108 protein-coding genes and 3 pseudogenes (1 of these 111 running past the window's edge) are annotated in these 112,552 nt (G+C 70.8%); 48 read left to right on the forward strand and 63 right to left on the reverse strand.

Translation table 11 applies throughout. From position 1 onward, the window contains the following. The first annotated feature begins 271 nt into the window (after window positions 1–271). Window positions 272–2,938: a cellulose binding domain-containing protein gene (locus RNB18_RS21950; protein ID WP_311715802.1), complete on the forward strand. Its 2,667-nt coding sequence runs from the start codon at window positions 272–274 to the stop codon at window positions 2,936–2,938. A 43-nt stretch (window positions 2,939–2,981) separates the two neighbouring features. Here the strand turns inward: RNB18_RS21950 and RNB18_RS21955 are convergent, their stop codons facing one another. Together RNB18_RS21955 and RNB18_RS21960 are read right to left on the reverse strand one after the other, a co-directional pair. After that, window positions 2,982–4,853 (reverse strand): rhamnogalacturonan lyase, encoded by a 1,872-nt coding sequence (locus tag RNB18_RS21955; protein WP_311715803.1) that lies wholly within the window; start codon window positions 4,851–4,853, stop codon window positions 2,982–2,984. A gap of 44 nt (window positions 4,854–4,897) precedes the next feature. Continuing rightward, window positions 4,898–5,848, reverse strand: coding sequence for a helix-turn-helix transcriptional regulator (locus RNB18_RS21960; RefSeq protein WP_311715804.1), 951 nt, complete (start codon window positions 5,846–5,848; stop codon window positions 4,898–4,900). Window positions 5,849–5,888: 40 nt separating this feature from the next. On the opposite strand from RNB18_RS21960, the gene RNB18_RS21965 reads away from it, so the two are divergent. Next, window positions 5,889–6,368, forward strand: a complete 480-nt coding sequence (locus tag RNB18_RS21965; RefSeq protein WP_311715805.1) for a hypothetical protein — start codon at window positions 5,889–5,891, stop codon at window positions 6,366–6,368. Continuing rightward, window positions 6,365–6,841 (forward strand): hypothetical protein, encoded by a 477-nt coding sequence (locus tag RNB18_RS21970; RefSeq protein ID WP_311715806.1) that lies wholly within the window; start codon window positions 6,365–6,367, stop codon window positions 6,839–6,841. The genes RNB18_RS21965 and RNB18_RS21970 overlap by 4 nt, the downstream gene beginning before the upstream one ends. Here RNB18_RS21970 and RNB18_RS21975 read toward each other — a convergent pair. From RNB18_RS21975 to RNB18_RS21985, 3 genes are all read right to left on the reverse strand, one after another. Beyond that, window positions 6,810–7,553: a class I SAM-dependent methyltransferase gene (locus RNB18_RS21975; RefSeq protein WP_311715807.1), complete on the reverse strand. Its 744-nt coding sequence runs from the start codon at window positions 7,551–7,553 to the stop codon at window positions 6,810–6,812. The genes RNB18_RS21970 and RNB18_RS21975 overlap by 32 nt on opposite strands. 4 nt (window positions 7,554–7,557) lie before the next feature. Beyond that, window positions 7,558–7,863 carry a 4a-hydroxytetrahydrobiopterin dehydratase gene (locus tag RNB18_RS21980; RefSeq protein WP_057608199.1) on the reverse strand — a complete coding sequence of 102 codons (306 nt, stop codon included), beginning with the start codon at window positions 7,861–7,863 and terminating at the stop codon, window positions 7,558–7,560. A gap of 83 nt (window positions 7,864–7,946) precedes the next feature. Then, the gene (locus tag RNB18_RS21985; protein ID WP_311716023.1) at window positions 7,947–9,020 is read right to left on the reverse strand and encodes an ADP-ribosylglycohydrolase family protein; all 1,074 of its coding nucleotides are present in this window, start codon (window positions 9,018–9,020) and stop codon (window positions 7,947–7,949) included. A 48-nt stretch (window positions 9,021–9,068) separates the two neighbouring features. On the opposite strand from RNB18_RS21985, the gene RNB18_RS21990 reads away from it, so the two are divergent. From RNB18_RS21990 to narJ, 4 genes are all read left to right on the forward strand, one after another. Then, window positions 9,069–9,896, forward strand: a complete 828-nt coding sequence (locus RNB18_RS21990) for a helix-turn-helix domain-containing protein (RefSeq protein ID WP_311715808.1) — start codon at window positions 9,069–9,071, stop codon at window positions 9,894–9,896. Between the two features lie 188 nt (window positions 9,897–10,084). Beyond that, complete coding sequence (locus RNB18_RS21995) at window positions 10,085–10,948, forward strand: helix-turn-helix domain-containing protein (protein WP_311715809.1); 864 nt, start codon at window positions 10,085–10,087, stop codon at window positions 10,946–10,948. Between the two features lie 16 nt (window positions 10,949–10,964). Then, complete coding sequence (locus tag RNB18_RS22000) at window positions 10,965–11,759, forward strand: SAM-dependent methyltransferase (RefSeq protein ID WP_311715810.1); 795 nt, start codon at window positions 10,965–10,967, stop codon at window positions 11,757–11,759. A 146-nt stretch (window positions 11,760–11,905) separates the two neighbouring features. Continuing rightward, entirely contained in the window at window positions 11,906–12,391 is a 486-nt protein-coding gene (narJ, locus tag RNB18_RS22005) for a nitrate reductase molybdenum cofactor assembly chaperone (RefSeq protein ID WP_311715811.1), read from the forward strand. Between the two features lie 7 nt (window positions 12,392–12,398). Here narJ and dnaK read toward each other — a convergent pair whose 3' ends face one another. The 8 genes from dnaK to RNB18_RS22045 form a co-directional block, all read right to left on the reverse strand. Then, window positions 12,399–14,258: a molecular chaperone DnaK gene (dnaK, locus tag RNB18_RS22010; RefSeq protein ID WP_311715812.1), complete on the reverse strand. Its 1,860-nt coding sequence runs from the start codon at window positions 14,256–14,258 to the stop codon at window positions 12,399–12,401. Between the two features lie 97 nt (window positions 14,259–14,355). Further along, window positions 14,356–15,114: a glycerophosphodiester phosphodiesterase family protein gene (locus RNB18_RS22015; RefSeq protein WP_311715813.1), complete on the reverse strand. Its 759-nt coding sequence runs from the start codon at window positions 15,112–15,114 to the stop codon at window positions 14,356–14,358. Between the two features lie 7 nt (window positions 15,115–15,121). Continuing rightward, window positions 15,122–16,480 (reverse strand): magnesium transporter CorA family protein, encoded by a 1,359-nt coding sequence (locus tag RNB18_RS22020; protein WP_311715814.1) that lies wholly within the window; start codon window positions 16,478–16,480, stop codon window positions 15,122–15,124. Window positions 16,481–16,574: 94 nt separating this feature from the next. After that, on the reverse strand, window positions 16,575–17,003 hold the full coding sequence (locus RNB18_RS22025; protein WP_280861541.1) for an OsmC family protein: 429 nt from the start codon (window positions 17,001–17,003) through the stop codon (window positions 16,575–16,577). A gap of 64 nt (window positions 17,004–17,067) precedes the next feature. Further along, window positions 17,068–18,798 (reverse strand): vWA domain-containing protein, encoded by a 1,731-nt coding sequence (locus tag RNB18_RS22030; RefSeq protein WP_394817654.1) that lies wholly within the window; start codon window positions 18,796–18,798, stop codon window positions 17,068–17,070. 59 nt (window positions 18,799–18,857) lie between these two features. Beyond that, window positions 18,858–19,919, reverse strand: a complete 1,062-nt coding sequence (locus tag RNB18_RS22035; protein WP_311715816.1) for an ATP-binding protein — start codon at window positions 19,917–19,919, stop codon at window positions 18,858–18,860. 104 nt (window positions 19,920–20,023) lie between these two features. Next, window positions 20,024–22,099: a phage holin family protein gene (locus RNB18_RS22040; protein ID WP_311715817.1), complete on the reverse strand. Its 2,076-nt coding sequence runs from the start codon at window positions 22,097–22,099 to the stop codon at window positions 20,024–20,026. A 68-nt stretch (window positions 22,100–22,167) separates the two neighbouring features. Continuing rightward, window positions 22,168–22,569: a hypothetical protein gene (locus tag RNB18_RS22045; RefSeq protein ID WP_031045739.1), complete on the reverse strand. Its 402-nt coding sequence runs from the start codon at window positions 22,567–22,569 to the stop codon at window positions 22,168–22,170. Window positions 22,570–22,652: 83 nt separating this feature from the next. On the opposite strand from RNB18_RS22045, the gene RNB18_RS22050 reads away from it, so the two are divergent. Both RNB18_RS22050 and RNB18_RS22055 read left to right on the forward strand, forming a co-directional pair. Continuing rightward, a complete protein-coding gene (locus tag RNB18_RS22050) occupies window positions 22,653–23,426 on the forward strand; it encodes an MBL fold metallo-hydrolase (RefSeq protein ID WP_311715818.1) in 774 nt (257 codons plus the stop codon). Continuing rightward, a complete protein-coding gene (locus RNB18_RS22055; protein ID WP_311715819.1) occupies window positions 23,423–24,037 on the forward strand; it encodes a DedA family protein in 615 nt (204 codons plus the stop codon). Before RNB18_RS22050 ends, RNB18_RS22055 begins: the two co-directional genes overlap by 4 nt. Here RNB18_RS22055 and RNB18_RS22060 read toward each other — a convergent pair. From RNB18_RS22060 to RNB18_RS22075, 4 genes are all read right to left on the reverse strand, one after another. Continuing rightward, on the reverse strand, window positions 23,997–25,109 hold the full coding sequence (locus RNB18_RS22060; protein ID WP_311715820.1) for an MBL fold metallo-hydrolase: 1,113 nt from the start codon (window positions 25,107–25,109) through the stop codon (window positions 23,997–23,999). The genes RNB18_RS22055 and RNB18_RS22060 overlap by 41 nt on opposite strands. Beyond that, on the reverse strand, window positions 25,106–26,350 hold the full coding sequence (locus tag RNB18_RS22065; protein ID WP_311715821.1) for an aminotransferase class I/II-fold pyridoxal phosphate-dependent enzyme: 1,245 nt from the start codon (window positions 26,348–26,350) through the stop codon (window positions 25,106–25,108). Before RNB18_RS22065 ends, RNB18_RS22060 begins: the two co-directional genes overlap by 4 nt. 156 nt (window positions 26,351–26,506) lie before the next feature. Beyond that, entirely contained in the window at window positions 26,507–27,196 is a 690-nt protein-coding gene (locus RNB18_RS22070; protein ID WP_311715822.1) for a hypothetical protein, read from the reverse strand. Window positions 27,197–27,420: 224 nt separating this feature from the next. Beyond that, window positions 27,421–28,218: an RNA polymerase sigma factor SigF gene (locus RNB18_RS22075; RefSeq protein WP_311715823.1), complete on the reverse strand. Its 798-nt coding sequence runs from the start codon at window positions 28,216–28,218 to the stop codon at window positions 27,421–27,423. Between the two features lie 239 nt (window positions 28,219–28,457). Between RNB18_RS22075 and RNB18_RS22080 the strand changes: the two genes are divergently transcribed. Then, on the forward strand, window positions 28,458–30,254 hold the full coding sequence (locus RNB18_RS22080; protein ID WP_311715824.1) for a thiamine pyrophosphate-requiring protein: 1,797 nt from the start codon (window positions 28,458–28,460) through the stop codon (window positions 30,252–30,254). On the opposite strand, the gene RNB18_RS22085 is transcribed toward RNB18_RS22080, so the two are convergent. Next, window positions 30,208–30,387, reverse strand: coding sequence for a hypothetical protein (locus tag RNB18_RS22085; protein ID WP_311715825.1), 180 nt, complete (start codon window positions 30,385–30,387; stop codon window positions 30,208–30,210). The genes RNB18_RS22080 and RNB18_RS22085 overlap by 47 nt on opposite strands. A gap of 123 nt (window positions 30,388–30,510) precedes the next feature. Between RNB18_RS22085 and RNB18_RS22090 the strand changes: the two genes are divergently transcribed. From RNB18_RS22090 to RNB18_RS22110, 5 genes and pseudogenes are all read left to right on the forward strand, one after another. Next, a complete protein-coding gene (locus tag RNB18_RS22090; protein WP_311715826.1) occupies window positions 30,511–30,897 on the forward strand; it encodes a DUF2795 domain-containing protein in 387 nt (128 codons plus the stop codon). Further along, window positions 30,894–31,328: a CBS domain-containing protein gene (locus tag RNB18_RS22095; protein ID WP_311715827.1), complete on the forward strand. Its 435-nt coding sequence runs from the start codon at window positions 30,894–30,896 to the stop codon at window positions 31,326–31,328. The genes RNB18_RS22090 and RNB18_RS22095 overlap by 4 nt, the downstream gene beginning before the upstream one ends. Next, window positions 31,325–31,867: pseudogene (locus RNB18_RS22100) on the forward strand (diguanylate cyclase). The gene RNB18_RS22095 and the pseudogene RNB18_RS22100 overlap by 4 nt, the downstream one beginning before the upstream one ends. Window positions 31,868–31,873: 6 nt before the next feature. Beyond that, window positions 31,874–32,416, forward strand: a complete 543-nt coding sequence (locus tag RNB18_RS22105) for a type 1 glutamine amidotransferase domain-containing protein (RefSeq protein ID WP_311715828.1) — start codon at window positions 31,874–31,876, stop codon at window positions 32,414–32,416. After that, window positions 32,416–34,515, forward strand: a complete 2,100-nt coding sequence (locus tag RNB18_RS22110; protein ID WP_311715829.1) for a catalase — start codon at window positions 32,416–32,418, stop codon at window positions 34,513–34,515. The genes RNB18_RS22105 and RNB18_RS22110 overlap by 1 nt, the downstream gene beginning before the upstream one ends. Window positions 34,516–34,604: 89 nt before the next feature. Here RNB18_RS22110 and RNB18_RS22115 read toward each other — a convergent pair whose 3' ends face one another. Then, a complete protein-coding gene (locus tag RNB18_RS22115) occupies window positions 34,605–34,886 on the reverse strand; it encodes a DUF6158 family protein (RefSeq protein WP_311715830.1) in 282 nt (93 codons plus the stop codon). Between the two features lie 66 nt (window positions 34,887–34,952). On the opposite strand from RNB18_RS22115, the gene RNB18_RS22120 reads away from it, so the two are divergent. Continuing rightward, a complete protein-coding gene (locus RNB18_RS22120) occupies window positions 34,953–36,056 on the forward strand; it encodes a baeRF2 domain-containing protein (protein WP_311715831.1) in 1,104 nt (367 codons plus the stop codon). Window positions 36,057–36,086: 30 nt separating this feature from the next. Here the strand turns inward: RNB18_RS22120 and RNB18_RS22125 are convergent, their stop codons facing one another. Continuing rightward, complete coding sequence (locus tag RNB18_RS22125) at window positions 36,087–37,709, reverse strand: ABC-F family ATP-binding cassette domain-containing protein (protein ID WP_311715832.1); 1,623 nt, start codon at window positions 37,707–37,709, stop codon at window positions 36,087–36,089. Window positions 37,710–37,822: 113 nt separating this feature from the next. Between RNB18_RS22125 and RNB18_RS22130 the strand changes: the two genes are divergently transcribed. The 3 genes from RNB18_RS22130 (at window position 37,823) to RNB18_RS22140 (ending at window position 40,476) form a co-directional block, all read left to right on the forward strand. Next, window positions 37,823–39,316 carry a bifunctional phosphatase PAP2/diacylglycerol kinase family protein gene (locus tag RNB18_RS22130; protein ID WP_311715833.1) on the forward strand — a complete coding sequence of 498 codons (1,494 nt, stop codon included), beginning with the start codon at window positions 37,823–37,825 and terminating at the stop codon, window positions 39,314–39,316. 100 nt (window positions 39,317–39,416) lie between these two features. Next, window positions 39,417–40,262, forward strand: coding sequence for a class I SAM-dependent methyltransferase (locus tag RNB18_RS22135; protein WP_311715834.1), 846 nt, complete (start codon window positions 39,417–39,419; stop codon window positions 40,260–40,262). A 43-nt stretch (window positions 40,263–40,305) separates the two neighbouring features. Beyond that, window positions 40,306–40,476, forward strand: coding sequence for a hypothetical protein (locus tag RNB18_RS22140; RefSeq protein ID WP_062037266.1), 171 nt, complete (start codon window positions 40,306–40,308; stop codon window positions 40,474–40,476). 13 nt (window positions 40,477–40,489) lie between these two features. On the opposite strand, the gene RNB18_RS22145 is transcribed toward RNB18_RS22140, so the two are convergent. Genes RNB18_RS22145 through RNB18_RS22205 form a run of 13 tightly spaced genes read right to left on the reverse strand, consistent with a single transcriptional unit; the run spans window position 40,490 to window position 50,403 of the window. Next, window positions 40,490–40,774 (reverse strand): gas vesicle protein K, encoded by a 285-nt coding sequence (locus RNB18_RS22145; RefSeq protein WP_311715835.1) that lies wholly within the window; start codon window positions 40,772–40,774, stop codon window positions 40,490–40,492. After that, the gene (locus RNB18_RS22150) at window positions 40,771–40,959 is read right to left on the reverse strand and encodes a gas vesicle protein (RefSeq protein WP_007385868.1); all 189 of its coding nucleotides are present in this window, start codon (window positions 40,957–40,959) and stop codon (window positions 40,771–40,773) included. The genes RNB18_RS22145 and RNB18_RS22150 overlap by 4 nt, the downstream gene beginning before the upstream one ends. Further along, a complete protein-coding gene (locus tag RNB18_RS22155; RefSeq protein ID WP_311715836.1) occupies window positions 40,956–41,726 on the reverse strand; it encodes a GvpL/GvpF family gas vesicle protein in 771 nt (256 codons plus the stop codon). The genes RNB18_RS22150 and RNB18_RS22155 overlap by 4 nt, the downstream gene beginning before the upstream one ends. Next, entirely contained in the window at window positions 41,723–42,061 is a 339-nt protein-coding gene (locus tag RNB18_RS22160) for a gas vesicle protein (protein ID WP_057608233.1), read from the reverse strand. Before RNB18_RS22160 ends, RNB18_RS22155 begins: the two co-directional genes overlap by 4 nt. Next, window positions 42,058–43,179, reverse strand: coding sequence for an SRPBCC family protein (locus tag RNB18_RS22165; protein WP_311715837.1), 1,122 nt, complete (start codon window positions 43,177–43,179; stop codon window positions 42,058–42,060). Before RNB18_RS22165 ends, RNB18_RS22160 begins: the two co-directional genes overlap by 4 nt. Further along, window positions 43,179–43,892, reverse strand: coding sequence for a DNA primase (locus tag RNB18_RS22170; RefSeq protein ID WP_311715838.1), 714 nt, complete (start codon window positions 43,890–43,892; stop codon window positions 43,179–43,181). The genes RNB18_RS22165 and RNB18_RS22170 overlap by 1 nt, the downstream gene beginning before the upstream one ends. Beyond that, window positions 43,889–44,152, reverse strand: coding sequence for a gas vesicle protein GvpG (locus RNB18_RS22175; protein WP_057608236.1), 264 nt, complete (start codon window positions 44,150–44,152; stop codon window positions 43,889–43,891). The genes RNB18_RS22170 and RNB18_RS22175 overlap by 4 nt, the downstream gene beginning before the upstream one ends. A 7-nt stretch (window positions 44,153–44,159) precedes the next feature. Beyond that, on the reverse strand, window positions 44,160–44,930 hold the full coding sequence (locus RNB18_RS22180) for a GvpL/GvpF family gas vesicle protein (protein WP_311715839.1): 771 nt from the start codon (window positions 44,928–44,930) through the stop codon (window positions 44,160–44,162). Then, complete coding sequence (locus RNB18_RS22185) at window positions 44,927–45,358, reverse strand: gas vesicle structural protein GvpA (RefSeq protein WP_311715840.1); 432 nt, start codon at window positions 45,356–45,358, stop codon at window positions 44,927–44,929. The genes RNB18_RS22180 and RNB18_RS22185 overlap by 4 nt, the downstream gene beginning before the upstream one ends. A gap of 58 nt (window positions 45,359–45,416) precedes the next feature. After that, window positions 45,417–45,785, reverse strand: a complete 369-nt coding sequence (locus RNB18_RS22190) for a gas vesicle protein GvpO (protein WP_311715841.1) — start codon at window positions 45,783–45,785, stop codon at window positions 45,417–45,419. Between the two features lie 45 nt (window positions 45,786–45,830). After that, window positions 45,831–46,763, reverse strand: a complete 933-nt coding sequence (gene ligD / locus RNB18_RS22195; RefSeq protein ID WP_311715842.1) for a non-homologous end-joining DNA ligase — start codon at window positions 46,761–46,763, stop codon at window positions 45,831–45,833. Then, the gene (locus tag RNB18_RS22200) at window positions 46,760–48,607 is read right to left on the reverse strand and encodes a transketolase (protein ID WP_311715843.1); all 1,848 of its coding nucleotides are present in this window, start codon (window positions 48,605–48,607) and stop codon (window positions 46,760–46,762) included. The genes ligD and RNB18_RS22200 overlap by 4 nt, the downstream gene beginning before the upstream one ends. Then, window positions 48,604–50,403 carry an FAD-dependent oxidoreductase gene (locus RNB18_RS22205; RefSeq protein WP_311715845.1) on the reverse strand — a complete coding sequence of 600 codons (1,800 nt, stop codon included), beginning with the start codon at window positions 50,401–50,403 and terminating at the stop codon, window positions 48,604–48,606. The genes RNB18_RS22200 and RNB18_RS22205 overlap by 4 nt, the downstream gene beginning before the upstream one ends. A gap of 138 nt (window positions 50,404–50,541) precedes the next feature. On the opposite strand from RNB18_RS22205, the gene RNB18_RS22210 reads away from it, so the two are divergent. After that, on the forward strand, window positions 50,542–51,501 hold the full coding sequence (locus RNB18_RS22210; RefSeq protein WP_311715846.1) for an LLM class F420-dependent oxidoreductase: 960 nt from the start codon (window positions 50,542–50,544) through the stop codon (window positions 51,499–51,501). A gap of 3 nt (window positions 51,502–51,504) precedes the next feature. Further along, a complete protein-coding gene (locus tag RNB18_RS22215; RefSeq protein ID WP_311715847.1) occupies window positions 51,505–52,596 on the forward strand; it encodes an enolase C-terminal domain-like protein in 1,092 nt (363 codons plus the stop codon). A gap of 62 nt (window positions 52,597–52,658) precedes the next feature. Here RNB18_RS22215 and RNB18_RS22220 read toward each other — a convergent pair whose 3' ends face one another. Continuing rightward, entirely contained in the window at window positions 52,659–53,666 is a 1,008-nt protein-coding gene (locus RNB18_RS22220; RefSeq protein ID WP_311715848.1) for an SDR family oxidoreductase, read from the reverse strand. A gap of 32 nt (window positions 53,667–53,698) precedes the next feature. After that, window positions 53,699–54,163, reverse strand: a complete 465-nt coding sequence (locus RNB18_RS22225) for a phage holin family protein (protein WP_311715849.1) — start codon at window positions 54,161–54,163, stop codon at window positions 53,699–53,701. 126 nt (window positions 54,164–54,289) lie between these two features. Between RNB18_RS22225 and RNB18_RS22230 the strand changes: the two genes are divergently transcribed. Then, window positions 54,290–54,640 (forward strand): VOC family protein, encoded by a 351-nt coding sequence (locus tag RNB18_RS22230; protein WP_311715850.1) that lies wholly within the window; start codon window positions 54,290–54,292, stop codon window positions 54,638–54,640. 129 nt (window positions 54,641–54,769) lie between these two features. Here the strand turns inward: RNB18_RS22230 and RNB18_RS22235 are convergent, their stop codons facing one another. Continuing rightward, on the reverse strand, window positions 54,770–55,669 hold the full coding sequence (locus RNB18_RS22235) for an arginase family protein (protein ID WP_311715851.1): 900 nt from the start codon (window positions 55,667–55,669) through the stop codon (window positions 54,770–54,772). 59 nt (window positions 55,670–55,728) lie between these two features. Between RNB18_RS22235 and RNB18_RS22240 the strand changes: the two genes are divergently transcribed. Further along, window positions 55,729–56,076, forward strand: coding sequence for a DUF6204 family protein (locus RNB18_RS22240; RefSeq protein ID WP_311715852.1), 348 nt, complete (start codon window positions 55,729–55,731; stop codon window positions 56,074–56,076). On the opposite strand, the gene RNB18_RS22245 is transcribed toward RNB18_RS22240, so the two are convergent. The 7 genes from RNB18_RS22245 to RNB18_RS22275 all read right to left on the reverse strand — a co-directional run bounded on the left by RNB18_RS22245 (window position 56,048) and on the right by RNB18_RS22275 (window position 63,823). Beyond that, a complete protein-coding gene (locus RNB18_RS22245; protein ID WP_311715853.1) occupies window positions 56,048–56,611 on the reverse strand; it encodes a GNAT family N-acetyltransferase in 564 nt (187 codons plus the stop codon). The genes RNB18_RS22240 and RNB18_RS22245 overlap by 29 nt on opposite strands. Before the next feature lie 29 nt (window positions 56,612–56,640). Continuing rightward, on the reverse strand, window positions 56,641–56,880 hold the full coding sequence (locus RNB18_RS22250; RefSeq protein ID WP_311715854.1) for a LapA family protein: 240 nt from the start codon (window positions 56,878–56,880) through the stop codon (window positions 56,641–56,643). 59 nt (window positions 56,881–56,939) lie between these two features. Beyond that, complete coding sequence (locus RNB18_RS22255) at window positions 56,940–58,694, reverse strand: CocE/NonD family hydrolase (RefSeq protein ID WP_311715855.1); 1,755 nt, start codon at window positions 58,692–58,694, stop codon at window positions 56,940–56,942. A gap of 109 nt (window positions 58,695–58,803) precedes the next feature. Continuing rightward, window positions 58,804–59,727: a S66 peptidase family protein gene (locus RNB18_RS22260; protein WP_311715856.1), complete on the reverse strand. Its 924-nt coding sequence runs from the start codon at window positions 59,725–59,727 to the stop codon at window positions 58,804–58,806. Continuing rightward, complete coding sequence (locus RNB18_RS22265; RefSeq protein WP_311715857.1) at window positions 59,724–61,688, reverse strand: S9 family peptidase; 1,965 nt, start codon at window positions 61,686–61,688, stop codon at window positions 59,724–59,726. Before RNB18_RS22265 ends, RNB18_RS22260 begins: the two co-directional genes overlap by 4 nt. A 4-nt stretch (window positions 61,689–61,692) precedes the next feature. Then, complete coding sequence (locus RNB18_RS22270) at window positions 61,693–62,997, reverse strand: M20/M25/M40 family metallo-hydrolase (RefSeq protein ID WP_311715858.1); 1,305 nt, start codon at window positions 62,995–62,997, stop codon at window positions 61,693–61,695. Beyond that, window positions 62,990–63,823, reverse strand: a complete 834-nt coding sequence (locus RNB18_RS22275) for a M55 family metallopeptidase (RefSeq protein WP_311715859.1) — start codon at window positions 63,821–63,823, stop codon at window positions 62,990–62,992. Before RNB18_RS22275 ends, RNB18_RS22270 begins: the two co-directional genes overlap by 8 nt. Window positions 63,824–63,969: 146 nt before the next feature. Here RNB18_RS22275 and RNB18_RS22280 point away from each other — a divergent pair, with 146 nt between their 5' ends. After that, the gene (locus RNB18_RS22280; protein ID WP_311715860.1) at window positions 63,970–65,085 is read left to right on the forward strand and encodes an acyltransferase family protein; all 1,116 of its coding nucleotides are present in this window, start codon (window positions 63,970–63,972) and stop codon (window positions 65,083–65,085) included. A 33-nt stretch (window positions 65,086–65,118) separates the two neighbouring features. On the opposite strand, the gene RNB18_RS22285 is transcribed toward RNB18_RS22280, so the two are convergent. Continuing rightward, window positions 65,119–65,844 (reverse strand): class I SAM-dependent methyltransferase, encoded by a 726-nt coding sequence (locus RNB18_RS22285; RefSeq protein WP_311715861.1) that lies wholly within the window; start codon window positions 65,842–65,844, stop codon window positions 65,119–65,121. A gap of 237 nt (window positions 65,845–66,081) precedes the next feature. Between RNB18_RS22285 and RNB18_RS22290 the strand changes: the two genes are divergently transcribed. Beyond that, on the forward strand, window positions 66,082–66,381 hold the full coding sequence (locus tag RNB18_RS22290; RefSeq protein WP_086726831.1) for a hypothetical protein: 300 nt from the start codon (window positions 66,082–66,084) through the stop codon (window positions 66,379–66,381). Between the two features lie 364 nt (window positions 66,382–66,745). On the opposite strand, the gene RNB18_RS22295 is transcribed toward RNB18_RS22290, so the two are convergent. Beyond that, window positions 66,746–67,078, reverse strand: a complete 333-nt coding sequence (locus RNB18_RS22295) for a hypothetical protein (RefSeq protein WP_311715862.1) — start codon at window positions 67,076–67,078, stop codon at window positions 66,746–66,748. Window positions 67,079–67,304: 226 nt separating this feature from the next. On the opposite strand from RNB18_RS22295, the gene RNB18_RS22300 reads away from it, so the two are divergent. Further along, window positions 67,305–67,523: a hypothetical protein gene (locus tag RNB18_RS22300; protein WP_311715863.1), complete on the forward strand. Its 219-nt coding sequence runs from the start codon at window positions 67,305–67,307 to the stop codon at window positions 67,521–67,523. Window positions 67,524–67,595: 72 nt separating this feature from the next. Here the strand turns inward: RNB18_RS22300 and RNB18_RS22305 are convergent, their stop codons facing one another. Continuing rightward, window positions 67,596–67,997, reverse strand: a complete 402-nt coding sequence (locus tag RNB18_RS22305; RefSeq protein WP_311715864.1) for a hypothetical protein — start codon at window positions 67,995–67,997, stop codon at window positions 67,596–67,598. 183 nt (window positions 67,998–68,180) lie between these two features. On the opposite strand from RNB18_RS22305, the gene RNB18_RS22310 reads away from it, so the two are divergent. Then, a complete protein-coding gene (locus RNB18_RS22310; RefSeq protein ID WP_311715865.1) occupies window positions 68,181–69,170 on the forward strand; it encodes an AraC-like ligand-binding domain-containing protein in 990 nt (329 codons plus the stop codon). A gap of 82 nt (window positions 69,171–69,252) precedes the next feature. On the opposite strand, the gene RNB18_RS22315 is transcribed toward RNB18_RS22310, so the two are convergent. From RNB18_RS22315 to RNB18_RS22325, 3 genes and pseudogenes are all read right to left on the reverse strand, one after another. Beyond that, window positions 69,253–71,715 (reverse strand): ATP-binding SpoIIE family protein phosphatase, encoded by a 2,463-nt coding sequence (locus RNB18_RS22315; protein WP_311715866.1) that lies wholly within the window; start codon window positions 71,713–71,715, stop codon window positions 69,253–69,255. 134 nt (window positions 71,716–71,849) lie between these two features. After that, window positions 71,850–74,224: pseudogene (locus tag RNB18_RS22320) on the reverse strand (MFS transporter). A 148-nt stretch (window positions 74,225–74,372) separates the two neighbouring features. Continuing rightward, a complete protein-coding gene (locus tag RNB18_RS22325; protein WP_266557389.1) occupies window positions 74,373–74,816 on the reverse strand; it encodes an SRPBCC family protein in 444 nt (147 codons plus the stop codon). A gap of 135 nt (window positions 74,817–74,951) precedes the next feature. On the opposite strand from RNB18_RS22325, the gene RNB18_RS22330 reads away from it, so the two are divergent. The 4 genes from RNB18_RS22330 (at window position 74,952) to RNB18_RS22345 (ending at window position 78,730) form a co-directional block, all read left to right on the forward strand. Further along, window positions 74,952–75,989, forward strand: a complete 1,038-nt coding sequence (locus tag RNB18_RS22330) for an Rv2578c family radical SAM protein (RefSeq protein ID WP_311715867.1) — start codon at window positions 74,952–74,954, stop codon at window positions 75,987–75,989. 135 nt (window positions 75,990–76,124) lie between these two features. Then, window positions 76,125–77,702 (forward strand): alpha/beta hydrolase, encoded by a 1,578-nt coding sequence (locus RNB18_RS22335; protein ID WP_311715868.1) that lies wholly within the window; start codon window positions 76,125–76,127, stop codon window positions 77,700–77,702. 57 nt (window positions 77,703–77,759) lie between these two features. Continuing rightward, window positions 77,760–78,158: a RidA family protein gene (locus RNB18_RS22340; protein WP_311715869.1), complete on the forward strand. Its 399-nt coding sequence runs from the start codon at window positions 77,760–77,762 to the stop codon at window positions 78,156–78,158. 41 nt (window positions 78,159–78,199) lie between these two features. After that, window positions 78,200–78,730: a GNAT family N-acetyltransferase gene (locus tag RNB18_RS22345; protein WP_311715870.1), complete on the forward strand. Its 531-nt coding sequence runs from the start codon at window positions 78,200–78,202 to the stop codon at window positions 78,728–78,730. A 275-nt stretch (window positions 78,731–79,005) separates the two neighbouring features. Here RNB18_RS22345 and RNB18_RS22350 read toward each other — a convergent pair whose 3' ends face one another. After that, window positions 79,006–79,581 carry an adenylosuccinate lyase gene (locus tag RNB18_RS22350; protein WP_311715871.1) on the reverse strand — a complete coding sequence of 192 codons (576 nt, stop codon included), beginning with the start codon at window positions 79,579–79,581 and terminating at the stop codon, window positions 79,006–79,008. Window positions 79,582–79,958: 377 nt separating this feature from the next. On the opposite strand from RNB18_RS22350, the gene RNB18_RS22355 reads away from it, so the two are divergent. From RNB18_RS22355 to pssA, 9 genes are all read left to right on the forward strand, one after another. After that, window positions 79,959–81,764, forward strand: coding sequence for a 3-hydroxyacyl-CoA dehydrogenase family protein (locus RNB18_RS22355; RefSeq protein ID WP_311715872.1), 1,806 nt, complete (start codon window positions 79,959–79,961; stop codon window positions 81,762–81,764). 160 nt (window positions 81,765–81,924) lie between these two features. Beyond that, entirely contained in the window at window positions 81,925–82,737 is an 813-nt protein-coding gene (locus RNB18_RS22360) for a TetR family transcriptional regulator (RefSeq protein WP_306974319.1), read from the forward strand. A gap of 369 nt (window positions 82,738–83,106) precedes the next feature. Continuing rightward, window positions 83,107–84,444, forward strand: a complete 1,338-nt coding sequence (gene ccrA / locus RNB18_RS22365; protein ID WP_311716024.1) for a crotonyl-CoA carboxylase/reductase — start codon at window positions 83,107–83,109, stop codon at window positions 84,442–84,444. Window positions 84,445–84,461: 17 nt separating this feature from the next. Further along, the gene (locus RNB18_RS22370; RefSeq protein WP_311715873.1) at window positions 84,462–86,510 is read left to right on the forward strand and encodes a protein meaA; all 2,049 of its coding nucleotides are present in this window, start codon (window positions 84,462–84,464) and stop codon (window positions 86,508–86,510) included. Beyond that, window positions 86,507–87,466 carry an HpcH/HpaI aldolase/citrate lyase family protein gene (locus tag RNB18_RS22375; protein ID WP_311715874.1) on the forward strand — a complete coding sequence of 320 codons (960 nt, stop codon included), beginning with the start codon at window positions 86,507–86,509 and terminating at the stop codon, window positions 87,464–87,466. Before RNB18_RS22370 ends, RNB18_RS22375 begins: the two co-directional genes overlap by 4 nt. A gap of 15 nt (window positions 87,467–87,481) precedes the next feature. Beyond that, entirely contained in the window at window positions 87,482–88,009 is a 528-nt protein-coding gene (locus RNB18_RS22380) for a MaoC family dehydratase (RefSeq protein ID WP_311715875.1), read from the forward strand. A gap of 2 nt (window positions 88,010–88,011) precedes the next feature. Beyond that, window positions 88,012–89,217: an acyl-CoA dehydrogenase family protein gene (locus RNB18_RS22385; RefSeq protein WP_266509947.1), complete on the forward strand. Its 1,206-nt coding sequence runs from the start codon at window positions 88,012–88,014 to the stop codon at window positions 89,215–89,217. 170 nt (window positions 89,218–89,387) lie between these two features. After that, window positions 89,388–90,044 carry a phosphatidylserine decarboxylase gene (locus tag RNB18_RS22390; RefSeq protein ID WP_037706416.1) on the forward strand — a complete coding sequence of 219 codons (657 nt, stop codon included), beginning with the start codon at window positions 89,388–89,390 and terminating at the stop codon, window positions 90,042–90,044. Window positions 90,045–90,066: 22 nt separating this feature from the next. After that, the gene (gene pssA / locus RNB18_RS22395; protein WP_057608271.1) at window positions 90,067–90,885 is read left to right on the forward strand and encodes a CDP-diacylglycerol--serine O-phosphatidyltransferase; all 819 of its coding nucleotides are present in this window, start codon (window positions 90,067–90,069) and stop codon (window positions 90,883–90,885) included. An 81-nt stretch (window positions 90,886–90,966) separates the two neighbouring features. On the opposite strand, the gene RNB18_RS22400 is transcribed toward pssA, so the two are convergent. The 5 genes from RNB18_RS22400 to RNB18_RS22420 are packed head-to-tail and all read right to left on the reverse strand — an operon-like array spanning window position 90,967 to window position 95,773. After that, window positions 90,967–92,235 carry an ABC transporter substrate-binding protein gene (locus RNB18_RS22400; RefSeq protein WP_311715876.1) on the reverse strand — a complete coding sequence of 423 codons (1,269 nt, stop codon included), beginning with the start codon at window positions 92,233–92,235 and terminating at the stop codon, window positions 90,967–90,969. Continuing rightward, window positions 92,232–93,329 (reverse strand): branched-chain amino acid ABC transporter permease, encoded by a 1,098-nt coding sequence (locus RNB18_RS22405; RefSeq protein WP_311715878.1) that lies wholly within the window; start codon window positions 93,327–93,329, stop codon window positions 92,232–92,234. The genes RNB18_RS22400 and RNB18_RS22405 overlap by 4 nt, the downstream gene beginning before the upstream one ends. Beyond that, complete coding sequence (locus tag RNB18_RS22410) at window positions 93,322–94,212, reverse strand: branched-chain amino acid ABC transporter permease (RefSeq protein WP_311715879.1); 891 nt, start codon at window positions 94,210–94,212, stop codon at window positions 93,322–93,324. Before RNB18_RS22410 ends, RNB18_RS22405 begins: the two co-directional genes overlap by 8 nt. Continuing rightward, window positions 94,209–94,973: an ABC transporter ATP-binding protein gene (locus RNB18_RS22415; protein WP_311715880.1), complete on the reverse strand. Its 765-nt coding sequence runs from the start codon at window positions 94,971–94,973 to the stop codon at window positions 94,209–94,211. Before RNB18_RS22415 ends, RNB18_RS22410 begins: the two co-directional genes overlap by 4 nt. Window positions 94,974–94,978: 5 nt before the next feature. After that, window positions 94,979–95,773, reverse strand: coding sequence for an ABC transporter ATP-binding protein (locus tag RNB18_RS22420; RefSeq protein WP_311715881.1), 795 nt, complete (start codon window positions 95,771–95,773; stop codon window positions 94,979–94,981). Between the two features lie 179 nt (window positions 95,774–95,952). On the opposite strand from RNB18_RS22420, the gene RNB18_RS22425 reads away from it, so the two are divergent. Continuing rightward, the gene (locus RNB18_RS22425; protein WP_311715882.1) at window positions 95,953–97,149 is read left to right on the forward strand and encodes a PucR family transcriptional regulator; all 1,197 of its coding nucleotides are present in this window, start codon (window positions 95,953–95,955) and stop codon (window positions 97,147–97,149) included. 22 nt (window positions 97,150–97,171) lie between these two features. Here the strand turns inward: RNB18_RS22425 and RNB18_RS22430 are convergent, their stop codons facing one another. Together RNB18_RS22430 and RNB18_RS22435 are read right to left on the reverse strand one after the other, a co-directional pair. Next, window positions 97,172–98,290: a glycerate kinase gene (locus tag RNB18_RS22430; RefSeq protein ID WP_311716025.1), complete on the reverse strand. Its 1,119-nt coding sequence runs from the start codon at window positions 98,288–98,290 to the stop codon at window positions 97,172–97,174. 139 nt (window positions 98,291–98,429) lie between these two features. Beyond that, on the reverse strand, window positions 98,430–99,338 hold the full coding sequence (locus RNB18_RS22435; protein WP_311715883.1) for an NAD(P)-dependent oxidoreductase: 909 nt from the start codon (window positions 99,336–99,338) through the stop codon (window positions 98,430–98,432). A gap of 83 nt (window positions 99,339–99,421) precedes the next feature. On the opposite strand from RNB18_RS22435, the gene RNB18_RS22440 reads away from it, so the two are divergent. The 4 genes from RNB18_RS22440 (at window position 99,422) to RNB18_RS22455 (ending at window position 102,387) form a co-directional block, all read left to right on the forward strand. Then, window positions 99,422–99,799, forward strand: coding sequence for a winged helix-turn-helix transcriptional regulator (locus RNB18_RS22440; RefSeq protein WP_311715884.1), 378 nt, complete (start codon window positions 99,422–99,424; stop codon window positions 99,797–99,799). Between the two features lie 81 nt (window positions 99,800–99,880). Next, window positions 99,881–100,954, forward strand: a complete 1,074-nt coding sequence (locus tag RNB18_RS22445) for an ADP-ribosylglycohydrolase family protein (RefSeq protein ID WP_311715885.1) — start codon at window positions 99,881–99,883, stop codon at window positions 100,952–100,954. Window positions 100,955–101,063: 109 nt separating this feature from the next. Beyond that, a complete protein-coding gene (locus tag RNB18_RS22450) occupies window positions 101,064–101,558 on the forward strand; it encodes an NUDIX hydrolase (protein WP_311715886.1) in 495 nt (164 codons plus the stop codon). A gap of 91 nt (window positions 101,559–101,649) precedes the next feature. Further along, window positions 101,650–102,387 (forward strand): SIR2 family NAD-dependent protein deacylase, encoded by a 738-nt coding sequence (locus tag RNB18_RS22455; protein WP_311715887.1) that lies wholly within the window; start codon window positions 101,650–101,652, stop codon window positions 102,385–102,387. Between the two features lie 16 nt (window positions 102,388–102,403). On the opposite strand, the gene RNB18_RS22460 is transcribed toward RNB18_RS22455, so the two are convergent. Continuing rightward, entirely contained in the window at window positions 102,404–102,787 is a 384-nt protein-coding gene (locus RNB18_RS22460) for a hypothetical protein (protein ID WP_311715888.1), read from the reverse strand. 20 nt (window positions 102,788–102,807) lie between these two features. Beyond that, window positions 102,808–103,596 (reverse strand): FHA domain-containing protein, encoded by a 789-nt coding sequence (locus RNB18_RS22465; RefSeq protein ID WP_311715889.1) that lies wholly within the window; start codon window positions 103,594–103,596, stop codon window positions 102,808–102,810. 108 nt (window positions 103,597–103,704) lie between these two features. Here RNB18_RS22465 and RNB18_RS53740 point away from each other — a divergent pair. Continuing rightward, window positions 103,705–103,863: pseudogene (locus RNB18_RS53740) on the forward strand (GNAT family N-acetyltransferase); the annotation flags it as partial. Window positions 103,864–103,871: 8 nt separating this feature from the next. Here RNB18_RS53740 and RNB18_RS22475 read toward each other — a convergent pair. The 3 genes from RNB18_RS22475 to RNB18_RS22485 all read right to left on the reverse strand — a co-directional run bounded on the left by RNB18_RS22475 (window position 103,872) and on the right by RNB18_RS22485 (window position 107,916). Continuing rightward, window positions 103,872–104,354 (reverse strand): methylated-DNA--[protein]-cysteine S-methyltransferase, encoded by a 483-nt coding sequence (locus RNB18_RS22475; protein ID WP_311715890.1) that lies wholly within the window; start codon window positions 104,352–104,354, stop codon window positions 103,872–103,874. Window positions 104,355–104,363: 9 nt separating this feature from the next. Further along, complete coding sequence (locus tag RNB18_RS22480; protein WP_311716026.1) at window positions 104,364–105,833, reverse strand: AlkA N-terminal domain-containing protein; 1,470 nt, start codon at window positions 105,831–105,833, stop codon at window positions 104,364–104,366. A 61-nt stretch (window positions 105,834–105,894) separates the two neighbouring features. Further along, window positions 105,895–107,916, reverse strand: a complete 2,022-nt coding sequence (locus RNB18_RS22485; RefSeq protein ID WP_311715891.1) for a heavy metal translocating P-type ATPase — start codon at window positions 107,914–107,916, stop codon at window positions 105,895–105,897. Window positions 107,917–107,951: 35 nt separating this feature from the next. Between RNB18_RS22485 and RNB18_RS22490 the strand changes: the two genes are divergently transcribed. Both RNB18_RS22490 and RNB18_RS22495 read left to right on the forward strand, forming a co-directional pair. Continuing rightward, window positions 107,952–108,314 (forward strand): ArsR/SmtB family transcription factor, encoded by a 363-nt coding sequence (locus tag RNB18_RS22490; protein ID WP_311715892.1) that lies wholly within the window; start codon window positions 107,952–107,954, stop codon window positions 108,312–108,314. Window positions 108,315–108,330: 16 nt separating this feature from the next. Further along, window positions 108,331–109,464, forward strand: coding sequence for an MFS transporter (locus RNB18_RS22495; protein WP_311716027.1), 1,134 nt, complete (start codon window positions 108,331–108,333; stop codon window positions 109,462–109,464). Between the two features lie 41 nt (window positions 109,465–109,505). Here RNB18_RS22495 and RNB18_RS22500 read toward each other — a convergent pair whose 3' ends face one another. Next, window positions 109,506–112,552, reverse strand: the 3' portion of a protein-coding gene (locus tag RNB18_RS22500; RefSeq protein WP_311715893.1) for a glycoside hydrolase family 2 TIM barrel-domain containing protein. It continues 811 nt past the right edge of the window; 3,047 of the gene's 3,858 nt are visible here — the last part of the coding sequence; the start codon falls outside the window, past its right edge; its stop codon occupies window positions 109,506–109,508.

Here is a 112,552-nt window from a genome sequence, read left to right on the forward strand (position 1 = left end):
CCCCCGCCGGGCGCTCCGCGGGTTGCGCCGTGTTCTGACTGCGGGTCCGTTGTAGCTGGTCGCGCAGTTCCCCGCGCCCCTTGAGGGGCGCCACAGTGCACGGCGCTTCCTCGGAACCGCCTGAAAGGCTCCGCGTATAAGGCTCCGCCACCGGACGGTGGGGCCGAAACGGCCGGGTGGCCCCCTCCCGCACTGGGGGTCGCCCGGCAACTCTCGCACTCCAAGGAAAGCGCTTACCTCCCACTCCCCCCTTTCCCGGAAAGGACCCCCCGTGCGAAGAACCCGCATCCTCACGGCCGTGCTCGCGCTCGCGGCCGGGCTGCTCGCCGGCACCCCACCCGCACTGGCGGCCGACAGCACCGCGAAGGTCTCGCTCGCCGCCGACACGTACACCTGGAAGAATGCCCGGGTCGACGGGGGCGGTTTCGTCCCCGGGATCGTCTTCAACCGCTCCGAGAAGAACCTGGCGTACGCCCGCACCGACATCGGCGGGGCCTACCGCTGGCAGCAGTCGTCCAAGACCTGGACGCCGCTGCTCGACTCGGTCGGCTGGGACGACTGGGGGCACACCGGCGTGGTGAGCCTGGCCTCAGACGCCGTGGATCCGAACAGGGTGTACGCGGCCGTCGGGACGTACACCAACAGCTGGGACCCGAAGAACGGCGCCGTCATGCGCTCCTCGAACCGGGGCGCGAGCTGGCAGAAAACCGACCTGCCCTTCAAGCTCGGCGGCAACATGCCGGGGCGGGGCATGGGCGAGCGGCTGGCGGTCGACCCGAACAAGAACAGCGTGCTCTATCTCGGGGCGCCGAGCGGCAAGGGGCTGTGGCGGTCGACGGACTCCGGGGTCAGCTGGTCGCAGGTGGCGAACTTCCCCAACGTCGGCAACTACCAACAGGACCCGAGCGACACCAGCGGCTACGCCAGCGACAACCAGGGCATCGTCTGGGTGACCTTCGACGAGTCGACGGGCACGTCCGGGAACGCCACCCGGGCGATCTACGTCGGCGTCGCGGACCTCCAGAACTCGGTGTACCGGTCGACGGACGCGGGCGCGACCTGGACTCGGCTCGCCGGCCAGCCGACGGGCTACCTTGCCCACAAGGGTGTCCTGGACGCGGCGGGCGGCTATCTGTATCTCTCCTACAGCGACAAGGGCGGCCCGTACGACGGCGGCAAGGGCCAGGTGTGGCGGTACGCGACGGCGACCGGCACCTGGACGAACATCAGCCCGGTCGCGGAGGCCGACACCTACTACGGCTTCAGCGGACTGACGGTGGACCGGCAGAAGCCCGGCACGGTCATGGCCACCGCCTACAGCTCCTGGTGGCCGGACACCCAGATCTTCCGGTCCACGGACAGCGGGGCGACCTGGACGCGGGCGTGGGACTACACGTCGTACCCCAATCGCGCGAACCGCTACACCATGGACGTCTCCTCCTCCCCGTGGCTGACCTGGGGGGCGAATCCGTCACCGCCCGAGCAGACGCCGAAGCTCGGCTGGATGACGGAGTCGCTGGAGATCGACCCGTTCGACTCGAACCGCATGATGTACGGGACGGGGGCGACGCTCTACGGCACGGAGAACCTCACGAACTGGGACTCCGGCGGCCAGTTCACCATCAAGCCGATGGTGCAGGGCCTGGAGGAGACCGCGGTCAACGACCTCGCCTCACCGCCCTCCGGCGCCCCGCTGCTGAGCGCGCTCGGTGACGTCGGCGGCTTCCGGCACACGGACCTCACCAAGGTCCCGTCGATGATGTTCACGTCCCCGAACTTCACCACGACCACGAGTCTGGACTTCGCCGAGACGAACGCGAACACGGTCGTACGGGTCGGCAACCTGGACTCGGGCCCGCACATCGCGTTCTCGACGGACAACGGGGCCAACTGGTTCGCGGGGACCGACCCCTCGGGCGTCAGCGGTGGCGGAACGGTGGCCGCCGCCTCGGACGGCAGCCGGTTCGTGTGGAGCCCCGACGGCACGGGCGTGCAGTACACGACGGGCTTCGGTTCGTCCTGGTCGGCGTCGAGCGGCATCCCGGCCGGGGCGATCGTGGAGCCGGACCGGGTGGACGCGAAGACCTTCTACGGCTTCAAGTCCGGGAAGTTCTACGTGAGTACGGACGGCGGGGCGACGTTCACGGCGTCCGCGGCGACCGGACTGCCGAGCGGTGACAGCGTGCGCTTCAAGGCGTTGCCCGGCGCGAAGGGTGACGTCTGGCTCGCGGGCGGGGCCACCGACGGGGCGTACGGTCTGTGGCACTCCACGGACGGCGGCGCGAGCTGGACGAAGCTTTCGAACGTCGACCAGGCCGACGCGATCGGATTCGGGAAGGCGGCCACGGGGGCGTCGTACCAGACGCTCTACACCAGCGCGAAGATCGGTGGCGTCCGTGGCGTCTTCCGCTCGACCGACAAGGGCACGACCTGGACCCGTATCAACGACGATGCCCACCAGTGGGGTTGGACCGGCGCGGCCATCACCGGTGACCCGCGGGTGTACGGCCGGGTGTACGTCTCGACCAACGGACGGGGCGTGATCTACGGCGACACCTCCGACACGAGCGGCGGAGGCGGGACCGATCCGACGGACCCGACGGATCCGACGCCGACGGGGGCCTGCGCGGTGACGTACAAGATCACCAACCAGTGGTCGGGCGGTTTCCAGGCGGACGTCCAGCTGAGCAACACGGGCTCGAGCGCCTGGACAGGCTGGTCACTCGGCTGGGCCTTCCCCAACGCCCAGACGATCTCCCAGACCTGGAACGCCGAGTCCGCCCAGTCGGGCTCGACGGTCACCGCGAAGAACGTCGGCTGGAACGCCAACGTGGCCGCGGGCTCCTCCGTGAGCTTCGGCTTCACGGGGAGCTGGTCGGGGACGAACGGGAAACCGACCGCGTTCAAGCTGGGTGACCAGGCCTGCACGGTGGCCTGACCCGACGACAGGGCGGCTGTCCGCAGCCGCCCTGTCGCTCATGTCACGGCGTGTACACCGTCGGCCTCGGCGCCGTCGCCATCCCGTTGCCGAGGAAGAAGCTCGGGTGCGGGGGCTGGTTGTATGCCGTGTTCTGCCAGGCCAGGCCCGTGCGGTACATCGTGTCGTGGAGCAGGGTGGTGATCTTCGTCGTCGTCTCGTACGGGGTCGAGTAGATCCGCAGGGCCGTGTTGGCCGACGTCGGCCAGACGACCTCCTCGCGCCAGTCGCCCAGGATGTCGCCGGACAGGGACGGGGTCGCCTTGGTGCTGTTGTTGGAGTGGACCGACGCCCCGGTCAGGAGGCGGGTGTCCGAGGAGGTGCCGTACTTGTCGATGTGGGTGCCGTCGAGGAGTTCGCGGACCGTGTCGCCGTCCCACCAGGACAGGAAGTTGGCGGAGGAGGGTTCGCGGCCCTTCGTGGCGCCCGCCTCGTCGCGGATCGAGGTGTCGGAGGCCGACCAGACCTCCGCACCGTCGTTGCCGGCCCAGATGTCGCCGGCGACACCCCGCCCGTTGTCGCAGCACGCGGCCAGTTTCCAGTTCACCGTGCCGTTCGCCGGGTTGATGTACAGCTCCGCCGGCTGGGAGGTGGACTCCGAGACCTTGAAGTACTCGAGACCCGCGTGGGAGGGATCGAGGTCGCCGAGGTGCTGGGCGTCGCCGTGGCCCGTCCTGGTGGTCCACAGCCCGTTGCCGTTGTCGTCGACCGCCATCGCCCCGTAGACGATCTCGTCCTTGCCGTCGTTGTCGACGTCCCCGACGGACAGACTGTGCGAGCCCTGACCGTCGTAGCCCTTGCCGCTGTTGGTCGAGGAGTTGGTGTCGAAGGTCCAGCGGCGGGTGAAGGTGCCGCCTCTCCAGTCCCAGGCCGCGATCACCGTACGGGTGTAGTAGCCGCGGGCCATGATCAGCGAAGGGCGGGCGCCGTCCAGGTACGCCGTTCCCGCGAGGAAGCGGTCGACCCGGTTGCCGTACGAGTCACCCCACGACGACACCGTGCCGCGTGCCGGGACGTAGTCGACGCTCTGCATCGCCCTGCCGGTCTGTCCGTTGAACATCGTCAGGTACTCGGGGCCTGACAGGACATAGCCGCTGGAGTTGCGGTAGTCGGCCGAGGAGCTGCCGATCACCGCGCCGGTGCCGTCGACCGTGCCGTCGGCGGTCTTCATGGCGACCTCGGCCTTGCCGTCGCCGTCGTAGTCGTACGCCTGGAACTGCGTGTAGTGGGCGCCGGAACGGATGTTGCGGCCCAGGTCGATCCGCCACAGCCGGGTGCCGTCCAGCTTGACGCCGTCGAGGATCGTGCTGCCGGTGTAGCCGGACTGGGAGTTGTCCTTTGCGTTGGTCGGCTGCCACTTGAGGACGAAGTCCAGTGCCCCGTCGCCGTCGAGGTCGGCGACGGACGCGTCGTTGGCCTCGTAGGTGTAGGCGACGCCGTCAGGGGTCGTGCCGCCGGCCGGCGGGCTGATGGGAACGTCCTTGTAGCCGCCGCGGAGTTGGACGGCGTGGACCGAGTCCGCCTGCTCGACACCGCCGACGATCGCCCGGACGGTGTAGTCGGCCTCGGCGGGCGCGCCGGAGTGGAAGTAGTTCGTGGAGCCGGTGACCGGGGTCGAGTTGACCTTCGTGCCGGCGCGGTAGACGTTGAAGGACACGTCGTTCGGGTCGGTGCCGAGCCAGCGCCAGCTGACCAGGTTGCCGCTGCTGGTGTGCACGCTGACGACTCCCCGGTCGAGTTTCTCGACCTGGCGGGCGGTGGCGGCCTCGGCCGTACCGGGCGACAGCGCGGTCAGACCGGCGGCCACCAGGGCCACGGCGGCGGTCGTCGCCGAGAGGAGGACTCGGCGTCTGCGGTGCGGGTGCGGGTGCTGCACGGGGTGAACCTCCGAAGCAGTGGGGACGGACGGGTTCCGCCCACTCAGTCGCCGCACGGGGAAGCGGAGTTGCCGTATCTTTCGGCCAGTTCGGCGATCGTCCGGGCGATCCGTTCGCGCAGCTCGGAGGGTTCCAGCACCTCGATGTCCGTGCCGAGGCGCAGGAATGCGCCATGGGCGTGCTCGACGGACTCGACGGGGACCCGGACGAGGGTCCAACCATCCTGATCCGTACGGATGTTGACTGCCCTCGGCAGCCGCACGCCCGGCGCCAGCCGCACGAGTGCCTCGCCCCGGTACAGCCGGTCGTGGAAGTCCCGCTGGTACGCCGTCCAGTAGGCCGCCAGGTCGAAGTCCTCGGGGCGGGCGAACTCCTCTTCGGAGGAGGCCAGTTCGAGGATCTGGTCGACGCGGAAGGTGCGCGGCCCCGGGCCCGCGACGACGTACCAGCGGCCCGCCTTGGACACCAGTCCGTACGGCTCCAACCGCCGCTCCACGTCGGTCGGTTCGGCCCAGCGGCGGTACAGGACATGGAGCACCCGGCTGCTCCACACCGCCTCCGCCACCGCCGGGAGGAACGGCGCCTGTTCGGCCTCCGCGTACCACCCGGGCGCATCGAGATGGAAACGCCCGCTGATCCGGTCCGCGTGGGCCCGCAGTTCCTCCGGAAGTGCGGCCCGCACCTTGAGCTGGGCGGCGGCGAGGACGGAGCCCAGGCCCAGCTCGGCGGCGGGACCGGGCGCTCCGGCGAGGAAGAGAGCTTCGGCCTCCCCGGGGGTGAGGCCGGTCAGCCGGGTGCGGTAGCCGTCGAGGAGGCGGTAGCCACCGGCGTGGCCCGCGTCGCCGTACAGCGGGACGCCCGCCGCGCTCAGCGCCTCGACGTCCCGGTAGACCGTGCGCACGGACACCTCCAGCTCCTCGGCGAGCTGGGCGGCGGTCATCCGGCCCCGGGTCTGGAGCAGGAGGAGGATCGAGACGAGTCGGCCGGACTTCACTGACACAGGGTGTCAGTGAAGTGGGCCTAGCGTCCTGCGCATGGCCTTCACCGAGAAGCTGCTGACCGTGCGACCACCGATCGAGGTCGCCGGGCGGCACATCAAGCGCTACCACGTCACCGCCGACCCGGCCGGCATCGCGCCCGACGTCGAGAAGGCGGCGTACGAGATCCTCCCGGAGCTGCTGCCGGAGCCGGACGGCACCCCGCCCGCGGCCTTCGCCGTCCTGCACCGGGGCGCGGACACCGGCGCCTACCTCAACGTCTACAGCTGGGTGTGGGACAACGTGCTCCACTTCCGGGGTGCCGCCGCCGGGCAGCCGGCGCTCCGGTGCCCGGACGTCGACCCCACGCACTTCGTCACACCGGACCTGCCCTGGATCGGCTGCGTCTTCGAGCTCCCGCCGATCCTGCACGAACGGGACGCCTGGGTACGGCATCTGCTCGCACCCGAAGTCCCTGACCTGGCCGCCTACTTGGCCGATTCCCTGCCCGAAGGAACCACGGGAGACCGCGCATGAGCAGTCCGCACGACTTCGACTTCTTCCACGGCGACTGGAAGGTCGTGAACCGCCGCCGCACCGACTTCCTCGACCCGGACAGCGGGTGGGAGGAGTTCCCTGCGACCAGCCGTTGCCGTCCGCTGTTCGACGGGGCCGCGAACGTCGACGAGATCGACATGCCGCACCTCGGAGCCAAGGGCGCGACCCTGCGGCTCTTCGACCGCGAGACCGAGCAGTGGTCGCTGAACTGGGCCGCGAGCCGCAGCGGGAAGCTGTACCCGCCGGTGACCGGACGGTTCGAGGGCGGCCGCGGCGAGTTCTACGGCGACGACTCCTACCACGGGAAGGACGTGCGGGTGCGGTTCGTGTGGGCGGACGTCTCAGCGGCCGGAGCCCGCTGGGAGCAGGCGTTCTCCGCCGACGGCGGGGAGACCTGGGTGACCAACTGGACCATGGACTTCAGCCGGCCTTCCGGTACGCCCGGAGGCTGAACACCGGGTCGGGGCGCGGGAGTTCCTGGTCGGGCAGCGCCTCCAGGCGGTTGGCGAACCGTTCCGTGAGCGGGTCGCCGGGCGGCAGCCGGGTGAACCAGCCGCGCCGCAGGTCGGCGGCGGTACGCCGGGGGCTGCGGCCCTGCCCCCGGCCCGGGAAACGGGCCTGCCCGGCCGGGTGCAGAAGGTGGGCGGCGGCGTACGACTCGACGAGCGGCGCCGCGTCCGGGGCCGGGCGGCGCGGCCGCCGGGCGAGGACGGCGTCGATGTCGCTGCCCACATCGTGTGCGGCGGCCTTGTCGACGGTGGTCACGTAGACCCCGCCGGGTCTGAGGACCCGGGCGCATTCGGCGACCGCGGCGCGGACGTCCTCGGGCCGGTCGAGCAGGTGCAGCAGCCACACGCTGGTGACCGCGTCGAACATCCCGTCGGGGAACGGCAGCGCACGGCCGTCGGCGAGCACGACCGCGCCGGGCAGCCGTACGGCGGCCATACGGGCCATGCCGTACGTCAGGTCGGCGCCCGACACCCGGGTCGCGGGCCGGGCGGCGGCGAGTCTGCGGGTGACGATCCCGGTGCCGCAGGCCACGTCGAGGAGCCGCCGGGTCTGCGCGGGGATCAGCCCGAGCACGGCGTCCGCGGCCGCGGCGGCCCGGGGCTCGCCGCCGCGGGTGACGTCGTAGGCGTCGGCCTCCTTGTCGTAGTCGAGCACGGCCTCACTGGGCTCCGTGACCCTGGGCGAGCGCCTCCACCCGCTGCGCGAGCTCGAAGTCCTTCGCGGTGACGGCGCCGCCCGCGCTGTGCGTGTGCACGGACAGCGCGACCGTGTTGTAGCCGAGGGTGAGGTCGGAGTGGTGGTCGAGCTCCTCCTGGACCTGGGCGATGTGGACGACCATCGCGGTCGCGGCGAAGTGCGTGCCGAGGCGGTACGAACGGGTGAGGCGGCCGTCGTCGACGGACCAGCCCGGCAGTTCCGCGAGCCGGTCCTCGATCTCCTTCTGCGACAGGGGTTCGACGGGCATGACCTCGCTCCTTCCACGGTTGGGGGTACCTGTCCAGGCTCCCACAAGGCGACAGTCGCGGCCCTGGTCAGGGGGTTCCCCGGTCAGAGGCGGACACACGCCCCGGCAAGGTCGTCCGCGACCGCGGCGATCGCGCCCCGCCCCTCCACCCGCTCCACCCACTCCTGCGGCAAACCGACGTCACCGTGACGCGCGCCGACCAGGTTTCCGCAGATCGAACCGGTGGAGTCGCTGTCGCCGGAGTGGTTGACGGACAGCAGGAGCGCATGGCGGACGTCGCGGAGGTGGGGGTGGGCCAGTGCGCTGTAGACGCCGATGGCGAGTGCCTCCTCGGCGACCCAGCCGGCGCCGAGGGACTCGACCTTCCCGGCCGTCGGCTCACCACCCTGCGCGACAAGGTCGACGGCGCGTCCCAGTGCGGTCAAGGTCTCCTCATGGCCGGGGTGGCGTGCCAGCAGCCGCATCGCCCGCAGCACCGCGCCCTCCAGGGAGTCGCCGGCGACGAGGTGCGCGACGATCGCGGCGAACGCGCCCGCCGCGTAGTAGCCGGTCGGGTGGCCGTGGGTGATCTGGGCGCCGCGGGCGGCCTTCTCGAAGGCTTCCTGTCCTGTGTCGCACAGACCGAAGGGGGCCGAGCGCATGACCGTGCCGCAGCCCTTGGAGTCGGGGTTGACGTGGCCGGGCTTGCCTTCGAGCGCGAGCCACGGCTCGGGGTGGTACCGCTGGGCGGTCCCGGAGAGACAGGCGTTGCCGGGGGCGCGCCGGGAGTAGAGCCACGCCTGGTCGACCAGGCTGCCGCGGGGGCTGCCTTCCGGCACGGTGGCGTGCTCGGGGCCCGGCTTGCCCTGGGTCTCCAGCCACCGCTCGTAGCTCCAGCTCAGCAGCCGGGACCAGGCGCCGCTGACACCTCGCTCCTGCTCCCGCCGGACGGCCTGGGTGAGGGCCTCGGCGGTGAAGAGGGTCATCTGGGTGTCGTCGCTGATCAGCCCGACCGCGCCGTACGCGCCGGGCAGGAAGCCGGTGACTCCGCGCTCGCCGTGGGCGGAGCGGATACGGTCCAGAGAGGCGAACTCGATCGGGTAACCGAGGGCGTCCCCGATCGCCCCGCCCAGCAGGCAGCCCCGCACCCTGGCGCGGTACACCGCAGCGCTCTCCATCGTCCATGGCCCGATCAACGCACCCACTCCTCGACTACGGTCGTATGCATGGCCATTATTCCCTCCGGCAAGGTCACCACCGCCTCCGACCAGGGCGTCGGTCCGCTTCTGCGTGCCTGGCGGGAGCAACGGCGGGTCAGTCAGCTGGAGTTGGCGCTGCGGGCGGACTCCAGCGCCCGGCACATCAGCTTCGTCGAGACGGGACGCTCCCGCCCGAGCGAGGAGATGGTGCTGCGGCTCGCAGAGCACCTGGACGTGCCGGTACGGGAGCGCAATGCGCTGCTCCTCGCGGCGGGGTACGCCCCGCGCTTCCCGGAGACGCCGCTGGACGACCCGTCCCTGGACGCCCTGCGGGAGGGGATCGAGCGGCTGATCCAGGGCTATGAGCCCTACCCCGCTCTGGTGTTCGATGCCGCGTACCATGTCGTGGCCGCGAACCGGGGCATCATGATGCTCCTCGACGGCATCCCGGAGTCCCTGCTCCGGCCCCCTCTCAACACCATGCGGCTCACCCTGCACCCCGAGGGCCTCGCCCCGCGCATCCGCAACCTGCGGGAGTGGCGCGGCCATCTGCTGGAACAGATGCGGCGGCAGATCGCCCTGCGCCGCTCCGAGTCGCTGCGGAAGCTGTACGCGGAGGTGTCGGCGTACCCGGTGACGGTCCCCGAGACCGACGACAGCCCCGAACAGACGGATCCCGTCCCGTACTTCGCGCTGCCGATGCGGATCGAGCACGAGGGCCGCACGCTGTCGTTCATCTCGTCCACGTCCACGTTCAACACACCCATGGACGTGACGGTCGCCGAGCTGGCCATCGAGACGTTCCTCCCGGCAGACCCGTCGACGGTCAAGTACCTTCACTCACTGCTGCCCTGACGACGCGTGGGAGACGGATCCCGGACCGGAGTGCGCCGGCCCGGAACCCGTGACCACCACGATCCCGGCCGCCCGGCTCCCGGTCGATTACGCGGAAGGTAATGAAGGGGAAGCGGTCGTGACCGGTGAGACCGGCACGGGGACATGGCACACTGCACGCAAGCTTCGACGCGTAGGGGAGGCGTGGCGTGAGTGAGCGGCGACCTGCGCCGACCGTGGGCCAGGTGGTGCTCGGCAGACGGCTTCAGGAACTGCGGGAGGCGGCCGGCCTCAAGCGCGAGGAGGCCGCGCAGGTACTGCGGGTGGCCCCCGCGACCGTGCGGCGCATAGAAATGGCCGAGGTCGCCCTGAAGATCCCGTATGTCCAGGTGCTTCTGGAGACGTACGGCGTCTCAGGGGAACAGGTCGAGGCCTTCGTCCAGCTGGCCGAGGAGGCGAACAAACCGGGCTGGTGGCAGCGGTTCCACGATGTGCTGCCCGAGTGGTTCAGCCTGTACGTGAGCCTGGAGGGCGCGGCCGGGATCATCCGGTCCTACGAGCCGCACTTCGTGCCCGGACTGCTGCAGACCGAGGACTACGCGCGTGCCGTCATGGAGGCCGGGACCATCGGGCAGGCGGGTTCTGAGGCACTGGAGCGGCATGTGTCGCTGCGCATGGCCCGGCAGCGACTGCTGGAGCGCCCGAACGCACCCCATCTGTGGGTGATCATGGACGAGACGGTGCTGCGCCGCCCGGTGAGCATCCGCTCCGAGGTGATGCGCGAGCAGCTGGACAAGCTCCTGGAGTTCGCGGAGCGCGACCGGGTCACGCTCCAGGTGTGCGAGTTCGAGGAGGGCCCGCACCCGGGGACGTACGCGCCTTTCTCGCTGTTCCGCTTCTCCGAGCCGGAGCTGCCCGACCTGGTCTTCACCGAGTACCTGACCGGTGCGCTGTATCTCGACTCCCGCCAGGAGGTCGCCACGCATCTGGAGGTCCTGGACCACATGTCGGCGCGAGCCGCGTCGGCCGAGCGCACGAAGAAGCTGCTGCGGGAGCGCCGCGAGGACTTCTGAGGGGAGAGGACACCGCATGACCGGATCCGACGCACCCGGAATCGACACGAGCCGCCCGCACCCGGCGCGGGTGTACGACTGGTGGCTGGGTGGCAAGGACAACTACCCGGTGGACGAGGCACTGGCCCGCAAGATCCTCGAGGTGGACCCCACCGTGGTGCGCGGGGCGCGTGCCAACCGCCGCTTCATGCACCGGGCGGTGCGGACGGCCGCGGAGGCCGGTGTCCGCCAGTTCCTCGACATCGGCACCGGCATCCCCACCGAGCCCAATCTGCACCAGGTGGCGCAGGAGGTCGCCCCCGAGTCGAAGGTCGTGTACGCGGACAACGACCCGATCGTCCTGAGGCACGCGCAGGCCCTGCTGCACAGCACCCCCGAGGGCGCCACGAACTACGTGCACGCGGACGTCCGCGACCCGGACACCATCCTGCGGCCGGCCGCCGAGACCCTGGACTTCTCGGAGCCGATCGCACTGTCCCTGGTGGCGCTCACGCACTACCTGGACGACGACGCGTACGGGCTGCTCAAACGGTACGTCGCCGAGCTCGCCCCGGGCAGTTTCGTGATCCTCTCGCAGGTCACGCCCGATCTGAGCCCCGCGGCCATCGAGAAGGCAGCCGAGCAGTTCCGCCGCAACGGCACCCCCTTCTTCCCCCGCTCGCTCGCCGAGTTCTCCCGCTTCTTCGCCGGGCTTGAGCTGCTCGGCCCCGGGGTGATCCCGGTGTCGGGCTGGCGTCCGGGTCCGGAGGACGTGGCGGCCCAGGCGGAGGGCATCGTGCCGGTGTACGCGGGGGTCGCGCGCAAGGCCTGACCCGTACGGGTGCCGTGAACGGGTGCGCTCCCGCGCCCCGCCCTAGGTTCGAAGCAGCCGCGGGCAGGCCGAGGGAGCGCACGTGACCGACACCCGGACACCGCCGCGACCGCGATACGAGACACGGACGACGCTGAGGAGACCTGATGCCCTCGGACGCAGTGCTGTACCAGGCGGCGGCGCTCTGCCTGACGTATCCCGACGACGACTTCCGCGCGCGGCTGCCGCTGCTGCGTGAGGCGGCCCCGCAGCTGCGGGAGTTCGTCGACCACGCTGCGGTGATGCCCGCGCAGGACCTGGCGGCGCACTACGTCCGGGTCTTCGACTTCGGGAACCGGCACAGTCTGTATCTGAGCTCGTGGCAGGACGGGGACACACGGCGCGGTATGTCGCCGGCGCGGTTCCAGAACGTCTACCGGGCCGCCGGGCTGGAGTTCACCGGTGAGGAACTGCCGGACTTCCTGCCCTCGGTGCTGGAGTTCGCGGCCCGCACCGGGGACATCGACCTGCTCACCGAGCACCGCGACGCTCTGGAGCAACTCCGTTCCCGGCTCACCGGCTTCGGCACGCCGTACGCGACGGTCCTCGACGCCGTGTGCGCCACGCTGCCGACCGCGGGGACGGTGGTCTGACAGGGCCTCAGGCGGCCCCGCCCTTCTGGTCCTTCTCGTCGTCCACGATCTCCGCGTCGACGACGCCCTCCTCCTCCTGTTGCGGTGCGGCCGGTTCGTCCTGCGGGGGCGGTTGCTGGGCCTGGGCGTACATCGCCTGGCCCATCTTCTGGCTGACGGAGGCGAGGTTCTCGACACCGCCCCGGAGGGTGTTCGTGTCGGCGTTCTCCTCCAGGAGCCGCTTCAGTTCCGCGACCGCCGACGCGACCTCCGTCTTCGTGTCGGCGGGGACCTTGTCGCCGTTCTCCCGGACGAACTTCTCGGTCTGGTAGACGAGTTGCTCGGCCTGGTTGCGGGTCTCGGCGGCCTCGCGGCGGTTGCGGTCCTCCTCGGCGTACTGCTCGGCCTCGCGCATCATGCGGTCGATGTCGTCCTTGGGCAGCGCCGATCCGCCGGTGACCGTCATCTTCTGTTCGCGCCCGGTCGCGAGGTCCTTGGCCGAGACGTGCATGATCCCGTTGGCGTCGATGTCGAACGCGACCTCGATCTGGGGGACGCCTCGCGGGGCGGGCGGCAGGCCGGTCAGGTCGAAGACGCCGAGTTTCTTGTTGTACGCGGCGATCTCGCGTTCCCCCTGGTAGACCTGGATGCCGACCGAGGGCTGGTTGTCGGTCGCGGTGGTGAAGATCTCCGAACGGCGGGTGGGGATCGTGGTGTTGCGCTCGATGAGCTTCGTCATGATGCCGCCCTTGGTCTCGATCCCCAGGGACAGCGGGGTGACGTCGAGGAGGAGCACATCCTTCACGTCGCCGCGGATGACGCCCGCCTGGAGCGCCGCGCCGACCGCCACGACCTCGTCCGGGTTGACCCCCTTGTGCGGGTCCTTGCCCGTGAGCTCCTTGACCAGGTCCGTGACCGCGGGCATCCGCGTGGAGCCGCCGACGAGGATCACGTGGTCGATCGCGGCGAGCTTGATGCCGGCGTCCTTGACCGCCTGGTGGAAGGGGGTCTTGCAGCGGTCGAGCAGATCGGCGGTGAGCTCCTGGAACTGGGCGCGGGTCAGCTTCTCGTCGAGGTGCAGGGGCCCCTCGGCGGAGGCGGTGATGTAGGGCAGGTTGATCGTGGTCTCGGAGGACGACGACAGTTCGATCTTCGCCTTCTCGGCTCCCTCGCGCAGCCGTTGCAGCGCCATCTTGTCCTTGCCGAGGTCGACGCCGTACTGCCCCTGGAACTTCTTCACGAGGTGCTCGACGACCCGCTGGTCCCAGTCGTCGCCGCCCAGGTGGGTGTCGCCGTTGGTCGCCTTGACCTCGATGACCCCGTCGCCGATCTCCAGCAGGGACACGTCGAAGGTGCCGCCGCCCAGGTCGAAGACCAGGACCGTCTGCTCCTCGCCCCGGTCCAGGCCGTACGCCAGCGCGGCCGCCGTGGGTTCGTTGATGATCCTCAGGACCTTCAGCCCCGCGATCTCCCCGGCCTCCTTGGTGGCCTGCCGCTGGGAGTCGTCGAAGTAGGCGGGCACCGTGATCACGGCGTCGGTGACGTCCTCGCCGAGATAGGACTCGGCGTCCCGCTTCAGCTTCTGCAGCACCCGCGCCGACAGCTCCTGCGCCCGGTACCGGGTGCCGTCGATTGAGCCCTGGTCCGGGAAGCGCCAGCTCCCGTCGCCCATGTGCCGTTTCACGGAGCGCGCGGTGCGCTCGACGTTGGTCACGGCCTGCCGCTTGGCGACCTCGCCCACCAGCACCTCGCCGTTCTTCGCGAAGGCCACGACCGACGGTGTGGTCCTGGCCCCCTCCGCGTTGGCGACGACCGTGGGTTCACCGCCCTCCAGCACGGCGACCACCGAATTCGTGGTCCCGAGATCGATCCCTACCGCTCGTGCCATCGCTGTCCCCTTCCGCCAGGGATGTCCGCCAGGGAGCCGTCCCGCACTCCAGCACAAAACTTGAGTGCGCTCTTGTCAATGGCGCGGGTGGCCCTGCTCAGGGGGACGAGTACCCCGGCTCACGCTCCTCGTGCGCCTCCCCGCGCAGCGCGACGGCCCGTCGCGGCCGGTCGGTGATCAGGACGTCGACGCGTGGATGGCCCAGAAACGCCCGCATCAGGGTGTCGTCGTTGACCGTCCAGACCATGGTGAACAGGTCGTGCCGGGCCGCCTGGCGGAGCACGTTGGCGCGGGCCAGCCGCTGGTGCACGGCCACCCCGCTCGCGCCGCAGGCGCGCACCCGGCGCATCGGCAGCAGCTCGCTGAGCCGGGTGCCGGCAAGGCGGGCCCGGGCGATCTCCTTGCGGTCGCGCCCCAGCGACAGCGCGGTGCGCACGTGCGGGAAGGCTCGTGCGATGGCCGCGACGGATCGGTCCTCGAGAGTCGTGGCGACGAAGCCGTCCGCGCCGAGCAGGGCGACCGCCCGATCGATCAGCTCGCGCTCGTAGCCGCTCTCCTTCAGGTCCAGGTGCCCGGCCAGCTTTCCCGCGATCAGGGACATCACCTCGTCGACGACCGGCACGGGACGACCGGACCGTTCGTTGAGCTCGGCGTGGGTGATCTCGCTGAGCCGTGGGCCGGTGTGCCCCACCCGGGGGTCGTGGTGGACGACGAAGACCCCGTCCGCCGTACGCCGGATGTCGAACTCGACGTACTCCGCCCCGGACCGGATCGCGTCCTCGTAGGCCTCCCAGGTCGCGGCCCCGGCACGCTCGGATCCGCCCCGGTGGGCGGAGACGGCGGGACGTCGTGACATACGGCTCTCAGCTTCCGGACGGTGGACGGGACGGCGACCGCGGGGCGGGCACCGGGGCGGCCGTCGGGGTCGCCAGCAGCGCGCCGGAGCGCCTGCTGACCCGCCTGAGCAGGAGGTATCCGATCACGGCGAGGGCGATGAAGGGAAGCCAGGCCAGCAGGTAGGCCGGGAGGTAGTGGGCGTCGAAGATGGACCGCCGATTGTCCACGTTCGAGGCGTTGGCCCCGAAGAACGCCAGCAGCAGCGTCGGCGGCAGAGCGATGCCGGTGGCCACCGCGACGAGCGCCGACACCGTACGGTCCCTGCGGTCGTCGCGCTCGGCGAGCTGGGCCTGCAGAGCGGCCGAGCGGGCGCTGATCACCGAGGTCAGACGCTCGACCATCCTGGCGGAGTTGTCCAGGCTGTCGGGGATGCCGAGGGCGTCGCGCAGCGAGGACTGGAAGGCCTCCATGACCATCTCGGGGATCAGCAGGCTGTCGACGTACGCCTCGACGCCGAAGGCCAGGTCCAGCTGGAGTTCGTTCACGCCGTCGGAGAGAGTGGAGATCAGCCTGCGGATCTCGTACGGCGACTCGGCCGCGGCCCGTTCGTTGGCGCGCATGGTCTCGAAGGCGGCCAGCCGGGTGCGCTGCAGGACGGCGAGGGCGGAGATCACGCCGACGGCGACCAGGATCAGTCCGTTCTCCACGTGCTCGGCCCAGCCGGCGTGCACGGAGACCCCGCGGCCGTGCGCGGAGAGGGTGCGGCCGTTCTTGTGGAGGTGGGGCGGCTCGGACGTGGACAGCCGGCCGCGGTAGACGATCTCATTCAGCAGGGTGGGCAGGCGGGTCTCGTCGGGGCCCAGCAGGTCGTTCTCCAAGTCGCCACCGGGAAAGACCAGTTGGTGGACGTTCTGGCCGAAGGCGAGCGGCTCCCGCGGGGCGAGCCGTCCGCCCAGCGAGTCGAGCAGGGCTCTGGTGCCGAGCGTGATCCGATCCCGGTCGAAGCAGGTGTCGGCGAGCCACGCCGCGAGGGCGGAAGGAGGCGTCTGTCCGGCGAACCCGCAGTCCAGGGCCAGGGTGATGTCCCCGCGCGGGGTGGCGAGGACGGCGATCTCGACGGACGCGAGGTCGAGGCCGTGGTCGCCGTGCGGCAGCCGCAACTCCTCGGGGGCCACGTCCTCGACGAGCACCGGCACGGGCAGCACCGCCTCGCTGGACTTCAGGTGCAGGGCGAAGCGGCCGAAGTCGAATCTGTCGACGAGGCTGCCCAGCGAGGGCCGCCCCGGGTCCAGACGGCCGGTGAGGCTGAACAGCACGACGACACGGGTGAGTTCACGGGTGCCGGAGTCGAGTGCCGCCGTACCGCCGGCCGTTCCCACCGTCATCGCGTTCCCTCCCGCACCACCGAACCGATCCCCGAACCGCGCCGCGCGCAGACCGCCCCGGACGAGCGGCCTGCGCGACCTGGTGCCTTCGGGTTCAGGCGAGCTTCGCGTCCAGTGTGATCGGTACGGCCTTCAGGGCCTGGCTGACCGGGCAGTTGACCTTGGCCTGCTCGGCGGCGGCCACGAAACCCTCCTCGTCGAGACCCGGCACGGTGCCCTCGACGGTGAGGTGGATGCCGGTGATGCCCTCTCCCGGCTGGAAGGTGACATCGGCGGAGGTGATGAGCTTGGTGGGCGGGGTGCCGGCCCCGGCGAGGGCGTGCGAGAACGCCATGGAGAAGCAGCTGGAGTGGGCGGCCGCGATCAGCTCCTCGGGGCTGGTCTTGCCGTTCGCCTCCTGGGTGCGGGCAGCCCACGTCACCGGCTGCTCGTCGATGGCACCGGAGGAATCGAAGGTGACGACACCGTTGCCCTCGAGGAGGTTGCCTTCCCAGACGGTGTGTGCGGAGCGCGTGGTAGCCACGGTCAGTCCTTTCGTGTGGTCCCGCTGACGGGGGTGTACGGGAACCATCCGATCACACTACGGCTCAGCTCACGCGGAAGACCGGCCCCCCTGCGGTGAACGGCAGACTGGCCCCCTGCGGGATCAGATAGGCGTGCTCGCGCCGGACGCGCAGCACATCGCACCAGCCGTCGGTGATCACCAGCACGGGCGCGCTCGCGGGGAAGTCGTCTGCGCGGTGCAGCAGGTCGATGCCGGGCTGCAGGACGGTGCCGCCGCGGCCGTGCACCCGGACCCGCTCGGCGATCTCGGTGACGGGCAGATAGCCGGCGTCGTGCGGGGCCGCGTCGCAGAACACGACCCGGGCGGCCGGTACGTCCCGGGCCTCGGCGTACGAGGCGATCGCGCCGAGTGCCTTGCCGAGCAGGGTGCGGTTCATCGACCCGGAGGTGTCCAGGACCACGCCGAAGGTGCAGCGGGCGATCTCCTCGGGCGGGAAGTACCGGCCGGCGCGCGGGATGTCGGGGGTGGACGACTGACGGCGCGAGGGACGGGCGTAGGACCGCACGGGCTGGGGGCTGGGCACGAACTCGTCGAACCAGCGGGCGAGTTGCGCGTCCCAGGGCAGCGGCGGATGGCTGAGCGCGCGGATCTCCTCGACCAGGCCGCCGGGCAGGAACCCGCGCTCCTGCCGCTGGTGCAGGTCGAGGCCCTGGGCGAGGCCACGGCGGTAGAACTCGTCGAGGTCGACGTAGTCGCGGGGCGAGCCGAGCGGGCCGCCGAGGATGTCGCCGGCGCCCTTGCCGCGGAGGGTGGCCAGCCGGCGCATGCGGCGCAGATCGCCTGCGATGCGGTCGTAGACCTCCTCGGAGGAGAGGCCGGTGAGCTCGGGGTCGTACAGCAGGCCCTCGGGCATGGTGCCGATGCGCATCTCGTTGAGCCAGCCGTTGATGACGTAGTCGCAGGCGATGTTGAAGAGGTAGGGGTCGCGGGTGCCGCAGCGGTCGCCGTGGCGCAGGGCGGCGTGCAGCATCTCGTGGGCGAGGATGAACCGCCATTCCTCGTCGTCGAAGCGGCGCATCGGGTTGATGTAGATCTCGGCGGCCTCGGCGTTGACGGCGGCGATGGCGATGCCGTGGGCGCGGGCGAGTTCGGCGTCGGCGACCAGTTTGATGCCGGCCGCGATGCCGCCGAGCAGCGGGTAGGAGGAGATGAACCAGCTCAGGGCCTGCTGCCAGGGGCGCAGCGTGGGCGCCTCGCCGTCGAGGGAGTCGCGGCGGCCGCCCGCCATGTCCATCGCCGCGGACACGGTCCGGGTCAGGGCGGTGGCGAACGCCAGCTGCCAGTCGGGCGGCTGGGACCAGCCCACCCACCTGAGCAGCAGCTGGTCGGGCTCGGGGCCCGCCGTACCGCAGTGTTCGTAGACGGCCGGGATGCCGTCGCGCCGCCAGCGGGCGGCGAGTTGCTCCTCGTCGCCGTCGGGGTAGGAAGCGGGCAGGTGCTCGGGGGTCCTGCCGACGGGGAAGCCGAGCAGGAAACGGTTGACGACGAGACAGCGGGCGGCGAGGTCGAAGCGGTCGGGCTGGATGCGTTCGCTCTTCACCGCCGGTACGTGGCCGAAGCCGAGGTGCAGGACGGCGTGGGCGAGCGCCCAGGCCCAGGCGGTGGGTTCGGCGAGCCGGTCGGGGTGGGCGTGGAGATCGCCGTCGGAGTCGACGACCACGAGCCCGTCCCGGGGCGCGAACCGGCACTCCTGCCGGCGGCAGACGTCGAACTCGACGGCCGCGAGGGCGGGGTTGGCCCGCATCAGCTTCATTCCCTCGGCGAACGCCTCACCCGCCAGGTCCCGCTTCTTCTTCTTTTCGGGGCTTCGGTTCACCGCCGCGCCTCCACCAGCCGGGGCATGTCACGGGCCGCCTCGACGAGGAACCAGGAGGGCAGTACGGGGTTGCCGTCGGCATCGGAGGCGATGACGGTCTGGGCGACCTCGACGGAGATCTCGGCGAGCTGGACGAGCAGCGACTTGGCGCGGTACGCGGTCTGGCGGCCGGCCGCCGACATGTGCTCCTTGCTGACCGGGAGTTCGCTGATCAGGCGGCCGCGGAAGGACTCGGCGAGGTAGTAGAGCAGGTCGCGGTCCTCCAGGCGGTTCGGCCAGCGTGCGTCGCCCTTGATGATCGCCTCGATCCCGAACCGGCTGCGCACGATCTTGACGTAGCCGCAGAACGCGGTCGCGTGCCTGGGCGTCAGCGTGCCGTGCGCGAGGACCTTCAGGGTCTCCTCGTCGAGGTCCCGGCCGAAGGAGTGCAGCGCGTCGGAGAGCATGTGCCAGGAGCGGGGCGTGGAGAAGGGCTCCTCGGTCTTCGGCGGCTTGGACCACAGGTGGTCGGGCCGGTCGGTGAGGTGGTCGAGGATCCAGGGGTGGATGCCGTTCTCGGCGGCCCAGACCAGCCAGTCCTTCGCGGACGCCTCCAGATGGACATGGGTGAGACGGTTGACGAGGGCGGAGGCGATGGGCCGGGCGAGGGCGTTGTCGGTGGCCCGGTTTCCGGCACCGATGACGATGGAGCCCTTGGGGAGTTCGTAGTCGCCGATACGGCGGTCCAGGATCAGCGAGTAGAACGCCTTCTGCACATCCGGCGTGGCCGCGTTCAGCTCGTCCAGGAACAGACAGTACGGCTCGTCGCGGGCGATGGATTCCGGCGGACAGAACACCGACCGGCCGTCCCGGATCTGGGGCACCCCGATGAGGTCCTCGGGAGCGAGCTGCGTACCGATCAGGCTCACGCACTCCAGCCCCAGCGAGGCGGCGAACTCCCTGACGAGGGACGACTTGCCGATGCCGGGGGCACCCCAGACGAAGACGGGCCGCACGGTGGCGAGGCCGAGGAGAAGCTCGGGGATACGGGAGGGCGACACGGTGACGGCAGCCTGCAAAGCGGTGGCTCCAGGGAGTGTTCGAGAAAGGGATGCTCGAACAGTGTCTGCGCCGGGCCGGACGAACGCAGCTGGTTTTTCTCAGCCCGCCCGCAGCCGAACGACTACGCGGCCTTCTCCTCGGCCTTCTGCACCGGCACTTGAGGACCCCCGGCCTCGTCGAGCCACCCCCGCAGCACGTCGTGCACCCGCTCCGCCCCGGCAAGCCCCTCGGGCGGCGCGGACAGGGCGAGCGGCGACAACAGGAACGGCTTGGCCTGCGCACCCCCCAGCCCACCGTGCGACCCGATCTGCTCCTCGAAGGCGAGCACCTCCCCCTCCGCCGGGTCGTACCAGGAGTTGACCATGATGTCGGCGGTGTGCGGAAAGGAGTGCGTACGCCGTACCGCCTCGACCGCGCCAGGCCCGAAGTCCGCCAACGGCCCCGGATTCTCGTCCAGTTGCTCCAGCGGGATCTCCGTACCGAACGGCCCCAGCACCACCCCACCGTGCTCCTCGCTGCTCACCAGGAGGAAACCGACACCAGGATGATTGGCGAGAGTGGTCAGCAGAGCCGGGTGTCTCGCGTCCATCTCCTCCTTGCTCATCCGGTGATGCACGTCCGGGAAGGAGACAAGGCCGAGGTTGCCGGAGGCCAGCACGATCGGCTCGGAGTCGCGCGCGGGCCGGTACTGCTCACGCCCCTCCTTGCCCGGCCGGCGCAGCGCGGCACGGACGGCGGCGCGGGCCTCGGCCCCGCTGTGGGTGCGCTCGGCCTTGCGCGACACGGGCAGCCCGCAGCCGGCCCGGACCAGGTCGCCGAGGGTGAGCCCGTAGCGGGTGCGGAAGGTCTCGCCGGGGCTCTGGCCGTGGTCGGAGAGGACGACGATGCGGTACGGGCGCGGGGCGTGTTCGGCGACGTTCTCGATCAGGGCGAGCGAGCGGTCCAGGCGCTGAAGGACCTTCGCGGCGTCGCGGCTCGTCGGCCCGGAGTGGTGGGCGACCTCGTCGTAGGCGACGAGGTCGGCGTAGACGGCCGTACGCCCGGCGAGCATGTCGCCCATGACGGCGGCGACCACGACATCGCGTTCCACGACGGTCGCGAAGGCGCGGACGAGCGGGTACAGGCCCCCGCGGCCCACCCGGGGACGGTCCTTGCGTATCCGGGTGCGGGTCGACTGGCCGATCTCGCGGCCGACCTCGGCGAGGAACGACATGGCGGTGCGGACGGCGTTGGCGGGGTCGGAGAAGTAGGCGAAGTAGCCGGCCCTGGAGCGGGTCTCACGGCTGCGGCGGCGGGTGGCGATGGACAGGACGAGGGCCTGTTCCTCCGCGCCGCCCGAGAAGAGGTTGCCTCGGCTCGCGCCGTCGACGGCGAGCAGTCCGCCGTGTCCCGCCTGTGCCACGGCCCGGTGCTGGAGTTCGACGGCGCTGGTCGGGCGGTTGCAGACCATCACCTCGCCGCGGTCCTTCTCGTACCAGCGGAAGGCGGGGACGTCGTGGTTGCTGCCGTGCAGGATGCCGAGCTGGCTGGCACCGGTCTGGCTGGACCAGTCGGTGCGCCAGGGGGTGAGCCGGTGGGTGGGGCGTACCCCACGGCCGGAGTGGTCGCCGTGGCCCAGCCATCGGGCGATCGTCGGCATGAGTCCGTTGCGGACCGCGGCCAGCAGGACGTCGTGGCCCACTCCGTCGAGCTGGAGGAAGACCGTGCCGGGGGTGGCCGGACCCACGGGGCCGCGTCTGCGGCGGCGGTCGGCGAGACGGTACAGGCGGCGCCGGTAGGCGTCGTCGTCGCGCACCGCGAGGGCACCGCCGGTGGCGGAGGCGACCGCGGACATCACGGCGGCCACCACGACCGCGGTCTCCGGGGCGGCGTCGCCGCGCTCGGCGGGGTTCAGGCGCAGGGCGAGCAGCAGCAGTGCCCCGTTGAGGAAGAAGACCAGGAGCCCGAGCACCAGGGTCGGTACGAGCAGGAACAGCCGTACGAGCAGCGGCCACACGACGGCCGACAGCACACCGAAGGCACCGGCGCCGAACGCCGCCGTGACCGCGATCCGGGTCGCGCTGTCACCGGTCGGGGACTGGAGCCGGAAGTCCGGCAGGATGCCCGCCAGCACCAGCATCGTCAGGGTCGAGACGACCCATACCGTGACGCTCCGCCCGACCTGACTGGCCACCCGCCGCCAACGCCTTGCACGCACGCCCCGTACACCTCACGTCCCGGCCCGTCGTCGGTGCGGGCGCTGGGACCAGCGTGTCATACGGGTGGCTAACGGCCGTCGTATCCCGCCGTCGGCATCGACAGCCTGCGGTGCACCCTGGCCTTCATCTGGGCGTCGTAGAGGGGCTCCGCGAAGCCCACCGTCTCGACCCGTACCCCCCGGCGGGCGCACTCTGCGGTGAACTCCTCCACGGAGGACAGGGCGCTCTCCAGGACCCTGCGGCTCGGGGCCACGAAGAGGTCCCGCCCCGCCCGTACCCCGTCCCACAGCACGCAGTGGTCGGCCCTGAGCCCCCGCACCAGCAGCTCCCGCCGCACGGTGTACCCCCGCTCCGCGGCCCAGCGCGCGCACATCGCGTGCTGGCTGCGGGAGTCCACCAGGAAGGGGTCGGCGTCCAGCTCCTCCAGCGGCGTCAGACTCGCGATCGCCGTGACATGAACCGCTCCCATGGTGTCCCCCTCACCTCCGGGTTTCGCCGCCGACCCTACTCCAGCCCGTAGGCTTCGGGGAGTCGCGCGAAGGAGGCAAAGAGGTGCCGGTGGAGATCACCTGGTGGGGCCATGCCACCTGCACGGTGACGGATTCGGACGTACGTGTGCTCACCGACCCTCTGTTCGCCCGCCGTCTCGCCCATCTGCGCCGGCGCCGCGGTGCGGTACCGCCGCCCGGCGCCCGGCGTGCGGACGTGGCCCTCGTCTCCCATCTGCACGCCGACCACCTGCATGTTCCCTCGCTGGCCCGGCTCGAGCCGGGCACGCGCCTGTTCGTGCCCCGGGGCGCACCACGCCAGGTGCCGGGGATGCGCCGACTCACCCACCTCCGGGTGGACGAGGTGGCGCCCGGCGACGAGCGACGCGTCGGCGACCTCCTGATACGCGTGGTCCCGGCCTGGCACGACGGGCGCCGGCTGCCGGTCGGGCCGCACCGCTCCCCCGCGCTCGGTTACGTCGTCGAGGGCTCGGCGCGGACGTACTTCGCCGGGGACACCGGGCTGTTCGACGACATGGCCAAGGAGGTCGGGCCGGTCGACGTGGCGTTGCTGCCGGTCGGCGGATGGGGGCCGTATCTCGGGGAGGGACACCTCGACGCCGGGCGCGCGGCCCAGGCCCTGGCGCGGTTGGCGCCGCGCAGTGCGGTGCCGGTGCACTACGGAACGTACTGGCCGATCGGGATGGACGCGGTGCGGCCGCATGAGTTCCATGCGCCGGGTGCGGAGTTCGTGCGGCTGGCGGCGGAGTTCGCGCCGGGCGTGGATGTGCACCGGCTGGAGCACGGGGAGAGCGTGCGGCTGGAGGTTGCGCGATGACGTGGCTCGCGGCCGCCACCACGGGGGCGACGCCGGGGGCTGCCGGACAGGCGATCGGGTACCCGACGTTGTTCCTGCTGGTGTTTCTGGGAGCGTTGGTACCGGTGGTGCCCACCGGGGCGCTGGTGAGTTCGGCCGCCGTCGTGGCGTTTCATCAGACGGCGCCTCTCGCTCTGCTGTTTGTGTTCGTCACGGCCTCCAGCGCCGCGTTTCTCGGCGACATCGCCCTGTACTGGCTGGGGCGGCGGGGGATGAAGTCGAAGAACGGGTCGCGGTGGCTGGAGGCGCTTCGGTCCCGGGCGCCGGAGGAGCGGCTCTCCCAGGCGCAGGGGAAGCTGGCCGACCACGGGGTGGCCGTCCTCGTCCTTTCCCGGCTGGTGCCGGCGGGGCGGATTCCGGTGATGCTGGCCTGTCTCATGGCCGAATGGCCGTTGCGGCGGTTCGTCCGGGGGAATCTGCCGGCTTGTCTGGCCTGGGCCGTGACGTATCAGCTGATCGGGATTCTGGGTGGGTCGCTGTTCCCGGAGCCTTGGCAGGGTGTGGTGGCGGCGGTCGCGCTGACCGTGGCGATCAGCGCGGCGCCGACGGTGTGGAAGCGGGTCCGTTCCTAGGGACGCTCCCAGGGCGCTTCCAGGGGTGCTCCAGCACCCGTGAGCCCCCGATCGGCAGGTCCCACAGGTCCTCGCGTGCCAGGCCCGCCTTCTCCCACGCCTGCCTGACCCTCTTCAGCGGTTCCAGCACCGGTTCCGCCGACAGCACGAACGTCGCCCAGTGCATGGGGGCCATGCGGCGGGCGCCCAGGTCCTGGGCCGCTCGCACCGCCTCCTCCGGGTCGCAGTGCACGTCGCTGAGCCACCAGCGGGGGTCGTAGGCGCCGATCGGCAGGAGGGCGAGGTCGATGCCGGGATAGCGGTGGCCGATACGGGAGAACCAGTGGCCGTAGCCCGTGTCGCCCGCGAAGTAGACGCGCTGCCCGTCCTGCGCGGTGAGGACCCAGCCGCCCCAGAGGGTGCGACAGGTGTCCGTGAGGGAGCGCTTGGACCAGTGGTGGGCGGGCACGAAGTCGAAGCGCACGCCGTGCAGTTCGGCCGCCTCCCACCAGTCCAGTTCGGTCACGGCGGTGAAGCGGCGGCGGTGGAACCAGCGGGCCAGTCCGGCCGGGACGAAGACCGGGGTGTCGCGCGGGAGGCGGCGCAGGGTCGGGGCGTCCAGGTGGTCGTAGTGGTTGTGGCTGATGACGACCGCATCGATGCGCGGCAGAGCGTCCCAGTCGATGCCGACCGGGGTGATGCGGGCCGGGGTGCCGAGGATGCGGCGGGACCAGACCGGGTCGGTGAGGACGGTCAGGCCGCCGATCCGCACCACCCAACTGGCGTGCCCCGCCCAGGAGACGGCGACCGTGCGGGCATCGACGGCGGGGACCGGGGCGGGCGCGTAGGGCAGTTTCGGGATGTCGGCGAGGCCCTCGGGCCCGGGGCGTACGGCGCCCTCGCGGGCGAAGCGGGCCATGGCCTTCAGGCCGGGCAGCGGGGCGGTCAGACGGTCGTGGAAGGACCGCGGCCACGCTCTGCGCTCCCCCAGCGGGCGGGGTTCGGCGAGCGGCGGGGACGGCGGCGCGAAGGAGGGGGCCGGGGGCTCGTCGGCCACTCGGGGGCGGGTGGTCGACTCGGACTGCTGCGTCATCGAGGAGGCTCCCATCGCTGAGCGTCGTCGCGGAGGTCGTCGAAGACCGACTCCAGGGTGATCAACGCGCGTTGCACGTGCGGCAGTTCCAACGGTGTGGGTGAGGTGAGGCATTCCGCGCGTTCCTCGTCGGAACCGCCGAGCAGGGGGCCGGTGGACAGCCGTACGCGCAGCGCGCCGAGGTCGTCGCCGAAGCGGTGGCCGCCGGGTGCGGGCATGCCGAGCCGGGCGGTGAGGAAGTCCTCCAGGTCCTGGGCGTCTCCGACGCCGTGCGCGGCGAGCGCGGGGCGCAGGGGGTCGAGGTCGACGTAGAGGTGGCGGCCGGCCCGCGGGGGCCGGGAGAGCGCGCCCGCACCGATGACGGCAGAGTGCGCCGCGGCGGCCACACACGCGTGGAGGCGTCCTACGGCGGCGCGGTGGGCGGTGACCGGTTCGGGCTCGGTGAGGGCATATGCGGCGGCCGCGGCGACGGGGGCGGCGATGCGGGCGCCGAGGGCGGTCAGGACGTCCAGCACGCGCGCGTGGAGGCCGTCACCGTCGCCGTTCGCCGGGAAGCGGGCGAAGGCGGCCGGCCAGCCGGTCGGGAGCAGGCTGCCGGCCAGGTCGGTGACGACGGTGACCCGGTCGGGCAGCATCTCGGCGGGGCTGAGCAGGACCGTCTCGCGCGGGGCGTGCACGGTGTCGCGCCAGGTCTCGTCGCTGACCAGGTGCAGACCCTCGCCCGCGGCGGCCTCGACGGTCTCGTGCAGCACCTCGGGCGGGGCGACGGTGGCGGTGGGGTCGTCGGCGACGGACAGCACCAGCAGCCGGGGGTCACCGCCCTCGGCACGCACTCGGCGCACGGTCTCCAGAAGGGCGTACGGATCCGGGACACCGCCGCACTCGGCCGGTGTCGCCACGTGGAATACGCGTCTGCCCAACAGGCGTGCGTACGGCGCCCACCAGGCGGCGCAGGGGCGGGGCACCAGGACGTCGCCGCCGATTGCGGCGGTCAGGGCGAGCAGGAGGGAGGGGGCGCCGGGGGCGGCGGCCACGTGGTCGGGTTCGGCGGGCAGACCGCGCCGGGCCGCGTAGTCGCAGGCGGCCTCCAGGAGCGGGGTGCCGCCGCCGACCGGTTCGGCGTGGGGGCGGCCCGCCGCGGCGGCGAGAACGGCGGTGAGTTCGGGCAGTACGGGAAGCCCGTCGTCGGGCAGCGGAGGGCCGTAGCGGACGGGGCCGTGGCCCTCCGGGTCGGTCCGCATCGGTCACCTCCGTAAGGCGCTGTCCGGTGGCTCGTCCGGTCCACCGTCTCGTGTTCTCGCGCCTGGCGCGCTCCTCGCGCTCTGAGTACCCACGGTGCCGCCCGGCCATGGGCACCCGTGCGGGTTGCGCCCGTCACACGGACCTGACGTTTCGTCTCAGGCGTCCGCCGAGGGGGACTTGCGGCGCAGCCGGTAGACGGCGCCCGCGGCCGCGCCCGCGATCAGCAGGGCGCCGGCGGCCAGAGCGGGCACGGAGTCGGTGAAGCTGCCGCCCTGACCGGCGTGGACCGGGCTCTGGATGACCGCGGTGCCGCAGCTCTCGGTGCGCGGCTCTGTGCGGGGCTCGGTCTGCGGCTCGGCCTGCGGCTCGGTCTGCGGCTTGGTGCAGGGGCGGTGGCTGCTGCCGGTGGCGGGGCCGCTGGTGACCGTGAAGGTGGCGCTCCAGGCCTGGCCCGGTGCGCGGTCCGCGGTCGGGCAGGTGCCGTCGACGGTCCACGCGGAGTCCGGGCCGACGCCGCCGGCACCTTCCTGAAGTTCCTGGTCGGCGGAGATGTGCGCGGTGCCGCTGTAGGCGGGGCCGGAGACCTTGTCGTCGTTGCCGGGCACCAGCTGCAGCCGGACGGTCTGCGCCTCGAAGGCCTCCGAGGTGGCGTCGACGGTGGCGGGCGGCGTCCCGGTACCGGGATCGCAGGAGACGGACACGGTGACGCTGCCGCCCGGCTGGACACTGCTCGGGCTGACCTCGGCGGCCGGTTCCGCGAAGGCGCTCGGCGGGGCGACGCCCAGGGTGACCCCGAGCGCGGGGAGAACGACGGACAGGGCCCGGAGACGGGCGGTGCGGCGCATGGGGTGGACTCCTTCGGCCGACGACTGCGGGGCCCGTCGTCGGACGTCGGGGTGACGACGACTGGACGGTGACGACGACTGGACCGAGGGCACGACGGTCGCACCCACAGCCATCACAGCCCGGCCCTCCCCGTCCCGCGCGCGGCCGGAGGCCATTGGCGGGACGGAGAGGGCCGAGTGGGTGACGCCGGGGCGCCGGGGGGCGCTTACTCAGAGCGGTTTCGTCACGCGGCGGCGTCCCGCATGATCTGCTCACGCAGCCGTCCGCAGCAGCGGCTGATCAGGCGGGACACGTGCATCTGGGAGATGCCCAGCTGCTCGGCGATCCGGCTCTGGGTCATGTCGCCGAAGAAACGCATGTAGAGGATGGCGCGCTCCCGCTCGGGCAGCGCGGCCAGCCGGGGCCTGACGGACTCGCGGTCGACGACCGTGTCCAGTGCGGGGTCGGCCGAGCCGAGGGCGTCGGCGAGCGAGTAGCCGTCCTCGCTGCCGGGCAGTTCGGCGTCGAGGGAGAGGGCGGTGAAGCTCTCCAGGGCCTCGAGGCCCACCAGGACGTCCTCCTCGCTCATGTTCGCGTGCTCGGCGATCTCCGCGACGGTGGGCCTGCGCCCCGGGATGGTCTGGGCGAGGTCCTGGGAGGCGAAGCGGACCCGGTTGCGCAGGTCCTGGACCCGGCGCGGCACGTGTAGGGTCCACATGTGGTCGCGGAAGTGCCGCTTGATCTCGCCGGTGATGGTGGGGACGGCGTAGCTCTCGAAGGCGTTGCCGCGCGCGGGGTCGTAGCGGTCGACGGCCTTGACCAGGCCGAGGGCCGCGACCTGGCGCAGGTCGTCGAAGCTCTCGCCGCGGCTGCGGAAGCGGCCGGCGAGCCGGTGGGCCATGGGCAGCCATGCCTCGACGATCCGTCCGCGCAGGGTGTCGCGCTCGGGTCCCGGGGGGAGGTCAGCGAGCCTGCGGAAGGAGTCGGCGGTGTCGGGTGCGTCGTCGTGCGGGTGGTGCTTCGCGCTCACTGAAGTGGGCATGTGCGTCGCAACTCCCTTGATAATGCTCTGGGTTGGACGATCGGCGGGGAGCGCGTCCGCACTCGGACAGGCGCGGCCGTGGCGGCCGGGCGCCGCTTCCCCACACGTGCCTCCGGTCCGAAGCACTGTGACGCGCCTGCCCCCGGCCCCCGGCGGCAAACCCGGGGCAGGTTTTCCGGGGCCGCGCAGGGTGACTCGTAAGGCTGCTGCCTGTGCCATCCATGTCGGGAGGTCAGTCCATGAGCACCAAGGTGTCCGATCACATCCTCGAGCGGCTCCGTGAGTGGGGTGTGGACCATGTCTTCGGCTATCCGGGCGACGGCATCAACGGCCTGCTGGCGGCCTGGGGCCGGGCCGACAACCAGCCACGGTTCGTGCAGTCCCGGCACGAGGAGATGTCCGCGTTCGAGGCGGTCGGTTACGCCAAGTTCAGCGGTCGCATCGGAGTGTGCGCGGCGACCTCGGGTCCCGGCGCGATCCACCTGCTCAACGGTCTGTACGACGCCAAGCTGGACCATGTGCCGGTGCTGGCGATCGTCGGCCAGACGCACCGCACCGCGATGGGCGGTTCGTACCAGCAGGAGGTGGACCTGCACACTCTGTTCAAGGACGTCGCCTCGGAGTTCGTGGAGACGGTGACGGTCCCCGAGCAGCTGCCGAACGTCCTGGACCGGGCGATCCGCACCGCGTACGCCCGCCGCTGCCCCACGGCGATCATCATCCCCGGGGACGTGCAGGAGCTCGACTACTCGGCGCCCACCCACGAGTTCAAGATGGTGCCGTCCAGCCTGGACCGCAGCGACTGGACGGCGGTTCCGTCCCAGGAGTCCCTGGAGCGGGCCGCGGAGATCCTCAACTCCGGTGACAAGCCCGCGATCCTGATCGGTCAGGGCGCGGCCGGAGCGCGGGTCGAGGTGGAGCGGATCGCCGAGCTGCTCGGCGCGGGCGTCGCCAAGGCGCTGCTCGGCAAGGACGCGCTGAGCGACGAACTCCCGTACGTCACCGGCTCGATCGGCCTGCTGGGCACGCGACCGTCGTACGAACTCATGCGGGACTGCGACACCCTGCTGACCATCGGGTCGTCGTTCCCCTACACGCAGTTCCTGCCGGACTTCGGCAAGGCGCGGGGCGTGCAGATCGACATCGACCCGCACATGGTCGGGATGCGTTATCCGTACGAGGTGAATCTCGTCGGCGACGCGAAGGCGACGCTGCAGCGGCTGATCCCGATGCTGGACGTGGAGCGCGGCGGGCGCGAGTGGTACGACACGGTGTGCGACAACGTCACGCGCTGGCGCGAGGTGATGGAGCGGCGGGCGCAGCAGACGGCCGACCCGATCAACCCGGAGTACGTGGCACACGCCCTCGACCCGCTGCTGCCCGACAACGCGATCGTCACCTCCGACTCCGGTTCCACCGCCAACTGGTACGCCCGGCACCTGACCATGCGTCCCGGCATGCGCGCGTCGCTGTCCGGCACGCTGGCGACGATGGGTCCCGGGGTGCCGTACGCGATCGGCGCGAAGTTCGCGCACCCGGACCGGCCGGCGATCGCGCTGGTCGGGGACGGGGCGATGCAGATGAACGGCATGGCCGAGCTGATCACCGCGGCCAAGTACCGGGACCTGTGGGAGGACCCGCGGCTGATCGTCGCCATCTGGAACAACCACGACCTCAACCAGGTCACCTGGGAGATGCGGGCCATGGAGGGCGCCCCGTCCTTCCTGCCCTCGCAGCAGCTCCCGGACGTCCAGTACGCCGCGTTCGCCCGCTCCCTCGGTCTGACCGGGATCCGGGTGGAGAAGCCGGAGGACGTGGAGGCGGCCTGGCGGGCCGGTCTCGAGGCGGACGGGCCCGCGGTCCTGGAGTTCCTCACCGACCCGGCCGTACCGCCGATCCCGCCGCACGCGACCTGGGAGCAGATGGAGGCCGCGGCCGCGTCGATCCTCAAGGGTGACGCGGACCGGGCCTCCATGGTGAAGCAGGGCTTCAAGGCGAAGGTGCAGGAGTTCCTGCCGGGGCGGGAGAAGAAGTAGCCACCGGGAGGGCGGCCGGTTCGCGCCGGTCGTCCTCCTGCTCCGACAGCATCAGCTCCTCGTACCGGCCGAGCGCGAGCACGACGCCGAGCATGAGGATCGGTATGAGCGCGGCGAGGACGACCATCGCCATGTCCTTCCCAGGGGAGGTGCGCGGGGGGTGCGGGCCGGGTCTCCCGGCTTCGGTCCGGCAAACCCTGTGTCGGCCTCCGGTGCACGGGTACGCGGTGCGGACCCCGAAGATCTGGAGGGAGACATGCAGCGAGGCAGCGACCGGCTGAGTCGCCACCGTGACGACGAGATGAAGCACGAACTCCAGGGTCTGCTCCGTTCCGGGCATCCCACCCGGAGTGAGGAGTGGAACGACCCGGAGCCGACCGCCGACGACGATCCGCAGGTCTGGGGCGGACCCGTGGCGCCGGGCAGCGACGGGGCGTCGCTGGAGACCGTCCGACTGGAGCTGGCCCGGCTCCTGGGCCGCAGTCCGTTCCCCGCCACTTCCGTGGAGCTGGGGCGGGTGCTGCGCCGCAAGAACGCCCCCGACGCCCTCGCAGAGGCGGTGGAGGGACTGCCACGCAAGGAGAGCTACGCCAACGTCCAGGAGCTCGCTCGGGCACTCACCCGGACCGAGGGCACCCGGTGACGGCGGAGCTCGTGAGGGACGTGATGACGCCCGGTGTGGTGGCCGTCCGCCCGGACGCCTCGCTGGTCGAGGCTGCGCGGCTGATGCGCGCGCAGGACATCGGCGATGTCGTGGTGGCCGACGGTCAGCACGTGGTGGGTCTGCTCACCGACCGGGACATCACGGTCCGGGCCGTCGCCGACGGCGCCGACCCGCTGACGGTGAGTGCCCAGTCGGTGTGCACGCCGGATCCGCTGACCGTCGCCCCCGGCGACCCGGTGACGCAGGCGGTCGCGCTGATGCGCGCGCACGCCGTACGGCGACTGCCGGTGATCGAGGACGGCCTGCCCGTCGGCATCGTGAGCCTCGGGGACATCGCCGAGGGCCGGGACCCGGGGTCGGCGCTCGCCGACATCAGCCGTGCTGATCCGGACGACGGGGCCCCCGTATGAACCGGGGCCAGGCCGCGGAGATCAGTGCCACCGCTGCCACGGTCGACGTCGGGGACGTGACCACCCGGTATCTCCTCTACGGGCTGCTGCCCGGCTGGTTCGTGCCGGGGCTCGCCGACTGGGTGATGCACCGGCGCACCCGCAGTGATCCACTCCCTGATGATGGCCGAAGTGGGCATCCCCATCGCGCTCACCCTGCGCTACGACGTCAATCCCCTGCTCCTCACCGTGCAGTTGGGCGGTGCCGCCCTGCACGAGGCGACCGCGTTGTGGGACGTGAAGACGGCCGTCGACAGCGACCGCGAGGTCAAGCCGGTCGAGCAGCACATCCACAGCTTCCTGGAGTCGCTGCCGTTCGCCGCGCTGGCCGCCCTCATGTGTCTGGGCTGGTGCCACGGCAGCGGCCGCTGTCCCCTGGTTATCTCGCCGGCATCGGCGCCGCGATCGGCGCCTGTGTGCTGCTGCCGTACGGCGAGGAGCTGCTGCGCTGTGCGCGCGCTTCCCGAGCAAGGAAAAAGCTTTCCAGGAAAGGACGTTGAACCATCATGCGTATCGCGTTTCTGACCGCACCCGAGGGCGTCGAGCAGATCGAGCTCACCGATCCGTGGCAGGCGGCGGTGAACGCGGGGCACGAACCCGTGCTCGTGTCGACGGAGCCCGGCAAGATCCAGGCGTTCAACCATCTCGACAAGGCGGACACCTTCCCCGTGCAGGAGGTCGTGGGCGAGACGTCCGCGGACTCCTTCGGCGGGCTGGTGCTGCCCGGCGGGGTGGCCAACCCGGACTTCCTGCGGATGGACGAGAAGGCCGTGGCGTTCGTCCGGGACTTCTTCACCCAGGAGCGCCCGGTGGCCGCGATCTGCCACGCGCCGTGGACGCTCGTCGAGGCGGACGTCGTACGGGGCCGGGTGCTCACCTCCTGGCCGAGTCTCGAGACGGACATCCGCAACGCGGGCGGCACCTGGGTGGACGAGCAGGTGAAGGTCTGCGAACACGGGAACAACAAGCTGGTCACCAGCCGCAAGCCGGACGACCTCAAGGCGTTCTGCGAGACGTTCCTGGACGTGTTCGCGAAGGAGGCCGCCTAGTGGACTCCGCCGACCGCAAACAGCGTCAGCGCGAAGGTTTTCACGCCGACGACCCGACCGCCGGGCCACTCACCACCGACCAGGGCGTCGGAGTCGACCACACCGACGACTCGCTCGCCGCCGGTGAGCGCGGTCCGACGCTCATGGAGGACTTCCACTTCCGGGAGAAGCTCACCCACTTCGACCACGAGCGGATCCCGGAGCGAGTGGTGCACGCGCGGGGCGCGGGCGCGTACGGCTACTTCGAACCGTACGAGTCCTGCGCGGAGTTCACCCGTGCCGCCTTCCTCCAGGACCCGGCGGTCCGCACCCCCGTCTTCGTGCGGTTCTCGACCGTGCAGGGGCCCAAGGGTTCCGCGGACACCGTGCGGGACGTGCGGGGCTTCGCCACCAAGTTCTATACGTCGGAAGGCAATTACGACCTCGTCGGGAACAATTTCCCGGTCTTCTTCATCCAGGACGGCATCAAGTTCCCGGACTTCGTGCACGCGGTGAAGCCGGAGCCGCACAACGACATCCCCACCGGCGCCTCGGCGCACGACACCCTGTGGGACTTCGTGTCGCTCCAGCCGGAGACCCTGCACGCGATCATGTGGCTGATGTCGGACCGGGCGATCCCGCGCAGCTACCGCATGATGCAGGGCTTCGGTGTGCACACCTTCCGGTTCGTGAACGCGGAGGGCAGGGGCACCTTCGTGAAGTTCCACTGGAAGCCGCGGCTGGGCGCGCACTCGCTGGTGTGGGACGAGGCACAGGAGTGCCAGGGCCGTGACCCGGACTTCAACCGGCGCGACCTGTGGGACGCCATCGAGGCCGGCGAGTACCCGGAGTGGGAGCTCGGCGTGCAACTCGTGCCGGAGGAGGACGAGTTCGCGTTCGACTTCGATCTGCTCGACGCCACGAAGCTCATCCCGGAGGAGCAGGTGCCCGTCCGGCCGATCGGCCGGATGGTGCTCGACCGCAATCCGGAGAACTTCTTCGCCGAGACCGAGCAGGTCGCCTTCCACACCGCCAACGTCGTGCCCGGTATCGACTTCACCAACGACCCGCTGCTCCAGGCCCGCAACTTCTCCTACCTGGACACCCAGTTGATCCGGCTGGGCGGGCCCAACTTCTCGCAGCTGCCGGTGAACCGGCCGGTGGCGCCGGTGCGCAACAACCAGCGCGACGGCTACCACCAGAGCACGATCCACCGGGGCACGAACTACTTCCCGAACTCACTCGGCGGCGGCTGCCCGGCCCACGCCGGTGTCGACGGGAACGCGTTCACGCACTACGCGGAACGCGTGGACGGACACAAGATCCGGCGGCGCAGCCCGAGTTTCCAGGACCACTACAGCCAGCCCGCGCTGTTCTGGAACAGCATGGCCGACTGGGAGAAGCAGCACATCGTCGAGGCGTTCCGGTTCGAGCTGGGCAAGGTGGGCGCGCGGACCGTGCGAGCCCGGACGGTCGAGCACCTCGCGAAGGTGGACGGCGCGCTGGCGACGCAGGTGGCGCGCGGCATCGGGGTACCGGAACCGACCGCGGGCGAGACGGTGTCCAAGCTCTCCTCCCCCGCTCTCAGCCTGGAGTCGCTGCGCGGCGACGGTTCCATCCGCACCCGGCAGATCGCGGTCCTGGTCACCGACGGGATCGACGCCGATCAGGTGACCTCGGTGCGGGAGCGGCTGGCCGCCGAGGGCGCGATCGTGGAGGCGCTGGCTCCGACGGACGGCGAGGTGCGGGGCTCCGACGGCGAGCTGTACACGGTGGACCGCGCGCTGCCGACCGTCGCGTCCGTGCTGTACGACGCCGTCCTGCTGCCCGGGGGTCCCGTGGGCACCCCGCCGACGGCCGCCGACCAGGACGTCATGCGTTTCGTGCGGGACGCCTACCGGCACGGCAAGCCGATCGGCGCGCTCGGCTCGGGCGTCGGGATCCTGTCATCGCTTGAGCCGGAGGGACTGCGGCTGTCCACCGAGTTCCACCGCGTGGAGAGCGACCAGGGCGTGGTGACGGAGACGTCCCCGGGTCCGGCGGGCGAGGACTTCCTGAACGCGTTCGTGGCCGCGATCGCGTCGCACCGGCACTGGGACCGGCTGCCCACGCGCCACTGAGCCTGCGGGCACCTCATCGGTGGCCTGCTGATCATGTGATCGGCAGGTCACCGTCGGCTGTCCGCGCAGGTCCCCCCTGGTCGGTCCGGTCAGTCCAGCGCCGGTGTGGCCGATTCCCCCGGCCCACGGTCCCGCGCGCCCTCACGCGTGCGGCCCGCGGCGACCGTCCGGCGCGGGTTGCGGCGCAGATACTCGCCCTCGAGCCGGGCCATGCGCTGGTTGTGGGTACTGAGCGCGTCGTTCGAGCCGTGGAGCAGCGTTTCGTGCCGGGTGCGATGGATCGTCTCCAGCTCTTTCATGAGCTGCTGGTCGTCCAACCTGCTGGGGTCGACTCCGGTCATGGTGGTACCCCGCTCGTCGTGTTCGTTCATGTGCTTCGGGTACCCGCCCGGCAAGCATTACCGCATTGCCCCCGAGCGGCATCCGGGAGGGAACCCATGGATCTCGCCTTTCTGCATCCACTCTACGAACATCCGGGCCCCTGGGCCTCTGTGTACGTCGACGCCCCCCGCCCCACGGAGGACACCCTCCACGAACGGCATCTCGCGGCGGTCGCGGTCGCCCGCGAGCTGTCCACGCAGGGGGCCGACGAGGAGACCTGCGTGGCCGTGCGGGAGGCGATCGAGGAACTGCGGCACTCGTCCGAACCCCACGGCCGGGCCCTCTTCGCACGGGCCGGCGAGGTCGTCCTGGACCCGGTGCTGACCAGGTCCCCCGAGGGCAGCCTGGTCCGCTGGGCCCCGCTGCCGCACACCGCGCCGCTGCTGGAGCTGGCCGGCGAGGACCCGGTGTGCGTGGTGGCGTACGTCGACCGCAAGGGCGCCGACTTCGAGCTGCGCGGGGCGCTCGGCCGGCAGGGCGCCGGTTCGGTGACCGGCAAGCAGTGGCCCGTGCACCGGACGACCAGCTCGGACTGGTCGGAGCGGCACTTCCAGCTGCGGGTGGAGAACACCTGGGAGCACAACGCGGCCGAGATCGCGGACGCGCTCGCCGTCTGCCAGGAGGAGACCGGCGCCGACCTGCTGATCCTGGTCGGTGACGAGCGGGAGAAGCGGTCCGTGCACGAGCGGCTGCCGAAGCGGCTGCAGGGCCGGGTCGTCGAGGCCGAGCACGGCGCCGGCAGCCGGCTGCTCGACGAGGACGTGGAAAAGGCGCGTGCCGAGCATGTACGGCAGCGCGCGGAGCGGGAGCTGGAACGGTTCCTCGCGGCCCGCACTCCGGGCGACGACGGGCAGCCCGGAGCCGTGGAGGGCGTGCCCGCGCTGGTCGAGGCGGCGCGCGAGCACCGGATAGACCAGCTCCTGATCCGCCCGGACGGGCCCGACGCGCACCGCGAGGTGTGGGTCGGGGAGGACCCGGACCAGTTGGCGGTCCGCCGCACGGATCTGAAGATCCTCGGCGAACAGAACTCCTGGTCGGCCCGGGCGGACGACGCGCTGATCAGGTCGGCGGTGGCGACGGGGGCTCCGGCGCTCTCGGTGACACCGGTGAGCGAGGAGACCCCGGTGGGCGGCCTGGGCGCACTGCTGCGCTGGGCCTGAGACGCCTCGGACGGGCCCGGTGACCTGCGGTTACCGGGCCCGTTCCACGCGTCGCTCGTCCCACACCGGCTCCGCCGTCTCGCGCACCCGCCCGTCCGCGCCGAAGACCAGGTACCGGTCGAAGGAGCGCGCGAACCAGCGGTCGTGGGTGACCGCGAGGACCGTGCCGTCGAATGCCTCCAGGCCCTCCTGGAGGGCCTCCGCGGACTCCAGGTCAAGGTTGTCCGTGGGCTCGTCCAAGAGGAGCGCGGTGACGCCCTGGAGCTCCAGGAGGAGGATCTGGAAGCGGGCCTGCTGGCCGCCGGAGAGCCGGTCGAAGCCCTGCTCGGCCTGGCCGGTCAGTTCGTAGCGGCGCAGCCGGGACATCGCGGCGCCCCGGTCCTGGGCGTGCTCCTTCCAGAGGATGTCGAGAAGGGTGCGGCCGAAGAGCTCGGGGTGGGCGTGCGTCTGCGCGAAGTGCCCGGGCACGACCCGCGCCCCGAGCTTCCACTGCCCGGTGTGCGCCACGGTGGAGTCCCCCGCCAGCAGCCGCAGGAAGTGCGACTTGCCGGAGCCGTTGGAGCCGAGGACGGCGACGCGTTCGCCGTAGAAGACCTCCAGGTCGAAGGGCTTCATCAGGCCGGTCAGTTCAAGTCCCGTACAGGTGACGGCCCTTACGCCGGTACGACCGCCCTTGAGCCGCATCTTGATGTCCTGCTCGCGCGGCGGCTCGGGCGGCGGGCCGGCTTCCTCGAACTTGCGCAGCCGGGTCTGGGCCGCCTGGTAGCGGGACGCCAACTCGTGGCTGATGCTGGCCGCCTGACGGAGATTCAGCACCAGCTTCTTGAGCTGCGCGTGCTTCTCGTCCCAGCGCCGGCGCAACTCCTCGAAACGGGCGAAGCGTTCGCGCCGCGCCTCGTGATACGTGCCGAAACCGCCGCCGTGCACCCAGGCGTCCGCCCCGGCGGGCGAGGGCTCCACCGACACGATCTTCTCGGCGGCCCGGGAGAGCAGCTCCCGGTCGTGGGAGACGAAGAGCACCGTCTTGCGGGTCTCCTTCAGCCGCTCCTCCAGCCAGCGCTTGCCGGGCACGTCGAGGTAGTTGTCCGGCTCGTCGAGCAGCAGCACCTGGTCCGTGCCGCGCAGCAGAGCCTCCAGCACCAGCCGCTTCTGCTCACCGCCGGACAGGGTCCGTACCTGCCGGAACTGTGCCTTGTCGTACGGCACCCCGAGCGCGGCCATGGTGCACATGTCCCAGAGCGTCTCGGACTCGTACCCGCGCACCTCGGCCCAGTCGGAGAGGGCCTGCGCGTACTTCAGCTGGGCGGCCTCGTCGTCGACGGTCATGATCAGGTGCTCGGCCCGGTCGACGGCCTGCGCGGCCTCCCTGATCCGCGGCGGCGCGACCGACACGAGCAGGTCCCGGACGGTCGTCTCGTCCCGTACGGACCCCACGAACTGGCGCATCACCCCGAGGCCGCCACTCACGGTCACCGTCCCGCCGTGCGGTTTCAGCTCGCCGGAGATCAGCCGCAGCAGGGTGGTCTTGCCGGCGCCGTTGGGCCCGACGAGGGCCACGACGGCTCCTTCCCCCACCCGGAAGGACACATCGCCGAGCAGCGCCCTCCCGTCGGGGAGGTAGTACTCGAGGTGCGCGGCTTCCAGATGTCCCATGGGGCGCATTGTCGACGCGAGGACGGGACCAGGGCAAACCCATATTGCTTGGTACCGGGCAAGGGGTCCAGGGGCGCGGCGCATGCCCGCCGGTTGCGGGTACCCGACTCACCATGAGCCCAGACGTAGACCTCACCGCCCGCCGCCCCGGCCCCCGCTTCCTACGCGACCGCCTCCTCGCCCTGGACTCCCGTCTCTTCGAGTTCGCGGCCGGCCGGAACTGGCCCGCGGCCGAGCCGATCCTCCCCCGACTGAGCAGAAGCGCGAACCACGGCGTGCTCTGGTTCGCCACCGCCGCCGCGATGGCCGCGAGCCGCACCCCGCGCTCCCGCCGTGCGGCAGCCCGGGGCCTGGCCTCCCTGACCCTCGCCTCCCTGACCATCAATACCCTCGGCAAGCGCTCGGTCCGCCGCACCCGCCCCGTCCTGGACCCGGTCCCCCTGGTCCGGCAACTGAAGCGGCAGCCGATCACGACCTCGTTCCCCTCCGGCCACTCCGCGTCGGCGGCGGCCTTCGCGACCGGCGTCGCGCTGGAGTCCCCGGCCTGGGGCGCCGCCGTGGCCCCGGCCGCCTGGTCGGTCGCGCTCTCCCGGGTCTACACGGGTGTGCACTTCCCGAGCGACGTCCTGGCCGGTGCGGCGCTGGGCGCGGGCGCCGCGTTCGCCGTACGGGGCCTGGTGCCGACGCGCGCCCAGGTCGTACCGCCGGCCCGGCCCCGTGCGCAGGTGCCCGCACTGCCGGACGGCGAGGGTCTGGTGATGGTGGCGAACACCGCCTCGGGCACCGCCGACCGGGTGCGCGCCCTGCACGACGGGCTGCCGCTGGCCGAGATCGTCGAGTGCGAACCGACGGACGTGCGGGCCGAGTTGGAGAAGGCGGCGGCCCGTGCCACGGTGCTCGGCGTGTGCGGCGGCGACGGCACGGTCAACGCGGCCGCCGAGATCGCCCTGCGGCACGGCGTACCGCTCGCGGTGCTGCCCGGCGGCACCCTGAACCACTTCGCCTACGACCTCGGCGTGGAGGGAGCGCGGGACCTGACCCGGGCCGTCCAGCAGGGCGAGGCCGTGCGCGTGGACGCGGGCCGGTTCAGCAGCGACGGCCGCGAGGGTGTCTTCGTCAACGCGTGCAGCCTGGGCGTGTATCCGGAGCTGGTGCGCGAGCGGGAGCGCTGGTCGCGCCGGGTCGGCGGCTGGCCTGCCGGGGTGGTCGGGGCGCTGCGGGTGCTGCGGGCCGACCGGCATCCGCTGGAGGCCGGGTTCCGGGGCCGGACCAGGCCGCTGTGGCTGCTGTTCGTCGGCAACGGCACCTATCACCGGATGGGGCTCACCCCCGGCCGCCGCACCGACCTCGCCGATGGACAGTTCGACGTGCGGGTCGTGCACGGCGGACGCCGGCCCGCGCTGCGCCTGCTCGCCGCCGCGGTCGCGGGCCCCCTGACCCGGTCCCCCGCCCACGCGGCGGTCCAGGTGGGGCGACTGCATCTGTCGGGCGTCGCGCCGGGCACGCTGCTCGCCTACGACGGTGAGGTGACCGACGTGGAGGGCGCGGTGACGCTGGAGAAGCTGCCGGAGGCACTCACCGTGTACCGCCCTCTGCCCGGGAACTGATCGCCCGTCAGTCCACATGGCAATACACGGGTCTCACCATTCGACATACGGGCGTACGGTTCTGCGTACCGACGGACATGTCGAAAAGGGGAGCTCAGTCATGCCGGAATCGCAGGACAAGGCGCAGGACAAGCCGCGGGAGACCGCCGTCTACACGCACGGCCACCACGAGTCCGTGCTGCGCTCGCACACCTGGCGCACCGCCGCCAACTCAGCCGCCTACCTGCTCGGTTCACTGAAGCCCCACATGAAGATCCTGGACATCGGCTGCGGGCCCGGCACGATCACCGCCGACCTGGCGGCCCTGGTCCCGGACGGGCATGTCACGGGCGTCGACCACGCGCCCGGCATCCTGGACCAGGCCCGCGCCACGGCGGCCGAGCGGCATCTGACGAACGTCGACTTCGCGGTCGCGGACGTGCACGCCCTGGACTTCGAGGACGACACCTTCTGCGTGGTCCACGCCCACCAGGTGCTGCAGCACGTCGGAGACCCGGTGCGGGCGCTGCGCGAGATGAGGCGGGTCACCAGGCCGGGCGGATTCATCGCGGTACGCGACTCGGACTACGCGGCCATGACCTGGTACCCGGCCTCCGCGGGGCTGGACGACTGGCTGGACCTGTACCGCCGGGTGGCCCGGGCCAACGGCGGTGAGCCGGATGCCGGGCGGCGGCTGAAGTCCTGGGCGCTGCGGGCGGGTCTGACGGACATCACGGCGAGCTCCGGCACCTGGACCTACTCCACCGCCGAGGAGCGGGAGTGGTGGAGCGGGCTGTGGGCGGACCGCACGGTTGCCTCGGCGTACGCACAGCGGGCCACCGAGGGCGGCCACGCCACCACGGAGCGCCTGCGGGCCGTCTCGGACGCCTGGCGGGACTGGGGCAAGAAGGACGACGGCTGGTTCTGTGTGCTGCACGGAGAAATTCTGTGCCGAAAGGAAGTCTGAAACGCAGATTCCGGGAAACTCAGGAATGCAGGAGGTTCACATTATGATTGCCATCCTGCTCGTGCTGCTTCTGGTGCTGATTCTTTTCGGCGCCGGTTTCGCAGTGAAGATTCTCTGGTGGATCGCACTGGCTGTGCTCGTACTGTGGTTGCTGGGGTTCCTGATGCGTGGGACGACATCGGCCGGAAGCAGGGGTCGTTGGTACAGGTGGTGACCTTCCCCGGAATTCATTCCCGGGGAAGCAACGGTCCCAGCGGCCCGAGGTCCAGGTTCAGGTCCTCGGGCCGCAGTCCGTACCGCTCGCGCAGTTCGGTCATGCGGTCGTCGAGGAGCATCAGGGTGAGCCCGATCCGCTCCTCCTGCTCCTCGCTCAGGTCGCCCACGTCGAACCGGCGCAGCGCCTGGCGCTCCATGAGCTGCCGCAGCAACTCCACGACGGTCAACACGAGCTTGACCAGGTCACGTTCGACCGTGTCGGGCTCCAGGTCCAGCCGGTTGCGTCGGGTAGTCACAGCAACTCCTCCCACGGTGAGGGGACTTGGGCGTTGACCGAGCTGATCAGCGCGTTCAGGTCGATGCGCACGAGGTCGACGTCCGCGATGCGAAGGGTGATGTCCCCCGTGATGACGACCCCGCCGGCCAGCAGCCGGTCGAGCAGGTCGACGAGGGCCACCTCACGGCGTTCGATGACGGTCACGGCTGCTGTTCCTCCCCCGCGAAGGAATAGGCCGCCCAGGGCCCTGTGAGTTCCACACGCATTCCCGGGACGTCGTCCTTGGTCCGGTCCACCATTTCCACGAATTCCTCGGACTCGCCGCGCGGTACGAGATAGGCGGCATTCAGAACATTCTGCCCTGAGGCCCCGGAAAGCGTGGGGTTCTGCGGGGCGTGCAGCCGCGCGTCCTCGGCGTAAGCGGAAAGCTTTTCGTGCAGCCGGGTCGCGAAAGCCTCCGCCTGCTGCCACATGTCCTCGTGCGAACGCACCCGCTGGCGCCGCTGCCGCAGATAGTCCCGGCCCGAGACCGGCTTGGCCGGCGTCTCGGTGGTCTCCGCACGGGCCGGGGCCGCCGGCTCGACGTACACCTTGACGCCCCATTCCACCCGGCCCTTCAGCCGGTCGAGGGTGCGCCGGAAGCCTTCCTCGCGTTCCTCGATCATCACCCGGACGCCGCTGTCGTCACGGAAGACGGTGCCGAGCCTGAGCGGCAGCGGGGTGGTGACGACGGTGAGCGCGTCGATCACGCTCTGGTGGGCACGCACGGTCGTGCTGAGCCACTCCAGGTCCTCCAGATGCCTGTGGAGCGGTTCTTCGGCGAAGTCCCGCTCCGGCACATGACTGACGACGGCCACCAGGTCGTGGTGATGCAGCAGTCTGGGCGGATCACCGGCCACCCCCGCCAGCTGGGCCTGCAACGGGGTGCCGAAGGGGCGGCAGACGGCGTACACGTACCGCAGTCCGGTCATGAACTCTCCTCCTCGGCACGGCGGCTGGGCTCCAGCTCCTCCAGGCGCGCGAGCCTCTCGCGCAACTCGGCGTTCTCCCGGGTGAGTTCGTCACGGCGGGCGCGGGTGGACAACGCCGGGTCGTCCTCCCACCAGTCGATACCCATCTCCTTGGCCTTGTCGACCGAGGCGACGATGAGCCGCAGTTTGATGGTGAGCAGCTCGATGTCGAGAAGGTTGATGCGGATGTCCCCCGCTATGACGATGCCTTTGTCCAGCACACGCTCCAGGATGTCGGCCAGGTTGGCGCCGCTCCCCTGGCCGTACGGATCCGGGAGCCGGCTGGGCATGCTCATCGTCGGCTCCCGCCCTCGGCGTACTCGTATTCCTCTTCCTCTTCCTCGGGCACGTCTTCCTCGTCCGCGGGCGCCTCGGCCTCAGCCTCTTCCTCGGGCTCCTCCTCGGCCTCCTCGTCGTATTCCTCGTACTCGTCCTCGGGCTCGCCCTCGTCCTCGGGCTCGTCCTCGGTCTCGTCCTCGGCGTACGGGCCTTCCTGTTCTTCCTCTTCCTCCTCGGTGCCCTCGGCCTCTTCCTCTTCCGCCACCGCGTCCTCGTGGCTCTTGACGACCTCGCCGTCCTCGATCTCGCCGCGCCAGCCGTCCTCCGCCTCTCCCTTGAGGGTGATGAAGCGGGCGAAGTGCTTGAGGTCCAGCCGGGCCCGGCGGCCCTGGGCGCGCCAGATGTTGCCGGTCTTCTCGAACAGGCCCTGGGGGTAGTACTCGATCACCAGCAGGACACGGGTGAGGTTGTCGGCGAGCTTGTGGAAGGAGACGACGCCCTTGGTCGTGCCCTTGGCGCCCTCCGACGTCCACTGGATCCGCTCGTCGGGGACCTGCTCGGTGGTGGTCGCCTTCCAGCCGCGACTGGACCAGAAGATCTTCGCCTGCCAGTCGGTGTGGGTGTCGTCGGCGCGGTTCGCGCTCTTGACGCCCTTCGCGAAGGTGGAGAAGTCCTGGTACTGGGTCCACTGGTCGTAGGCGGTGCGCAGCGGCACGCCGACGTCGATGAACTCGATGATCACCGTGGGCTTCTGGCCCGCGCCGCCCTTGCCCTTGCCTTTGCCCTTGCCGCCGCCGAGGTTCTTCAGCGCGCCGACCACGTTGTCCTTCGCACGGGTGGCACCGACCTCCACCGCGGAGCGCAGTGGTCCCTTGCCCTCGGCGAGCTTGCGGCCGCCGTCGAGGGCGAGCTTGCCGAAGCCGGGGCTGTTGCCCTCGGCGATGTCGTTCAGCTTGCCGGTGGTCTCGCCCAGCTTGCGGCCGACGCCGACCAGCATGCGCTGGGCCTGCGCGGAGACGTACTCCTGCAGCTCGGCCTTGAGCCGGTCGGCGGCCTCGCTGTGGGCCACGTCGGTGAGCGGGTTGTTCTTCGCCTTGTCAGTCGCCTTGCCGGCGGATCCGAGCGTTTCGGTCATCACTCACCGCCTCCCTTCGGCAGCCGGGCCCGGGCACCTCGGCCTGCCCCGCCACCCGCGGTCGCCTTCTTGGCGGCCGTCCTCTTCGCCGTGGTCTTCTTGGCCGCGGTCTTCTTGCCGGCCGTACGGCCCTGGCTCTGCGCCGTCTTCTTCGTGGGCGGCTTGCGGCCCGGCGCCTTCTGCGCGGTCTTCTTGGCGGGGGCCTTCTTGGCGGTCTTCTTCGCCGCGGCCGGAGCCTCGTCCTGCTCGTCCCCGGCCTCGTCGGCCTCGTCGTCCTCGTACTCGTCCGAGGGCTCCTCGTCGGCCTCGGCCTCCGTGTCCCCAGTCTCCTCCTCGCGGGGCTCCTCGTCGCCCTCGGACTCCTCGTCCTCGGAGAGGCCGGGCACCTCCGGCACCACGCCCGAGAGCTGGTCGCGGACCTCGGCGGTACGGCCGTGCAGCCGGTCGGCGATCGCGTCGATCTGCCGCTCCACCATGGCACCCGAGGCCGCCTTGCCGACGCCTCGCAGGTCCTCGCGGAGCGTGTCCCCTATCTCCTTGAACTGCGGGTTCTTCAGCAGTTGCTGGGAGACCAGGTCAGCCACGGCCTTCGGGCTGAGGTGCATCCGCTTGCCGGCCACGAGGGTGCCGACGGCGAAGGCGAACTTCAGTTTTTTCGTACGTCCGAGGACGTATCCGGCCCCTATCGCGAGGCCCATTCCCACTCGGTTCATAGTGTCGTCCCGTCGCCAGTCCCCGCGCCGCCGCGCAGGCCGATCTCCAGTCGTTCGAGGAGTTCGTCCTCCTGTCGGTCGAATTCCTCCTCGTCGATCTCGCCCGCCTCGAGTCGCTCCTCGAGCCGGGCGAGTTCGGCCCGGACCGTGGCCGGGTCGTAGTAGAGGCGCTCCGCTTCGTTCAGCACCTGTCTGATCACCCAGCCGCTGCCGCGTACCGGGGCGAACGGCAGCAGCAGCACCTCTCCGATGAGACCCATCGCCGCCTCACTCCTCCGCGTGGTCGATGCCGACCGTGGTGCCCGCGGGTTCGGCCGGGCCCGGGTCGACGAAGCTGTACGGCGGCAGCGGACCGTTGACCCGCAGGTCGAGGTGCGGATGGTCCTTGCGCAGCTGGTCCACCGCCTCCAGGAAGGACGCCGCCGCGTCGCGCTCCACGAGGAAGGACACGTTGGCGAGCCAGCCCGAGGATTCGGGGCCCACGCTGATCGCGTCGGCGAGCGGTTCCAGGGCGCGCTGCACCTCGTCGGCGTCCTCGGCCTCACGGGCCTTGACCGCGGCTACGACCATCTCGCCGAGCCTGAGGCGCTCGTCGTAACTGCCGCCGCCCGCCTGCCGGTTGGCCTCGGTCACGGCGCGGATCTCCGGGTTGTCGGACATCACGCGGTGCAGTACGGCCTCTTCGTCGTGCGTGGCCTTGACGTTGTACTCGACCTTGCCGTCGAGGGTCCGCAGGCGCTCCTTGTAGTGCTCGGAGCGTTCCGCGAGCACCCCGGTGACGGTGCCGTCGTCGGGCGCCACGCTGCCGAACCGCATGGGCAGGATGCAGCCGCCCGCGCCCGCCTCGCTCAGGACGTTCTGGTGGGCGAGGAGGTCACGTCGCTTGGGCCGCAGCCCTTCGGGGGAGTCACTGACGATGGCCGCCAGATCGCCCTCCGTCAGCACCCGCACCGGAAGCGCGGGGTCGCCGACCCCTCCCAGGCCCTCGGGCAGCGCGGGGTGGGAGGCGGCGGTGATGCCGTACACATACGTGCTCACTCCTCTTCCTCCTTCCGGCGCGAGGACGAGGACGTCGCCTTGCGGGCTCGCGGCCTGGACTCCGGCTGGCCCTCCTCACGGGCCTGCTTGAAGGCACCGGAGATGGTCTCGGCGGCACCGGAGAGCGCTCCCTTGGACTTGCCGCGGGCGCCGGACTCGGTCATCTCGCCGACCAGGTCGGGCAGGCCGGGGTCCTTGCGCGGCCCGGCCTCCAGGTCCAGCCGGTTGCACGCTTCGGCGAAGCGCAGATAGGTGTCGACGCTGGCCACGACGACCCGGACGTCGATCTTCAGGATTTCGATGCCGACCAGAGAGACCCGTACGAACGCGTCGATGACGAGACCCCTGTCGAGGACCAGTTCCAGAACGTCGTAGAGGCCGCTGGAGCCACCTCCGCCACCGCCCTGTTGTGCCGGGACAACGGTCATATCGGCCGCGCCTCCTCTTCTGTGTGCTGGTGAACGGATGTCTGTGCGGGTGGGCGGCCTAACGGCCGCCCTGCCTGTGTGCGTCCGCGCGCCCGCGTTCATAACGGCGAACGCGCCGATAGCCGGTGAGCTGTCCGTCGGGGTCGAGCTCGACCTGGTAGCTCGCCATCAGGCTCATCGTGTCGGGCACGCGGGACAGCTCCAGGACCTCGATCTCGAGCGCCCAGCCGTCCTCCGTCTGTTCGAAGGACGACACGTTCTCGGCGGCCATGCCGGTCAGCTCGGCCAGCTGGGTGCGCGCGTTGCGCAGCACCTCCATGGGGTTCGGCCGCCGGTTTTCAGCCACGCTCTCTTCGGTGTCCTTTTCTGCCCGCTCAGGGGCATTTCGTGAATTCTGTGATTCCGATGAGTTTTTTGTGTTCGACATGGCCACCTCTCACCTCGGGTGGCCGCTCGTTCCTTCGCCAAACCTTCAAGAGGGCATCAACGCGTTCAACCTGCGCCGGGCGGGACCGAGGGCGCGTCCCTTGGCCATGACCCCGGCCCAGGGATTGCTGCGGGCCTGTTCGACCGCGTCGGCGATGGTCCAGCGGCGTGCGTCCAGGTCCGGGTCGTCCAGCTGGTCCCAGGCCATCGGGGTGGCCACGGGCGCGCCGGGTTTCGCCCGTACGGTGAAGGGTGCGACGGCGGTCTGCGCGTAGGCGTTGCGCTGTACGTCGAGGTAGAGCCGGTCGCCGCGGTCCTTCTTGCGGGCGGCGGTGGTGAGCCGGTCGGGACGGTCGGCGACCAGGGTGTCGGCGACGTCCTTGGCGAACTCCCGGACCTCGTCGAAGTCGTGCCGGCCGTTGAGGGGCACGATCACATGCAGCCCGCGCGAGCCGGTGGTCATCAGTGCCGAGGGCAGTTTCAGCTCGTCGAGCAGTTCCCCGAGCTGCCGGGCCGCCTCGTGGACCGCGGCGAAGTCGTCGTCCCCGGCCGGGTCGAGGTCGAAGACCATCCGGTCGGGCCGCTCGACGCTGCCGGCCCGGGACAGCCAGCGGTGAAGGGTGAGGGAAGCCTGGTCGGCGAGGTAAAGGAGGGTGGCGGTGTCGTCACAGACGGTGTGGCAGACGGTTCCGCCCTCCTTCGGCACCTCGACGCGACCGATCCACTCCGGGTAGGAGTCCGGGGTGTTCTTCTGCATGAACCGGGGGCCGGTGACGCCGTCCGGATGCCTTTCCAGCATCAGCGGACGGCCCCGCAGGTGCGGCAGCATGAAGGGCGCGACGGACCGGTAGTAGTCGACGAGATCGCCCTTGGTGTACTCCTTGGCGCCGTCGCCGCCGGGGAAGAGCACCTTGTCCGGCCGGTGCACCTCGACGGTGTGCTTCCCCGCCCGTACGGTCCGTACGTCGTCCCCGGTCATGGCACGATCGCCTGCTCCACCAGCAGCCGTCCGGCGGCCGCGATCGACTCGGCGTCGATGCCCGCGGCGTGCAGTTGCTCCTCGGGCGAGGCCGAGCCCGGCATCGTACGGACGGCAAGGCGCACCAGGCGCGGTACCGGCCGGCCGTCGGCGAACGCGTCGAGGACGGCGTCGCCGAGACCGCCCTCCTCGCGGTGGTCCTCCACGGTCAGCAGGCAGCCGGTGTCCTCGGCGGCCTGCCGCAGGGTGGCGCGGTCGACGGGCTTGATCGAGTACAGGTCGACGACCCGGACGCGGATGCCCTCCTGCTCCAGTGCCTCGGCGGCCTTCAGTGCCTCGTGCACGGTGACGCCCGCGGCGACGACCGTCAGCCGGTCGCTCTGGGAGAAGCGCAGCACCTTGCTGCCACCGATCGGGAAGTCCTCGTCGGGGCCGTAGATCACCGGGCTCTCGCCGCGGCCCGTGCGCAGATAGCGGATGCCGTCCAGGCCCGCCATCTCGGCGACCAGGTGGGCGGTCTGGTTGGCGTCGCACGGGTACAGCACGGTCGAGCCGTGCACCGCCCGCATCATCGCCAGGTCCTCCAGGCCCATCTGGCTGGGCCCGTCCTGCCCGATGGCCACGCCCGCGTGCGAGCCGACCAGGTTGATGCCGGCCCCGCTGATGGAGGCCATGCGCACGAAGTCGTAGGCGCGCGTGAGGAAGGCCGCGAAGGTGGCGGCGTACGGCACCCAGCCGCGCGCGGCGAGTCCCACGGCGGCCGCGACCATCTGCTGCTCGGCGATGTAACACTCGAAGTAGCGGTCGGGGTGTTCCTTGGCGAAGAACTCGGAGCGGGTGGAGTCACCGACCTCGCCGTCGAGGGCGACGACGTCACCGCGTCCGGTGCCCAGGGCGGTGAGGGCCTGCCCGTAGGCGTTCCGGGTCGCCACTTCCTCACCGGTGTCCCATCGGGGCAGTTCCAGGTGCCCGGAGCGGACGGCGTGCAGCAAGCGGGCGGCCGGCGGCTCGTGCACCTGGACACGGAGGTCACGTACGCCGCCGAGTTCCTCGATGGCGTCGTCGGCGTTCTTCAGCGGCTTCCCGTGCAGTCCCTCGCGGTCCTCGACGTCGGCGACGCCCTTGCCCTTGAGGGTGCGGGCGAGGATCGCGGTGGGCTGGCCCTTGGTGGACTCGGCCTCGCCGTACGCGCGGTCGACGGCGTCCACGTCGTGCCCGTCGACCTCGACCGTGTGCCAGCCGAAGGCCTGGAAGCGGCGGGCGTAGGCGTCGAGGTCGTGGCCGTGCCGGGTGGGGCCGCGCTGGCCGAGCCGGTTGACGTCGACGATCGCGGTGAGGTTGTCGAGGTGCTCGTGACCGGCGTGTTCGGCGGCCTCCCAGACCGAGCCCTCGGCAAGTTCGCTGTCGCCGCACAGCACCCACACGCGGTAGCCGGTGCGGTCAAGGCGCTTCCCCGACAGCGCGATGCCGACGCCCACCGGCAGCCCCTGGCCCAGCGATCCGGTGGCCGTCTCGACCCAGGGCAGCTTGCGCGGCGTCGGGTGTCCTTCGAGGCGGCTGCCGAGCTTGCGGAAGGTCAGCAACTCTTCGTCGTCGACGGCGCCGGCCGCCTTGTACGCGGAGTACAGCAGCGGCGAGGCATGGCCCTTGGACAGCACGAAGCGGTCGTTGCCGGGGTGTTCGGGGCGGTCGAAGTCGTAGCGGAAGTGGTTCGCGAGGAGTACGGCCATCAGGTCCGCGGCGGACATCGAGGAGGTCGGGTGCCCGGAGCCCGCGGCCCCTGCGGCGCGCACACTGTCCACGCGCAACTGCTGTCCGAGTTCGACGAGTTCACCGGTGTTCATGAGTCTCCTTCTGCGGGATCCGCGTCGGTGCGCTTGACGGGGCCGGGGGCTTTGGCCGGCTCACCGTCGGGTTGGTTCCTGGCGGGCTCGGGGGTGGGTTGGCTTTTGGCGGGGTGGAGGCCGGGCTGGTTCTTCGCGGGCTCGGGGCCGGGCTGCTTCTTCGCCGGTTCACCGCCGGGCTGGTTCTTCGCAGGCTCGGGCGCCTTCTGCTCAGGCGACTTCTGTTCTGGCGCCCTCCGCTCAGGCCCCCGCCGCTCGGGCGACTCCTGCTCGGCCGCCTCGCGCGCCTTCGCCTCCGAGATCACCGCCTCGCCCGCGCTCGCCACCTCGGTCGGCTCCCACTCATCGGTCTGCTCCACCGCGGGAACCCCCGGCTCGGCCTCCTCCACCGCGGGCGCGGCCGGCTCGATCGCCCTGCGCCCCGGCCTCGTCTCCTGCTCCGTCGCCGCCCCGGGCCCCGAGCGCGCGTCGGCGTTCTGGCGGGCCTGCGGTCGGCCCGGGACCCGTGCCAGCTCCGGAGAGGCCGTGTCCAGCGGTACCGACCAGGACCGTACGAGGCCCAACTGGACGGCCTGGCGCGGGAGTACGGCGTCCAGCAGCCAGTCGGCGGCGACCCGGACGCGGTTGCCCGGCATCGCGGCGAGGTGGTAGCCGCGGGTGACGGCCCCGGCCACGAGGCCGGACAGCGGGACGCCCAGCGGGTTGGCGGCGGCCTTCACTCCGCCGAGGTCCACCACGAAGCCGAGGTCCCGATGTTCGTAGGGGCGGCGCACACCGGCGCCCAGGGAGGCGGCGACATTGAGCGCCGCCGTACGCCCCTGCCGCCAGGCGTGCTGCGCCGTCATCGGCGTGAACTGCCCCGGATTCTCCAGATCGGGCACCGCGGCCGCGTCACCGCACGCGAACACCTCGGGCCGCCCCGGTACTTGCAGGTTCGGATCGACGAGCAGCCGGCCGCGCTCCATGGGCAGCCCGAGCGATTCGGCGAGCGGATCGGGCCGTACACCCACGCACCACACCAGCGACCGTGTCGCGACGAACTCACCGTCGGTCAGCAGCACTCCGTCCGGCGTGGCCTCCTTCACGGAGGTGCCCATCCGCACCTCCACGCCCCGTTCCCTGAGCGTGCGGTCGGCGGTGCGGGAGAGATGCTCGTCGAGCTCGGGCAGAACCCGCTCCGCGATGTCCAGGAGGAGCCAGCGCGGCCGCATGCCCTTGCGCAGCGGATGCCTGCGCACCTGCGCGTCGGTGAACAGCTGGCCCTGCGCGGCGACCTCGGTGCCCGTGTAACCCGCGCCGACCACGACGAAGGTGCACCGGGCGGCGCAGGTCTCGGGATCGTCGGCGGCCGCGGCGAGTTCCACCTGCCGGGTCACGTGGTCACGCAGATACAGCGCCTCGGGCAGACCGCGGAAGCCGTGCGCGTGCTCGGCGACGCCGGGGATGGGCAGCAGCTTGTTGACGCTTCCGGCGGCCAGCACCAGCCGGTCGTAGCCGAGCGTGCCGCCGGTGCCCTCGGGGTCGGTGTAGTGGACGGTGCGTCCGTCCAGGTCGATGCCGTCGGCCTCGCCGAGCACCAGCCGCACCTGCGGCAGCGTGTCGGAGAGGGAGACGGTCACCCGCCGGGGTTCCAGGATCCCGGCGGCGACCTGGGGCAGCAGGGGCAGATACAGGAAGTAGTCGGTCGGGTTCAGCAGGGTGATGTCGGCCTTGCCGCGGGCTTTTCGGGACAGTTCCTTGGCCGTCCGGTACCCGGCGAAGCCGGCACCGACGATCACGATGCGGGGTCGACTCACGGTTCGCCTCCGGGGCTGTCGCGTACCTCGGGAGCCTTCCGCGTCCCCCTGGCCAGGGCGCCCAAACGCCGGTTTCCGTACGGGCCGCCGGGTACTCGGACGAAGCCCCCTATTCATGGAGCCGACGGAGGTACCCCCATGCCCGAATACGGCTATTTCCTGTCGTGCGAGGAGTTCGGTCCCGCGGAGCTGGTCGAACAGGCGCGGATGGCGGAGCAGGCGGGCTTCGGCTCGCTGTGGATCTCCGACCACTACCACCCGTGGAACGACGCTCAGGGCCAGAGTCCCTTCGTGTGGTCGGTGATCGGGGCGCTCTCGGAGGCGGTTTCTCTTCCGATCGAGACGGCCGTGACCTGCCCGACCGTGCGGATCCACCCGGCGGTCGTGGCGCAGGCCGCGGCGACCTCGGCCGTGATGACGAACGGCCGCTTCCGCCTCGGCGTCGGCTCCGGGGAGGCCCTCAACGAGCACGTCCTCGGCCATGTCTGGCCGCCCGCGCACATCCGGCTCGAGATGCTGGAGGAGTCGATCCAGGTGATGCGGCGCCTGTTCACGGGCGAGGAGGTCAACCACCACGGCACGCACTACACGGTGGAGAACGCCCGCCTCTACACGGTCCCCGACGAGCCCGTGCCCATCGACATCTCCGGCTTCGGCCCGGCGGCCACGGCGCTCGCGTCCCGGGTCGGCGACGGCTACATCACGATGACGCCCGACGAGTCGATGGTCGAGCAGTTCCGCAAGGGCGGCGGGGGCGGGAAGCCGGTCATCGGCGGTACGAAGGTCTGCTACGGCGTCGACCGGGACGAGAGCGTCCGTACGGTCCGCAAGCTGTGGTTCAACCAGTTCCTGCCCGGTGAGATGGCCCAGATCCTGCCCTCGCCGAGCCATTTCGAGCAGCTGGAGCCGCTGGTCACCGAGGAGATGGTGCGCGAGAAGGCGGTGTGCGGGGACGACGTGGACGAGCACGTCGCCGCGCTGAGCGCGTTCGCCGACGCGGGCTTCGACCGCGTCTACGTCAACCAGATCGGACCCGACCAGCGCGGCTTCTTCGACTTCTACCGTACGAAGGTGCTGCCCCAGCTCCAGCAGGGGTGAACGATGAAACTCCTCAGGCCGGTCGTCTCGGTGTTCACGGTGCCGACCGACGCCCCCGAGGCCGACGGCACGCTGTCCTGGGACACCACGACCATGGTGATCGTCGAGGTGACGACGGGTGACGAGACCGGCACGGGCTGGACCTACGGCCCGGCCGCGGTCGGCGACTTCCTCACCGAGCACCTCGCCCCGCTGGTCGAGGGCCGCAGCGCGCTGGACATCCCGGCGCTGCACGAGACGATGTGCCGTTCGGTCCGCAACGCGGGCCGCCCCGGCATCGCGGCCTGCGCGATCTCGGCCCTCGACATCGCCCTGTGGGACCTGAAGGCCCGCCTTCTGGAGCTCCCGCTGGCGCACCTGCTCGGCGTGGCCCGCGAACGCGTTCCCGTCTACGGCAGCGGCGGCTTCACGACGTACCACGACACGCATCTGGCCGCGCAGCTCAACGGCTGGGTGCACGGTCAGGGCATTCCCCGCGTCAAGCTGAAGATCGGCGAGAGCTGGGGGCGCGCGGTCCCGCGCGATCTGTCCCGGGTCCGGACGGCCCGCGAAGTCATCGGCCCGGACGCGGAGTTGTACGTCGACGCGAACGGCGCGTACACCCGCAAGCAGGCGATCCGGGTGGGCAACGCCCTGGTGGAGCACGGCGTCGGCTGGTTCGAGGAGCCGGTGTCCTCCGACGACCTGACCGGTCTGCGCCTGGTCCGCGACGCACTCGTCTGTGACGTCACGGCCGGCGAGTACGGCTACGACCTCCCGTACTTCGCCCGCATGATCACGGCCGGCGCGGTGGACTGTCTCCAGGTGGACGTGACCCGCTGCGGCGGCATCACGGAGTTCCTGCGCGCGGCGGCCCTGGCCCAGTCCCACGGCCTGGAGATCTCCACCCACTGCGCGCCGCACGCGCACGCTGCGGCGGCCGCCGCGATCCCCAACATCCGGCATCTGGAGTGGTTCCACGACCACGTCCGCATCGAGGACATGTTCTTCGACGGGGCACTGGATCCGACGGGCGGCACGGTCCGCCCGGTGGCGGGAGTGGGACACGGCCTCACGCTGCGCACGGAGGAGGTGGAGGAGTACCGGGTGGCTTGAACACCGCTGCTCCCCACCGCACGACCAGCCCGCGTCACCGCACGACCAGCCCGCGTCGGGGCTCAGCCCCGACGCCGCAGCCCGGCGGTCACCGCGGCGCCCAGCCCACCGGCCGCGGCGGCCACGAGCATGCGTCCCCGGTTCCGGGACAGCCAGTCCTGCGGGCTGCTGGACACAGCCTCCTCGTCGAACCGCCCGTGGGCCCCGAAGTCCCGTCCGTGCGGCCCGTCCGCGGGCACCCACAGGTTCCCCGGGCCGCCGTGCTCCCCCTCTTCCTGCTGCGCCTCGACGTTGGTGCGCGCGAGGTATCGGTCCAGCGCGCCCGGCGCGACCGCGTTGGCGATGAGCGTGGCCACCGTGGACCCGCCGACCCAGTACTCCCGCCGCCGCGCGTGGAAGGCCGCGTGCACGATCGCGCGAGCGGCGACCTCCGGCTGATACACCGGTGCGACCGGACGCGCCCGCCCCGGCATCCGGTTCAACACCCAGTCGAACTGGGGTGTGTTGACGCCCGGCAGCTGCACCATCGTCGTACGGACACCGCTGCGCGTGTGGAGCAGCTCGCACCGCAGGGACTCGTTGAAGCCCTGGATGGCGTGCTTGGCCCCGCAGTACGCCGACTGCAGCGGAATGCCCCGGTAGGCCAGCGCGGATCCCACCTGCACGACGGTCCCGCGGTCCCGTGGCAGCATGTGGTGGAGAGCGGCCCGGGTGCCGAACACATAGCCGAGGTACGTCACTTCGGTCACTCGCCGGAACTCGTCCGGCGTGATCTCCGTGAACCTCGCGAAGACCCCGGAGAAGGCGTTGTTGACCCAGACGTCGATGTGCCCGAAGGCGTCCACGACCTTCTGGGCCGCGTCGTCGACCGCCTTGGAGTCGGCCATGTCGACGCTCACGACGAGCGCCTCACCGCCCGCCTGCTGCACCTCGTCGGCGGCGGCCGCGAGGCCCTCGCGGCCCCGGGCCAGCAGGGCGACCCGGGCCCCGCGTTCGGCGAAGGCCCGGGCCGTGGCCCGTCCCACACCGCCGCTGGCCCCGGTCACCACGACGACCTTGCCGCGCTTCACACCCGTTCCTTCCCTGCGTCGCGCACCACGCGTCACGCCCGGTGATGCGGCTGCTCGGGGTCGGTGTCGTCCTGCCGCGGCGCCGCGGCGGGTTCCGATGTGCCCGGTGCCCCGGGGGCGACCGGCGGCATGGGCGGATACGGCGTCCCGAGCCCGCTCGGCGGCGCGGCCACCGTCTCCGCCTGCCCGGTCGTGGGCCGGGACGCGGCGGGCCTGGCGGCACCGCGCAGCACATAGGCCACGGCCCCCAGGATCACGGCGGTGATCAGCGCGGCGGCCCAGTCGGGCAGCCCGAGAGCGAGGGCGAGTCCCACGGCAAGGGCCAGGGCCGCTCCCGCGTACAGCGCGACGGCACCGGACGCGGCGTACAGCGTGGCCGTACGGCGCTGCTTGCGCGTCTGCTCGCGCAGCTCGTCCCGTACGGTCTCACGCGCCACCTTCGCCAGCTCGTCGACCAGATGCTTGTCCAGATGCTCCAGGTGATCCAAGCGCTCCATGGCCGCCGGGTACCCGCACAGGCGTGCGCATAACGCCGGGGCCACCTGTGCGGTGCGGGCGGTCGGGTCGGGAGGATCGCGTGAAACGATCTCCGCCGCCCGGCCGCCCCAATTAGGCTCGTCCGCATGGACATTCTGGGAACCACGCTGCGTGTCTGTGTCGATGACCTGGAGGCCGCGGTCGTCTTCTACGAACGGCTGGCGGGCGCCAAGGCTCTCCGTTTCGAGCGCGGCGGCGTCCAGGTGGCCGCGGTGGGCTGCTTCCTGCTGATGAGCGGCCCCGAGGCCGAGCTGGAGGTACTGCGCAAGGTCGCGGCGACCATCGCGGTGAAGGACGTCGACGAGGCCAACCAACTGCTCAGCGAGTTGGGCGCCCGCGTCATCGCAGGCCCCGTACCGACGCCGGTGGGCCGCAATCTGATCGCGATGCATCCGGACGGCGTGGTGTACGAGTACGTGGACCGCAACGTCGGCTAGAGGGACGGGCTCCCTGGGTCTCGGGCCGCATCCGGAAGTCGTGGCACGGCGGCAGCGGTTCGTCGCTGACGCGGCTCCACAGCTCGCTGATCGCCTCAGCCCCCGTGAGTCGGCCAGGGGAGCTGCCGGTCAGGATTGCGCAAAGGCGTCCACGACGATGTCGGTGAGCAGCGCGCCGGCCGTGCCCTCGGGGTCCAGGTCGGGGTCGTAGATGGTGATGTTGAGGCCGACGCAGGAGGGGGAGGCGAGCAACGGCCGTAGCAGGGAGGTGAGTTCGGCGGGCAGGAGCCCCTCCGGGTCGGGGCTGTCGACGGCGGGCATGACGGACGGGTCGAGGACGTCGGCGTCCAGATGTACCCAGAAGCCGTCGATCTCGGGGATCTCGAAGGCCTGGGCGGTGGCCCGGGCGAGGGCGTCGGCGCCCCACCCCCGGAGGTCGCCGACGGTCACGACCGGGATCTTCAGGGCGGCGAGCTCGGCCCGGTCCTCCTCGAACTCGTCACGGATCCCGAAGAACCGCACGTCCTCGTCCCGCAGATAAGGCCGCAGGCCTTCCAGGTTCGTCAGGTCCTCCTGCCCGCGCCCTGTGGCCAGCGCGACCTCTTCGCCGCCCGCCGCGCCGATCCGGTCGGAGTTGCCGGTGTGCCGGAAGTCCGGCGAGGCGTCGATCGCGGCCAGACCGTAGCGTCCGACCCGGCGCAGCGCGAGCGAGGCGCCGAGCTGGATGGAGCAGTCGCCGCCGAGGACGACGGGGAAATCCCCGGCGCGCACATGGCGCTCGATGCGGTCGGCGAGCCTGACGGTGTACGAGGCGATCGCGGCGGCGTTGAAGACACCGTCACCCTCCTGCCAGTCCCCGCGGTCGTAGCGCGGCGGCACCACCACGCCGCCTTCCAGGGCGTGCAGCCGCTGTACGATCCGCTGCTCGCGGAGAGCGCCGGCGAGCTTGTAGCAGCCGGGCACGGTGCCGGGGGCGGGCGGGCGCAGGCCGAGATTGGAGGGGGCGTCCAGCACGACGATATTCCGCATGCGGATCATCCTCGCCGACGTACAGTCGACCGTCCACGGAGATTGACGAGGGAGCGACAGTGAGTGAGCAGCACACCTACCGGGTGATCGTGCGCGGAACCTGGGACGGGCTCACCGACGAGGCCCGCGTCCGGCTGCTCGCCGAGGCGGCGGACCACGGCATGGCGAGCATGCGGTTCACCGAGGAGGGCTCGCTGTCGTACGAGCCGGCGCCGCTGAAGCACTTCTCGATGCGGTACGTGGTGGTCTCGGACGCGGCGGACGGCGAGGAGATGGCGGGGGCGATCGCCGAGGACCGCGCCGAGGGCACGCTGCGGGATCTCGGCTACGGCTTCCGGGACCTGAAGTCGACGGTCACGGACCTCGACACCATGAAGATCAACCGGAAGCCCGCATCTCGGCGGTGATGGCCCAGCGCTCATGGTCCCGCCAGTCCCCGTCGATGTAGATCATCTTCGGTGAGAAGCCTTCGCGCCGGAAGCCGCAGCTGCGGGCGAGGGCGAGGGAGGCGGTGTTCCGGGGCTGCGCGTTGATCTCGAGGCGGTGCAGCCGCATCGGACCGAAGGCGTGGTCGACCACGAGGTTCAGCCCCTCGCGCATCAGCCCGCGTCCGGCGGCGTGCGCGAAGGCGCCGTAGCCCAGGGCCCCGCACAGGAAGCCGCCCTCGACGATGTTGTTGATGTTGATGTACCCGGCGATGGCCCCGTCGCCCAGCTCGCCGTCCTTCTCACAGACCAGGAACCCCGCCTTGGTCCGGTCCTCGATCAGCCTGCCGGCGTAGGCGAGATAGGCACTCTCGCTGTCGGGCGGGAACAGCCACGGCTGGTGGAGTTCCTTGCTCTCCCGGGCCCGGGCGGTGAACTCGGCGCCGTCCTCGTAGGTGAAGTGGCGTATGCCCACGCGGGGGCCTTCGGCGAGATAGCGGGAAGCGGTGTGCGGCATCTGGCCACCCTACGATCCGCCGGGCGGTCCTAGCCGCGCCGCTTCATGAAATACGCCCCGCACAGGGCGCCGATGAGGCCGGTGGCGAGCAGAGCCGTCCACAGGGGCATCGTCACCTCGGGGACCAGCAGCCGGATCCTCGTCGCCCGGGTGTTCTCGAAGATGAAGGTCAGGGCGAGGACGGCCAGCAGCAGGACGACGACCCTGGCGGGCGTCATCGCCCCGCTCCTGTCCTTGGTGGTGCCGCCTGCGGAGGTCTTCGGGCTCATGCGACCAGGGTGAGCCCGAAGTCTCGGTCACGCACGGTGAGAGCTGCCCTCCGGGTGACTCACCGTCCCGCGACCGGCAGCTCCAGCACCCCGGCCCGCCCGGGCGCGCTCACCACGGTCACCGGCTTGATCCCCCGGTTCCCGAAGTAGGCGTCGTCGCTCGCCGCGATGACGAACTGGAGCCGGTGCCCCTTCTCGTAGCGGTGGACGACCCCCGGCAGGGTCACCGTGAACGGCTTCGTCACGTCGGGCACCCGGACCGGGGCGACCAGCCGGTGGGCGAGCGTCTTCGTGCCGTTCGGAGCGATGTCGTAGATCTTGGCGAACAGCACCAGTTTGTCGGCGGCGTCGCCCGAGTCCTGCGTCCGCTCGGCCTTCGGGGAACTCACCTCGAGGGTGACCTTCGGGGCACCGACGACGTCGAGGGTCCGGGGCAGCGGCGCACTGGTCCAGTCGGCGTAGGTGCCCGCGGTGTCGTACGGCGCCGGGTCCGGGAGGCCGAGGGCGCCGTACAGCGAACTCTCCGAATGGCTCGTCGGAACCAGCCGGTTGCTGTACGACCGGCTGCCCGGTGTCACCTTCCTGCTGTTGTCGACGAGTTTGCCGTCCCCGGAGAGGTAGAGCTTCTGGCTGAGCACGGGCAGGTGGTCGGCGGTGGCGTAGGTGCCGTTCGGGTCGGTGATCCAGTCGCGGTAGTAGGCGAAGCCCGGGCCCGTGTCGACGTTCCGCTGCCCGTGCAGGTACCGGTCGAACCAGGCGAGGACCCGCCGGCCGACATAACTGGTCTCCAAGTTGCCCTGGACCAGGTTGAGTTCACCGGCCGCCGGATCGGTGAGACCGCCACTGTGCCCTCCGGACTGCCAGATCATCCTGGCCGTCGTGCCCTGCACCTTGAGCGTCTTGTACGTCGCCGTCGCCTCGTTGAGATTGAAGAGACTGTCGGCCTGCCCCTGGATGAGCAGGGTGGGGGCCTTGACGCGGCGCAGGTACGACACCGGCGAGACACTGCGCGAGTAGTCGAGCAACTCGGCCGTGCGGGCCGCCGGAAAGCTCCCGGAGTTGAGCGTACGGACGGTGTCGCAGGCCTCGGTCACGAAGTGCAGACAGCCGAGGGAGTTGATCCGGGACGGGTCGAGGTTCACCTCGGTCAGCGGCTGGCTCTCGCCGATGAGGTAGAAGCCGTTGGCCCACTGCCACTTGAAGGCACCGGGGACGCTCCCGCCGCGCGTCGCGTTGTTGGGGGCCAGTGCGTACGCCAGGTCGTTCCAGGTGATCATCGGCACGAGCGCGTCCACCCGGTGGTCCACGGCGGCGGTCGCCAGCTGGATCGCGCCTCCGTAGGAGCCTCCGATCATGCCGACCCGCGGGTCGCCCGGGCCGTCGAGGGTGACGAAGTCGGCCCTGGTCCCGTCGTCGGCGGCACGCCTCCCGCCCAGGAAGTCGATCAGCGCCGAGGCGGCCGTCCCGTCGATGCCGGGATCGTCGAGGGAGATCAGACAGCCGGACCTGCCGAAGCCGAGCCCCGACCAGGCGAGCGAGACATAGCCGCGCTGGGCGAAGGCCCTGGCGGTGGCGTCCGTGGAACCGTCGGACTTGCTGCCGCCGAAACCGTTGGTGGTGAGCACGGCGGGCGCCCGCTCCACACCCGAAGGGCGGTACAGGTCGGCGTCGATCGTGCAGCTGCGACTGCCGGCCTGGATCGTGAACTTCAGTGCGCTGACGGTGTATTGGCCTGTCGCGGGGGCGGGGGTGGTGAGCGCGGCGGCGAGCAGGAGCGCGAGCGGGACGGAATGTCCGAGCACACGACGGGACACGGAGATACCTCCACACAGGGGACACAACCCGATACTTACCGACCGGTAGTCATGGTGTGACACGTGTCAGAGGAGGTCAATCGCCCGACCGGGTGTTTCTGACGGAGTTTCAGTGGAGGGCGGGTTCCTCCAGCGTCAGCGTGCCCGCGTCGGCGTCGAGCTCGGCGGCAACCCCGAACGGGATCGTCAACGCCCCTTCGCAGTGCCCGAATCCGAACTCCTCGACGACGGGCACGCCGAGTCCTCCGAGCCGGTCGATGAGCAGGGCGCGCACCCTCTCGTACGGTTCGCACCTCTCCCAGGACCCGAGGAGCACCCCGCGCACCCCGTCGAACCAGTCGGCGCGCAGGAGCTGGGTCAGATAGCGGTCGAGGCGGTACGTCTCCTCGCCGACGTCCTCCAGGCAGAGCAGGCCCCCGCGGGCGCCGGGCCGGGCGTACGCGGAGCCCAGTTCGGAGGCGAGCAGGCACAGACAGCCGCCCAGGATGACACCGCGGGCCCGGCCGGGGACGAGGGCCCTGCCGCCGGAAGCGATCGTGCGGACCGTCTCCGGCGCGAACAACGTGGACCTCAGATGCTCCTGGGACCGCGCGTTCTTGATGAAGTCGATGCCGGCGGCCATCGGACCGTACAGCGTGACCAGGCCGAGCCGGGTGGCGAACGCCTCGTGCAGCGCGGTCACGTCACTGAACCCGACCAGCACCTTCGGACCGGCCGCGCGCATGGCGTTCCAGTCGAGCAGTTCGACCATGCGCATCACGCCGTATCCGCCGCGGGCGCACAGCACGGCGTCCACGGACGGGTCGCACCAGGCGTTCTGGAGATCTGCCGCCCGGTCGGCGTCCGTGCCCGCGAGGTAGCCGAACTCGCCGTGCCGGTCGAGGACATGGGGTCCCACGACGGGGTCCAGATCCCAGCCGCGCAGGATGTCCAGGCCCGCCTGGAGCCGTTCCTCGGGCACCGGCCCGCTGGTCGCGACCACGGCCACGCGCGCGCCCGGGGTGAGTCTGGACGGCCTGACGAGTTCCTTCACCTGATGAGCTCCAATGTCGGTACGCCGGGCGGGTTCAGCCCGAACACCTGGGCATACAGGGAGAGTTCGGCCTCCAGCGCCCGGATCATCGTCTCGGCCAGACGGAACCCGTGCCCCTCCCCCTCGAAGGCGATGTACGCGTGCGGCACCTGTCGGCCGGCGATCCGGGCCAGGAACCGCTCGCACTGCGCGGGCGGGCAGATCACGTCGTCCAGGCCCTGGAGCAGCAGGAAGGGCACGGTGACCCGGTCGGCGTGCTCGACGGGCGAGCGTTCCGCGTACCGGCCGGGGACCTCGGCGAGCGGTCCGACCAGGCTCTCCAGGTACTGGGACTCGAAGTCATGGGTCTCCCCCGTGCCCCAGCCGGCCAGGTCGAGGATCGGGTAGACGATCGTGCCGCACGCGTAGACGTCGGTCGCGGTGAGCGAGGCGGCCGCGGTCCAGCCGCCCGCGCTGCCGCCGCGGACGGCGAGCCGGTCGCGGTCGGCGGTGCCCTCGTCGGCGAGGGCGAGCGCGACGGCGGCGCAGTCCTCGACGTCGACCACGCCCCACTGCTCGCGCAGCCGGTTGCGGTACTCCCGCCCGTACCCGGTCGAGCCGCCGTAGTTGACCTCGGCGACCCCGATGCCGCGCGAGGTGAAGTAGGCGATCGAGAGGTCGAGCACGAGGGGCGCGTGTCCGGTGGGTCCGCCGTGCGCCCAGACGACGTAGGGCGGCAGCTCGCCGCCGGGCGCCCGGTGTCCGGGGTGGTGGGGCGGGTAGACGTGGGCGTGGATGTCGCGGCCGTCCGGTCCGGTGAAGACGCGGATCAGGGGCTCGGGGTAGTACACGGGGTCGACGGGGTCGTCGTGCGGGGCGCCGATCACCCGGGCGCGGCCGGTGCAGGTGTCGAGCTCCACGACCTCGTAGGCGGTGCGGGGGCTGGCGCCGACGGCGACGACCCGCTCGCCGTGCACCGCGAGGGTGGGCGCGAACTCGGTCCAGGGCCCTGCCGCGTCGACGAGTTCGCCGGACTCGGGGTCCAGGATCCCGAGGGCGGTCGAGCCGCTGCCGTGTACAACGGCGATCAGTCCGCTGTCCAGGGGCGCGAACCAGCGGTGGCCGAGCTTCCAGAGGGCGCCGCCGAACTCCTCCTCGCGCGGGCAGAGTTGCTCACCGTCGCGGTAGAGGTTCCACCAGCCGGTGCGGTCGCTCGCGTACAGGAGACGGCCGTCGGGCGACCAGTCGGCCTGGGCGATCGACTCCTCCGGACCGCCGGCCAGGGTGCGGGGCTCGACGAGCGTGCCGTGGGAGCCGATGTCCGCGACAACCAGTTCCGTGCCGTCCCAGGGCATGCGCGGGTGGTCCCAGGCGAGCCAGGCCGCACGCGAGCCGTCGGGAGAGATGCGGGGGCCGGTGACGAACCGATGGCGGTCGTCGGTGAGTTCGCGCACCGCGTCCCGGTCCCGCACGGCCGAGCCGTCCAGCGGTACGGCGGCGAGGACCCGGCGGACGTCGGTGGGCCCGTCGCCGGTGAACTCCTCGAGGACACACCACACTTCACCCAGGTCGAGTCTCAACTGCGGTTCCGCCCAGCGCAGTCCGCCGCCCACCGGGGAGACCGGTGTCAGGGGACGCGGCTCGCTTCCGGGCTCGTACCGGTACAGCCGCTGGTCGGCGAAGTGCACGAACACGACGAGCGGTTCGCCGGCCACCACCGCGCCGGCCCAGGGGTGGCCGCCGTACTCGATGACCCGGCTGCGCACGTTCCACGGCGCGGGCAGCACCGACTCCTCCTGCCCGTCGGCGCGCCTGCGCACCAGGGTGCGGCGACCGCCCTCGGTGGGCCGGGGCTCGGTCCACCACACCTCGTCCCCGACGAAGCCCAGCCATTCGGGGTGCCCGTCGTGCGCGGCCGCGAGCGCCGCGTCGATGGGCGAGGGCCAGGAACCGTATGCCGACGTCTGCACGTTCTCCCCCACTTGCTCAGGCCGTACGCAGGAAGCGGTCGAGTACCCGCACGCCGAAGTGCAGTGCCTCGACGGGGACGCGCTCGTCGACCCCGTGGAACAGGGCCTGGTAGTCGAAGCCCTCCGGGAGCTTCAGGGGCGCGAACCCGTACCCGGTGATGCCGAGGCGGGAGAACTGCTTGGCGTCCGTGCCGCCGGACATGCAGTACGGCACGACGTGCCCCTCCGGCGCGAACTCCTCGACGGCGGCACGCATCCTGGCGTACGTCGGCGAGTCCACCGGTGCCTGGAGGGCGACCTCGCGATGACTGAACTCCCAGTCCACGTCGGGGCCGGTGAGCAGGTCGAGGGTCGTCCGGAACTCCTCCTCGCCGCCGGGCAGATAGCGGCCGTCGACGTAGGCCACGGCCTCCCCCGGGATCACGTTGAGCTTGTAACCGGCCTCCAGCATGGTCGGGTTGGCGCTGTTGCGGACGGTCGCCTCGACCAGCTTGGCGGCGGGACCCAGCTTCTCCAGCAGCCGGTCCACGTCGGTGAGGTCCGTCTCGATGCCGTAGAGCGCGGCGAGTTCGGCGAGGGCCGCGCGGACGGTCGGGGTGAGCCGCAGCGGCCACTCGTGCTCGCCGATGCGGGTGACGGCGGCGGCGAGCCGGGTGACCGCGTTCTCCTTGTTGACCTTGGAGCCGTGCCCGGCCCGGCCGCGCGCGCTGAGCTTCAGCCAGCCTGTGCCTCGCTCCCCCGCGGCGATGGGGTAGATCTGCCGCCCGGCGCCGTCGTGGAAGGTGAACGCCCCCGACTCACTGACCCCCTCCGTGCACCCCTCGAAGAGCTCCGCGTGCTCGTCGGCGAGGAACCCGGAGCCGTCCTCGGCACTGGCCTCCTCGTCGGCGGTGAACGCGATCACTAGGTCCCGCCGGGGCCGTACACCCTGCCGGGCCCAGCCCCGCACCACGGCCAGGATCATCGCGTCCATGTTCTTCATGTCGACCGCGCCGCGCCCCCAGACGACCCCGTCGCGGATCTCCCCCGAGAAGGGGTGAACGCTCCAGTCGGCGGCCTCGGCGGGCACGACGTCCAGATGACCGTGGACGAGCAGCGCGTCCGCCGACGGGTCGCTGCCCTCGATGCGGGCGACGACGTTCGTACGGCCCTTGGTGCGCTCCAGCATCATGGGCTGAAGGCCGGCCCCGGCCAGTTGCTCGGCCGCGTACTCGGCGGCGGGGCGCTCCTGGCAGTCTCCGCCGCCCCGGTTGGTGGTGTCGATGCGGATGAGGTCGGAAGTGAACCGGACGACCTCGTCCAGTGCCTGCTGGTCAGCCATACTGCTCCTCCACGGCGGCCGAGACGATGGTGGTGACCGCCTTGAAGGTACGGATTCCCGCGTACATGGTCTCGCTGGTGTACGCCACCTTCCGCTCCCCGATCCGCCGCACCCCCGGTACCACGGTGGCGGCCATCGCGAGATGCTCGGCGTCGAACTCGACCGCGATCGTGAACGGCCCTGCCTGCACCGGTTCCTGACGGACCGCCAGCTGAGCCGCCTCCTTGGCGGCGGCCCGGATGTCGGCGGCCGTGCGGGTCGGCGTACGGCACACGGCCGCGTAGCGCGAGACATGGTCCTTGACCGCGACCTTCAGCGCCTGAGGAGCGTAGCCGAGGGCGTCCTCGCAGGCCACGTCGTCGCCGGTGACGAGGACGACGGGGACGCCGTACTCGGCGACCACGTGCGCGTTGAGATGTCCCTCGCTCGCGGGCACGTCGTTCAGCCACACCCCGGTGATGGAGTTGGCGAGGTAGGTGTGGGCGAGAACGCCCTCCTGGCCCGCGCCCGCGTGGTAGCCGAGGAACGCGATGCCGTCGACGTCGCCGTGCTGGACGCCCTCGACCATGGACAGCGACTTGTGCCGGCCGGTGAGCATCTGTGCGCGCTCGTCGAGCTGCTCGAGGAGCAGGTTGCGCATGGTCCAGTGGGCCTCGTTGACGAGTACCTCGTCGGCGCCCCCGTCGAAGAAGCCCAGCACGGCGGCGTTCACGTCCGAGGTGAACATCGCACGGCACCGCTCCCACTGCGGTGTGCCCGGCAGCACGTCGGCCGGCCAGGTCACTCCGGTCGCGCCCTCCATGTCGGCGCTGATCAGGATCTTCATGGTGCGCCACGTTACGCGTCGCGGAGGTTTACGTCGCCCGCAGGTGGTGAGGCGAGCCCCATGTCGCTCACCCCTGCCGCACAGGCAACCCCTGGAAGACGCGTATCCTCCCCCGCGGGTTCCACAGGAGACGGACAGGGAGAAGCGTGAGCGACACCGCACAGCCCGTACAGTCGGCGCGACGGACGACGGCGACCACCGCGCCGGGGAACCCGCCCGAACGCCCGAAGCAGCGCGACGCGTTCTTCGACAACGCCAAGTACCTCGCGATCGTGCTGGTGGCCATGGGGCATGCCTGGGAGCCGCTGCGCTCGGACAGCCGTGCCGTCACCGCGCTCTACACGATCGTCTACGCCTTCCACATGCCGGCGTTCATCATCGTCTCGGGCTACTTCTCCCGCTCCTTCGACGCGAGCCCGGCGAAGATCAAGCGACTGGTCACCGGGGTCGTCGTCCCTTACGTCGTGTTCGAGACGGCGTACACCTATTTCACCCGGTGGTCCGACGGTGTTCCGGACCGTGCGATCAGCCTCCTGAACCCGCTGTACCTGACGTGGTTCCTGGCCGCCCTGTTCATCTGGCGGCTGACCACCCCGATCTGGCGGAGCGTGCGGTGGCCGCTGCCGATCGCCCTGACCATCGCCGCGCTCGCCACCCTGAGCCCGTCCATCGGCGACGACCTCGACCTCCAGCGCACCCTGCAGTTCCTGCCGTACTTCGTGCTCGGCCTGTGTCTGCGCCCCGCGCACTTCTCGCTGCTACGGCAGTGGCGGGTGCGCATCCTCGCGGTCCCGGTCTTCGCGGCCGCGGTGGTGTTCTCGTACTGGGCGGTCCCGCGCATGGACTACGCCTGGTTCTTCCACCGCGGCGCCGCCGAGGACTTCGGGGTGCCCGCCTGGTACGGGCCGCTGATGACGCTCGCCCTCTTCGGCTGCTCGCTCGTCCTGGTCGCCTGCTTCCTGTCCTGGGTGCCCGGGCGCCGGATGTGGTTCACGGCACTGGGCGCGGGCACGCTCTACGGCTATCTGCTGCACGGTTTCGTCGTCCAGGCCGGCAACCACGTCGACTGGGCCGGCCACCACTGGCCGCACACGCCGCTCGGCGAGATCGCCGTGACCGTCGTCGCCGCCGTGGTGGTGACCGTGCTGTGCACCGCGCCCGTGAGGCGGGTCTTCCGGTGTGTGATGGAGCCGAGGATGGAGTGGGCGTTCCGGAAGACCTCGCCCGTCACGGGCGGGGTGCCCGCCCAGGTGCGCCGGTAAGGCCTGCCTCCGGGGAAGAGGTCCACCCGGTCGTCAGGCGGTGCGTCCCACCACCCACCACTTCGACGGCAGTTCGATCCGGGTGCCGTCGGACCGGTACTCGGTGGTGACGAGCGGCAGGTCACCGCTCGCCACGATCGTCAGCCCGGCCGCCCCGAGGTACACGGGCACCGCCTCGTCGGCCACCTCACCGGGGGCGATGCCGTGCGCGAAGATGGGCGCCAGTTTGGCGGGCGGCCCGTCGGGGCTCTGCGCGAGGCCCACGAGGACGGTCTTGGCCGCCTCGGAGAGCTCGACGAGGAAGGCCCGGCCGCGTTCCCCGACGAGCGTGGCGATCCCGTCGACCATCTGCTGCCGATCCTCGGGCGCGGCCTGGTGCAGCACGCCCCGCATGTAGACGTTGGCGTCCCCGAGTTCGGCGTGCAGGTTCTCCGGGTCGCCCTTGTCGGAGGCGTCCAGCAGCCGGTACGTCACCTGCTCGTCGGGGTCGGCGTCACGGGCGCGGTCGAGGGCGGCGGCGGACAGGTCGACGCCGATCACCTGGGTGAAGTGGGCGGCGAGAAAACGGCTCTGCGTGCCGTTCCCGCAGCCCAGGTCCACGAGTGGCAGCCCGGGATCGACCAGCAGCGGCTCGAAGTGGGCAAGATGGACTCCGGCGGTCAACACCGGCTCCGCATCCCAGAACACGGCCCCCTGCCGTCCCGGGGCCTCCCGCCAGAACCCCTCCCAGGACTCCCGGTATCGACCGCTCACGCTCATGCCCAACTCCCCAGGATGCGAACACAACCCGCCAAAGCTGACAGGCCAGTACGGTGTATCGCGCCGAGGTTACGCGGACAAGCGCATGGCGCATTCCTTCACTGCCAGTTCGAGAGACCACGCCCGTAGGCCGTGTTGCCAAAGGAAGCTGGTGAGCCGGGTGCAGCCGCGTGGTGTCCATCTCGCTGAGTAAACTGTGCACACTGCTGGTTTCCCGTTCGACCGAAGGGCTGAGCCGTGCCCGACCGACCTGAGATCGTCTGCATCTGCGGCTCCACCCGGTTCGTGGACGAGATGCGTGCGGCGAACCGTGATCTGACCTTCGCAGGTGTCATCGTCGTCGCGCCGGGCGAAGCAGACGAGTTGATCACCAACGAGCAGAAGACCGCGCTGGACGCCCTCCACCTGCGCAAGATCGACCTGGCTGACCGGGTTCTGGTCGTCAACCCCGGCGGGTATATCGGCGAGTCCACGAGCAGGGAGATCGCATACGCCCACGCCACCGGCAAGCCGATCTCGTTCACCGATCCCGTCTGACCAGTAGACGCCTCGTCGGGCGCAGCCTTGTGCTTGTGTCGCGTGACGTGATCTCCGGCACGATGACGACGAAGAACACTTTGCGACTTGCGTCGTAACGGCTCTCCCCGATGACGCGCACGTGGTCGCGCAAGGACTTGCTGGTGACGGACTCCTCTTCCACGAGCGAGTCACGGTCCGGCTTGCCAGCGTCAACGACCCCTCGGAGACAGCTCTTTGAGTAAGCGGCGCGCGGCTCGCAGAGTGGTAGGTGAGCCCGCAAGGGCATGATCGTTCTCACCGGCATTGTCTGTACCGGAGCAACGGTGGTAACCGGATCACCGTAGCGGCGGCCTACCTCCGCGCGCCGAGCAACAGCCGAAACTCATCCGCCCAACCTGCGCGGACATGTCCGGTTCTGCCAGGGAAGCGCCTCAACCGATGCAATGTCGCCCGCTGCCAGCAGCCCGAAGAGCCGGAGAATCTCCTGGTGGGCGACCTCGTGCATCTCCCCCGGGGCCGGCGAATCGTCGTCCGGGTTCTCCCAGACCAACAGGCCGCCGTGGAACGCGCTGAGGCACCACCCGCTCTCATGGTTCAGCGACACGTCGGGGTGCTCGTCATCGGCCTCCGCCAGCCCGTCGAGCACTCGCCTCATCGTCTCCGGATCCGGCTTGTCGACCGTCCCGCCCATGACGTCGTACATGAAGTAGCTCACGGACGAATTACCTCACGCCGTGATCCGACCTTGGTTCGGCCGAACGGCACGTGTGCGGCCCTCGGCCGTCACACGATGGGATCCACGTTCCACGTCTCCGGCAGATCGTCGCCGCAGAAGACGCAGACGAAGTGGTCCCCACCTCATGGGTGAAGCCGGAGGGCCGCTCGAGTCCTGCATCGTCCAGAGCACGAGCGGCTTCCGACCAGGAGGTGACGTACGGGCAGTGTCCGGTGGGCTGATTGCTGACCTCGCGCACGAAGCCGATCTCGCCGGCACTCAGCACCATCGGCCCGGCGGCACAGGCCATGTGCTCGCTTCGCCGCGGCGCCAGGCAAAGCGCCCCGTCCAGGCCGACCACACGAAGGTGAACGGTTCGGCCAGATTCGCCGCCGAACTGATCCGGCATCCGCCGCCACCAGGCCGGATGGCAGCCTTCAGCTAGATCGGTCCGACATATCGGTAGCTCCGCCCCCACGTCCTCACGTGAGCCAACCCAGAGTTTCCGACACCCGCCTCAGCAATAGGCGTACTCGACAGCGCCGTCGCCGTCGTCGTCGTAAGCGATGGTGCTGAAGTTGTCCAACGACGTCCAGCCGTAGTTCGAGCCCTTATCGGTCCGGAGGTACACCCACCAGTGCGAGGTGGCGCTGTTCCACTTGAGGCACCGGACCCAGACCCAGTCGTTGGCCGAGATCGAGGCGAGGTTGTCGCATCCGGAGTAGTTACTGTTCTTGAGGTGGGTGGATATGTTGATGGAGCCGCCCCCCTCGCCGTTCGCGCTGGGGTTCCAGGTGGTACAGGCTGCCGCTGAGGCCGACGGTGTGACGGCCACGGTCATGCCGAACATCATCAGGCCGGTGGTCAGGACGGACGCGAACAGCCGCAGCGGACGGCGGTGTGAAACGTTGCGCAACACGCAGATCCCCTCTCACTCACAAACAGTCGAACGGTCGTTTGTCGGACCGAAAGCTATGGCGCGGCGGCACGTGCGGGCGTTATCAGACAGCGACGGCTGATTAGCAACGCGCGCCAGGCCGGATTACGCCTCACCGCCAGATCGAACGGAGGGCCAGAATGTCGGCCCACGGGGGTGCTGCACGTGTTCGAGACGGTGTACAGCAGTGACGAGTGGCCGCCGGGCGAGAGATTCGACCGCTGGCGCGAGATGATCACCCAGTCGTATCTGCCGTCGGTGGTCAGCAGCGATGAAGCCGCCGACTTCCGCGGCGTGGCCAGGGTGTTGCAGGCCGGGCCGGTGCATGTGGCGACGCTGAGACTTCCCGCACTGCAGGTGGTGCGCACGCCGGTGCATGTGCGCAGGTTCGATCCGGATCAGTACCAGCTGGCCGTGACGCTGCAGGGACGGCGGACCATGGCGCAAAGTGGACTTGAGGTCGCACCGGAGGTGGGGGACCTGGTGCTCAACGACTCCTCGCATCCGTACGAGTCGTGGATGCTGCCTGACAGGGGCGCGGTCGAGACGATCACCGTGGGCATACCGCGAGCCGCCCTGCCCCTGCCACGGGAGAAGGTCGACCGGCTGCTTGCGGCGCCGATGGCCGGAGGTACGGGGCTCGGGGGGCTCCTCGCGCAGTTCCTGGTAGGCCTGGTCGCCGAGTCGGAGTCATACCGTCCGCAGGACACCGTACGACTGGGCACGGTGGTCCTGGACCTTGCCACGGCAGTGCTGGCTCATCGCACGGAGACCGGCGGCGCTGTCCCGCCGGAGAGCCGTCAGCGCGTACTGCTGGTCAGCATCAATGCCTTCATCGAGCGCCGGCTGGGCACGGTCCAGCTGTCGCCCGCCCTCGTCGCCGCCGCGCACCACATCTCCGTACGCCAGCTGCACCGGCTCTTTCTGCCCCAGGGGACGACGGTGAGCGAGTGGATCCGGCACCGCAGGCTGGAGCGTTGCCGCCGCGATCTCCTCGACCCCCGCCTCGCCGAGCTGCCGGTCCACGCGGTGGGGGCACGGTGGGGTTTCAGGTGTGCGGCGGACTTCAGCCGGGCCTTCAAGACCGCCTACGGGACCCCACCGGGCGACTACCGGCGGCGAAACCGGCCGGGACCGACCAAGCGGCGGGCCTGACGCCTCCCGTCCCGACTCGCTGTCACTGGGGCACCGGCGATACCCTCGCCGCTCGCTTGCGATGACCAGCCAACCGACCGACTCAGCGACGCGGCAGGGTCAGTTCGAACCAGACGGTCTTCCCGGCCTTCGTACGACTCGCCCCCCACTCCCGGGCAAGCGTGCTGACCACCCTGAGTCCCCGCCCGTGCTCATCGGTGGGCCCGGCGCTCAGCAGGTTCGGCAGATCATGGTCGTCGTCGTCCACCTCGCACAGCAGGGAGTCCCCCCGCACGAGCCGCAGCTCGACGGGACGGCTGTGGGAGTGCCGCACCGCATTGGTCACCAGCTCGCTCACCATGAGCTCGGCGCCGCCGGCCAACCTCCCCAGCCCCCAGTCGTGCAGTTGTTCCCGCACCACCGCGCGGGCCCGCCCCACCTCGACCGGATCCAGGGAGATCCGCCACTCGGCGACGTCGTCCGGCTCGATGCCGTTGAGCCGGGCCATGAGCAGCGCCACGTCGTCCTTGCGGCCGCCGCGTGGGTTGAGCGCGCGGATGATGGCGTCGCAGGCGTCGTCCATGGACGCGGCCGGATGCGCGGCGGACTCGGTGAGCGTCGCGAGACCCACCCCGATGTCCTCGCCGCGCACCTCCACCAGCCCGTCGGTGCACATCAGCAGCCGGTCACCGGGCGCCACGCGCACGCGTACCGCCTCGAACGGCACCCCGCCGACACCGATGGGCGCACCGGTGGGCAGGTCGAGCAGCTCACTGCGGCCGTCCCCGGCCCGCACGATCACCGGCGGGATATGGCCCGCGTTGGCGATGTGGAGTTCGCTCGCGATCGGGTCGTAGACGGCGTAGAGGCAGGTCGCGAGGTAGGTGTCCCCGAGTCTCTGGGCGAGGTCGTCGAGGTTGCGCAGCAGTTGGGCCGGCGGCAGGTCGAGCGCTGCCATGGTCTGTACGGCCGTACGCAACTGGCCCATCATGGCGGCCGAGTTGAGCCCGTGCCCCATCACGTCGCCGACGACCAGGGCCGTCCGCGCACCGGGCAGCTTGACGGCGTCGAACCAGTCGCCGCCGACGCGTCCCAGAAGCGTGCCCGGCAGATAGCGGGTGGCGATGTCGCAGCCCGCCATGCGAGGCGGGATGTGCGGCAGCATGCTGTCCTGGAGGGTCTCGGCGACGGACTCCTGGAAGGTGTACATGCGCGCGTTGTCGAGCACGAGGCCCGCGCGGGCGGCGAGTTCGGCGCCGGTGACCCGGTCCATGTCGTTGAACTCGACGCGCTCGGGGTGACGCAGAAGGATCATGAAGCCGAGGACCACATTGCGGGCCTTCAGCGGTACGACCAGCATGGAGCGGCCGGTGATCAGCGGCCTGATGTCCCGCTTCTCGAACTGCGAGGCGATCGCGTGCCCCATCTGCTCGCTGATCCGCGGCACGAGGACGGGCTCACCGGTGGTCATGCACTGGAAGAAGGGGGTGTGCGCGGGGAACGGCATGGCCTCGCCGACCGGCACGACGTCGTCCCAGCGGCCGGGTTCGTCGGTGTGCTCCAGGGCCACCCGGTGCCACATGGTGGTGGTGTCGGGCACACCGTCGGGGAACCCCTCGCCGGCGACGACCTGTTCGCGCAGATAGGTGCCGGCGACATCGGTGAAGCGGGGCACGACGGCCCTGCTGACCTCGACGATGGTCCGGGACAGGTCGAGGGACGTGCCGATCCTCCCGCTGACCTCGTTGAGGAACTCCAGCCGCTCGCGTACGGCGACGTACTCGAGGTCCTCGCCCTCGTCCAGCTCCTCCTGCGGCAGCGGCAGGCCCTCCGCGGCCGCCCGGGCCGCCCGCTCGCGGCGGGCCTTGCGCTCGGCACGCCGCGGCACGCCCCAATCCGGGGTGACGGGCACCCGGTCGTTCTGGCTGAACTCCATGACGGGATAGCCCAGTTCGAGGATCTGCGCGACGATGCGGGCGCTCTCGCCGACGCTCATGCTGGGCAGGATCTCGGGGAGCCGGCGGGCGAGTTCGTCGGCGCCCGGGAAGTCGGTGTGCAGGGCGAAGGCGGGAGCGATCCGCTCGACGGCCACGGTGCCCTCGTCCAGGTCCAGGTCCTGGTGGAGCGCGCCCGCGTCGGCGGCCAGCACCAGCAGACGCTCCCGGCCGGGGCCCACCAGCGGGTAGGCCCACCACAGGACGTCCACGCGGTCCGCGCCGGGCACGGTGAGACGGGCGCGGCCGGCGGCCGGGTAGGAAAGGCCGCCGTCGAGGGACGACTCGAGATCGGGTCCGAGTCCGTCGTAGGCGGCGTACACGCCGTAGGGCGGGGTGTCCTCGGCGAGTGCTCCGGAGACGGGCAGCAGGTCGGCCGCCGAGCGGCCGATGGCCTCCTCCTTGGTGGCGCCGAACAGACGGCTCGCGCCGCGGCTCCAGTGGGAGACCATGCCGTCGCGGTCCACCACGACCACGGCCAGCGGGACACGTCCGGCCGCGGCAGGTCCGTCCGCCGCGCCGTTCCCAGCTCCGCGGCTGGGAGGTGCGCCCCTCTCGGTGCCACGGTCCATGGCCCAGGCCCTCTCTCCGCAAGATCTGTGCCCGCCTACTCCACCGTACGGCGCCGGGCAGTCACGGGGTGCGGCAATGCGGGAATTGGCCCGGACCGGACCGCACCGGCGCGCGCCCCCGTCCTGACGCCCCGTCAGTCTCCGTGTCCCAGCTGGAGATCCCGCTCCGTCCGGCCGCCTCCGGCCACCTGGAGGACGGTGGCGACCGGCGGGTAGCCGGCGGCGATGACGGTGTACTCGCCGCAGGACAGGTCGGCGAAGCGGAAGGTGCCGTCGGGGCCGGTCGTGAGGGTGTCCACGACGTTGCCGGCCATGTCCAGGAGCGTCACGCGCGCGTCCTCGACGGACCGTCCGGCACCGGCCCGCACGGTGCCCCGCAGCACCGCGCCGCCAGCGAGTTCGACGTCCTGGCGGGTCTCCCGGGAGGCCTGGACGGTGACGGGGAGCGCCGCGGGGCGGAACGCGGGCGCGCTGGCGGCGAGGGTGTACTCCCCGGCGACCAGTTCGGTGACCGCGTAGCCGCCCTCCTCTCCGCTGCGGGTGGTGGCCACGACCTCGCCGTGCACATCGGTGAGGGTGACGGCGGCGTCCCGCACGGGCGTGCCGTCGGCGGTCCGCACCCGGCCTGCGAGCCGTCCGGCGCCGCCGAGGACGATGTCCAGTTCGACGGGACGCTCGCCGACGGTCACGGAGACGGCCTGCGGCTGGTGACCGCCCGCGGCGGCGATGAGGACGTACGCCCCCGGTCCGGGCGTCGACAGCGCGTACCGCCCGTCCCGCCGCTGGCACCGCGCCCGATCTGTGCTCCGGCCACGTCGATGAGCGTGAGCGCGGCCCGCGGCAGGACGGTGCCGTCACAGTGCTGCACCGTGCCGTGGACGGGAGCCGCCCCCGCGGTGTCGGTGTACGGCGGACGCGACGGCGGGATCGTGACGTTCACCGGCGCGGTCGCCGTCGCGGGGGCGTCGTGGGTCACCAGCGGTTTCTCCTTGAGGAACAAGGCGATGAGCAGGCCGAGGACGAGCACGGGCACGAGGTAGAGGAAGATCCTCGGCATGGCGTCGGCGTAGGCCCGGATATAGCCGTCGCGGAGCTCCGGGGGCAGGGCGTGGACGAGCTGCGGGGTGATGGACTCGGGATCGGGCAGCCCGGCACCGGTCGGCAGCCGCTCGGCGAGCGCGTCGGCGAGCCGGTCGGCGAAGAGCGTGCCGAAGACCGCCGCTCCGACGCTTCCGCCGATCTGCCGGAAGTAGTTGTTGGCGCTGGTGGCGGTGCCCAGGTCGGCGGGGCGGACGGAGTTCTGCACGGCGAGGATCAGCACGGGCATCACCATGCCGATCCCGGCGCCGAGGACGGCCATCCAGACGCTGTAGTGCAGCCGGGGTGTGTCGACCTCCAGGCGGGACAGCAGCCACATGCCCACGACGGAGAGGGCGCTGCCGAGGATCGGCCAGATCCGGTAGCGGCCGGTGTGGCTGATGAGCTGCCCGGAGACGATGGAGGCGCCGACGATCCCGGCCATCATGGGCAGCATCAGCAGTCCGGACTCGGTGGCGCTCGCCCCGTCGACCATCTGGAGGAAGGTCGGCAGATAGCTCGCCGCCCCGAAGAGCGCGACGCCGATCACCAGGCCCACCAGACCGGTGATGTTGAAGACGGAGTCCCTGAACAGCCTCAGCGGCATGAGGGGTTCGGCGGCGAAGTGCTCGGCGACGAGGAAGAGCACCGCGGAGGCGGCGGCCCCGGCGCCCAGTCCGAGGACGACCCGCGAGTCCCAGGCGTACTCGGTCCCGCCCCAACTGGTCAGCAGCACCAGGCAGGTGGAGGCGGCGGCGAGCAGGAGGGTGCCGAGGATGTCGAGCCGGGGTTTGACCCGGGGCTTGGGGAGCTTCAGTACGGCGGTGACGACGGCCAGGGTCAGCAGACCGAAGGGCACGTTGACGTAGAAGCACCACCGCCAGGAGAGGTGGTCCGTGAAGTAGCCGCCGAGCAGCGGGCCCGCGACGGAGGCCAGTCCGAAGGCGGCGCCGATCAGGCCCATGAAGCGGCCGCGCCGCCGGGGCGGCACGATGTCGGCGATGATCGCCTGCACCCCGATCATGAGGCCGCCCGCGCCGACACCCTGGACCGCGCGGAAGGCGATCAACTGGTCCATGGTCCCGGCCCGTCCGGCGAGCGCGGAGCCGGCGACGAACACGACGATCGCGAACTGGAAGACACCCTTGCGGCCGAGCAGGTCGCCGAGCTTGCCGTAGACCGGCAGTCCGATCGTGGCGGTGAGCAGGTAGGCGGTGATCGCCCAGGACATCCGGTCCAGGCCGTGCAGCTCACCGACGATCTTCGGGAGCGCGGTGGCGACGATCATCTGCTCCAGCGCCGCGAGGAGCAGCGCGAGCATCAGCCCGAAGAAGACCAACCGCACCCGGCGCGGGCCGAGTTCGACGGGCGGGGCGGGGTGCCCGGGTGGCGCTTCGACCCGTTCCTCGTGCACCGGAGTCGTCACGCCCACGTCCCGCTCCCCTCGTCGCGCCTGCCACGCAATTCCCGCTTTAGGCGACAACTACGACCAAGCGCGACGAGTTACGGCATACCGGGAGGTCCTGTGGAGATCCACTCGATCCGGTGACCGAGATCAACATCCGCCGAGCGCCGGGGACTTACTTCTCGACCTCGGTGGCGAGCCGGCCGAGGAGGGAGTCGTAGATCCGGCCGAGGCCCTTGGGCGCGAAGGTCTTCTCGAAGAAGCCGCCGATGCCGCCGGCGCCGTCCCAGGTGGTGGTCACGACGACCCGGGACTTGCCCTCGCCGGCCGGGGTGACCCGCCAGGTGGTGACCATGGAGGAGTTGCGGTCCTTCTCGACGAGCTCGCCGTCGGTGGGCTCGGTGACCTCCAGGAGGCAGTCACGCACGCGCTTGCTGGTGGCCTGGAGCTTCCAGTGGACAAGGGTGCCCTCGCCGTCGCCGCCCTCGCGCACCTCGTACTCGCTGAACTGCTCGGGCAGCACCTTCCCGCGCGTGCCGCTGTAGTCGGCGACGGCGTCGAACACCTTCTCCGCGTCCGCCGCGACGATCCGCTCCGTAGTGGCCTCGACCTGCGCCATCGACTTCCTCCAGGACTTCAAGTTCTCGGGGTCGGGGCAAGCCAACCACCCGCGCCCACGGGCACCCAAATCGGGGGTTGCACAGGAATTCGAACAAGTGTTTCACTCGAGGGGCAGTGCTACCGAGGAGGCCTCATGCGCTGGGAGAACCTCACCGAGTCCGCCGAACACGGGCGGGCCGACGCCGCCCTGTTCGGCGCCGACGCGGTGGTCAGCCGTACCTTCGACACGCCCGAGTTCGCCGGGATCACGTTCCACGAGATCCGGGCCCGCTCGATCATCAACCGGGTGCCGGGCGCCTCCCGCATGCCCTTCGAGTGGACGGTCAACCCCTACCGGGGCTGCACGCACGCGTGTGTGTACTGCTTCGCCCGCAAGACCCACAGCTATCTCGACCTGGACACCGGTCTCGGCTTCGACTCGCAGATCGTGGTCAAGGTGAACGCCCCCGAGCTGCTGCGCCGCCAGCTGGGCTCGCGCCGCTGGGCGGGCGACCACATAGCGATGGGCACCAACGTCGACTGCTACCAGCGCGCGGAGGGCCGCTACCGTCTGATGCCGGGCATCCTCGCCGCCCTGCGCGACCACGCGAACCCCTTCTCGATCCTGACGAAGGGCACGCTGATCCTGCGGGACCTCGACCTCCTCACGCAGGCCGCCGAGGTGACGGACGTCGGGATCTCCGTGTCGGTCGGCTTCACCGACCCCGAGCTGTGGCGCACCGTCGAGCCGGGCACACCGGCTCCGGAACGGCGCCTGGACGTCGTACGGACACTGGGCGAGCACGGGATCGGGTGCGGGGTGCTGATGGCGCCCGTGATCCCGTTCCTGAGCGACCGGCCGGCACAGCTGCGGGCCACCGTGCGCGCGATCGCCGCCGCGGGGGCCACCTCGGTCACCCCGCTGGTGCTGCATCTGCGGCCGGGCGCCAGGGAGTGGTTCATGGCCTGGCTGAACCGGGAGCACCCGTATCTGGTACGCCGTTACGAGCGGCTCTACGCGGACGGCGCCTACGCCCCGAAGTGGTACCAGCGCCGGATCACCCGTCAGGTACACGAGCTGGCCCAGGAGTACGGCATCGGTCCCGCGGGCGCGGGGATGCCGCGACGGATCCGGGAGCCGGAGCCCGAGGTCGAGCCGATGTCCGAACCTACCCAACTCACGTTGATCTGAGAGCGTTCGAGCGCAACGGGCGGCCCAATCGGGTCAAGTATTGTCAGAACACGTTCTTCCGGGCGGACTTTCCGGGACGATGCGGCGTGGACCGTGACCCTCGCGGCCCGAAACCCTCCGTCCTGGGAGGACTTCATGAGAAAACGCGCAGCCGTGCTGTGCGGTGCCGCGATCGTCGTGGCCGGGACCTTCACCGCCGTCCCTGCCGACGCCAGCGCCCCGCAGTCCGCACCCACCGCATCCGCCGCCGGGCTCACCTGGAAGAAGTGCGGCACCGCCGACTACCCGACCCTCCAGTGCGCGTCCCTCAAGGTGCCGCTCGACCACGCGAACCCGCGCGGGCGGCAGATCACCCTCGCGCTGTCCCGGGTCCCCCACACCGCGAAGAAGTACCATGGCCCGCTGCTGGTCAACCCCGGCGGCCCCGGCGGCAGCGGTCTGACCTTCGCCGGGTTCATCGCCTCCGGCCTGCCCAAGGCCGTCGCGGCCCAGTACGACGTCATCGGCTTCGACCCGCGCGGGGTGGGCGCGAGCAAGCCCGCCCTGAACTGCAAGCCGGGCTACTTCAACCCGGTGCGCCCGGACTCCGTGCCGAGCACGCCCGCGATCGAGAAGGCCAACCTCAAGCGGGCGAAGTCCTTCGCCGCGGCCTGCGGCCAGAAGTACGCGAGCGTGCTGCCGTACATCAACACCATCAACGCCGTGCAGGACATGGACTCCATCCGCCGGGCCCTCGGCGCCAAGAGGATCAACTACTTCGGTTACTCGTACGGCACCTACCTGGGCGCGCTCTACGCCAAGCTCTTCCCGCACCAGGTGCGCCGCCTGGTCCTGGACTCGATCGTGGACCCGACCGGCGTCTGGTACGACGACAACCTCGGCCAGGACTACGCGTTCAACGACCGGCACCGCGCCCTGATGGCCTGGATCGCCAAGTACGACGCGACGTACAAGCTCGGCACCGACCCCGAGAAGATCGAGGCCAAGTGGTACGCGATGCGGGCGGCCCTCGCCAAGAAGCCCGCGGGCGGCAAGGTCGGCGCCTCGGAGCTGGAGGACACCTACATCCCGGGCGGCTACTACAACGGCTACTGGCCCTACCTGGCCGAGGCGTTCGCGGCGTACGTGAACAGCAAGAACGCCGACCCGCTGGTCGACGCGTACGAGAACTTCGGCGCCGTGGACGCGTCCGGGGACAACGGCTACAGCATCTACACGTCCGTGCAGTGCCGTGACGCCTCCTGGCCCCGCGACTGGCGGCAGTGGCAGAAGGACAACTGGGCCGTGTACGAGAAGGCCCCGTTCATGGCCTGGAGCAATGCCTGGTACAACGCGCCGTGCGCGTTCTGGCCGACCGACTCGCTGAAGCCGGTGAACATCGCCAACGGCAAGCTGCCGCCGGCGCTGCTCTTCCAGGCGACGAACGACGCGGCCACCCCGTACGAGGGTGGTGCGACGGTCCACCGTCTGCTGGCCGGATCCAGCCTCGTCGTCGAGGAGGGCGGCGGCAACCACGGCATCACGCTGAGCGGGAACACCTGCCTGGACAAGTACCTCGCCGCGTATCTGACCGACGGCAAGGTGCCGCGTGGCGGCGGCGAGGCCGACGCAGTCTGCAAGGCGCTGCCCGATCCGAAGCCGCTGACCGCCAAGACGGCGTCGACGTCCTCGCGCGGCGGGGAACTGCACCGGCTGCTCGGCGCCAGAAGCTGAGCGCCTGACGCTCCGTCGGGGACGGGCGTTGTCAGTGCCGTGGTCCACCATGGACGCATGAGTGAGCTGACCAGGATTCCCGCCCCCGCCGGCGTCGCCCCCGCGGCCCAGTACTCCCACGTGGTGCTGGGCCGCGGCCGTTTCGTCGCGCTCTCGGGCCAGGTGCCCCTCGACGAGGACGGCAAGCTCGTCGGCGAGGGCGACGCCGCGGCACAGGCCCGCCAGGTCTTCGAGAATCTCCGCCGCTGTCTGACCGCAGCCGGAGCGACCTTCGACGACGTCGTCAAGCTCACCTACTTCGTCACGGACATGGCTCACATGCCGGCCCTCCGCGCGGCCCGCGCCGAGCACATACCCGACGACCGCCTGCCGGCGGCCTCGGCCGTGCAGGTGGCGGCGCTGGTGCGGCCGGAGTTCCTGATGGAGGTGGAGGCGTTCGCGGTGGTGGGCGAATAAATCCGAGGCCGGAGCGGGTGGATGGTGCCTAGGGTGCCGCCATGGACGACGACCGACTCCTCATCCGCCCGATGGTCCTCGCCGACTGCGACCGCGTGGCCGAGATCCGCGTCCGCGGCTGGCAGAGCGCGTACCGGGGCCTGATCCCGCAGTCGTACCTCGACGCCATGAGCGTGGCGCGGGACGCCGAGCGGCACCGCGCCCGCTTCGGGCAGGGGGACGGCAGCGTCGTGAACCTCGTGGCCGAGTGGGACGGCGAGGTCGTGGGCTGGGCCTGTCACGGCCCGTACAGGGACGGCGAAGTCCGCACCGCCGACGCCGAGTTGTACGCCGTCTACGTGGACCCGCGGAGATACGGCACCGGCATCGGACACGCCCTGCTGCTGGAGGCCCTGTGGAACCGCACGGCCGTGGGCCACGAGCGCATGTACCTGTGGGTCCTCAAGGACAACACCCGCGCGCGCCGCTTCTACGAACGGGCGGGCTTCGAGGCCGACGGCACCGAGGAGCCCTTCGAGGCGGACGGCGTCCCGGTACCGGAGGTGCGGTACGCCCGCGCGCTCAACGCGTGACCGCCCGCCGCCTGTGCGGTGGAGCGCGGCCGGCTGACCGAACGGGGGGGCGCGGACGCCCTCACCCGCGTCCGTAGCTCCGCCGCCCGGCAAGGTCCACGGCACGCACGCGCTGTCGGGCACGGCGCTCACCGGCGCCGATCCGGCGTCCCCGCCCGCGTCCATGCCTCCCCGACCTCCGGGCCGCGGCCGACGCCTGACGCCGACGCCCGCCAACTCACCCTCCCCCACCCGCACCCGCCGCGCCCGACAGCTCCCCGCACGCCCCCGGCCGGCTACCGCTGCTTCGGGATCCGCGCCAGCGCCCGCACCGCCGCCTCCGCGAGCGCGGGATGCGCGAGCGCCTCGTTCAGTACGGATCTGGCGCGGGTGTCCGCCAGGGTACCCAGGCCCTCCACGCAGGCGAGGGCCACACGGCGGTAGGGGTCGTGCGGGCGCAGCCGGCGTTCCAGCGTGGTGATGAGGGCGGGGACGGACTCGGGGGCGCGCAGTTCGGCCAGGAGCCGGACCGGGTGCAGGGCGTAGGCGACCCGCAGTTCGTTGGTGGCGAGGGCGGCGGCCGCGCGGGCCGTGCGCGGGTCGTCGAGACAGGCGAGCGCGTACGCGGCGGCGGCGCAGCGCGGCGGGTCACGGTGGTTGAGCAGCAGGACGAGGGACTCGAAGGCCCGGCGGTCCCCGGCCAGGCCGAGCCGGAACGCGGCGAGCTCCCGGGCCCACAGCGGCTGTCCGGGCTCGGTGAGTACCCCGGCCAGCTCGTCGAGGTCCTCGGTCGCCATCAGACGGTCGTAGGCGGCCGACGCTCCCGACTCCTGCCGTAAACGCTCCGTGAGCGATCGCAACTCTTCGTCCATGAACCCGAGGTTAGGCGGCCCGCCCGGCGCTCGGGACGTACATCACAAATCCGGGGGCTGGCGCGCTCGTTACCCACCGGTTAAGCTCAGACGAGCGAGTTACCCACTCGTGGAACTCCTTGCGGTGGCCTGGTGACGCAGCCGCCGCGAGAGCAGTCGGTTCGGTACCTCGGGTACCACCAGTACGACCCCGGCCTGGGACAGGGCCGGTCGGTTCCACCGTTCTCCGGGCATGTGCGATGCCCGCGACGACGGCCCGGGCGTGTGCGCTCGCAGCCCGGCAACACCCGCATACAGCAGTTCCTCACGCACCCGGTGCGCCCCTCGGCGTACCGGGTCGCGCTCCCAGTCGTCACCCTCATTCCTGGAGTTCCGCGATGGCCACTCCCCTGTCCGACCCCTCCCTGTCCCCGCTCAAGACGATCGCCGTCGTCGGCCTCGGCACCATGGGCACCGGCATCGCCGAGGTCCTCGCCAGGGCCGGCCGCGAGGTCGTCGGCATCGACATCAGCGAGGCCGCGGCCGCCAAGGCCGCCGCCACCCTGGAGACCGCGACCGCCCGTGCCGTGCAGCGCGGCCGGCTGACCGAGCAGGAGCGCGCGGACGCCCTCGCCCGTGTCCGCACCACCACCGACCTCACCGCCGCGGCCGACGCCGACCTCGTCATCGAGGTGGCTCCGGAGTCGTACGAGATCAAGCACCAGATCTTCCGCGAGCTCGACGGGATCGTGCGCCCCGAGACGATCCTCGCGACCGGCACCAACGCCCTGTCCGTGACCCGTCTGGCCGCCGACTCGGCCCGCCCGGAGCGCGTGCTGGGCCTGCACTTCTTCAACCCGGCGCCCGCGATGAAGCTGGTCGAGGTCGTCTCCTCGGTGCTCACCGCGCCGACGGCGGTCACCGCGGTCACCAACCTCGCCCTGGACCTCGGCAAGGAGCCCGTCGCGGTCGGCGACCGGCCCGGCTTCGTCGCGGACGGGCTGCTGTTCGGCTATCTCAACCAGGCGGCCGCGATGTACGAGGCGAAGTACGCCTCCCGCGAGGACATCGACGCGGCGATGCGGCTCGGTTGCGGTCTGCCGATGGGCCCGCTGGCGCTGCTGGACCTGATCGGCATCGACACCGCGCGGACGGTCCTGGAGGCCATGTACGCCGAGTCCCACGACCGGCTGCACGCACCCGCCCCGGTTCTCAAGCAGCTCAGCGAGGCGGGCCTGACGGGACGTAAGTCGGGACGCGGCTTCTACACCTACGAGGCTCCGGGCAGCGCGACGGTCGTGCGGGACGCGCTGTCGCCCTTGGAGAGCTCCGCGCAGAACCAGGGCCGCGAGGTCCGCTCCGTCGGTGTCGCGGGCTCCGGCACCATGGCGTCCGGTATCGCGGAGGTCTTCGCCAAGGCCGGTTACGAGGTCGTGCTCGCCGCCCGCAGCGAGGAGAAGGCGCAGACCGCGAAGGCCCGTATCGGCAAGTCCCTTTCCCGTTCAGTCGACAAGGGCCGGATGACCGCCGAGGCGGCCGCACGGACCCTGGATCTGATCACCGCGGCGGGCTCGTACGAGTCCTTCGCGGACGTCGACCTGGCCGTCGAGGCCGTCGCCGAGGACCTGGAGATCAAGCAGCAGCTCTTCCAGACGCTGGACAAGGTCTGCAAGCCGGGCGCGGTCCTGGCCACCACGACCTCCTCGCTGCCCGTCGTCGCCTGCGCCCGCGCCACCTCGCGGCCGCAGGACGTGATCGGCATGCACTTCTTCAACCCGGCGCCCGCGATGAAGCTGGTCGAGGTCGTCCGTACGGTCCTGACGGCCGAGGACGTCCACGCGACGGTCCGCGAGGTCTGCGTCAAGATCAAGAAGCATGCGGTCGACTGCGGCGACCGTGCGGGCTTCATCGTGAACGCCCTGCTCTTCCCGTACCTCAACAACGCGATCAAGATGGTGCAGGAGCACTACGCGTCCCTCGACGACATCGACGCGGCGATGAAGCTGGGCGGCGGCTACCCGATGGGCCCCTTCGAGCTGCTGGACGTCGTCGGCCTGGACGTCTCGCTCGCGATCGAGAAGGTCCTGCACCGCGAGTTCCGTGACCCGGGCCTGGCTCCGGCCCCGCTCCTGGAGCACCTGGTGGCAGCGGGCTGCCTCGGCCGCAAGACCGGCCGTGGCTTCCGCGAATATGCCCGGCGCTGAGCGTCCCGGCGACTGGTTCACAGACGGTGAGGACTGGGGTGGACTGCTCGACCCGGGCAGTCATCCCCCGCTGACGGGGTCCGGCCTCTGCCCGCCGGCCCCTGGCGGGACAACCCCGGGACACGCGCACCAACCTGCGCACATGCAGTACGTTCGGGTCATGTCCCAGCCCGCCAAGTCCTCCCGTACACCAGCCACGTCCGACGCGCCGGAAAGTGCCGCAGGCAGTCGTGCGGCCGCCCAGCGGCTCAAGATGCGCCGAGAGCTGGCGGCCGCCGCGATGGAGCTGTTCTCCACCAAGGGGTACGAGGCAACCACTGTCGACGAGATCGCGGCCGCGGCCGGGGTCGCCCGTCGCACCTTCTTCCGTCACTTCCGCTCCAAGGAAGAGGCGATCTTCCCCGATCACGACGACACGCTGATCCGGGCGGAAGCCGTGCTGAACGCGGCCCCCGCGCACGAGCACCCGCTCGACACGGTGTGCCGCGGCATCAAGGAAGTCATGAAGATGTACGCGGCCCGGCCGGAGATCTCGGTCGCCCGCTACAAGTTGACGCGCGAGGTGCCGACGCTGCGCGAGGCGGAGATCGCGTCGGTGGCCCGCTACGAGCGGCTGTTCACGCGGTATCTGCTCGGGCATTTCGACGAGCACGCCCACGACGACGACGCGAACGACGATCCCCTGCTGGCGGAGGTCGCCGCCTCCGCCGTGGTGACCGCGCACAACCATGTGCTGCGGCGGTGGCTCCGGGCCGGGGGCCAGGGGGACGTGGAGGCGCAGTTGGACCACGCCTTCGCGATCGTGCGGAAGACCTTCGGAACGGGGATCGGGGCGGGGCGGGACACCGCCGCGCCGCGGCCGGCTCCGGCTTCCGTGGCCTCTCAGGGAGAGGTCCTGGTAACCGTCGCTCGCACGGATGCGCCGCTCGATGAAGTGATGCGGGCCATTGAGCAGGCACTCAAGGAGCGTTGACGAGCGCGGGTGCGTCGAGTCCGGCGACCGATAGCACCCGATTGATGCCTACTCACCAGTAGCTTTGATCGATCATCGCTCATTTGTTACGTAAAGATTTCATCTGAGGGGAATCTCTGGCACTCAGTGCCTTGCACGGTGGCACGCGGTGTCTTACGTTGAAGGTGTCCGGGCGGCCGGCGTGCAGAGACCATTCGTACGCCGGCTGTCCCAGCAAGTCATCGACCTGCCCGCCCGGACGCCTGCGTCACAGGCAACCTCCCGCGCCACAAAGCGCTGCCGAACAGCATGACCGCCGAACCGACGGCACCGACGTAACCCTCAGCGTCTCCCCTCAAGACGCCATTCGCCGGAGGCAACACCGTGACCGTGAAGGAAATCCTGGACGCGATCCAGTCGCCGGACTCGACTCCGGCCGACTTCGCCGCCCTGCCGCTCCCCGAGTCGTACCGCGCCATCACCGTCCACAAGGACGAGACGGAGATGTTCGCGGGCCTGCAGACCCGCGACAAGGACCCGCGCAAGTCGATCCACCTCGACGACGTGCCGGTGCCCGAGCTCGGCCCGGGCGAGGCCCTGGTCGCCGTCATGGCATCGAGTGTCAACTACAACTCGGTGTGGACCTCGATCTTCGAGCCGCTGTCGACCTTCGGGTTCCTGGAGCGCTACGGCCGCACCAACGACCTGGCCAAGCGGCACGACCTGCCGTACCACATCATCGGCTCCGACCTCGCGGGCGTCGTCCTGCGCACCGGCCCGGGCGTCAACGCCTGGAAGCCCGGCGACGAGGTCGTCGCGCACTGTCTCTCGGTCGAGATGGAGTCCTCGGACGGCCACAACGACACGATGCTCGACCCCGAGCAGCGCATCTGGGGCTTCGAGACCAACTTCGGCGGCCTCGCGGAGGTCGCGCTGGTCAAGTCCAACCAGCTGATGCCGAAGCCGGGCCACCTCAGCTGGGAGGAGGCCGCCGCCCCGGGGCTCGTGAACTCCACCGCCTACCGGCAGCTCGTCTCCCGCAACGGCGCCGCCATGAAGCAGGGCGACAACGTCCTGATCTGGGGTGCGAGCGGCGGACTCGGCTCGTACGCCACGCAGTTCGCGCTGGCCGGAGGCGCCAATCCGATCTGTGTCGTCTCCAGCGACCAGAAGGCGGACATCTGCCGCTCGATGGGCGCCGAGGCGATCATCGACCGCAACGCCGAGGACTACAAGTTCTGGAAGGACGAGACCACCCAGGACCCGAAGGAGTGGAAGCGCTTCGGCAAGCGCATCCGCGAACTCACCGGCGGCGAGGACATCGACATCGTCTTCGAGCACCCCGGCCGCGAGACCTTCGGCGCGAGTGTCTTCGTCACCCGCAAGGGCGGCACGATCACCACCTGCGCCTCGACCTCGGGCTACATGCACGAGTACGACAACCGCTACCTGTGGATGTCCCTGAAGCGGATCATCGGCTCGCACTTCGCCAACTACCGCGAGGCCTGGGAGGCCAACCGGCTCATCGCGAAGGGCAAGATCCACCCGACGCTGTCGAAGGTCTACTCCCTGGAGGAGACCGGCCAGGCGGCCTACGACGTGCACCGCAACCTCCACCAGGGCAAGGTCGGCGTGCTGTGCCTGGCCCCCGAGGCAGGTCTCGGCGTGCGCGACGAGGAGATGCGCGCCAAGCACATCGACGCCATCAACCGCTTCCGCAACATCTGAGACACCCGGGGTCATAGATGACTGAGCGTCAGAACGCCAACGGGGCAAGGGAGAAGGACCGGCCGTGGCTCATGCGCACGTACGCCGGTCACTCCACGGCCGAGGCGTCCAACGAGCTGTACCGGCGCAACCTCGCCAAGGGCCAGACCGGTCTGTCGGTCGCGTTCGACCTGCCGACGCAGACCGGCTACGACTCCGACCACATCCTCGCCCGCGGCGAGGTCGGCCGGGTCGGCGTGCCGATCGCGCACCTCGGTGACATGCGCCGGCTGTTCCAGGACATCCCCTTGGAGCAGATGAACACCTCGATGACGATCAACGCCACCGCCATGTGGCTGCTGGCGCTCTACCAGGTCGTCGCCGAGGAGCAGGGCGCGGACATCACCCAGCTCCAGGGCACGACCCAGAACGACATCGTCAAGGAGTACCTGTCCCGCGGGACGCACGTCTTCCCGCCGGGGCCGAGCCTCCGTCTGACGACCGACATGATCGCGTACACGGTCTCCCACATCCCGAAGTGGAACCCGATCAACATCTGCAGTTACCACCTGCAGGAGGCGGGCGCCACACCGGTCCAGGAGATCGCGTACGCGATGTCGACGGCGATCGCGGTCCTGGACGCCGTCCGGGACTCCGGCCAGGTGCCGCAGGAGCGCATGGGCGATGTCGTCGGCCGTATCTCCTTCTTCGTGAACGCGGGCGTCCGGTTCATCGAGGAGATGTGCAAGATGCGCGCCTTCGGCCGTATCTGGGACAAGGTCACGCGTGAGCGCTACGGCATCGAGAACCCCAAGCACCGGCGCTTCCGGTACGGCGTCCAGGTCAACTCCCTCGGGCTGACCGAGGCGCAGCCGGAGAACAACGTCCAGCGGATCGTGCTCGAGATGCTGGCCGTGACCCTCTCGAAGGACGCACGCGCGCGTGCCGTCCAGTTGCCGGCCTGGAACGAGGCCCTCGGTCTCCCCCGGCCCTGGGACCAGCAGTGGTCGCTGCGGATGCAGCAGGTGCTGGCCTACGAGAGCGACCTGCTGGAGTACGCGGACATCTTCGAGGGCTCGCACGTCGTCGAGGCGAAGGTCTCCACGCTCGTCGAGGAGTCCCTCGCGGAGATCGATCGGATCCAGGAGATGGGTGGCGCGATGGCCGCCGTCGAGTCGGGCTATCTGAAGTCGCAGCTCGTCTCCTCGCACGCCGAGCGCCGGGCCCGTATCGAGTCCGGGCAGGAGAAGATCATCGGCGTCAACATCTTCGAGACGACCGAGCCGAACCCGCTGACGGCCGACCTGGACACCGCGATCCAGACGGTGGACCCGGCCGTCGAGGCCCGGGTCATCTCGGGGCTCCAGCACTGGCGCGACACCCGCTACCAGCCGCCTTTCAACCATCCGCGCCCCTGCAAGGCCCTGGAGAGGCTGAAGGAGGCCGCCAAGGGGACCGCCAACCTCATGGAGGCCACCCTGGAGTGCGCCCGCGCCGGGGTCACGACCGGCGAGTGGGCCGGGGCGCTGCGCGAGGTGTTCGGCGAGTTCCGCGCCCCGACCGGCGTGTCGTCGGCGCCGGTGGCGGTCCCGGCGGAGGAGGGCTCGGCCATGGCCGACGTCCGCCGCAGGGTCGACGTGACCGCGAAGGACATGGGCGTCGGCAAGCTGCGCTTCCTGGTCGGCAAGCCGGGCCTGGACGGGCACTCCAACGGCGCCGAGCAGATAGCCGTACGCGCGCGGGACGCCGGCTTCGAGGTGGTGTACCAGGGCATCCGGCTCACCCCCGAGCAGATCGTGGACGCGGCCCTCGCCGAGGACGTGCACGCGGTCGGCCTGTCCATCCTGTCCGGCTCGCACGCGCAGCTGGTGCCGGACGTGCTCGAGAGGCTGCATGTGGCAGGCGCCACAGATGTACCTGTCATCGCCGGTGGGATCATCCCCAATGGAGACGCCGAACAGCTCAGGGCTGCCGGCGTGGCCGCGGTCTTCACCCCGAAGGACTTCGACATCACCGGAATCATCGGCCGCATCGTCGACGAGATCCGGAAAGCGAACAAGCTCGACCCCCTGGAGGTCCCCGCATGACCGTCAACCGTCTGCGTCCCCGCCGCTCGTGTCTCGCGGTGCCGGGAAGCAACCCCCGCTTCCTGGAGAAGGCGCAGGGCCTCCCGGCGGACCAGGTCTTCCTCGACCTGGAGGACGCGTGCGCCCCGCTCGCCAAGCCCGAGGCGCGGCACACCATCGTCAAGTTCCTCAACGAGGGCGACTGGACCGGCAAGACGAGGGTCGTGCGCGTCAACGACTGGACGACCGAGTGGACGTACCGCGATGTCGTCACGGTCGTCGAGGGGGCCGGCCAGAACCTCGACTGCATCATGCTGCCGAAGGTGCAGACCGCCGAGCAGGTCGTCGCGCTCGACCTCCTGCTGACCCAGATCGAGAAGACGATGGGCTTCGAGGTCGGCAAGATCGGCATCGAGGCGCAGATCGAGAACGCACAGGGCCTCAACAACGTCAACGAGATCGCGACGGCGTCCCCCCGCGTCGAGACGATCATCTTCGGCCCGGCCGACTTCATGGCGTCGATCAACATGAAGTCGCTGGTCGTGGGTGAGCAGCCGCCCGGCTACCCGGCGGACGCCTACCACTACATCCTGATGAAGATCCTGATGGCCGCCCGCGCCAACAACCTCCAGGCGATCGACGGCCCCTACCTGCAGATCCGCAACGTCGACGGCTACCGCGAGGTCGCCCAGCGCGCCGCGGCCCTCGGTTTCGACGGCAAGTGGGTGCTGCACCCGGGCCAGGTCGAGGCGTCCAACGAGATCTTCTCGCCCTCGCAGGAGGACTACGACCACGCCGAGCTGATCCTGGACGCGTACGAGTACTACACGTCCGAGGCGGGCGGCAAGAAGGGCTCGGCGATGATCGGCGACGAGATGATCGACGAGGCCAGCCGCAAGATGGCGCTGGTCATCTCCGGCAAGGGCCGTGCGGCCGGCATGCAGCGCACGTCCAAGTTCGAGATCCCCGACAACTAAGGAGCGCTGAGCGCGATGCAGTTCGGACGCACCTACGAGGAGTTCGAGGTCGGGGCGGTCTACAAGCACTGGCCCGGGAAGACGGTCACGGAGTACGACGACCATCTCTTCTGTCTCCTGACCATGAATCACCACCCGCTCCACATGGACAGCAATTACGCGGAGAAGACGACCGACTTCGGCAAGAACGTCGTGGTCGGGAACTACATCTACTCCCTGCTGCTCGGCATGTCCGTGCCGGACGTCTCCGGCAAGGCGATCGCCAACCTGGAGATCGAGTCACTCAGGCACGTGGCGCCGACCTTCCACGGCGACACGATCTACGGCGAGACGACCGTGCTCGACAAGTGGCCTTCCAAGTCGAAGAACGACCGCGGGATCGTGTACGTCGAGACCAAGGGCTACAAGCAGGACGGCACGCTGGTCTGCGTGTTCCGCCGCAAGGTCATGGTCCCCACCGAGACCTACATCAAGGAGCGCGGCGGCGAGCAGCCCGGCCGCCCCGAGCTCACCGCACCTGCGGAAAAGAACACGGAGAAGTAGTCATGGCGCGACTCGCCCAGACCGCCGGTCTGACCGACATCCAGCAGGAGATCCTCTCCACCGTCCGCGACTTCGTGGACAAGGAGATCATCCCGGTCGCCACCGAGCTGGAACACCGCGACGAGTACCCGCAGCAGATCGTCGACGGGCTCAAGGAGTTGGGCCTGTTCGGGCTGATGATCCCCGAGGAGTACGGCGGTCTGGGCGAGTCCCTCCTGACGTACGCGCTGTGTGTGGAGGAGATCGCCCGCGGCTGGATGTCGGTCTCCGGCATCATCAACACCCACTTCATCGTGGCGTACATGCTCAAGCAGCACGGCACTCAGGAGCAGAAGGACCACTTCCTGCCGAGGATGGCGGCCGGCGACATCCGCGGAGCCTTCTCGATGTCGGAGCCGGCGCTCGGCTCGGACGTGTCCGCCATCACGTCCAAGGCGGTCAAGGACGGCGACGAGTACGTCCTGAACGGTCAGAAGATGTGGCTGACGAACGGTGGAACGTCAAGTCTGGTCGCCGTTCTCGTCCGAAGTGATGAAGGACACCCTGAGGGCACCGCGCCCCACAAGTCGATGACGACCTTCCTGATCGAGAAGGAGCCCGGCTTCGGAGAGGTCCGCCCCGGCCTCACCATCCCCGGGAAGATCGACAAGATGGGCTACAAGGGGGTCGACACCACCGAGATGATCATGGATGGCCTGCGACTTCCGGCCAACCGTGTGCTCGGCGGGGCCACCGGCCGAGGTTTTTACCAAATGATGGACGGAGTCGAGGTGGGCCGCGTCAACGTGGCGGCGCGTGGCTGCGGCGTCGCTCAGCGTGCCTTCGAGCTGGGCGTCTCGTACGCCCAGCAGCGTCACACCTTCGGCAAGCCGATCGCTCAGCACCAGGCGATTCAGTTCAAGCTGGCCGAGATGGCTACCAAGGTCGAGGCCGCGCATGCGATGATGGTCAACGCGGCACGCAAAAAGGACTCCGGTGAGCGAAACGACCTTGAGGCAGGGATGGCGAAGTACCTCGCCTCCGAGTACTGCAAGGAGGTCGTGGAGGACGCCTTCCGGATCCACGGCGGCTACGGCTTCTCCAAGGAGTACGAGATCGAGCGCCTCTACCGTGAGGCTCCGATGCTGCTGATCGGTGAAGGTACCGCCGAGATCCAGAAAATGATCATCGGTCGCAGGCTGCTCGAAGAGTATCGGTTCCAGGGCTAGATGTCCGGATACGGGGTGTTTTCTTGGAGAAGAAGATCACACCCCGTCAAGTCGGTTCAGCCGCCGACTCGGCTTCCTGGCTTGCCCAGTTGTGGCCCACGACCGGTACGATCCCGGAAAGCCGCCGTCCCCCGTCTAGTGCGCGGCATCATCCGCTACGAAGGTCATCCATGCCCCACAGCCAAACCTCTGCACCTCGCGACAGCCTGGCAGGCGTACGCCTCGCGCGCGGAGCATCGCCGTGGCTCCTCCCGACCGTCGCCACCGCAGCACTGAGCCTGGTACGCGCGCGCAAGTCCGGCGCCGCCAAGGCCGTCGCCGTGCCCGCCACCGCGCTGGCGGCGGGCATGCTGTGGTTCTTCCGCGACCCCGAGCGCGAGATCGCCCCGGGCCGGGTCATCTCGCCCGCCGACGGTGTGGTGCAGAGCATCATGCCGTGGAAGGACGGTCGCACCCGGGTCGCGATCTTCATGAGCCCGCTCAACGTCCACGTCAACCGCGCGCCGCTCTCCGGCACGGTGACCTCGGTCGAGCACATCCCCGGCGGGTTCGTTCCGGCGTTCAACAAGGAGAGCGAGAACAACGAGCGCGTCGTCTGGCACTTCGACACCGAACTCGGTGACATCGAAATGATCCAGATCGCCGGCGCGGTGGCCCGCCGCATCGTTCCCTACATCCCGCAGGGCACGAAGGTCGAGCAGGGCGACCGCATCGGTCTGATCCGCTTCGGCTCGCGCGTCGACATCTACCTGCCGGAGGGCGTGGAGGTCGCGGTCGAGGTCGGCCAGAAGACGGTGGCTGGGGTGACTCGCATTGACCGTGATTGATCCTGAGACCCAGGCGGGCTGGGTGCCCGAGGCCGACGAGGTCGACGACGAGGAGGAGATGCCTCTTTCTCTCCGCCTCTCAATAGCGGACACCCTCACCCTCGGCAACGCCACGTGCGGCTTCATGGCGGTGTACTTCACCACCACCGGCATCCTGATCCCGCACCTGACCGACAGCCAGGAGACCGGCATGGCGCGCAACAGCGCGGCCACCGCCGTCATCCTGATGCTCTGCGCGGCGGTCTTCGACCTGTTCGACGGCCTGGTGGCGCGCAAGCTGCGTTCGTCGCCGATGGGTGCGGAGCTGGACAACCTCTCGGACCTGATCAGCTTCGGTCTCGCGCCGGCGTACTTCGTCCTCGTCTACGGCATGGTGGCGGACGACGCGTCGCAGCGGGTGGCCGCGGTCGGAGCGGTGGTGGTACTGCTCGCGGTGGTGCTGAGACTCGCGCGGTTCTCCTGTGTGACGGTGAAGGACGGCACCTTCCAGGGCATGCCCTCGCCGTTCGGCGCGCTGACAGTGGTCTCGATCGTCCTGCTGGAGCTCCCCTTCGTGGCGACGCTCCTGGCGATCCTGGGCACCGCCTGGCTGATGGTGAGCCGGGTCGAGTACCCGAAGCCGCGGGGCCGCCTCGCGGTCGCGATGCTCTCCTGGATCGTCCTCGGGATGGGCCTCCTCGCGGCCTGGGCGTTCGGCGCCCCGGGCGGCCAGCTCCTCCTCCAGACGGGCTGCGCCCTCCAGCTGGTCATGGGCGCGGTGATCCCCCTGTTCGCCACGGCCCGCCGGGTGAACAACTTCCGAGGCAACCGGCGCGAGGCCCGCGCGGCCCAGCTGCCGTAAGGCTCCGCCGTCGCACTTCCGAGGGCCCGAACCGACACCGGTTCGGGCCCTCGCTGGTGTGACCGGCTTACTGCCGCCGCCTCACGCCCCCGGCGTATACCCCTCCGCCACCTCGGACGCCCCCGCCTCCCGTACGACCTTCATGCCGCCCGTCACGCTCTTGTCCGGCTGGAGGATCACGCTCTCGCGAGAGGACGGGGCCTTGGGGTCGGTGAAGTTCTGGGCGACGCCGAAGCCGATGTCGTAGGAGTCGATCGACAACAGGGCCTTGTCGACGCCCTCCCTGGTGAGGTCCTTGTTCGCGCAGGCCTTCTTCAGTGCCTCGCCGAAGGCCGACACGGCGGTCCAGCCGGCGACGATGCCGTTGTCCAGGGCGTCGTTCGGGTAAGCGGCCCCGTAGTCGGCCACGAGCTTCTTCGCCTCCGGGGTGTCCGCGCCGATGGGGAGCGAGGGCGAGGCGACGTAGTAGTTCTTCGTCAGGGCCGGGCCGGCCTGGGTGGCCAGGAGCTGCGGCGCGAAGGCCGAGTTGTTGCCGATGACCGGTACGGCGAAGCCGCTCGCCGCCGCCACCCCCACCAGCGAAGCCGCCTGCCGCGGGCCCGCGCTGATCACGATCGCCTTGACGCCGGCCTGTTTGAGGGCGGTGACCTGGGCGGTCATGTCGTTGTCGGTCGGCTTGATCTTCTGCTCGACGACGGTGAGACCGGCCTCTTTCGCGATGTGCTTGGAGCCGACCAGGGCGCTCTCGCCGTAATCGCCCTCGAAATACACATGGCCGATCTTGTCCCCCTTCTTCACCCCTTTCTCCTTGATCAGGAAGTCCACCGCGTTGATCGTCTCGATGTCGTAGGTGGATCCGATGACCCGGATGTACGGGCTGCCGAGCAGCGCGGCCGACCAGGCCTGCGGGAGCACCAGCGCCTTGTCCTGGCCGTCGATCCGCTGCTTGACCGCCGCGACGAACGGTGAGCCGATGAACTGCGCGAAGCCCAGCACCTTCGGCTCCAGCTCGGTGTAGCCGGAGACGGCCTTCTGCGGGTCGTAGCCGTGGTCGCGGACCGAGAGGGCCACCTTGTAGCCGCAGACCCCTCCGGCGGCGTTCAGCTGCTTCACGTACAGCTGCTGGGCCTGCGTGACGCTCTTGCCGAGGGTCGCGTAGACGCCGGTCATGTCGGTGAGCGCGCCCAGCGTGATCGTCTTGCCGGAGATGCCCTCCCCGGTCTTGACCCCGCCGGCCGCCTTGTCACCGTCCCCGTCGTCGGAGTCCTTGGCCTTGGAACTGCATCCGGCCAGCACCAGCAGTGCGGCGAGCGCGCCCGCGGTGGCCCTGGCGGCGTACCTCGTGGTCATCGTTCCTCCCCTGGATGGATCTCCCCTGAACGGGGTCTGACGTGACGCCGGGCGGCCGCCCCGACCAGGCCGCCGGGCAGGAACAGCACCACCAGTACGACGGCGGCGCCGTAGAGGTACCGGGATGCCTCGCCCGGTGCGATCCCGCCCGTGCCGGGGGCGGAGACCAGGGGCAGCGCATCGCTGTAGCGGGTCAGCAGCTGCGGCAGCAGGGACACGAACACGGCCCCCGCCACCGCCCCGGAGACGGAACCGAGCCCGCCGATGACGATCATCGCGAGGTACTCGAGCGAGAGCGTGATGCCGAAGTAGTCGGGCACCGTGCGCTGGAAGACCAGCGCGAGCAGTACGCCCGCGAGGCCCGCGTACATCGACGACAGCACGAAGACCGCGGCCCGGTGCCGGGCGACCGGCACGCCCAGCACACCGGCGGCGATGCGGTGGTCACGGATCGCGTTCATGGCCCGGCCGGGACGGCCACGCAGCACCCCGCGTGCGAACAGCGCGCCGGCCGCCAGCAGGACCAGGCCCGCGTACCAGAGCTTCTCAGCCGACCCGAACGGCACGGCGGCGACGAGGAGTTCGCGGTCGTCGAAGGTGAGGCCGAACAGGCTCAGCGGCGGTACGTCACGGCCGTTGGCGCCGCCGGTCAGGTCGTGGGCGTTGAACATCACGTGCTGGCCGATGAAGACGAGCGCGAGTGTGGCGATGCCCAGGTAGGCGCCGCTGAGGCGGCCCGAGATGGGGCTGAACAGCCCGCCCGCGGCGCCCGCGACCAGCACCGCGAGCACGGCCGCGAGCCAGGTCGGCAGCCCGAGCCCGGTCAGCCCGTGGCCGCCGTCCGCCGCGAACACGCAGTAGCCGTAGGCGCCGACGGCGAGGAAGAAGGCGTGCCCCATGGAGAGCTGGCCGGTCGCCCCGGTGAGGAGGTTGATGCCGATCGCGCCGATCGCGGCGGCCATCGCGAACAGGCCCGCCTGGAGCCAGAACCGGTCCAGGTAGAAGGGCAGGGCCAGCAGGACCACTCCCCCGGCGGCCCAGAGGTACGTACGGGAGCGGACCAGTCGCAGCGGCTTCACCAGGACCTCAGACACGGGCGAGCTCCTTCGTGCCGAACAGCCCGGCGGGCCGCATGAGCAGGATCGCGACCATCACGAGGTAGGGCGCGAGGTCTCCCAGCCCCCGTCCCAGGAAGGTCAGATCGCTCTGGTAGCCGGTCGCGAGGGACTCCGTGACGCCGACCAGCAGCCCGCCCACCAGCGCGCCCGTCGTCGAGTCAAGGCCGCCGAGGATGGCCGCGGGAAACGCCTTCAGCGCGGCCAGCGAGGTCGCCCGCTCCAGCCCCGGCGTCGGGAACACGGTCAGGAACAGGGCGGCCACGGCGGCGAGTCCGCCGGCCACCGCCCACGCACCCATCGACACCCGCCCCAGCTGGACCCCCATCAGCGCGGCCGTCTCCGCGCTCTCCGCCGCCGCCCGCATCGCCACGCCCCACGATGTGTACCGGAAGGCCAGCAGGAACGCCGTGATGAGCAGCGCGGCGGCCACGAACGCGGCGATCCGGGTGTGGGCCAGCGAGATCGGCCCGATCCTCAGCACGGCGTCGCCCCACGGGTCGCCGAGCGTCAGCACGTCCGTGCCGATACGGCGGGTCAGCTCGGTCGTGAGGAGGATGTCGACGCCGATGGTGACGATGGCCAGGACGCTGTGGTCGGTGCCCCGGTACCGCCGCATCACCAGGAACTCCACGGCGGCACCGACCAGCGCGGCACCCGCGATCCCGGCGAGCAGCGCGGGCCAGAAACCGATGTCGTCGTGGAGGACCGCGGTGACGTATCCGCCCGCCAGCAGCAGCGAGGCGTGGGCGAAGTTGACGACCTCGGTGGCCCGGAAGATCACCACGAAGCCGAGCGCGATGAGCGCGTACACCGACCCCAGCGAGAGGCCGTTCAGGAGGATTTCGGCGAAGGTGCTCATGACGCGGCCCCCAAGTACGCCTGTACGACGGCCGGATCGTTCTGTACGTCGGCGGGGGCGCCGTCGGCGATCCGGCGCCCGAAGTCCAGTACGGTCACCGCGTCCGCGAGCCGCATCACCACCCCCATGTCGTGTTCCACCAGCACGATCGAGATGCCGAGGGAGTCGCGCACACCCGCGATCACGGCGGCTGTCCGGCGTCGTTCGTCGGCGGTCATGCCGGCGACCGGCTCGTCGAGGAGCAGCAGGCGCGGTTCCATGCAGAGCGCGCGGGCGAGTTCGGCGAGCTTCTGCTGTCCGTACGGGAGAGAGCCCGCGGGCCGTGCCAGGCAGTCCGCGATGCCGACGAACTCGGCGATCTCCCGGACGCGTTCGCGGTGCCGGCGTTCCTCGCGGACCGCCGACGGCAGCCGGAGTCCCGCGGCGAGGAAGCCGGTCCGGGTGAGCCGGTGGCGGCCGAGGAGCAGACAGTCCTCGACCGAGGCCCGGGGCGGCAGCGCGAGGTTCTGGAAGATGCGGGCGACACCGAGGGCGGCGATGCGGTGCGAGGGCATGCCGGTCAGCTCGTGCGCGCCGAAGCGGACGCTGCCCGCGGTGGCCCGGTAGACGCCGGACAGGACGTTGAAGCAGGTGGACTTTCCGGCGCCGTTGGGGCCGATGAGGGCGTGGACGGTGCCGGGGCGCACGGTGAAGCCGACCTCGTCGAGGGCGGTGAGTCCGGCGAACCGGACGGTCAGCCCCCGCACTTCCAGGGAGTCCATCGCCGTCACCCCTCCCACCGGGCCAGGGTCCGGTCCGTCGCCTGTTCCGCGTCGGCCGCCGCGTCCTCGTCGACCACCCCGAGGTAGCGGCGGCGCACCTCGTCGGAGGCGGACAGTTCCGCGGCCGGGCCCGAGAGGGTGACCTCGCCGACTTCGAGGACGTACGCGCGCGTGGCGAGCCGCAGGGCGAGGGCCGCGTTCTGTTCGACGAGGAGGACCGAAGTGCCCTGGGTGTTGATCTCCCGGACGGTGTCGGCGATCCGCCGGGCCATGAGCGGGGCGAGGCCGAGGGAGGGTTCGTCGAGGAGGAGCACACGAGGGGTGGCCATCAGGGCGCGGGCGACCGCGAGCATCTGCTGTTCGCCGCCGGAGAGGAGTCCGGCGCGCTGGCCCGCGCGTTCGGCGAGTACGGGGAACAGTTCGTGGACGCGGGCCAGGGCCGCGGACCGGCCGGATCCGGTGCCGCCGAGGGCGCCCGCGCGCAGGTTGTCGGCGACCGTCATGCGCGCGAACACCCGTCGCCCCTCGGGTACCTGGCAGACGCCGGCGGCGACCACCCGGTCCGGGCTCAGCCCGTCGAGGCGGCGGCCGTCCAGGGTGACCGTGCCCTCGGTGACCGCGCCGCCGTGGAAGGAGAGGGTCCGGCTGATCGCGCGCAGGAGCGTGGACTTTCCCGCGCCGTTGGCGCCGAGCACCGTCACCACGGCCCCCTCGGGCACCTCGAGGGACACCCGGCGCAGGGCCCGCACGGGGCCGTATCCGACCGACAGGTCGTGGACGACCAGTCCGGATCCGGTCATGGACTCCCCCTTGTCGCACTCGGTGTGGCGCTCACCCCAGCACCGCCGCGGGCGTCCGTCCACGGCCCGCGGCACAATCGCTGCGGGTGCCCAGCGGGCCGGTGCCGTCGTTGTGCGTGTGCACAACAGTGCGTGTCAGGGGCCTGTGCGCGGCCGGGTCGCGGTGGCATCCTCCGGCCATGGGAGGGCGACGGCCGCGGACCGGTCATGACTGGAAGCTGCTCGCGGAGTCCTGCACGGCTCTGCTGGAACGGGTGCCGGAGCTCGTCGACGAGCACCTGCGCCAACTCACCGAGCACTCCGCCGTCTACGGCCAGGTGCTGCCGTACGACCAGCAGTGGCGGGAGGCCGAGGAGGCGATGCGGATCGGCATCGAGACGATCTCCGCGCCCCGGGACTCCCCGCGCCGCGACCTGGAGTACGCCGAGGACGCGGGCCGGCGCCGGGCCCATCAGGGGCTGCCGCTGGACCTTCTGGTGCACGCATACCGGAACGCCGGTTACCTGGTGTGGGACGCGCTCGTGGAGGGGACCGCCGGTCGGGAGCCGGAGCGGCTGGCGGCGCTGATGCGGTCGACCACGATGGTGTGGTCGGCGGTGGACGCGCAGGCGCAGGCGGCGTCGGAGGCGTACCGGGCCACCGAGGCGGAGCTCAGGCGGCGTACGGACGAGCAGCTGCAGGCGCTCCTCGACGCCCTGCTGGAGGGGCAGGCGACGCCCGGGCTCGCGGCGCGGGCGGCGGCGGGCCTCGATCTGCCGGAGCACGGGCCGTACGCGGTGGTGGTGCTGCGGGCCGAGCGGCGGGAGGCGGCCGAGCGGCCGGTGCGGGGCGCCGGGTTCCGGTTCATCTGGCGGATGCGGGCCGACGGCGAGGTGGCGGTCGTGGCGCTCGCGCCCGGGCAGGGCCTGGACGCGGTGGCGCGTGCGCTGGACGGGCGGTGCGCGGGGCCGGGAGGAATCAGTCCTGTGGTCCCCGGCCTCGCCGAGCTGGGGCGGGCCCGGCGGCTCGCCGAGCTGGCGCTGCGCACCTGTCCGCCGGACGGCACCGCGGTCGTACGCCTTGATCAGCGGATGCCGACCGCGCTGGTGGTGAGCCAGCCGGAGCTGGCCGACCGGCTGGTGTCGGACGTGTTCGGCGCGCTCCTGGAGCTGGAGCCCGCCGACCGGGCCGTACTGCTGGAGACCCTCGATGTGTGGCTGGTGTGCGAGGGCTCGGCGGGGCGGGCCGCCGGACGGCTGTACTGCCACCGCAACACGGTCTTCAACCGGCTGCGGCGGCTCGAGCAGCTCACGTCCCGTTCGCTGGCCCGGCCCCGGGACCTGATCGAGATGACGCTGGCGCTGGACGCGTACCGGCTGTCGGGGCCACGTCAGTGATCTGCGGGGGGGGTGGTCCGGGTCAGACCAGGAAGTCCCGGCCGATCTGCTCCGCCACGTTTTCCAGGATCGGCCCCGCCTCGGTGATGCACCGCTGGATGTCGGGCTCGGCGTCGGTGAGCGGGTAGACGCGGCGGATGCCCGCGCGGCCGAGGGCCTCCGGGGGCAGCGCGAGGCGGCCGCACACGGCGACGACCTCCTTGCCCTTGGCGCGGGCTGCCGCGGCGACGCCCGCCGGGGCCTTGCCGTGCAGGGTCTGCTCGTCGAGGGAGCCCTCGCCGGTGATCACCAGGTCCGCCCACTCCAGCGCGGGTGCGAAGCCCAGGACATCGAGCATGACCTCGATGCCGGGGCGGAACCGGGCGCCGAGGAGGAGGGCACCGTAGCCGATGCCGCCGGCCGCGCCCGCACCCGGCGAGGCGGCGTACCCGGCGGCCTTCGCGCCGACGGCCTCCTCCAGCACCTTCGCGTAGTGGGCGAGGGCGCTGTCGAGGGCCTCGACGTCGTCCGGGGAGGCGCCCTTCTGCGGGCCGTAGACCGCGGGGGCGCCCTTGGGGCCGGTCAGCGGGTTGTCGACGTCGCTGGCCAGGATGAACTCGACGGAGGCGAACCGCGGATCCAAGCCCGACAGGTCGGCCGAGGCGAGATCGGCGAGGCCTCCGCCGCCGGGGGCCACGGGCTCGCCGTCGGCGTCCAGGAAGCGGGCGCCGAGCGCGGAGAGCATGCCGGCACCGCCGTCGGTGGTGGCGCTGCCGCCGACCCCGAACACGATCGTGCGGGCGCCGGCGTCCAGCGCGGCGCGCAGGAGCTCTCCGGAGCCGTACGTCGACGCCGTGAGCGGGGCGAAGACGCCTGCGGGCAGCCGCTGCAGACCGCTGGCCTCGGCCATCTCGACGACGGCGGTGTCCCCGCGGACCGCGAAGGCGGCGGTGGTCTCCTGCCCGAGGGGCCCGGCGACCGGCACTTCCCGGCGCTCGAAACCGGCCGCGACAGCCGCGGCGACAGTCCCGTCACCGCCGTCGGCGACGGGCAGTGCCTCGACCTCCAGGTCCGGCACGACCCGGCGCAGCCCGGCCGTCACACGCTCGGCGACCTGCACGGCCGTGAGCGAGCCCTTGAACTTGTCCGCGGCGATGAGCACGCGCAGTGTCACGTTTTCCCCTTGCTCTCCGGGCCTCGCGCACGTCAAGGCCAGTCGCGCCGCTGCGACCTTAACCGGAGACGCCCCCCGACGTCATGCACCGCCCGGTCCCTGAGAAGGAGGGAGCTCGTACGTCCCGTCAGCGCGGCTCGCGGATGCTGTCGATGACGCGGGTCCAGTTGTCGCTGCCGTGGCCGTTCTCGATCGCGCGTCGGTAGTGGGCCTGCACGGCCAGGGGGAGCGCGAGGTCGAGGCCGAGTGACCTGCTGGTCTCGACGATGTGGTCGGACGTCGCGCCCATCATGGTGACCGTGCTGAGGTCGCCGGGATGCTCACCGGCGTCCAGCGCGGCACCGGGGGTCTCCTCCCCGGCCCTCAGGATGGCGCCGATCGAGTCGGTGAAGGTGAGCAGCTCCGGCAGGGCTTCCGTGGCCTTCATTCCCGCCGTGCCCAGCATCGCGGTGGCGTGCATCAGTGCGGACAAGGTGGTGAGGAACACCGCGAGCTGCGCTTGGTACATCATCTGGGCGAGGCCCGGGTCCTCACCCAGATACCTCGGCGTGCCGAGCGTGGCCAGCCTCGCCCGATGGTGCTCCATCACCGCGCCGGGGCCGCTGTAGTAGACATGGGCCGCCTCCGTGCCGACCATCGGCGCCGGGACCATGACACCACCGGTGAGGAAGGCGGCGCCGTGGCCCGCCGCCCAGGTCGCCGCCTCGCGTGTGCGGTCGGGCGTGTCCGAGCTCAGGTTGACCAGCGTCCGGCCGGCGAGTAACGCGGTGGAGCCGTCGAGAATGTCGTACATCGCCCGGTAGTCGGTGAGGCTGAGGATCACGAGGTCACTCGCTTCGACCGCCTCGCCGGGAGTCGCCGCGCGCGTCGCTCCCTCGGCGACGACGCCGTCGGCCCGGCCGGCGGTGCGGTTCCAGACGGTGACCGGGTGGCCTGCGGTGAGGAGGGTGCGGGTCATCGCCTGGCCCATCGGGCCGAGCCCGATCACGGTGACAGCGTTGCCCTGCGTGCTGGTGGGGTTCTGGTGTCCGTTCACCCCTCCATCCTGGAAGAGCGCCCCAAAGCACGGAAGTACCCACTATTTTCTTCGGTACTTACCTTTTAGTAAGGGGGGCAGTGATGGCCAAAGGACCGAGGCGCGGGCCTTACATCTGCGGCATCGACGCCGCGCTGGACGTGGTGAGCGGGAAGTGGAAGGGGCTCATCCTCTGGGAGCTCGACACTCATCGGATACGCCGCTTCGCCGAACTCCGCCGCGGTCTGCCCGGAGTGAGCGAGAAGATGCTGACCCAGCACCTGCGGGAGATGGAGGCGGACGGACTCGTCCACCGGGAGGTCTACGCCGAGGTGCCACCGCGGGTGGAGTACTCCCTGACCGAGGACGGGTGCACGCTCCATCAGGCGCTCGGGCCGCTCGGCGTCTGGGGGACCGAACGGACGCGTCGCGAAGGCCTCGAAAAGGTCGACGTGGCCGAGACCTCTCCCAGCAGGGCATGAACCGGTCCCGAGGCCGGAGCGACGACACCACCACCTCGGAGGGGGACTGTGCGGTGCTCCGGAATCGGGTACACCGGAGCTATGACCCCTGTGGGCACCGAACCAGAGCTCGCCGACCGCATCCTCGGGGGCTGGCTCGGCCGGATCGCGGGCAACATGCTCGGCAAGCCGGTCGAGCAGGGCGACCTGTGGACGCGGGACCGGATCGACCGCTATCTCCGGCAGGCCGCCGCCCTGCCGCTGACCGACTACCTTCCCGAACCCGTCGGCGAGAGCGACGGCTTCGAGCTGCGGCCCGAGTGGCGTGAGTGCGTGCGCGGCCGCATCCACGGCAGCTGCCGTGACGACGACGTGGACTACGCCATCCTCGGCCTCGACCTCCTGGAGACCCACGGCTTCGGCTTCAGCACCGAACAGGTGGGCGATCTGTGGCTGCTGAGGCTGCCGTATCTGCAGACGTTCACCGCGGAGCGGGCCGCCTATCGCAACCTCGCCAACGGGCTGAAACCGCCGCTGACGGCGACGTACGACAATCCCTGCCAGGAGTGGATCGGCGCTCTCATCCGTGCCGACATCTACGGCTGGACCTGCCCCGGCGACCCGCGCCGCGCCGCCGCACTGGCCCGCCGGGACGCGGTGCTCTCGCACACCGGCAACGGCGTGTACGGGGCGATGTGGGCGGCGGCGCTGATCTCGGCGGCGTTCACGGTCGACACCGTGCGGCAGGCCGTCGACCAGGCGCTCACGGTGATCCCCGCGAGCAGCCGCCTCGCGCGCACGGTACGCCGGGTGGTGTCCCTGCACGACACCCGGATGACCTGGGAGGACACCCTGACGACGGTCTCGGAGGAGACCGCCGGGCTCGGCTGGATCCACACGATCCCGAACGCGGCCGTCCTGACCGCCGGACTGCTCTACGGCGACGGCGACTTCACCCGGACCATCACGCTCACCGTGCGGGGCGGTCTGGACACCGACTCGAACGGAGCCACGGCCGGTTCGGTGGCCGGGGTGCTCACCGGCGCGGACGCGATCCCGGACCAGTGGAAGGAGCCGCTGGAGGACCGGGTGCGCAGCGCGGTGTTCGGTTTCGACGGGGTGCACATCAGCGAACTGGCCGAGCGGACGGTGCGGTTGGCGGGGGCGGAGGCCTGAGCCGACCGGGGCGAGGCGCACACCATGGTGACCGTACGGGACGCCCTCGCCCCCGTGACCCCCCGCTGAGCCGGCGAAGGCGGCCGCGGATGCTGGTTACCCTTCGAGGATGACCACCACCCCTGACTTCGCCACGTACATCGCCGGTCTTCCCCGGATCCTCGCCGGTGCCGCCGCTCTCTTCCGTGACGCCTCGGGCCGGGTCCTGCTCGTCGAGCCCAACTACCGTGAGGGCTGGGCGCTTCCGGGCGGCACGATCGAGTCCGACGAGGGTGAGACACCGCGCCAGGGCGCGCGTCGCGAGACGCTCGAGGAGATCGGGCTCGACCGCGACCTCGGCCGGCTGCTCGCGGTGGACTGGGTGTACCGGCCGACCTGGCCGCCCCTGGTGGCGTACCTCTACGACGGCGGTGTCCTCGGCGAGGACGATCTCAAGGCGATCCGGCTCCAGGAGGAGGAGCTGCTGTCGTGGCGCCTGGTGCCGCACGAGGAGCTGGCCGAGTATCTGCCCGACGGGCTCGGCCGCCGGGTCCTGGTCGCGCTGGACGTGCTGGCGGACGGGTCGGGGACGGTGGAGCTGGAGAACGGGCGCCGGGTGGGCTGATCCAGCACGCTGTCGGTGCTCGTGGTTGCTCGCGCCCAGGCGTGGGATATCCACTCGCCGCATCCGGATCACCCGCCCTACCCTCGGCACCATGACCAAGCCCCTCGTCGCGCTCCTCAGCGGCGCCGGTATCTCCACCGACTCCGGGATCCCCGACTACCGCGGTCCGAACGGGCTGTGGCGCAAGGACCCCGAGGCCGAGAAGCTCGTGACGTACGACTACTACATGAGCGATCCGGAGATCCGCCGCCGCTCGTGGCAGATGCGGCGCGCGAACCGGACCCTGAAGGCCGAGCCCAACGCCGCACACGTGGCGGTGGCCGAGCTGGAGAAGTCCGGGGTGCCGGTGCGGGTGATCACGCAGAACGTGGACGGGCTGCACCAGCTCGCCGGGATGCCCGCCCGCAAGGTCCTCGAACTGCACGGCACCGCACGGCAGGTGGTGTGCACGAAGTGCCACGCCCGCGGCCCGATGGAGGACGCGCTCGCCCGGGTCGAGGCCGGCGAAGGGGACCCGCCGTGCCTGACCTGCGGCGGCATCCTCAAGTCGGCGACCGTGATGTTCGGCGAGCGCCTCGACCCCGTCGTCATGGGCGAGGCCGTCGCCATCACCAAGGCCTGCCAGATCTTCATCGCCGTCGGCACCACCCTCCAGGTCCAGCCGGCCGCGGGCCTCGCGGGCATCGCCGCCGACCACGGCGCCCGTCTCGTCATCGTCAACGCCGACCCGACACCGTACGACGACCGGGCCGACGAGGTGATCCGCGAACCGATCGGCACGGCACTGCCCGAACTCATGCACCGGATCAGATCGTTCGGAAGACTGTGATCGATGCCGAGAGCTACTACCCGATGGCATGGAGGACGGAGTCACCGATCGGCCCCAGCCAGGCCGCGAAGGAGGACAGGGCTCCTGCGAGGGTCCCGCCGGCGGTGACGGCTGCACCCGCAGCGGTCACCAGCCTGGTGATCTGCACCAGACGCTGGGCCATGGTGGTGCGATCAGGAGAAGGGGAAGCGAGCTCGGCATCCAGGGACGCGACTTCGGTGTTCACCTGGCTCGCGACCTCGGGCGGTAGGGCCAGGCGGTCGAGTTCCGAACGCAGCAGATCGAGCATGGCACGCGGATCCGTGGTCATCGCGAATTGTCCGTGCTGGCCACCGTGAATGGTCTGGTCACCGGCGACGTTGTTGATGTTGCCCTGTTGGCTGCCGATATTGAAGCTCACTGGATGTCCCCTCGCCTGCGTCACTGGCGGCGCACGGCCGCGTCGAACGAGCGTTGACGGGATGCGGCGATGACGTGCATCACCAGCCCGGTCATCATCAGGACCGTGCCGACGCCGGCGGCTGCCCAGCCGAGAAGGAACACCGGAAAGCCGCCGATCTCCGTGCCGAACATATCTCCCGGGTCGGGCCATTCATTGGGATCCTCAGACACGGGATCCCCGATATGACCCATGAAGCGCAGAATTCCATAGGCGAAGACAGCGAAGCCGATCAAGAAGAGCACGAAACCGAACAGAATGATTCTTCGCGCTCTCGTGCGAGCTGCCGCGATCTGCCGGAGAAAGCTCTCCTGTCTTTGATCGACATACTGGTGCCCACCCACATTGTTGATGTGGGCACCGTACTGCTGACCCACATCGAATCGCGGGGCACTGTTCACTTCCGGCATCAGGACGGTGCCCTGTTCGGCTTCACGCTCTTGCGGAGCACTGCCGGGCCATTCGTAGCGAATGCTGACGCTCCCCAAGGTGAGGACATCCCCGTCGTGCAGCGTCTGCGGGGCGGCGAGAGGACGATCGTTCACCGAAGTGCCGTTGGCGGAACCGAGGTCTTCCAAGACCACGTTCGCTCCCGAACGACTCAGGATTGCGTGCCTGCCGCTCACATACGGATCGTCTATACGAATGTCACAGCCGGGATCCCGGCCGAGGACCGACCTGGCAGCGGACAGACGGAGAGGGGAGCCATATAGGCGCGATGGATGAATGAACGTGAGCTGGGGACCGGAGCGCTCTGGATAACTCGCCATAATCCCACCCCCGTGAGGAGTGGACGGAGGAATCTTTTTATTCGTGGCGGTTTATGCATACCCCACGCAGAACCTGCCATTCCTCACCAGAATACACCGATAAGTAGAGGAGTGCCCGCGGACCTCGGCTACCGGGTCGCCCAGCACGCCACCGGCCGGGGCGTGGCGACGGCGACGGTCCGCGAGCTGTGCCGTCTCGCGGCGACCCGGTACGGGCTGGACACCCTGTGCGCGGCCACCAGCCACGAGAACACCGCGTCCCAGAGGGGGCCGGATCAGAACAGCGCCGCTCCCCGCTCGAAGTCCAGCAACTGCTGCTTGCGTTCCAGTCCGCCGCCGTAGCCCGTGAGGCTGCCGTCCGCGCCGACCACGCGGTGGCAGGGGACGATGATGCCGATCGGGTTCCTGCCGTTGGCGAGGCCGACCGCGCGGGAGGCCTTGGGGTTGCCGAGGGCGTCGGCGAGTTCGCCGTAGGTGCGGGTCTCGCCGTGCGGGATCCGGCGGAGCTGTTCCCAGACCGTGCGCTGGAAAGCCGTTCCTTGCAGGCGCACTTCCAGGGTGAACTCCTTCAACTCGCCCTCGAAGTAGGCCATCAGCTGGCCCTCCGCCTCCTTGGACCATCCGTCGTCCGGCTCACCGAAGCTCTCCTGCGGTGGGCGGTGGCGTTGGTCGGTCATGTAGAGGCCGCACAGGACACCGTCGTCGGCGACGAGGGTCAGAGGGCCGTAGGGGCTGTCGATCACATTGTGCTGTTTCACTGGATGTCCTTATACGGGCAGGAAGTTGATCGGGTGACTGTCGGTCGCCCACAGGTACTGGACCGCGTAGGCCCGCCACGGCCGCCAGGCCGCCGCCCGGGCCGTCAGCGCGGCCGGCGTGGAGGGCAGGCCCAACTCCTGGGCCGCTCGGCGGATTCCGAGGTCGGTGGGGAGGAAGGCGTCCGGGTCACCGAGGGCGCGCATGGCGATGACGTCGACCGTCCAGGGGCCGAAGCCGGGGAGGCCGAGAAGGCGGGTCCGGGTCTCCGTCCAGTCGGTCTCCACGCCCAACTGGAGCGTTCCGTCGGCCAGTTCACCGACCAGGGTGGTAAAGGTCGTGCGGCGGGTGCGGGGCATCGCGAGTGCGGCGGGGTCCACCGCGGCCAGTGCCTCGGGGGACGGGAAGAGATGCGTCAGGCCGCCCTCGGGGTCGTCGACCGGTTCGCCGTGGGCCGTGACCAGGCGTGCCGCGTGGGTGCGGGCCGCCGCCGTGGAGACCTGCTGGCCCAGCACGGCCCGTACGGCGAACTCCGCCTCGTCGACCGTACGCGGGACGCGTCGGCCGGGCGCCTTGTCCACCAGGGGCGCCAGGAGCGGGTCCGTGCGCAGCTGGTCGTCGATCGCGACGGGATCGGCGTCCAGGTCGAGCATGCGGCGGCAGCGGCTGATGGCGACGGTCAGGTCGCGCAGGTCGCTCAGCATCAACCGGCAGGCGATGTGGTCGGGCTGGGGTGCGAGCGCCACGATGCCGTGTCCGTACGGCAGCCGCAGCGTGCGGCGGTACGCGCCGTCCAGCCACTCCTCCACCCCCGGGACGGCGGTGGCCGCGAGGTGACCGAAGAGGTTGTCGGGGTTGAGTGGGACGCGGAACGGCAGGCGCAGGGACAGGAAGCCGGGGGTGTCCGGCGTGGACTTCTTGGCGGCGCGTGTGCGCAGGTCGCTCGGCGAGAGCGCGAAGACCTCGCGCACGGTGTCGTTGAAGGTGCGGATCGCGGAGAAGCCGGCCGCGAAGGCGATGTCCGCCATCGGGAGCGCGGTCGTCTCGATGAGGATCCTCGCCGTCTGGGCGCGCTGGGCCCGGGCGAGGGCGAGCGGGCCCGCGCCGAGTTCGGCGAGCAGCTGGCGTTCGATCTGCCGGGCGCTGTAGCCGAGCCGGGCGGCGAGGCCGGGCACGCCCTCGCGGTCGACCACGCCGTCGGCGATCAGCCGCATCGCGCGGGCCACGAGGTCGGCGCGCTGGTTCCACTCCGGGGAACCAGGGCTGGTGTCGGGCCGGCACCGCTTGCAGGCCCGGAAACCCGCCTGCTGGCAGGCCGCCGCACTCGGATAGAAGGTCATGTTCTGGGGCTTGGGCGGTACGACCGGACAGCTCGGCCGGCAGTAGATGCGGGTCGTCAGGACCGCCGTGAAGAACCATCCGTCGAACCGTGCGTCCTTGGACTGCACGGCACGCACACAGCGCTCGGTCTCGGTGTACATCCCCGTCTGCATGCGTCCAGCATCGGCCACCGGCCGGGCCCGGGCTGGCGAGAATCCGACATCAACCTCGCGTGCCCTGGAACGGGGCCTGGCCCGAACGCCACGCGGACTCGCGCAGCAGCCGCAGTCCGTTGAGGCCGACGAGGACCGTGGAGCCCTCGTGCCCCGCGACGCCGAGCGGGAGCGGGAGGTGGCCGAGGAGGTCCCACAGGACGAGTCCGGTGATGAAGGTACCCGCGATCACCAGGTTCTGGACGACCAGCCGGCGGGCGGCCCGGGACAGCCGTACGACCGAAGGAACCGTCGCGAGCTCGTCCCGTACGACGACCGCGTCCGCCGTCTCCAGCGCGAGGTCGGAGCCCGCACGGCCCATCGCGATGCCGGAGTGGGCGGCGGCGAGCGCGGGCGCGTCGTTGACGCCGTCCCCGACGAACAGCACCTTGCGTCCGGCGTCCTGCAGCTGTCGTACGGCGTCCACCTTGCCCTCGGGCAGCAGGTCCGCGCGGACGTCCACCAGTCCGGTGGCCTCGGCGACCCGCGCGGCGGCCCGGGCGTTGTCGCCGGTGAGCAGGACGGGAGCCGTGCCGGTCAGGGCGGCGAGTGCGGCGGTGGTGGCGGGGGCGTGTGGGCGCAGGCGATCGGTGAGGGCGAGGGTGCCGAGGGGGACGCCGTCGCCGGTCACCAGGACGACGGTGTCGCCGTCCTCGGTGCCGGGGACCCCGGTCGCATCGGCATCGGCATCGGGACTTAGGTCCACGCTCCCGGTCACCGGGTCACCCGCGCGCCCGACCCCGATCACTCGCCCCCCGACCACCGCCGTCACCCCGCGCCCGGGCACGGCGACGAAGTCCCGCGCGTCCGCGATCCGCAGCCCCCGCTCCCGCGCCGCCCTCACCACCGCACGCCCCAGCGGATGCTCGCTGGGGTGCTCGGCCGCGGCGGCCAGCGCGAGAAGAGCGTCCGGAGTCAGCCCGGAGCCCGGCAGCGGCCGTACCGCCGAGACCTCCGGTGTCCCCTCCGTCAGCGTCCCGGTCTTGTCGAGGGCCACGGCGTCCACCTCGCCCAGTCGCTCCATCGCGACCGCCGACTTGACCAGGACGCCGTGCCGCCCGGCGTTGGCGATGGCGGACAGCAGGGGCGGCATGGTCGCGAGGACCACTGCGCACGGCGAGGCGACGATCATGAAGGTCATGGCGCGCAGCAACGCGTCGGTGAGGTCGGCGCCGAAGATCAGCGGCACACCGAACACGGCGAGCGTGGCGATCACCATCCCCAGCGCGTACCACTGCTCGACCTTCTCGATGAACAACTGCGTCGGCGCCTTGGTCCGGGAAGCCTCCTCGACCAGCGTCACGATGCGAGCGATCACGGAGTCGGCGGGGTCGCGCTCGACGCGGACACGCAGCACGCCTGTGCCGTTGAGGGTGCCGGCGAAGACCTCGTCGCCGGGGCCCTTGGCGACCGGGAGCGGTTCACCGGTGATGGTGGCCTGGTCGGCCTCGCTCGCCCCTTCCACGACCCGTCCGTCCGCGCCGATGCGCTCGCCCGGCCGGATCAACAGGACGTCTCCCACGGCGAGTTCGCTCGTCGGGATCGGTTCCTCGCCGTGCTCCGTCACCCGGGTCGCCATCGAGGGCGCGAGGTCGAGCAGGCCGCGTACCGAGTCGGCGGTGCGGGCGGTGGCCAGTGCCTCCAGCGCGCCGGACGTGGCGAAGATGACGATCAGCAGGGCGCCGTCCCGGACCTGTCCGATCGCGGCGGCGCCCAGCGCGGCGACGATCATCAGCAGGTCGACGTCCAGGGTTCTGCCGCGCAGCGCCCTGAGCCCCTCGAGGGCCGGTTCCCAGCCGCCGGTGACATAGGCGACCACGTACAGCAGGCCGTACGCCCACCACGGCAGGCCGCCGAGGTCCAGGGCGAGGGCCGCCAGGAAGGCGACGGTCGACGCCAGCGCCCAGCGGGCCTCGGGCAGTGCCAGGACGCGGGTGCGGCGGCGGGGTGCCGGGCGGGCGGGCGAGGGGACACGAACGGGGGTGAGAGTCGTGGACACCCGAGCACCATACAGGAACACATGAAGACCCATTCATCTGTTCATGTGCGGTGGGTAAGATACCGCCCATGGGTCATGGAGCCGTCACCACCGCGCAGGAAACCGCCGAGCGCGTACGCCTGGACGCGGCCAACGTGGCAAAGGTGGCCACCACGCTCCAGGCCCTGTCCACCCCCTCCCGGCTGCTGATCCTCGCGAGGCTGCGCGAAGGACCGCTGCCGGCCACGGAGCTGGCCACCGAGGTGGGGATGGAGCAGTCGGCGTGCTCGCACCAGCTGCGCCTGCTGCGCAATCTGGGCCTGGTCGTGGGCGAACGCCGGGGCCGGTCGGTGGTGTACGCGCTGCACGACCACCATGTCGCCGAGCTACTCGACCAGGCCGTGTACCACGTCGAACATCTGCGGCTCGGGCTCAGTGACACCACCGAGTGAGCCGCCTCGGCATCTGATGTGGCCGCTGTACGCGGCCGGTTTCACCACCGCCTTCGGTGCGCACGGCATCGCCGCGAACCTCGGCGCGGACTCGGCGGACGCGGTCACCTCACTGCTCGTGCTGGGCGGTCTGCTCGCTCTGTACGACGGCGCCGAAGTCCTGCTCAAGCCGCTGTTCGGCACGATCGCCGACCGGATCGGTGCGCGCCCCGTGCTCCTCGGCGGACTGGTCGCCTTCGCCGTCGCGTCCGCGCTCTACGCCCTCGCCGACAGCCCCGGGTGGCTGTGGGCCGCGCGGCTGGGGCAGGGCGCGGCGGCCTCCGCCTTCTCCCCCGCCGCGTCCGCGCTGGTGGCCCGGATGAATCCGGCCGCCAAACGCGGGCGGGCCTTCGGGAGTTACGGCTTCTACAAGTCCGTCGGCTACACCCTGGGCCCGCTCCTCGGCGGGGCGCTGGTGTGGGCGGGCGGGCTGCGGCTGCTGTTCACGGTGCTGGCGGTGCTGGGTGCGGCCGTGGCGGTGTGGGCGCTGATCGCCGTGCCCGTCGTACCGCCGCTCCCCCGGGCCCGGCAGACGGTCCTCGACCTGGCCCGGCGGCTGGCCGACCCGGTGTTCCTGGTCCCGACGGCCGCGCTCGCCGGGGCGACCGCCGCGCTCTCGGTGGGCGTGGGCTTCCTGCCCGTGTCGGGCGCGGTGGCGGGGCTCGGCACGGTGGCGACGGGTGCCGCGGTGTCGGTGCTCGCGGCCTGCGCGGCGGTCGTACAGCCGCGCGCCGGGCGGGCGCTGGACGCGGGGCGGCTCACGGTACGGGGTGGGCTGACCGCCGGACTGCTGCTGGCGGCGGCCGGTCTGGGCTGCGCGATGCTGCCGGGGCTCGCGGGTGTGCTGCTGGGGGCCGCGCTGATCGGCGTCGGGACGGGGCTGATCACCCCGCTGGGGTTCGCGGCGCTCGCGGCCTCGACTCCGCCGGAACGGCTGGGGCAGACGATGGGGGCGGCCGAGCTGGGACGCGAACTGGGAGACGCCGGCGGGCCGTTGCTGGTGGCCGGGGTGGCTGCGGCGGCGACTCTGACATACGGGTACGGGGTGCTGGCGGTCCTCCTCGCGTGCGGTCCGGTGGTCGCTGTGGCCCTGCTTCGCCGACGTGGGTGAGGCGTCCCCGGGGCCCGGGGCCGCCCCACCCACGCGGTGGGCTAGGCGGAGGCCGTCGGCCGCCGTGAGGCCGCCGTCGCCCGGGCCACATCCGTCAGCGGGCGCAGCCGATACGTGTACGAGTAGTCCCGGTTGGCGAACAGCTTGTACTCGTCGTGGGTGTGCGCGCCCCAGCTGTTGTCGCCGCCGACGCCCATCTGCCGGTGGTTCACCCGCAGCACGACCGCGTCGCGCGGGGTGAGCTGGTAGTCGTGGCGCACCCCGCCGGACAGGTCCTCCGGGGTGAAGTGCGAGGCGTTGACCTCCAGGAGGGGCTCACCTGAGACCAGCAGTCCCACGCCGTCGCGGCCGGTCAGGGCGACCCAGCGGACGTCGGTCTTGTTGCCGTTCTCCTGCGGGCGGATGTAGGGGGTCCACTGCTCGGCGACGGTCCCGGAGTAGAGCCCCACGTCCGTGCCGTCGTTGCGGTCCCAGTGGTTCTCCTCGGGTCCGCGGCCGTAGTAGTGCAGCCGGTCCAGGCGGCGCGGCAGGAACAGGATCGTGCCGACCTCCGGGATGTACGGCAGTGAACTCGCCCCCGGATGGAGGGTGTTGTCGACCTTGATCTCGCCGTTGCCGAAGACCGTGTAGGTCGTGGTGTACGTCGACTCGGTCGTCGTCGGCAGGGTGCCGCTCACCTTGATCTCGACGGCCCGGTTCCGCAGCGCCCGCACGCTCACGTCGGTCACCTTGCGGTTCGTGCCGGCGTCGCGCCAGGTCTGGTTGCGGGTGTGCTGCCCGTTGCCGTGGTCGTTGTCGGTGGGCGCCCGCCAGAAGTTGGGCACGGGTCCGGACGTGAGCAGGCGGGCGCCGTGGGCCTTGTACGACGTGATGGTCCCGCTGCTCTTGTCGACGGCGACGGAGAAGTCCTTTCCCTTGACGGTGACTTGACCGGAGGCGTCTTCGTACGTCACTGCCGGGACCTTCGCGAGCGGCACCGGGGTCACCGCCGGGCTGTCCGCGTCTACGGCGAGCTGCTGCTTGGCCACCTCGAAGCCGGCCCGCGCCCACGGGGTGGACTCCTTGGTGGTGAAGGAGAGTTGGAGGAAGTACTCGGTGCCGGGCGCGGCGGCGCTCGGGAGCTTGTACGGGACGGTGATGTCCTTGCTCGACAGCGGTGCCAGGTTCAGCTGTTCGCGTGTCAGCTTCCCTCGCTGCACCACCTTTCCGTCGGCGGAGAGCGTCCAACTTCCGTCGAGCTCGCGGAGGTTGGTGAAGAGGTGCTCGTTGGTCAGGGTCACCGACCCGTCCGCGGTCCAGGCCGCGTTGACCGCCTGATAGATCTGCTTGACCTCGGCGGCCTTGCCGGTGTGGCCGCGGTCGGCGGTGACGATGCCGTCGGCGACGAAGGCACCGTCGTTGGGGTTGTCGCCCCAGTCGCCGCCGAACGCGAAGAAGGTCTTCTGGGCGGGCCGCTTCTCGCTGAGCCCCACGGTCGCCGCGTCGAACCAGAACCGCACGCCCTCGTCGCCGGGCCCCCGGCTGTCGGAGGCCAGTTCGGCGGCGCTCAGGGCACGGCCGTACACGCGCGCCTTCCTGATCGTGCCGCTGAACTCCCTTGTGGGGTTGTCGACATCGACGGCCAGCGCGAGGGGCGCGGTGTTGCTGCTGGGCCGCTGCGTGGTTGTCCTGGTCGCCCTGACCTGGCCGTCCACATGGAGGGTCAGCGTGCCCGCGGCCGCGTCGAAGACACCGGCGACGTGGTGTTCCCGACCCGTCCAGTCGTCCGGGAGCGCCCAGGTGGCGGTGATCCACTGACCGCCGCCGTAGATGAAGAACTCCAGTGTCTTCCCGGACTGTTTGAGGGCGTACTGGGTGTCGCCCTTGGCGATGAGCGGCTGGTGATAGCCCGTCACCTTCGGGGTGACCCAGGCCTCCAGGGTCAGCGAGCCGGTGAGGTCGAGGCTCTTGTCTCGGGCGAAGACCGTGGCACCGGAAACGCCCTTGTCCCGGTCGAACCTGGCGCTCGCGGGCAGGACTTCGCCCTTCAGGGCGCCGGGTCCGCTCTCGGTCAGCAACTGGCGTACCGGGACCGGCTCGCTGAGGGACTGGTCGACGAAGTCCCAGATCCAGCCGCCCTGGAGGACGGGGTAGCGGCGGACGATGTCCCAGTACTTCTTGAAGTTGCCGTTGGAGTTCCCCATCGCGTGGCAGTACTCGATCATCACGTACGGCCGGGTGTCGGAGGTGTCCTTGGCGCGCTGCTCGACGCGTGCGGGGCTCTCGTACATCTCCGAGCGGATGTCGCTGATGGTGGGCCGGTCGTCGCCCTCGTACTGGACGACGCGGGTGGTGTCGTACGACTTGATCCAGTCGCGCATGTTGACGAAGGTGCTGCCGCCGCCCGCCTCGTTGCCGAGGGACCAGATCACCACCGAGGCGTGGTTCTTGTCGCGGTGGACCATGTTCTGGGCGCGGGCCACACAGGCCGCGCTCCAGTCGGGGTGGTTGCCCGGGTACTCGCCGCGGATGCCGTGGGTCTCCAGGTTGGTCTCGTCGACGAGGTAGAGGCCGTACTCGTCGGCGAGTTCGAGCCACAGCGGGTTGTTGGGGTAGTGGGAGGTGCGGACCGAGTTGATGTTCAGCCGCTTGATGATCGTGATGTCCTTCACGAGGTCCGCGCGGGTGAGTGCGGTGCCGCGGTCGGGGTGCATCTCGTGGCGGTTGGTGCCCCGGAAGGAGACGGGTTTGCCGTTGATGCGCATCAGCCCGTCCTTCAGGGCGAACTCACGCAGGCCGACGCGGTGCGAGAGGGTCTCGATCACCTTGCCCGCGGGGTCGCGCAGCCGCAGGACGGCGGTGTAGAGGTTCGGGTGTTCGGCCGACCACAGCTTCGGGGCGGGCACCGCCTTGGCCGCCTGTACGGTCGTCTCGTCGCCGGAGTCGAGTGCGACGGCCTGCTGGAGGGGGCGGGACCAGACCGCGTGGCCGCCCGAGTCGTACAGCTGTGTCTCGACCGTGTAGCGGCCCTGGTTGCCGCCGGCGTAGTCCCGCACGCTCGCGGTGACCGAGAGCTCGGCGGAGGTGTAGTCGTCGCCGATCGGGGTGT

It is taken from the genome of Streptomyces doebereineriae, from assembly GCF_031845645.1.
GTDB classification, from domain to species: domain Bacteria; phylum Actinomycetota; class Actinomycetes; order Streptomycetales; family Streptomycetaceae; genus Streptomyces; species Streptomyces canus.

Coding starts and splice junctions, on each gene's coding strand:
- RNB18_RS22140 (WP_062037266.1), top strand. CDS start 40,306: ATGATTGCCATCCTGCTCGTGCTGCTTCTGGTGCTGATTCTTTTCGGC.
- RNB18_RS21980 (WP_057608199.1), bottom strand. CDS start 7,863: ATGCCCGTCGAACCCCTGTCGCAGAAGGAGATCGAGGACCGGCTCGCG.
- RNB18_RS21990 (WP_311715808.1), top strand. CDS start 9,069: ATGGCCATTATTCCCTCCGGCAAGGTCACCACCGCCTCCGACCAGGGC.
- RNB18_RS22070 (WP_311715822.1), bottom strand. CDS start 27,196: ATGCGCCGCACCGCCCGTCTCCGGGCCCTGTCCGTCGTTCTCCCCGCG.
- RNB18_RS22385 (WP_266509947.1), top strand. CDS start 88,012: ATGGCGCGACTCGCCCAGACCGCCGGTCTGACCGACATCCAGCAGGAG.
- RNB18_RS22380 (WP_311715875.1), top strand. CDS start 87,482: ATGCAGTTCGGACGCACCTACGAGGAGTTCGAGGTCGGGGCGGTCTAC.
- ligD (WP_311715842.1), bottom strand. CDS start 46,763: ATGACCGGGGACGACGTACGGACCGTACGGGCGGGGAAGCACACCGTC.
- RNB18_RS22065 (WP_311715821.1), bottom strand. CDS start 26,350: ATGCGGACCGACCCGGAGGGCCACGGCCCCGTCCGCTACGGCCCTCCG.
- RNB18_RS21965 (WP_311715805.1), top strand. CDS start 5,889: ATGGCCTTCACCGAGAAGCTGCTGACCGTGCGACCACCGATCGAGGTC.
- RNB18_RS22160 (WP_057608233.1), bottom strand. CDS start 42,061: ATGAGCATGCCCAGCCGGCTCCCGGATCCGTACGGCCAGGGGAGCGGC.
- RNB18_RS22230 (WP_311715850.1), top strand. CDS start 54,290: ATGGACATTCTGGGAACCACGCTGCGTGTCTGTGTCGATGACCTGGAG.
- RNB18_RS22125 (WP_311715832.1), bottom strand. CDS start 37,709: ATGGGACATCTGGAAGCCGCGCACCTCGAGTACTACCTCCCCGACGGG.
- RNB18_RS22225 (WP_311715849.1), bottom strand. CDS start 54,163: ATGGAGCGCTTGGATCACCTGGAGCATCTGGACAAGCATCTGGTCGAC.
- RNB18_RS22030 (WP_394817654.1), bottom strand. CDS start 18,798: ATGAAGCTGATGCGGGCCAACCCCGCCCTCGCGGCCGTCGAGTTCGAC.
- RNB18_RS22170 (WP_311715838.1), bottom strand. CDS start 43,892: ATGAACCGAGTGGGAATGGGCCTCGCGATAGGGGCCGGATACGTCCTC.
- RNB18_RS22045 (WP_031045739.1), bottom strand. CDS start 22,569: ATGGGAGCGGTTCATGTCACGGCGATCGCGAGTCTGACGCCGCTGGAG.
- RNB18_RS22175 (WP_057608236.1), bottom strand. CDS start 44,152: ATGGGTCTCATCGGAGAGGTGCTGCTGCTGCCGTTCGCCCCGGTACGC.
- narJ (WP_311715811.1), top strand. CDS start 11,906: ATGCCCTCGGACGCAGTGCTGTACCAGGCGGCGGCGCTCTGCCTGACG.
- RNB18_RS22480 (WP_311716026.1), bottom strand. CDS start 105,833: ATGTACACCGAGACCGAGCGCTGTGTGCGTGCCGTGCAGTCCAAGGAC.
- RNB18_RS22000 (WP_311715810.1), top strand. CDS start 10,965: ATGACCGGATCCGACGCACCCGGAATCGACACGAGCCGCCCGCACCCG.
- RNB18_RS22270 (WP_311715858.1), bottom strand. CDS start 62,997: ATGGCTGACCAGCAGGCACTGGACGAGGTCGTCCGGTTCACTTCCGAC.
- RNB18_RS22210 (WP_311715846.1), top strand. CDS start 50,542: ATGCCCGAATACGGCTATTTCCTGTCGTGCGAGGAGTTCGGTCCCGCG.
- RNB18_RS22465 (WP_311715889.1), bottom strand. CDS start 103,596: ATGGCGAGTTATCCAGAGCGCTCCGGTCCCCAGCTCACGTTCATTCAT.
- RNB18_RS22410 (WP_311715879.1), bottom strand. CDS start 94,212: ATGAGCACCTTCGCCGAAATCCTCCTGAACGGCCTCTCGCTGGGGTCG.
- RNB18_RS22490 (WP_311715892.1), top strand. CDS start 107,952: ATGGGTCATGGAGCCGTCACCACCGCGCAGGAAACCGCCGAGCGCGTA.
- RNB18_RS22075 (WP_311715823.1), bottom strand. CDS start 28,218: ATGCCCACTTCAGTGAGCGCGAAGCACCACCCGCACGACGACGCACCC.
- RNB18_RS22060 (WP_311715820.1), bottom strand. CDS start 25,109: ATGACGCAGCAGTCCGAGTCGACCACCCGCCCCCGAGTGGCCGACGAG.
- RNB18_RS22420 (WP_311715881.1), bottom strand. CDS start 95,773: ATGACCGGATCCGGACTGGTCGTCCACGACCTGTCGGTCGGATACGGC.
- RNB18_RS22190 (WP_311715841.1), bottom strand. CDS start 45,785: ATGTCGAACACAAAAAACTCATCGGAATCACAGAATTCACGAAATGCC.
- RNB18_RS22215 (WP_311715847.1), top strand. CDS start 51,505: ATGAAACTCCTCAGGCCGGTCGTCTCGGTGTTCACGGTGCCGACCGAC.
- RNB18_RS22485 (WP_311715891.1), bottom strand. CDS start 107,916: ATGGGTCTTCATGTGTTCCTGTATGGTGCTCGGGTGTCCACGACTCTC.
- RNB18_RS21970 (WP_311715806.1), top strand. CDS start 6,365: ATGAGCAGTCCGCACGACTTCGACTTCTTCCACGGCGACTGGAAGGTC.
- RNB18_RS22055 (WP_311715819.1), top strand. CDS start 23,423: ATGACGTGGCTCGCGGCCGCCACCACGGGGGCGACGCCGGGGGCTGCC.
- RNB18_RS22200 (WP_311715843.1), bottom strand. CDS start 48,607: ATGAACACCGGTGAACTCGTCGAACTCGGACAGCAGTTGCGCGTGGAC.
- RNB18_RS22335 (WP_311715868.1), top strand. CDS start 76,125: ATGAGAAAACGCGCAGCCGTGCTGTGCGGTGCCGCGATCGTCGTGGCC.
- RNB18_RS22085 (WP_311715825.1), bottom strand. CDS start 30,387: ATGGCGATGGTCGTCCTCGCCGCGCTCATACCGATCCTCATGCTCGGC.
- RNB18_RS22120 (WP_311715831.1), top strand. CDS start 34,953: ATGGATCTCGCCTTTCTGCATCCACTCTACGAACATCCGGGCCCCTGG.
- RNB18_RS22235 (WP_311715851.1), bottom strand. CDS start 55,669: ATGCGGAATATCGTCGTGCTGGACGCCCCCTCCAATCTCGGCCTGCGC.
- RNB18_RS22415 (WP_311715880.1), bottom strand. CDS start 94,973: ATGGACTCCCTGGAAGTGCGGGGGCTGACCGTCCGGTTCGCCGGACTC.
- dnaK (WP_311715812.1), bottom strand. CDS start 14,258: ATGGCACGAGCGGTAGGGATCGATCTCGGGACCACGAATTCGGTGGTC.
- RNB18_RS22495 (WP_311716027.1), top strand. CDS start 108,331: ATGTGGCCGCTGTACGCGGCCGGTTTCACCACCGCCTTCGGTGCGCAC.
- RNB18_RS21985 (WP_311716023.1), bottom strand. CDS start 9,020: ATGGAGAGCGCTGCGGTGTACCGCGCCAGGGTGCGGGGCTGCCTGCTG.
- RNB18_RS22390 (WP_037706416.1), top strand. CDS start 89,388: ATGCCCCACAGCCAAACCTCTGCACCTCGCGACAGCCTGGCAGGCGTA.
- RNB18_RS22165 (WP_311715837.1), bottom strand. CDS start 43,179: ATGACCGAAACGCTCGGATCCGCCGGCAAGGCGACTGACAAGGCGAAG.
- RNB18_RS22375 (WP_311715874.1), top strand. CDS start 86,507: ATGACCGTCAACCGTCTGCGTCCCCGCCGCTCGTGTCTCGCGGTGCCG.
- RNB18_RS22330 (WP_311715867.1), top strand. CDS start 74,952: ATGCGCTGGGAGAACCTCACCGAGTCCGCCGAACACGGGCGGGCCGAC.
- RNB18_RS22370 (WP_311715873.1), top strand. CDS start 84,462: ATGACTGAGCGTCAGAACGCCAACGGGGCAAGGGAGAAGGACCGGCCG.
- RNB18_RS22440 (WP_311715884.1), top strand. CDS start 99,422: ATGGCCAAAGGACCGAGGCGCGGGCCTTACATCTGCGGCATCGACGCC.
- RNB18_RS22350 (WP_311715871.1), bottom strand. CDS start 79,581: ATGGACGAAGAGTTGCGATCGCTCACGGAGCGTTTACGGCAGGAGTCG.
- RNB18_RS22015 (WP_311715813.1), bottom strand. CDS start 15,114: ATGTCACGACGTCCCGCCGTCTCCGCCCACCGGGGCGGATCCGAGCGT.
- RNB18_RS22285 (WP_311715861.1), bottom strand. CDS start 65,844: ATGAGCGTGAGCGGTCGATACCGGGAGTCCTGGGAGGGGTTCTGGCGG.
- RNB18_RS22020 (WP_311715814.1), bottom strand. CDS start 16,480: ATGACGGTGGGAACGGCCGGCGGTACGGCGGCACTCGACTCCGGCACC.
- RNB18_RS22325 (WP_266557389.1), bottom strand. CDS start 74,816: ATGGCGCAGGTCGAGGCCACTACGGAGCGGATCGTCGCGGCGGACGCG.
- RNB18_RS22135 (WP_311715834.1), top strand. CDS start 39,417: ATGCCGGAATCGCAGGACAAGGCGCAGGACAAGCCGCGGGAGACCGCC.
- RNB18_RS22455 (WP_311715887.1), top strand. CDS start 101,650: ATGACCAAGCCCCTCGTCGCGCTCCTCAGCGGCGCCGGTATCTCCACC.
- RNB18_RS22400 (WP_311715876.1), bottom strand. CDS start 92,235: ATGACCACGAGGTACGCCGCCAGGGCCACCGCGGGCGCGCTCGCCGCA.
- RNB18_RS22275 (WP_311715859.1), bottom strand. CDS start 63,823: ATGAAGATCCTGATCAGCGCCGACATGGAGGGCGCGACCGGAGTGACC.
- RNB18_RS22345 (WP_311715870.1), top strand. CDS start 78,200: ATGGACGACGACCGACTCCTCATCCGCCCGATGGTCCTCGCCGACTGC.
- RNB18_RS22115 (WP_311715830.1), bottom strand. CDS start 34,886: ATGAACGAACACGACGAGCGGGGTACCACCATGACCGGAGTCGACCCC.
- RNB18_RS22080 (WP_311715824.1), top strand. CDS start 28,458: ATGAGCACCAAGGTGTCCGATCACATCCTCGAGCGGCTCCGTGAGTGG.
- RNB18_RS22450 (WP_311715886.1), top strand. CDS start 101,064: ATGACCACCACCCCTGACTTCGCCACGTACATCGCCGGTCTTCCCCGG.
- RNB18_RS22355 (WP_311715872.1), top strand. CDS start 79,959: ATGGCCACTCCCCTGTCCGACCCCTCCCTGTCCCCGCTCAAGACGATC.
- RNB18_RS22445 (WP_311715885.1), top strand. CDS start 99,881: ATGACCCCTGTGGGCACCGAACCAGAGCTCGCCGACCGCATCCTCGGG.
- RNB18_RS22250 (WP_311715854.1), bottom strand. CDS start 56,880: ATGAGCCCGAAGACCTCCGCAGGCGGCACCACCAAGGACAGGAGCGGG.
- RNB18_RS22425 (WP_311715882.1), top strand. CDS start 95,953: ATGGGAGGGCGACGGCCGCGGACCGGTCATGACTGGAAGCTGCTCGCG.
- RNB18_RS22340 (WP_311715869.1), top strand. CDS start 77,760: ATGAGTGAGCTGACCAGGATTCCCGCCCCCGCCGGCGTCGCCCCCGCG.
- RNB18_RS22090 (WP_311715826.1), top strand. CDS start 30,511: ATGCAGCGAGGCAGCGACCGGCTGAGTCGCCACCGTGACGACGAGATG.
- RNB18_RS22130 (WP_311715833.1), top strand. CDS start 37,823: ATGAGCCCAGACGTAGACCTCACCGCCCGCCGCCCCGGCCCCCGCTTC.
- RNB18_RS22105 (WP_311715828.1), top strand. CDS start 31,874: ATGCGTATCGCGTTTCTGACCGCACCCGAGGGCGTCGAGCAGATCGAG.
- RNB18_RS22360 (WP_306974319.1), top strand. CDS start 81,925: ATGTCCCAGCCCGCCAAGTCCTCCCGTACACCAGCCACGTCCGACGCG.
- RNB18_RS22155 (WP_311715836.1), bottom strand. CDS start 41,726: ATGACCGGACTGCGGTACGTGTACGCCGTCTGCCGCCCCTTCGGCACC.
- RNB18_RS22315 (WP_311715866.1), bottom strand. CDS start 71,715: ATGGACCGTGGCACCGAGAGGGGCGCACCTCCCAGCCGCGGAGCTGGG.
- RNB18_RS22185 (WP_311715840.1), bottom strand. CDS start 45,358: ATGACCGTTGTCCCGGCACAACAGGGCGGTGGCGGAGGTGGCTCCAGC.
- RNB18_RS22245 (WP_311715853.1), bottom strand. CDS start 56,611: ATGCCGCACACCGCTTCCCGCTATCTCGCCGAAGGCCCCCGCGTGGGC.